Here is a 115,343-nt window from a genome sequence, read left to right as displayed (position 1 = left end):
CTTCAGGTATAACATCCGCTAAACCAGATAGAGATTCACGTAATAAAGCATTATCATCGAATAATTCATATAACCCTGAAACTACTGCTAATGTTGGTTGAGGTGTTAATTCAGCTAATTGTTGCCGATTAAATGCATCTCCTTTTTCAAAACGAACAAAGTTTGTTAAACCAAGTTCATCAATTAATTTTTGCCCATCACGAATATTAATATCACTGTAATCCCGCAATAGTACCGAATCAGGTTTATGAGCTATTTGATTAACGGTTTCAAGAATATAACGACCATGTCCCGCCGCAATATCAACGATGTTAACAGCTTTATTTTGTTGTTGTAGTTGGTTAACCGCTTGTTTTAAGATCGCTTCAAGATGGATTTTGCGTTGACGAATGCCTCGCCAACCAATGGATTGTAAATAAATATAATCCAAAAACTGCCCGAGCTTAGAATTTCCTGTCGGTTCATTACGATAGATATAATCTAAGGTACTCCCTGAATCAAAACCAGTATCGAAACCGAGTTTAATACCATTTGAAACTCTACTTGCATATTTTAAAATGGCTTTAACAAACCGCCAATATAAAGGTTTAATCAAGCCTGTTGGCGGCATTGCTAAAGAGTCTTTCTCTTGCCTTGTATAACCAACAAGATCAGCATTAACGAGTGATGGCACACTAGGTGTGTTTTCAAAACAGCCAATAATAAATCGTCTTGCCCTGTCGATAGCGATTTGGCGATCTTTTTCACCAAAAGTATCATGATAAAATTTTGGTAAAATATGAAATTCTTTTTGCTGGGTACCCAAATTTTCATAGAATCTTTTTTGTGGCTTACGTTTTACCACATAATCTGATCCCGAAACAAGTAATTGGGTCGGAACGGTAATGGCATTAGCATCCTTAACAATTCGGTCAGATACGGTATAAAGATCTAAAAGTAATCTAACCGATATTGGTCTAGTAATTAACGGATCTTGGGTAAATGACTTCGCTCGCTCAGCATCATGAGTTAATAAATTAGATTTAACGTAACTATTAACAAAAAAATTACCTTTTAAGTTGTATAGTAATTTCAATCCAGGTACAGCGAATGGTACATAAAGCTTGACATTAAATGCAGGAGACCCCAACACCAACGCACGAATATTAGGCACATAGTCGTGTACCCAAGCAGAAGCAATCACTGCCCCAACACTTTGGGCAATAACGGCAATATCTTGATGTTTTAAATGATATTCTTGCAAAATATGTTCAATAAAGCAGTTAGCATCTTTAATTAACGTTGCAAAATTAGGCGCATCACCTCGTTCACCTTCTGATTGACCATTACCTCTCGCATCCCAAGCAAAGATCTGATAATCTGGTAGATTCAATTCATCAGCAAGATGAGCAACACGACCTGAATGTTCATGACCGCGATGAAAAAGCACAATCGCTTTTGAAGAAAGTCCATCACTGCTATCAACTGCTGGCCAATAACGATAAAATAATTGACAGCCATCGTGACTTATAAAAGTTTTTTGTTGTTGATCACGCATATTATTTCCTTTTTTCATTTTTGTGTTTCTTGCAGACCTTTTCGAATCCGATTAATCACAGTGTATATTAGTAAAAAATTAACAATCCATAACAATGGATCAATCCAATCTAACGGTAATTGATAAATTCCAATGCCTAAACTAATTATTCCAAAGACAAAAGCACGATCACTTTTGCCCATAGGGCCATCATAGCGCCTTGACGCGCCAATCATCACACCTAAAACACCCGTATATTCCGTTAAAAAAGAGAACAAAATAACTAATATAACCAGATAGTTACTTACATTATCGAGTTGTGTAAAAACCAATAATAACGCACTATCGGAAATAACATCTCCAATTTCATTTAAATAAGCTCCTAAATGCGTTTTTTGATTAAATTCACGTGCCAACATACCATCAATGGCATTAAGAGCCATACGAATCAACATCCAAATGGGAATGACGCAAAAAATCCATTGATAAGATGAAAGCAAACCGACAATAAAAGATACAAAAATTGATCCCAAGCAAGCTGAAACTGTCACTTGATTAGCCGTTATATTGGCATTGTAGAGCCTATTCACATACGGGCGCAGTAGTGATTGAAATTTGGGTTTTAATTGGTAAATTGATATCACAATCGATCCTAAAAAATTAACCTACAGTTTAGTTAATTTAATAAAGTAAAATAAACTAACCCTTTAGTTTTTATTACACAATTCGTTGTAGCTGTGAATACTTTAATGAACTTACCATAAAGTGCAAACGGTTAAGCACATTTACTTCACCTGCGCCATCGTCAAAATCTAAATACAATAAATTGAGTTTAGGATTAAGATCGCGCATACGCTTTTCAACACCTTTTGATACCACATGATTGGCAATACAACCAAATGGTTGCAAGCTAATAACATTGTTAATTCCATATTCAGCAAAAGTCATAATGCCAGCTGGTATCAACCATCCCTCACCAAATTGATTGGATAAATTAAGGATCTGCTTAGCTTTTTTAGAAATATCGCGAATATTATGGAATGGTTGATAATATTTGAAAGTCGACAAAATTTTATTAGTTTTATCGATATAACGTTGTGCTATTTTTTCAAAAAAATGCATTAAATAAGAATGATAGGTTTTTGATACTAAATGATTATCCACATTACTGTCATGGTTGACAAAACATTGTGCAAAAAATTCAATCATAGGTGGAATAACTGGCTCGATACCCTGATCTATTAACCATTCAACACTATGCTGATTACCAAAGTTGTTATACTTGACGTAAATTTCTCCAACAATACCGATTTGAGGACAATCTTTATTATTTACAACTTCAATTTGATTAAAATGTTTAACTGCATCGGCTAATAGCGCAAATATTGAGCGTGACCCTTTCTTTTGATTAATCAGTTGTTGTAATTTTCGAGTATAGAGTTCTTTAAGTTGATTCGCTTGTTGTTTTACTTTTGCCCTTGGCGCTATGGCATAGTACATTTTGGATAGTGAATCAGCAAACAATATAGAAAAAAAGCTAATAGGTAATGTTTTGAGCCAATTAATTTTAAATCCAGGTTGTTCATCTTGACTCATATTACCCGTACTAAGTGAAATAATTGGAATATCATCAAAACCATTACTGATCATCGCTTTTTTAATTAATGATAAATAGCTACTTGCTCTGCACTGCCCACCTGTTTGCGTAATGCCTACCGCGACCTCTTCACGATTGTATTTTCCAGAACGTAACGCCTTAACAATATCACCCACAATAATAGTCGCAGGATAACAAATTTCGTTATTACAATATTTTAGTCCCCATTCAACTGAACTTTTATCTGGTTTAGGCAAAGTTTCGAGTTTATAACCCGATAAAGCAAAAATAGGCGGTAATAAAGGTGAATAAAAATCAGAAATAAACGGCGCTAAAATTGTTCGGCGTTGTTTATCTTGTTTACTAAAAATAGCCGTTTTTTTACGCTCCACTTTTATTAATGGTTGCTGTTGATTCATGCGCATTGATTCAATAATAGAGCGTAATCGTAATCTGACCGATCCTGTCGCAGTGATTTCATCAACACGAATCACCGTGCAAGTTTTGCCTTTAGATTCTAATATTGCTTTACATTCGTCAGTAACAATTGCATCAGGACCACACCCGAACGAGTTAAGTTGAACAAATTGCACATTATTAGGTTGCTCAGCAACAAAAGAGGCTGCAGCATATAAACGATTTGGATAACTCCATTGCGAACAAATTTGCAATTCTGGAGATAATTGATTAATGGCACCTAATACCGAATCTTCAGTAATTACATCACAACCTAGTGCGTTTAAAATTTCAGGAGTTTTATGGTTAATTAAACTGTCACTATGATAAGGTCGTCCCCCTAAAATAAACACATAACGACCTGTTTGCTTAGCATTGTTGACTATTTCAACCGCTTTATTATAGAGCGATTTTTTATATTCTGACTGAGCGATCAACGCATGGGAAAAGGCATTTTCCGCCACTTTTTTCGTGATTCCTAGGAATGTTAAATAATTAATACAACCTTTTTTCAGTAATTGGATATCAGTAAAGTTGATAACAGGATAATCAAGGGGCACATTATATTTGTTTTCGGGATTAATCGCACTGTGCACAACTTCAGCATAACTACTTACAATTGGGCAATTGTAATTATTAACCGAATTATCAAATTGCGCAGACTCAAACACAACCATTGGCATAAAGATACGATCTACTTTCTGCTCAATAAGTTCCATAATATGCCCATGCACTAATTTGGCAGGGAAGCAGATACTATCAGACATTACCGTACCCGCACCCTTTTCGTAAATAGCCTGAGTGGAATAAGGCGAAAGTATGACATTAATGCCACTTTGCATTAATAATGTGTGCCAAAAAGGAAAATTCTCATACTGACCTAATACTCGTGGAATACCAATATTGATTTTAGCATTAGGATTAGAGGTGTTAGCGCGTTCAAATAACAGTTCGTTTTTGTAATCGAGCATATTAAATGAACTGTTGTCTTTGTATTGATTATTACTTAAGAATCTTTCACATTTATTTCCTGAATAATAACGTTGCCCATTTGCAAAACGATAAATCATAATATCGCATTTATTTTCACACCCTTTACAACGTGAAGGTTTGGCTTTGTTATCTTCAGCTTTATGAAGCTGGTCTAACCCTATGAACTGGGATAAAACGGGGTTTTGTTGGTAATGATTTTTTGCAACTAATGCACTTCCATAGGCACCCATTAATTCAGGAATATTAGAGCTGGTAATTTGTGCTCCTGTTAATTGTTCTAATGCTCTAAATACCGCTGGGTTTTTAAAAGTCCCACCTTGTACCACGATATTATTACCTAACTTACGCATATCATGGAGTTTAAGCACTTTATGAATGGCATTTTTAATGACCGAAAAGGCCAGTCCTGCTGAAATGTCCCCCATGGTCGCATTTTCACGCAAAGCTTGTTTTACTTTAGAGTTCATAAAAACGGTGCAACGTGTCCCTAAATCACAGGGATTGGACGAATTGCAAGCCGCGTCAGCAAAATCGATCGTATTGGAATTAAGTGATTTAGCAAAAGTTTCAATAAAAGATCCACAACCTGATGAACATGCTTCATTAAGCTCAATATGATTGACAACTCCATTAGCGATAAAGATCGCTTTCATATCCTGTCCGCCAATATCCATAACAAAACTTACGTTTGGATCAATATTTTTAGCGGCAGCGAAATGCGCCATGGTTTCAACCAATCCATCATCAAATGCAAAAGCCGCTTTTAAAAGCTCTTCGCCATATCCTGTTACGCCAGTGCGAGCAATGACAATTTGTTTACCTGATGCAGCAATTTCATCTTTTAATAGGGTTAACCCTTTAATTAAAGCACTGATAGAGTGGCCATTATTAGGAGCATAATGAGTAAAAAGAAGCTCGTTATCTTCACTGATGAGTGTAATTTTAGTCGTTGTTGAACCACTATCAATGCCTAAAAAAGCGTATTCTTTTTGGTAATCGGTTAAATTTAAACGTGGAATTTGAATATATTTACGCTGTTTTTTCCAATCATTAAAAGATAATGATTCATTAAATAATGGTTTTAATCGAAAAGATTGATTAGCTATGATTTTAGTTGAGGCATTTAATCGATTAATAAAATCATCAAGTGAAAGCTCGGTTCGCTCAATAAGATGAATTGCAGCTCCCCATGCGGATAATAATGTCGGATGGTCAGTTTTAACGATTTGATCTTCTGCTAATTTTAATGTCTCTAAAGTCGCCTTGCCTAAGGTTGGAATAAAGGAAAACGGCCCACCAATTAACATAACTTTCGGCACAATATCATAGCCGCGCGCTAAAGTATTAACGAGCTGAATACAAACAGCATGTAAAACAGAATAGGCAATATTTTCTTTGGAAACATTGCGGCTGATTAGATTTTGAACATCGGTTTTGGCAAATACGCCACAGCGGGAAGCAATAGGAAAAATTTGGGTATGATTTTGAGCAAGTTGATCAAATTGTTGAATTGGAATATTAAGCAAAGTTGCCATCTGATCAATAAATGCCCCTGTTCCCCCTGCACAACTGCCATTCATGCGAATATCAGGTGAACGATCAGGAAAGAAGAAAATCATTTTGCTATCTTCACCGCCAATATCGATTAAAGTTCGTACTTCCGGATATTTGCGCTGCACCACTTCAGAAGCGGCTACAACCTCTTGTATAAAAGCAATATCGGCTTTCTCTGAAATACCCATTCCAGCAGAACCCGTTACTTTTACCGATAAATGAATATCATTACCCAGCTTTTGTTTGATTTCATTCAGTAATTCAAGCACTGTTGCTACAATATGGGTATTATGACGTACATAATTGGTGTAAACAAAATTATCATGCTCATCAAGCACAACACATTTTGCAGTTGTAGAACCAACATCCAATCCTAATCTATACTTTTTTGTCATAATAAACTCACACATTGTAAAATCAAACAGCCGCGCTTCACTATAAATTTTATTTATAGTAACAACATTATAGCTAAATACGTTAACTATTTACTATGCTTGTTTAGTATTTTTATTCTGTAAAAATGTCAGTTTTGTCAAAAAGTTTCAGGTTAAGGCTACGTTTCAGTATAGTTATACCAGTTAATGAAAAATTAAGCTTGTTTTTCTAATCCTTGTTTAGCAATAGCTATCACATTTTTTAAATCGACACCTTGGGCTTTAGCTGCAAAAATACAACCACAATAACACTGCCTGTATACATCATATTCTTTGCAAAGTTCTATTGAGCGCTTATAACCATTATTTTTTTTAAAATCGGAAGGTAGATAATTAACTGAAAAAATTTCTTGAATTTCAAAACCAAGTTGATTAATTTTTTGACTGTTCTTTTTAGGACTGAGTGTTAACGCACTGGCAAAATAATCAAATCCCAATTCTTGAGCTTTGATTGCAGCTAAATCCAAACGCATTTTATAACAGAGATGGCAACGTTCACCGCCTTCCGGAGCATCACGCAAATGTTCAACTTGTTTAATAAATTCAGCGGGTTGATAAGGTGCTTCTAAAAACTGAACATTGTTGCCTGTCTTTTCATTAAAATCAGCAATAAATTTTTGCTGTACTACACTCCGGTATTCATACTCAACACGAGGATGAATATTTGAATTAGCAAAATAGATAGTAATATCTGCATACTGTGCCAAATACTCCAAAACATATGTGCTACAAGGGGCACAGCAGCTATGAATTAATAATTTAGGACGAATGGATCCAGATTGCCAATCGGCAATGACTTCTTTAAGTACCGAGTCATAATTGATTTTATTATGTGGGTTTAGTTTTTCGAGAATATCTTTAGCATTAATTAACATAAGGACTCATTTATTATTTTGGTGATCAAAGTCTTTAAAGCTCGCTATAATATAGTTATATAAATCACCATTCAAGAAAAGTATGTGAATTTTTATACTGAAACATATGCGTCTCCTCAAACTTTTTGACAAATTTTTTTATATGGTTTAATTAATACTAAAATTTAACCACGATAAAATAATACTGACTATTGTTTCAGAGCTGAATCAATTTATTTTATCAATAGCCTTTTTATTGTCCATTTTTTAATGATACATCAAATTTCGCGATGAGTTTAGATGATCAATTTCTTAGTTAACATTATTATATTAATAAAGTTTATTTTTAAAACATAAGTTCATTTTTATTAAATAAAAGAGTTATAATATCTGCAAAATTTTATGGACAAATTTAGGCTTTAAATTGAATGTTCAATTAGTTGATCGCTTAAAAAAATCACAATTATACCAAAAAAGACATTCAAACAATGTTTTGCTTTGGCGTGAGATTTTCCCCTTAGCCATGCCAATTTTTATTGAAAACCTATCGGTCATATTGATGGGAATTTTCAGTACTTTTCTTGTAAGTTGGATTGGTAATGCTGAAATGGCTGCCGTCGGTCTGGCGGAAAGCTTTAATATGATTATTATGTCCTTTTTTATGGCTGTCGCACTAGGAACGTCCGTTGTAGTTGCTTTCAGTTTAGGGCGTCACAATCGAAAAAAAGCAGTTTCAGCGGCACGACAATCCATCACTTTACTAATAATAGTCTCACTTTTACTTTTTGTTTTTGTAGAATTTTCAGGCTATTGGATTGTTGAAATCATTGCTGGAAAAGCTGAACCAAATGTCAAAGAACTTACTTTAACCTTTCTTAAATTAACTGTATTGGGTTATCCTGCATTAGCATTTATCTTAGTGGGTTGCGGTGCGTTAAGAGGTGCAGGTAATACTAAACTACCGATGTATTTAAACATCATTATGAATATATTGAATTTATCAATAAGTTACGTACTGATTTATGGTGTATTTAATTGGGAGGGTTTAGGTTTTATTGGTGCGGGCATTGGTTTAACGGCATCACGTTACTGCGGTATGATATTTATATTAATCGTATTAACGATCAAACCGAGTCGAGCACTATTTATACCATTTAGAAGCTATTTTCATTCGTTCAATGCGAAAATTCTTATTGATATTCTGAGCATTGGTATCCCTGCGAGTGTTGAATCTGTGATGTTTAATATTGGTAAATTATTGACTCAAACTTTTGTAGCCGGTATGGGAACCTCAACCATTGCAGCTAATTTCATTGCCTTTTCGATTGCTGGATTACTGAATTTACCAGGAGGGACATTAGGATCGACATCGACCATTATTGTCGGTAAACGACTTGGAATGGGACAAATCTATCAACCGACCAGACAACTGAAATTTATCTTCCATTTGACCAATATATTATTGTGCTTTTTGGCGTTTCTATCCATCCCATTTGCGGGTCTATTAAGCTCTATGTATACCGATAATCAAGAGGTTATTCAAATATCTAAACATTTACTTTGGTTAAATGCTTTATTCACCCCATTTTGGGCATCTTCTTTTGTTTTGCCTTATGGTTTTAAAGGCGCAAAAGATGCCAGCTACACCATGTGGGTAGCTATTGGCAGTATGTGGATGTGCCGAATTGTAGTGGGCTATATTTTTGGTGTATACCTCGGCTTTGGTGTTATTGGTGTTTGGTTTGGTATGTTTTTAGATTGGATTATTAGAAGTATATTCTTCTATCAACGATTAATCAGTGGCAAATGGCTATGGCGTCATAAGCAAAGAATTTAGTTGAATAATTTAAACTAAGTAAAAGCAAATCATTGTAGAAATATGAACTAAATGCAACACAATGCAATTCTTTATCAATACATAACATATTGATAAAGAATAGTTTATTTAATGATTCGAATGTTTCGAATGTTTCAAAAACGATATTCTCTATTTTGTCGGCATAACATATTTATTGAATCCAATAGTTATAATCTTACTATAATTATTTAAAATTATTCTTTTAACCATAACATAAATATTCGATTAACAAAGAACCATTAGTATCAAATAATAGTAATCTAATTAGCTAATAGATCAACTTTATCCACCTCTCTTGTTCCACAAATCAATTATTCCTATTTATCATTATTTTTAAGATAGTCACTTGTCATAAAACAAGGTTATAAAAATCAGAACTGTGATATCTATCACATTAACCATATATTGTAATTAACTTACGTAAAATCATAATATTGTTTTGAAAATGAATTTTATAAACTCATCTAATCGTTAACTAACAAAATAACTTCTAAATAGTTATCAATTTAATGAAAAATTTTGATAAGCAATGAGTTTATATAATTCTAAGGAGAAATTGATGGATAATAATCAAAAATTATCAGTCATGGAAAAAATTGGTTTTGGAATGGGTGATGCCGCATGCGGAATCGTTTATTCTTCCGTAACTATGTTTTTAACCTACTTTTATACTGATATTTATGGTCTATCAGCCGCAGCAGTCGGGATTATGTTTTTAGCAACACGAATTTTTGATGCAATCATCGACCCAATAACAGGAATGCTTGCTGATCGAACTAAAACCAAATGGGGAAGATTTCGTCCTTGGTTAATTTGGTTTGCTATCCCATACGCTGTTTTGGCAGTAATGACCTACACGACTCCAGATTTTGGTTATTCAGGAAAATTACTCTATGCCTATATCTCCTATGCATTATTAATGCTCTGCTATACATTTATTAATATTCCTTATTGTGCACTCGGAGGGGTTATCACTCGAAATGAAAAAGAGAGACTTTCAGCTCAATCGTTTCGTTTTACTATCTCATCAGCATCAGGTCTAATGGTCTCAATGAGCACATTATTTTTAGTCGATTGGCTAGGTAAAGAAGATAAACAACTTGGCTTTCAACTCACTATGGCATTTATGGGCTTGATTGCAATTGGAATGCTAATATTCTGTTTTTTAACAACCAAAGAAAGAGTCACCCCGATTGAAGATAATAACGTTAGCGTAAAAAAAGATTTGAAATGCTTATTAGCTAATGATCAATGGTGTATTGTGGCGATTATTACCTTTTTTTCAAGTATGGCTGGAGTAATGAGAAGTTCTGCAACCCTTTATTATGCCACCTATTTAATGATAGGAGGAATTAGCTCTACATCGGGAACAGCAATGAAATCAGCTTTTGTATCAACTTCAGTTATTGGCACAATACTCGGGGCAATGGCTGCGGGATATTTTGCAAAACGATTTACCGCAATCCAACTTTTTAAAAATATAAATTTAATTCTATTTGCCATTGGTGTAATCATGTTTTTTGTGCCGCCCGTTTGGCTCTCTGTAGTATTTCCACTCTATTTTTTAATTGGTTTTTTCCATCAAATGTATCAACCGTTTAAATGGAATATGATGGCTAATGCAGCAGATTATGGTGAATGGAAATTTGGTAGAAGAGCAACAGGCCTTTCTTTTTCTGGTAATTTATTTGCCTTAAAATTGGGTATGGCTGTCGCCGGCGCTTTGGTTGGTGTTTGTCTAGGTTTACTCGGTTATCAAGCAGGTGTAGATGTCCAAACACCACTTGCCACTAAAGGGATTATCGGATTATTAACCATTGGCCCTGCATTTTCTTACTTATTACTATGGTGGTTAATGCGTTTTTATAAATTAGATAACAAAATGATGGAAAAAATCCAAGAAGATTTACTTACCAGACAAAAAAGCGTTGAAAATCACAATTAGGATTGAAACTTACATCAATAAAGTAGTTTAATAAAAGGGAACAGTATGAGTTTTGACTATTATAAAAATCCAATCATCTGCGCTGACTATTCAGATCCAGATATTATTCGAGTTAATGATGATTTTTTTATGGTTTCATCTAGCTTTAATCACATGCCAGCTATTCCGATTTTACATTCCAAAAATTTGGTAAATTGGCAGATTATTAACCATGTTTTTTCTTCACTAAATTTATCTGGTTATGACGAAGTTCAACCTGGTAAAGGGGTTTGGGCACCGTCTATTCGTTATCATGACCAAAGATTTTGGGTGTTTTTTAGCACGCCTGATGAAGGTATATTTATGTGCAATACCGACAATCCATGGGGAAAATGGAGTAACCCGCACTGCGTTCAATTAGCCAAGGGATGGATAGATCCCTGCCCTTTTTGGGATGATGATGGTAATGCATGGTTGATTCATGCTTTTGCACAAAGCCGATGTGGACTTAAACATAAATTACAACTGTTTCAAATGGAAAGTGATGGTTCAGCCTTAATTGGTGAAGGACTAATTATTTATGATGGAACGGCTGATTTACCGACACTTGAAGGACCCAAAGTATATAAAAGAAACGATTGGTATTATATTTTTGCACCAGCGGGAGGCGTTGAAACAGGTTGGCAAACGATATTACGCAGTAAACATATTAAAGGTCCTTGGGTCGCCCGTAACGTTCTTTTTCAAGGTAATACGCCAATCAATGGCCCTCATCAGGGGGGATGGGTAGAATTGCAAAATAATGAATGTTGGTTTGTACACTTTCAAGATGCTCATTTATACGGTCGCATAGTTCATTTACAACCCATGTATTGGGGTGAAGATGACTGGCCAAGAATTGGTGAAATAATTGATGATAACATTGCAGGTCAACCTGTTTTATCCGCAAAAAAACCAACCGTTAATCACTCCGCCGTCGATTATAAAATTCAAACCAGTGATAATTTTCAAGAGGGTAAGTTTGGTTTACAATGGCAATGGCTAGCTAATCCACAAAAACAGTGGTTAGCTGAAAATAGGAGAACATTGACTCTAAATTGTGTGCCGCTTCCAATCCGTAATCAACAACAAACACTCTATTTTGCGCCGAATCTTTTATTACAAAAATTTTCATCATTTCAATTCAGTGCTCAAACCAAAGTGACATTCATTCCTGAACAATCTGGTGATTTTGCTGGCTTAATTATCTATGGTGAACGTTATGCAGCACTGACCATTAACTTTAACCATGACAAATATATTTTGTGCTATCGTTACGGGTGGATGAAAGATTCAGGTATCGTTGATGAATATCAGGAAGAAATTACGCAACTCAGTACATCTGTTTGCCAATTTAAGGTTGATGTTGGACTCAATGGGATTTGCCAATTTTATTATGCAAAACAAGATAATCAATGGATAAAAATAACACGTAATTTTGCCGCAGGTAAAGGGAAATGGATGGGTGCCAAAGTTGGTATTTTTGCCTCAACTCAAGCAAAACAAGCAACCAACGGCAAGTGTGAATTCGAATATTTCGATATAATAGATAACTAATTGGCTAGAAAAATTGCTCAATAACATATTGATGAATTGAGCAATTTCTTGATATTGATTAAGTTTAAATCAATAATCACATCTATTCTTAATTTTAACTTATATCTGTTTCTGTAAAATAAACAATTATCAACAAACTAATAAATTTACTGTTACATCATTTTTTAAATCTTTTCAAGCAATTGAGCTTTTTTCGCATTAAACTCCTCTTGCGTTAAAATCCCAGCATCCGCTAGCTCTTTCAATTGTTTTAATTGCTTGATGATTTCTTCATTACTATTTGCTGTATTATTCGCTGTCGAAGTCGTATTTGTATTGTTTAGATCAAACGATTTAGCTAACTCCACACCTGCACCGATTTGTAAACCAGCTCCAGCAAGTCCACCTTCATTTTGTGCTGCATCACGTAGAGCTTTAAGTTTTTCATGTTCAACATAATTCAAGCCAACTTCTTTGGCCGCTAGTGCATCAGTTCTTGAATCGGCAATTCTATTGATTCGATCCAATGTTTCTTGATTAAACGATGTTGCTTCAACTTGAAAATCATCCAAAACAAGACCTAATTTAGTAAAAGGAACTTGAAGATTATCTTTAATTTGTTGAGATAACATAATTAACTGAGAATCTATATTCTGATATGAATAACTTTCAGTCGCTAACTGTGATGAGATGGTAGGTATAATACGTGACATCATCAACTTATTAAGATCTTTTGCTGTATAAATTGAATTGGTCCCAACAATTTCTTTGAAAAACAGCCCAGCATGCTCAATTTTAATCGAATAGGTACCATAAGCACCAAGCTCAATTGGAAATTGATATACACTATCAACATACTTAATTGGTGTTGCTGTTCCCCATTTCTGATCAACTAAGCTAGCTAATCGGAAAAAGTAAACATGCAGTTTATTTTCACTTTCAAAACTCTGTAATATTTTCACCAAGTTCGTAATAAATGGATGGTTTGATGTTGAAAGTTCGTAAATCCCCGATTTGATAATTACATCAATTACTTCACCTTTGTAAACTAAAATACAACCCTGACCAGGATTAATAATGAGTTTACTGGCATTTTTTATTTCGCTTGTTGGGGTTGGAAACTCATAGAATAAGACATCCGGCTCTTGGTTTGTCCATTCTATGACTGTTTTTAATTGTTTTTTAAAAAAATTGCCTAAAGCCATTTAGATTACCTTATATTTTATTTTTCTTGAGTTAATGTTATTTCTTTTGAAATCGTTCCATCGGAACTAATAATTGCATATTTATCACAGTTTTGTTTAGCAATAAAATTATCATTTAAATGAGTGACCTCTTTAATCCTAATCTTATCTTCCGATAGTGTCCACAATACTTTGCCTGTGTTTGTATCAAGTCTTTGGTAATTGTAATGTGAATCAGGGCTAGCACTCGCTTTAGTTTTTATAATTAATGAAGTATCGTCAAAATAAACAATTTCAGGGCTAAAATATAATCTGTTCGGCGTTAAATTTTGATGAGAAACTAATCGATATTTAGAATTTCGATAAAAAGTATTATCAATGTTATAAGCACTTGCCTCATCAGTGAATTTACCAGAACCATCTGTTCTTTCATCGCCTACATCAGCGGAAGTAAAGGTATAATAACTTTTGCCATCAGGGCTGACATAGATGAATTTAATTAATTTAAAATCTTTATCATATCGTTGAGCAAAGCTAAAAGCCGTATGTTCACTGCTATCATTTACTTGATCAAAGTTCTTAAGTGCCATGTAAAAATCGTTATTATCGACATAAGCTTTGTCCTGAATTGGAAAATAATAAATTTTTTGTCCATCATCAGTAAGTATATGGAAAACACGAGCACCTCTTGTACTTTGAGCAGTGGTAATATTAATCGATGCTATACCCGTATTGTATTGAGGGTAATTTTCTAATAATGATGAGGTTACATCCGTCAAAGTAAGTTTCTTTTTATCAAGTAGGAAAGCGGCTCGTTTTCCTGCAGTTAGATAAGTTTTATCTTGAGTAAAATCATAGGAATCCCATTTTACGTTCCCAAAATTATCCAATTTTAAATCTGCAATTTCACTTTCTTGAACAATTTTATAAGCAAGCAAATCATGAACAATAAAAAAGTATTTACTTTGGCTTGATTGGCTGTATTTGCGTTGAGCAATGCTAATAATGAAAGGTTTGTTCTCAACTAACGTTAATGAACAATAATGATAATTAACGTCTTTGACACTATTTTTTGTCTCAGCAGGTAAGGTTGTATCACTCTTTGTTGATTTTGTTGTATGAGTTACAGGAGGATTTGAATATGAATTATTCGAATAGGATTTTGATTTAAAGAATATTGAAATCAAACTACCGAAAACAATAGCAACAACGATACATGCAACAATAATAATAATTGATTTAATGTTAGCTTCATCAAGATAATTTGTTTGTGTACTATTCTGATTATGATTATGATATTTAACATTTACATTTATATCATCACTATCTAAAAAATATTCGGTATTACAATTTTCACAACGATAATGTTCAGGTTTTATTTCCGTTTTTTCTATACTGCCGCAATTTGGACATTTTATTACTTTAATTTGCTTTGCCATTCCGATTTACTCTAATTGTTATTTTATAAATGTATAATTTTTGCTATTTTATCTACTTTATAATTAAGTGTCACTTTAATAATTAATTACTGCCAAAATTGATCGAGTTGCAATGGAATGACTTGTACATTTTCAACGATTGGATATAAAGAAGCCAAAGACAACTTATATTCATTGGCAAAGCTTTGACTATAAACAAACCAACGTGTGTGGTTAATTTCTACAATCTCATCATTATAAAAGGGGAACGGTAACTCAAACGAAGATGGTGAGAGATAGAATCCCTGCCCTTGAGCTTTCATAATTGCTTCTTTTAATGTCCATAATTGAAAGAAGTCAAAATTTGGATTATTAAGTGCTCTTTGGTACTCATTTCCAGTCATAACATCTTGATAGTCAATAATATTAACTGGCTTAATGTGTTCAATATCTATACCAACTTCACCATTACTACTATATACACAAGCAACCCAATCATGAGAATGTGAAATATTGAAATGTCCTTTCATTGAATGAATAAATGGCTTTCGGTAAAGACCATAATCAATGATGGGTAAGTGGGATTGTTGTAATTGTTCATGACATTGTAAAGAATAAAGCAACAGCATTTTGCCAACTAAACTACGGCATTTATCTTGCTCAAATTTATATTTCTCGATATCTAACTGCGCGGAGTGGCTAAGTATTTTTTTTTGATCCTGTAAAACAGACCACGATAGATTATTGATATTCGCTAAATAAATAAAGTTCATTATCTTTACCTAAAAAGCATCCCCTTAAAATAAGGTTTATTTTAAGGGGATAGTTAATATTAAGGTTATAAAATTTGAGCTAAGATCTCTTGTTCATGAGATAAAATTGTGTAGTGATCACAATCTAACTTAACCAATTTTAATTGAGAATTATCCTGCAAATAAGTATCAATATTATTTAATACATATTTTTCAGCTAAATCTCTACCTTGTTCAATCTGTTCAGCTTTAAACAACACAACTTGAGTGTGTTTCAATTGAGCAGATATTGGCTGTATAACGAGCTTGTTATCAATTTTTGCATAAACCTCAATCTGATCGCGTACATGCGCAGGTAGATTTAATCGATCCATAGCATGAGTAATGTTTACTGGATGATTATATTGTTCTAAATCCTGCTCTTTTAATAGCCAAGTATCCAATAGATAAACTTCAATCTTTTCGATTCCTTGCTGCTCAAGTAGTACTGCGATTTGTAACGCAATGTTGCCACCTAAAGACCAACCAAGTAATTTGATTGGCTGTTCTTTCGTTGCAACTTTATTGATATGATCCAAATAATATTGCGCTAATACATTGAGATCCTCAATAGGTTTGTCATGATATAAATTGTAAGAATCTACACCAAAACAACTGTATTTTGAAGATAACTTATTCGCTAATGATTGATAAACATCACATCCGCCTAATCCAGGGTGAATCATAAAAATTTGTGGTTTTTCATGATCAACTCTTAATTCCACAATAGGATTAAACTGCTGTTTAGCCGTTGAGATTTTTTTCGCTAATTCCCGAATTGTGTTGACACTTAAAATATCAACTAAACGCATTTTAACTTTAAACGCATCATTAATTCGGTTATTAAGCATCATAGCCAAGATACTATTACCACCTAATCGGAAGAAACTATCATGCATACTAATTTCTTCAGCAGGAATTTTAAGGATATTAGCAAAGATGTCACATAATCTTCTTTCAGCATCATTTTCTGGCGCGACATACTCAACCTTATCGGTAAGCTCTGGTTTTGGTAGAGCTCGACGATTTAACTTACCATTTGAAGTAATTGGTAATTCAGTTAAATATATAAATGCTGACGGAATCATATATCCCGGTAAAGTTTCATTTAAATGAGCTTGTAATAATTGGCTATCAATCTCCTCATTAGCAAGATAATAAGCAACCAAATACTTACTGCCCGAAGCCTGTTCATAAGCGATAACAATGCTATGTTTAATTCCATTATATTGGGTTAATCGAGCTTCAATTTCACCTAGTTCAATTCTGAATCCGCGAATTTTAACTTGGAAGTCATTACGACCTAAATACTCAATATTACCATCAGCTAAAGAACGAACAAGATCGCCGGTTTTATAAATTCGACCGTTGTAATCTTGTGCTTTTTCTGCTTCCGTTTGGAACGGATTAGCAATAAAACGTTCATTTGATAATGGAATGTTATTTAGATAACCTCTAGCGACATTATCACCACCGACATACAACTCACCTATTCCGCCAATAGGTACTGGCTGTAATAATTCATTAAGAACATAAGCCGAAGTATTAGCAATAGGTTTACCGATTAATACTTGTGAAATATTCGGATTGTTACAATCATAATAAAGGACATCAATGGTTGCTTCTGTTGGTCCATAAAGATTATGTACCTCACAGTTTGGCATCAACACTTGACATTTTTTCACTTCATAAAGATTAAGTGCTTCACCACTACAGAACAGATATTTTAATCCCTGAACTTTAGGAACCAAATTAGGTTGCGCTTCTAATGTTTCCACAAATGCAACTAACATAGATGGCACAAAATGTAATACGGTGATTTGTTCAGCTTCAATCAACTCTGCAAGATAAACATTATCTTTATAAAGTTCTGAATGAGCAAAAACAATACAAGCACCATACCAATTCGCCCAAAATAGCTCCCACACCGAAACATCAAAGGTATAATTTGTTTTTTGTAAAATATGATCCTTTTCAGTAATCGGATACTCGTTATTCATCCAAATAATACGGTTAACCGCACCTTGGTGCTCTAACATTACACCTTTTGGCTTACCAGTCGTACCGCTGGTATAAATTACGTAAGCTAAGTTTTTAGGTTGTGCCAATGGCGTTGGATTAGTTGTTGGATATTTACTCAAGCAATCAATAGTTTGTGAGGATTGCAAGTTCAATGCAACTTGATCCTTAGAAACTAAAGAATTGATCTTTTCGTAACTTAAGTTAGTCGTTAATACAACCTTAGCTTTGGTATCTTCTATCATATAACTGAGACGATCTTCTGGCATATTAGGATCCATTGGTACATAAGCCCCTCCTGCCTTCAAGATAGCTAAGATACTTACCAACATATATTTACAACGTTCAAGACAGATCGCCACCAAATCATCAGGCTGAATATTAAAGTTTTCTCGCAAATAATGTGCTAGCTGATTAGCTTGTTCATTAAGCTCTTGATAGGTCAAGCGATCATTTTCATAAACTAAAGCTAGATTATTTGGTGTTCTTAATACTTGTCTTTCAAACAATTGATGCATTGTCACATCGGTTGGATAATCGCAACGCGTCTTATTCCAATCAAAGATCACTTTTTGATAAGTTAAGTTATCAATCAGACGTAAGTCTGTCAGAGCTTGTTGCTGTTGATACATCTTTGTAAATTGTTGCAAGATTGATTCATAAATAGTGATATAGTGTTCAATAGTCTGCGGCTTATAGAGTTTAGTAGCATAATTGAACAAGCCAGTTATCGCTGGTTTAGAATCATCAAGCATTACGGTCATATCAAACTTAGCAGCTTGATAACTTGCATTGTCATTATAATAACGTTGCAATAAATTATCCTCTTTCCCGTCTTCACCAAATGACTGTACGCCAAACATTACTTGGAAAATAGGATGCCTTGAGGTATCTTTTTCAATCGATAAAGCATCAACTAAGCGCTCAAATGGTAGATCTTGATATTGTTGAGCTTGTGTAATTAATTCACTGGTCTGCAAAATGAACATTTTTAGGCTGTCGCTTGGTTCAATACATTTTCTTAATGCTAATGTATTAACAAAGAAGCCTATGGTATTTTCTGTACCCTGATAATGTCTTCCAGCAATTGGTGAACCAATGATAATATCTTTTTGATTGCTAAATGAACTAAGTAGTAAATAGAAACCACTAAGTAGCACTGAATAAACACTAACATTAAGTTCTTTTGCTAATGAACGTATTTGTTGGCTGATATCATAATCAAGCTCAAACATGAGATTTTGACCAGTATAATCAATTTGCTGCGGACGAACATAGTCAGTTGGCAAATTAAGCGGTTCAAAATCAGCTAGTTGATCTTGCCAGAACCGCAATTGCTGATTCAAAATATCACCTTGTAAATACTGCCGTTGCCATAAAGCAAAGTCTTTATATTGCACTTCGACAGGTGGTAAGTTAAATGCAACCGCTTGATTACTATCACCTAAAGATAAAGCCTCATAGTATTGATATAACTGTCTGAACTCATTAATGAACAGATCAATTGACCAACCATCAAATGCAATATGATGGATCACAATACTCATATAATTCTCTTGAGCTAATTGATAGCGACAAATCGAAATCGGTAACTCCTGAGATAACATGAATACTTTGTATACATGATTATGAATCGCTTTATCTAATTCAGCTTGACTATCACAATAATGATTTTCGATTGCTAACGGTTGCTGTTGCAAACTTATCACTTGTTGGTAGGCAACACCATCTGTGGTATTTTTAATTAATGAACGCAATACTTCATGGCGCTCAACAATTTCTTGTAACGCTTGCTCAACAAACGAGATATTAGTCTCTGGCAGAAGTTTAAATACCAATGGTATATTGTAGGCGTTGCTACCCCCTTCATAACAATCAATAAACCATAAACGTTCCTGCGCAAAGGATAATCTCTGTTCTTGTTCATTAGCCACCTGTTGTATGGTAATTGATTGACGTTTTTGGTGATTACTATCAATAAATTTCGCAATTTCCTGAATAGTACGATAGGTAAAAATATCACCCACACGCACATCACGTTCAAAAGTTTTAGCTATTTTACTTGACAATTTAATAGCTAAAATACTATTACCACCTAATCTAAAGAAGTCATCGACCACACTAATTGAGTCGATATCCATCCCTAATAGTTCAGCAATATCTGCAACTAACTGTTGTTCAGTCACTGTACTAGGAGCAACATAACTTTCTTGCATAACAAAATTAGGCATTGGCAATGCTTTACGATCAATTTTGCCATTCACATTAACAGGCATAACCGTTAGATGTACAAAGGCTGCCGGAACCATATATTCAGGTAATGTTTGTTCTAAATAGCTGGTTAATTCAGTCTGATCTAGGGCTGAATCAGATACATAATAAGCAGCAAGATATTTATTACCTTGATTATTAGTCAGCGCCACAACAAGTACCTGCTTAATTTGAGGATGGCTGATTAATCTTGTTTCAATCTCACCTAATTCAATTCTGAAACCGCGGATTTTAACCTGAAAATCATTACGACCAATATATTCAATATGACCGTTTGGTAAATAACGAACCAGATCGCCCGTTTTATAAATTCGAGCATTATAATTTTGCGCTTTTTCCTCACTGGTTTGGAATGGATTTGCGATAAATGACTGATTTGTCAATTCAGGGTTATTTAGATAACCACGACCAACACCCGCACCACCGATATATAATTCACCAATAACACCAGGAGGTACAGGACGCAAATATTCATCAAGAACATACAAAGTAACGTTTTTAATGGCTTGTCCCAAATCTGTATTTAGGTCATCTTTACTATAACGATGAGCCATAGCCCAGACAGTCGTTTCACTTGGTCCATAAACATTAATTAACTTGATACCCTGCTGACAATAACGATTCACTAATTTAGCATTAACAGCTTCACCACCCACTGTCAAAACAGGTACTGAAAGCAGCTCATCTTGATCTAGTAAAGCTGGTGGGATAAAGGCAAAATCAATATGTTGATCTTGGGTATATTTTGATAATGCTATAAAGTCTAAACGTTTATCTTCTGAAAGAATGTGCAACTGATGACCATTAAGTAAGGCGTTATATATTTCGAAAGCATGTGCATCAAAAATATAATTTGAATACCACAGAACGTTTTTCTGATCTTGTTCATGATGACATAATTGTAGTTCTAAAATGTCTTGCTGAACTGTTGCTAAATTAGCTATTCCATGGTGTTCAATCATCACACCTTTTGGTAGTCCAGTGGTACCACTCGTATAGATAACATACGCCAAATGATGGGCTTGTGTTGAAGTGACCACATTGTGTTTATCAAACTGTGAAAGTTTGTTACCCATAGATGGATCATCAACAGCAATAACTTCTGGTTGCCATTCAGTTTTTAATTGGGTTAATTCTTTAGCATAATGAGCATGAGTTAACACACCTTTCGCTTTAGTATCATTAAGAATTAACTCTACTCGTTCTGCTGGCGTGCTTGGACTAATTGGTACATAAGCAGCCCCAGCTTTGAGCACAGCTAAAATACTGACTATCATATATTGCGATTTATCTAAATATAACGCAATTAAATCATCAGGTTGGATTGATAATTGAGATCGTAAATAATTTGCAAGTTGATTCGCTTGTTCATTCAAACTTTGATAAGTTAATGTTATTCCTTCATAAACAACTGCAATAGAGTCAGGTGTTTTCTGAACTTGCTCTTCAAACAATTGGCTCGCGAGTTTATGATGTTCAAATGGAACAATATTTTTTTGTTGGTTAACGAATAATTGGTCATACTCTTGCTCAGTTAATAAGTTAAGCTTAGATGCCTCTATAGCTGGATTTTTAACTAAATGTGTTAAGGTTAATTCTATTCCTTTCAATACACGTTTAATAGCTAAGTCATTAAAGAGTTCTCCAGCATATTTGATTTTAATCGATAGCTTACCAGCAGCCTCGAAGACCACAATTCCGAGAGGATAATCAAGTTTTTCATTACCGCCTTGGAACACAATTTTTAATTCATCTTCTTCGCTTTCTGATAATGGGTAATTTTCAAATACAAATAATGAATTAAATAGACGTGTACCCGATTTTTGTAATTCAATCAGATTAATATTACTGTTATTATTCACATTATTAATGTGTGATTGTAACATTTTGATGGTTTCAATGACGCTACCATCACTATGCTCTAAAATTACAGGTAATGTATTAATATAAAGCCCGATAGAATTTTCTATACCGTCAATCGGTAAATTACGACCCGATACCGTCATACCAACAACGGTAGTTTTGCTATTACCAAAAATGCTTAATTGTTGATGCCAACAATATTGAACCAAAGCATTTAATGTAAACTCATTGTTTTTACATAATGATTTTAATTGCTCACATTGTTGAGAACCAATCTCTATCGAAATTTCTTGTGGATTTTCAACATATTTATGGTCAGCTAAGTTAATATGCCTTAAATCTGCTTTAAGTAAGCTCTCTAGATTTTCAGGTTCAAGTTCAACATTAAGGTATTGTTTCCAGAATGATGCTGTCTCATTGGTTTTACTTTGTAAGTAAGATTGTGCAGCTAAATAACTGCTATCTTCTTGGATAGTAATCTCTTTTTGATGTAATAAAGCTAAATAATTTTGATGAACATCATTTAGTAAGACAGGTAAACTCCAACCATCTAAAATAGCATGATGATTATTAAATAAACATCGATAATTCTCATCAGAACATTTAATTAAGGTCACTCTAAATAGTTGGCCTTTCATTAAATCATAACCGATTTGTTCATCTTGTTTAATCAATTTATTCATGCTGACTTGTTGTTGCTCTTGAGTTTGATTGCTAAGATCAACAAATTGCCACGCAAAATCAGATTGTTTATCAATAATCTGTACCAGTTCTTCTACCCATGAAAAACGTAATCGTAATGAAGGAAATTTTTGCTGCGTAAGATGCCATGCTTGTTCAAGCAAATTAATATTCAGTGAATTATGATAATCCCAAATCATCTGAATTCGATAAGCATTATCTGAATCTCCCTGCGAAACAGCATGATATATAAACCCTTGCTGTAAACTATTTGCAGGATAAATTGCTTCTATTTCTTTATCGCTCTGTAATGAATTAAGCAGTGTTGGAGAGATCACGTTATTAATGTCAGATTGTGTCAAATAGCTACGTTCAATCAGTACTAATTGATCAATGAGCTCATTAAGCTGTTGAGTAAAGGCCGTAACTAAAGCTTCGCCGTGTACATTATTGACGTATCCTGTAATAGCAAATTGTAATTGATCATCCAAAATACCGCCGTTAACAGATAAAAAGTCAGTCATCCGATTATTAGAAGACATCGCTAAACCACTATCTTCATCGCTAAATCGCCATTTATTAGCTTTTTCAGTACTATCAAATTGACCTAAATAGTTAAAACTAATCGCTGGTAAAGCTTGTTTAATATAACCTACCAAATAACCATAACCTACACCATGGTTTGGTATTTGTCTTAAGGTATCTTTAATCATGGCAACATTATTAATAACATTATGGTTATTCACCATTAGTTTAACTGGATACATACTGGTAAACCAACCAACTGTGTTATTAATATCAATTTCATTGTAGAGATCTTCTCGTCCGTGGCCTTCTAATAAAATATAGTGATCATTACCACTGAATACCAATTTTAACGCTTGTGCAAGTGCTGTTAATAAAATATCGTTGATTTCAGTTCCATATACCTTATTAACCTGACTAAGTAAACGAGATGTTTGCGTCTTAGACAGCTGCATTTTGGCTTGATATAATGTATCAACACGATGTTGATCAAGGTGATTATGATACTGATTAATATCAGCCAATATATTTTGCCAATAAGCAGGTTCTTTTGCATTGGCAATGAGCGTTGAATATTGTTGTTGTTTATTGACCCATTGACGATAACTACTACCTTTTTCACCTAAAATATCTTTAATATTGATATTGGCATCAACGGATGATTGTTGGCTTAAATACTGATAAATCGCTTCTAGATCATCTTTAATGATACGCCAACTTACTGCATCAATATTTAAATGATGCGCAGCAACATGTATACGAGCAGAGTTATCATCAAAACCAATTAAATAACCAAAATGACATAATGCCCCTTGATTAAAGGTAAAATGACTTTGCCAATCGGTCAATAATTGGTGAATCTTATCTTGCGACCAACCAGTAATATTTTGAGTAGAAAATGGCAATTTATCAGGCAGTGATTGATAAGTTGCAACTGAATCATGATAATTAACTCGTAACATATCATGATATTCAAGCAATTTTTGAACACTTAATTTGAGTAAATCAACGTCAAGCATTGGAACTTTAAGCAAAAATGCTTGATTCCAATGGTGATAGTCTGGAAATCGGCTAACTTCGACTTCTTTAAAGAACCACTGTTGAATAGGTGAAAGTTCAAGAGTTCCCGTTAAAATTCCTTGTTCGGTTTCCACACTGACTTTTGATTCATGACGATTATTAATCACATGATTACTTAAAGCTTCTACCGTTCTTAAATTGAAAATATCTTTAATTGATAGATAATAATTAAGAGCCTGTTTAATTCGGTTGGTAAGTTGGATACTGCTAATACTATCCCCACCGAGTTTGAAGAAATCATCATGAATACTGATTTCATTGGCTTGTAAACCAAGTATATTTGCAAAGGTTTGACAGAAAATAGCCTCAGTTTCATTTGTTGGACCGACGTAGTTTTTCTCATCAAGAAGCTGTGGTGTTGGCAACGCTTTACGATCCAATTTACCATTCATGTTCATTGGCATAGCGTCAAGATGAACAAACGCAGCCGGAATCATATATTCAGGAAGAGATTGTTGTAAATAACCAACGAGTTGTTCTTGGCTCAATGATTGTTTAGCCACATAATAAGCAGCTATATATTTAGCACCAGCACTATTTTTCAAAGCTAGTACTGCAGCTTGCTGAATATCAGGATGGTTGACTAAACAAGTTTCAATTTCTGCAAGTTCAATTCTAAATCCTCGAATTTTAACTTGGAAATCATTACGACCAATATAATCAATATTGCCATCCGCTAAATAACGCACTAAATCGCCAGTTTTATAGATTCGCGCATTATAATTTTGCGCCTTTTCGACAACAGTTTGGAATGGATTTTGGATAAATACTTTATCTGTCAATTCAGGTTTATGTAAATAACCACGACCAACACCATCACCACCTACATAAAGTTCACCAATTGCCCCCTCAGGTACAGGACGACGTTGTTCATCTAGAATATACAGCGATACATTCGTCAATGCCTTACCGATTGGTACACTGTAAGTAAATGGTTCTTGTGCTAAGTTAGTTAAATAAGAAACAGTAAATACAGTGGTTTCAGTTGGTCCATAAGCATTAACCACATTGACATGCGGATAAAGTTGATGGCACTTATTAACATGATATGCGGATAAAGCTTCACCACCAACGAATATGTAATTTAATAATTTTAAATTAGCAACTTCATTATCGACTAATGCATTGAAGAAGGTGGTTGTACAACAGAAATTAGTGATTTTTTTATCACCAATTAACTTGTTAAACTGCTCTAAATCTAAGAATGTCTCTTTTTCAACAATAACCAGTGTCACGCCATTAAGTAAAGGGGTATAGAGATCGTAAACAGAACCGTCAAATTGATAACCAGAGATGCTTAGTAAACGATCGTTAGAGTTGATTTTGACATAATTAGCATTAACAATAAAGTTATTAAGATTTTGATGCTCAATCAGCGTTCCTTTTGGATTGCCCGTTGTTCCACTCGTATAGATAACATAAACTAAATCATGCGGTTTCACTTTAATTAAAAGATTATCTTTCGCATAATGTTTTAGATTATCGACAAAATCAGCTTGATCAACAGCGAGTATGGATACATTAGGAGCTAAATTAGTTACCTTCTCACAATGATTTTCGGTTGTAAGAACGGCTTTAACTTGAGCATCTTGTATTATAAATTCGTTACGTGTATCTGGTGCATTAGGATCCATTGGAACATAAGCTCCACCAGCTTTCAAAATAGCTAAGAAGCAGATCAAGATATATTGTGAACGATCAAGATAAAGACCAATCAAATCGTTAGGTTTTATATCAAAGTGTTCTTTCAAGTAACGCGCTAACTGATTGGCTTGCTCATTAATTTCTTGATAAGATAGCTCAGTATTTTGGAAAATGACTGCAATATGATCAGGTACTTGCTGGGCTTTTTCTTCAAACAATTCTGCAATAGACTTGTCTCTTGCATAAGATTGAAACGGTTTATTTTTATCAAAGATCAATTTATTGAAAGTAGCCGCATCAACTAAACGCATTTCAGTTAACGATTGTTCTGACTCACACATTTGAGCAAACTGTTCTAAAATAGTTTGATAAATAGTGATGTAGTGCTCAATTGTCTCTTTCCGATACAGTTTGCAAGCATAATTGAATAAACCAGTAATAGCTGATTTAGAGTCATCAAGCATTACCGTCATATCAAACTTAGCAGATTGATAATTGACAATTTCACTTTGATATAAAGTTAATAGCTCTTCAGTTTTACCATTATGTATCGCTGACCCAAATGATTGTACACCAAACATTACTTGGAATATTGGATTCCGTGAAGAATCTTTCTCAATCGCTAATGCATCAACCAATCGTTCAAATGGCAAATCTTGATATTGTTGAGCTTGAGTAACTAATTCACTGGTTTGTAAAATAAATGATTTTAAACTATCTTTCGGATCAATACATTTACGTAATGCGATAGTATTAACAAAAAATCCTATAGTATTTTCAATACCTGAATAATTTCTACCCGCAATTGGAGAACCAACAACTACATCTTTTTGATTGCTAAAAGTACCTAATAATAAATAGAAACCACTCAATAATACTGAATAGACACTCACATTGAGTTCATTAGCTAATGAACGGATTTGTTGACTTATTTGTTCATTAAGTTCAAAAGGAATATCATGACCAGTGTAATCAATTTCCCTTGGACGCGGATAATCTGTAGGCAAATTAAGCTGTTCAAAATCTTCTAACTGTCCTTTCCAGAAATTTAATTGATTATTTAAAAAATCACCTTTTAAAAGATTACGTTGCCATAAAGCGAAATCTTTATATTGAACTTCGACTGCTGGTAAACGTAATGTTTCAGCATATTGGTTATCTCCTTGAGATAGAGCTGTAACATAATGATAAAGATTGACTAACTCATCCAAAAAGATATCTGTTGACCAACCATCAAATGCAATATGATGAATGACAATGCTTAAGTAGCTGTCACCAGCAAATTGATAACAGCAAACATAAATCGGTAATTCTTCGGATAAAATAAATGTTCTATGCAGATCCTCATAAATTGCAGCTTCAAGTTCTGCTTTGCTTGAACATTTTTGTTTATTAATCTTCCATGGGAATTGTTGTAAATCAATAACTTGTTGATAACCAATTCCTTGTGCATTCGTTTTAATTAATGAACGTAAAACTTCATGTCGTTCAATAATTGCGTATATTGCTTTTTCAAGTAGATTAATATCTGTAGTGCTTGTTAGTTTAAATACCAATGGAACATTATAGGCATTACTACCACCTTCATAAGAATCGATAAACCATAGACGCTCTTGTGCAAAGGACAATAATTGTTGTTCAATATGATCAACAGGCATCACACTAATTGACTGTCTTTTTTCTTGATTCTTATCAATAAATTGAGCTATTTTTTGCGCAGTACGGAAAGTAAAAATATCAGCCACTCGAATAGAACGGTCAAATTCTCGAGTCAACTTACTTGATAATTTGATAGCTAAAATACTATTACCACCTAAACGGAAGAAATCATCTGTAACACTGATAGCAGTCGCTTCAAATCCTAATAAACTGGCTATTGCATCTACGATTTTATGCTCAGAGGTTGAGCTAGGTGCAACATAGCTAGTTTGGGTCAGTAAGACTGGTTTTGGTAATGCTCTTTGATCAATTTTACCATTAATCGTCACAGGCATAACTAATAAATGAACAAATGTTGAAGGAACCATATATTCCGGTAACAGATTGATTAAATACGCTGCCAATTCTGCTGAATCAAGTTCATTATCTGAGACATAATATGCAGCTAAATATTTATAACCACTTTGATTATTTAGTGCTAATACTGTGGCTTGTTTAATCTGTGGATGCATCATTAATTGCGCTTCGATCTCACCAAGCTCTATACGGAAACCACGGATTTTTACTTGGAAGTCATTACGACCGATATATTCAATATTACCATCAGGCAACAAACGGACTAAATCACCTGTTTTATAGATACGATCATTGTAATTTTGCTTTCGTTCATCTTCTGTTTGAAATGGATTTTCAATGAACACTTTATTGGTCATCTCAACATTATTCAGATAACCACGACCTACCCCTGCGCCACCAATATAAAGCTCACCAATACAGCCAATAGGTAATGGGCGTCGTTGTGGATTCAATACATATACCGATGTATTAGGCAATGGTACACCAATAGGAACATTGTTACCGAATGATGTTTGACTTTGATTCGTTAAATAAGTCGTAGCAAGCGTTGTTGTTTCTGTCGGACCATAAGCATTTACGAGGTTAACATTCGGGTATAATTTAAGGAATTTATTTACGTGAACGGCTGATAAGGCTTCTCCTCCAGCTAAAATATAGCGCAATTTCGCTAGATTAGGCAACTGAGCATCAACTAACGTATTGAAAAATGTTGATATAGCAAGGAAATTGGTAATATGATATTGCTCAATCAACTGATTAAATTTATCTAAATCTAAAAGATTTTCTTTAGCAGTAATAACGACTCCAGCACCATTGAGTAACGCACTGAATATTTCATAAATCGATGCATCGAAATGATATCCTGCAATACATACTATGCGATCTGACTCATCAACCTCTACATAATTAGCATCAACAATTAAGCGATTAACACTGTGTTGTTCAATTAACGTTCCTTTCGGATTGCCTGTTGTTCCACTAGTATAAATAACATAAGCTAAATCATTAGGTTTAGTTTCGATAATCGTATTGTCGGTGGAATAGTTTTGTAAGGTGGCAATAAAAGATGGATCATCAACCGGAACACTTTCAACGGCTGGCATTAGCACATTCAATTTATCGATATAATGAGAATGTGTAATAACTGCACGAATATTGGCATCCTCTAAAATATATTTATTACGCTCATCAGGTGCCGTTGGATCGATTGGAACATAAGCGGCTCCAGATTTAAGCACAGCTAAAATAGCAACAATAATTTGCTCGGTACGATCTAAATAAAGACCAACTAAATCATTTGGTTTGATAGAAAAATGATCTTGAAGATAATGAGCAAATTGATTAGCTTTGTTGTTCAATTCAGAGTAAGACATCTCAATTTGTTCAAAAAACACAGCAGTATTGTTTGGTGTCTTTTGGCATTGTTCTTCAAATAACTGAGCAATTATTTTATCACTCTTATAAGGTTGTTGGGTTTGATTTATATCATGAATTAAAACTTTTAAATCATCTTCATTCAGTAACTCAATATCATTTACTAAAATATCGGCTTGATCATTGCTTAAATAGTTAAGTAATTTTATAAACAGTCTCTGATAGAACATCACAAGTTGTTCAACCAATTGTTTATCTAATTGCTGTTCACTAAATTTAACACGATAGTTAATTCGGTTGTTATGTTCTTCTTGTTCAAACACCAATTTATTAGATAAATCTATTTGAAATTCATGATTAACCGCTCCATCAATCATCCCATTCAGATTCATTTTATGATCTCGAACAAAGGTTTGCACAAACGCTACATCCAGAATATTAGGATTTTCAGCAAATTGCATGATATCGTAAATTGGTAAGTATTTAGCACCAGTTTGTTTAACCTTTTTATAATGAACCAGAATATTTTGTATAACAGATTCTAAGGTTGAATTTTCTTCAAAATGGTAAACAACAGGTAATGTATTAATATGAGCGCCGTAGATTAATTCTTTACCTTCATTGAAAGCAATTGGATAAACAAGAGGAATTGCGGTTTGAGAGGTCATTTTGTTTAATAGCAAAGCCATTACCAATTGACCGAATAAATAAGGTGTTATCTTATGTTTACGTCGTATTGCTTTAACTTGATTATAAATATTTTCATCATAGCTAAAAGTAAATTCACTAATATAAGGCTTAAATTGATTTGATTGCTTTGGTTTTTCGGTTGATAACTTTAAGAAAGTAAAATCGATATTTTTAACATCTTGTAACTCTTCTTTCCAGAAATCTTCCATCTGTTGTTTTTGAGTTGTTAAAATTTCATGATACGAATCATTAAGTTTTTGATGCATTTGAGCTTGTACTTCATATGACGGTAGCTCATAAGGTATATCATTATAATATTGACCTAATTTATCCCAAAACTCTTGAGTACTTACTCCATCAACTAAAATATGATGAAATACTAAAATAGTTCGATATTGTTGATGACCGATTTGAATAATATGGAATCGTGCAGGAATATCTTTCTCTAAATCAAAGGGCTCCGAAACTATTTTACTGATATCTTCGTTACTTAAGGGTTGATCGTGATAAACTAAGAGTGTTTTTAAATCCTCTTCGGTAATTGATTCTCTTTTTTTCCAAAAAATACCATCGTCCTGATTTACAATGAAACTGCGAAAAACAAAATGCTCACTAATAATATTCATGAAACTTTCAAAAAGTTTTTCTCTATTAAGCTCTCCAGAGATTATATTATCAGAGACAATGTTGTAATCACTTCTTGACGGATTTGCTAGCCATTCATAATAAAATATTGATTGATAGGGAGTAAGTTTTATTTCTTTCATTTTTTTGCCTGTAAAATGTATTAATTTTATTAATTTATAATCATTATGTACTGCTCTTTTTTCGTCCTACGAAACAAGCTTTCAAATCATTTATAAAAGCTTAGTAAATAATGCTGTTAATTTATGCATTCTTTACAAATTACAATATTATATAGATTATCTGTTCATGTAAACTGTTTAAGTAAAATTTAAATTAACTTTATGATATTAATCACATTTTATTAATTTGGTTATATGTGGAGGGATTTTTTTAGTAGGTTACGAAAATGGAGTTTTTTTGACAAATTCAAATAATTATAATAAAATTCAATACGTTACTCAATATTAGTGAGATTTACAAAACTTTAAATTTTTTTACAAAAAATTTTTTGTTAAATAAATTTTAGCGACTTTGGCGGATTTTTAATCAATTTGAAAGAATGCCAAGTATAATGATACTCATATTAACCATTTTTATTATCAATATTTTTTTACTATTTTTTAAGAAATCACAAAATTCATATTAATTATAACTATTTGTATTATTTATCTTTAATTTTTTTTAAACTAACAAAGTGACGTAAACTAATATTTCTTAGCTTTATTAAGTTGCTTTAATAACACCCAAAGATTTAATTCAATAATCATTAAGTAAAAAATCTCTGGGTATTTATAAACTGGCAAAACTAAATTTAATTTATGAACTATTCCTCTTTTGCAATTTTATCAAGCGCTAATGGTAAAAATTTATCTAATTGATTTTCAACTTTGATATAAGCAGATATTGGCATTTTATAAGGATCAGAAAGATCTTCATTTTTTCCTGTTGCAAATTCAGCCAATGTATATACTTTCCCTTCAGCTTCTGGGTATTTGCTTAAAATACGATCTTTATGGTTTTGTGTCATTGTTAATAAATAATCTGATGAATCAATATCTTCTTTGACTAATTGAGTTGCTTTATGCGAAGAAATGTCAATGTTTCTATCTTTTAATACTTTAACGGTACCTTCTTCTGGATTGATTTCATTAGGATCAACATTCACACCACGTGATTGAACTGAAATATTTAAATTATGTTTTTTCACATAATCTTTAGCTAAAGCTTCTGCCATGGGGCTACGTCCAGTATTACCTGTACAAACAAACATGACAACACGATCAAGCGAAAAACAAGAAGCACTAAACAGCACTAATAAACCAAGTAAATATTTTTTAAGATTAAACATTATATTGCCTTCATAATTAACTAGTTATTAAATTTAATGATATCAAAGATAGATCTAAAAGCTAATTAATTTTACTTTTAAGTCGTCAAATGTATGAACCTATTACATCCAAAAACCTTATTGAATAAGACTTTTCAAAAAATACTACTTATCTTTTAAAATTAATATTGAGAATGATCATTGATACATATAATCTTATTTGAAAGTAAAAAATTAGTTAGATTTTTTGTAAATGTAATATTTTCTTTTGTTATAAGTATCAATAATGTAATTACCTACTTTATTTTAGCATTTTGCTATTAACAACCTATTCAGGCGGTGAAAATGAATCTTAATTTTCTTCTAATAAGGTTAATAAACGATTACGACTTTGCTGTAAAAGTTGAATTTGTTCATCTAGTTTTAACAAAGTTTCATTCAACCCCATTTTAAATTCTTCACATGGAGAAAATTTTTTTCTCTGATTTTGCCAACAAGGGAGGATCTTACGAATCACTTTTAATGTTAATCCTGCATTATTTAACTTATGAATTAGTTTAACTCTTTCAATGTCCTCTATTTCAAACTGACGATAACCTGAAACTGTGCGTTTTGGTGAAAGAAGTCCTTCTTCTTCATAATATCTAAGCATTCTAACACTGATCTGACTTAATTTTGATAATTCACCAATTTTCATATCACCTCCTATTGACTCTTACAGCAATGTCATACTTTATCATATGATTAGATTATTTTTAAACGGAGGTATTAAATGATTAAATTAATAACGCTAGTTAAACGCAAAAAGACATTAAGTTATCAAGAATTTGATAATTATTGGCGTAACCATCATGCAACTTTAGTTAATTCACAAAAAGAAGCACTGGGAATTCTTCATTATGTCCAAAGCGTACCATTACAAGATAAAAAACCGGGAAATGCTATGCGCAATAGTAGAGGTGCGCCCATTTTTGATTTTGATGGAATGGCAGAAATTTGGTGGCAAAGTAAAGAAAAGATGCTAAATATCAGAACTTCGCCTGAAGCAAAAAAAGCTATACAACTATTATTGGATGATGAAAACCAGTTTGTCGATCATTCACAATCGTTAATCTGGTATGCTACGGAACGAACGATTTTTTAAATTCACATGCTTTACTATAATTCGTTGTTATCATTTTAAATGATGATAATTTTATTCTAATTAAAAAAGCCATTCTGAAATGAATGGCTTTTATCCTCATTAAGTCTTAAGAGTTTTAAATTAAATGTATAATTGTATATATGATTAATAGTATAGTATTTTATAGTGTATATAAAAATGAGCTATGCCATAATATTAGGAATTCTTTGTTATATTATAGAGATATTTTGAATGTCATCACTTAAAATACATGAAAAAAACATACTAGAAAAACTTTTTAATCGCGGAGGTTATGTTTTAAATTTCAGTAATCGAACTTTTTCTAATTTTTTCCAAGAAAATGGTATAGATATTTATACTGAAAAATATAACTTCAATGGTAATTCTAAAATAAATCGATTACGCTCATTTTGGGAGTTAGAAGATGATCAAACTACAGGTAAATTACTTGAGGCTCTTTTAGAATACGCTTGTACTACAGAAATAGTATCTGATGAAAATAAAAAAGCAGTACAAGCTATTATTAATAGATTACTTAACAAACCTAGTAATGAAAAAACAGAAAAAGAATTTTTAAATATAGATTATTCTTCAATTAACATTAGCAAACTAAATTTAGACACTAGTTTTGAAACAGTCATAAAACAACGACTCCATGAAATTAAATACACTATTAATAATGCACCTTTAGCTGCAATTTTTTTATGTGGTAGTACCTTAGAGGGTATATTACTTGACGTAGCAGGCAAAAACCCTAAATTATTTAATCAAGCAAATTGCGCGGCTAAAGATAAAAATACAGGTATAGTTCTTCAATTTCACGATTGGTCATTAGCGCAGCTTATAGATGTTGCTTATGAAATAGGGCTTATTTCTCTAGATATAAAGAAATATGGACACACACTGAGAGACTTTAGAAACTATATTCATCCAAGACAACAATTAGCTCAAAAATTTAATCCTGATAATTATACAGCTAAAATCAGCTGGCAAGTTTTACAAGCTGCTATTGCTAATTTGACAGGACAACGATGAATTATTTTGTATTTTAATCTATATAATTATCATAAAAGTTATGCTTTTGCTTGCCGCTGAATTGCCGTAATGACAGATCTATTATCATCAATTATTTCATTAATTATCGTTCTCAATGCTCCAGTCGTTTTGCTATAACTTCCAATATACCCTGATTGAATTAACCCTAAAAAAGGGCCTTGCCTTAAATATTGCCCTTTTAGTTGATTGTAACTAATTCTTACTCCTTTTCTGGGACCTCTTGCTCTTGAACTATCTACAATTTTTTCATAATGGTCTAGTGGAAGAATAATAGATCCATTTTTTAATGCGGCATCACGTTTTACAAATTTAAGGTAAAATGCACTTTTATTAAGACGATATTCATTAGTATCAGGTCCTAAACATTGATTAAAAAGTCGCATTCGAGTAAGTTCATCCCTCATTTTTTCATTAGGATAATAAATCCAATCTCTTTGTGTTGAATTCTCATTTTGTTCTAACATTTTATATTGCACCATGACCGTGTTTTTTTGAGTTAAATTAATATAAATTAAATCAACACCTAATGCTTGTTCCAAAGTTGTTCTATTTGCGGTGTAAATTTCTAGATACTCACCATTTTTTTCAAATAATGCTTTACCTGTTAGTGAATTTATTTCTAAAGAATACTTCGATAATAAGGAGTAAACATCTTTAGTAATGGCATTATCTTCAATAAATCTAGTAGGTTTCAAAAGTTTTAATTCAGGATCTCCGAAGTTTTCTGATATTAAATCGCTTTTATCCTTTAATCTAAGCAATCCTGTAGATTTATCTTCCATCAAAGTGATATCTAAAGCAAATTCATTGTTATTAATACCAAATGCTCTTAATGCTGTTTGAATTGCATCCTCTTGCAAGGCTGAATTATTACTGTATTTTGTTGGAGTATTGAGAGATTCAGATATATATTGTAAAGAATTATGATTACTAGTAAAACTACTCAACAACTCTATTAATTTCACGCTAAGATTTGGTTTTACATAAGTGACTTGTTTCTTTATTGATAATATTTCACTCAAAGCCAAATCGTAATTCTCATATAACAGATCTTTTAAGCTACTAAATAATTTTTTGCCATTTTTATACTTAATTCTACTTTCAAACGTTGAAATTGCAGCATTTGAACTCAGTACACCTATATTTAATTGGGTTTTGCATGATTCAAGTGGTTGGTATAAAATAAAACAAACTAATGGCGGTGATATTTTTTGAGTTAAATCATGAGGGTAAGTTTTGGTAAACTCATTAAGGCCATGTTTAGATAATGATGCCCTTTCAACCATCTCGGAATCAAACTGAAGAATTATACAACCTTTCCTTTCAACAAAAGAAATTAATCTAAAAAACCATGTATCATCCATTGTGCTTCACCATGTTTATAATTTCTTCTATAATATAAAAAACTAATTCCTAATTAATTCTAAAAAAGGATCTAACTTCTGCTAGAATTTAATAAAATAATAATATAAATTTGTAAAAAAATAAGCAATACTAAATTAGATAATTAAAAAAGCCAGTGATATAACTAATATCACTGGCTTTTACATACACTAATTATAATTAACAACTAAAAAAATCTTTACTCCCACTCTATAGTCGCAGGTGGTTTTCCGCTTATGTCGTATACAACTCGTGATATGCCATTTACTTCATTGATAATGCGGTTCGATACCCTTCCTAAAAAGTCGTATGGAAGATGAGCCCAGTGGGCGGTCATGAAGTCGATTGTTTCAACAGCACGCAGTGAGACAACCCAATCATATCTGCGTCCATCGCCCATGACACCAACCGAGCGTACTGGTAAAAATACGGTAAATGCTTGGCTAACTTTGTGATATAAATCGGCTTTGTAAAGTTCTTCGATAAAAATCGCATCGGCTTGTCTTAATAAATCACAATACTCTTTTTTTACCTCACCCAATACCCGAACACCTAAACCCGGTCCCGGGAATGGATGGCGATAAAGCATATCGTAAGGTAAACCGAGCTCCAGACCGACTTTACGTACCTCGTCTTTGAATAATTCACGTAATGGTTCAACTAAGCCCATTTTCATATCTTCAGGTAAACCACCCACATTATGGTGAGATTTGATGACATGAGCTTTACCTGTGTCAGCAGCAGCGGATTCAATAACATCAGGATAGATGGTTCCTTGAGCAAGCCATTTGACATCTTTTAATTTTGCTGCTTCTTCATCAAAAACGGCAATAAATTCACGACCAATAATTTTACGTTTAGCTTCTGGATCGGTTTCGCCTTTTAATGCAGCCATAAAACGGTTTTCTGCATTAACAGCAATAATATTTAAACCAAATTTATCACCAAACATCTCCATTACTTGCTTTGCTTCATTTAAACGCAGTAAACCATGATCAACAAAGACACAAGTTAACTGATCCCCAATAGCTTGATGTAATAATAATGCGGTAACAGATGAATCAACGCCACCAGAAAGACCTAATAATACTTTATCTTTGCCAACTTTTTCTTTAATACGAGCAACTGCATCCGTGATAATAGAGGAAGGTGTCCATAATTTTTCACATTGGCAAATATCAATTACAAAACGTTGCAATAACTCTAATCCCTTAACAGTATGCGTTACCTCTGGATGAAACTGCACGCCATAAAACTGTTTTTCATCGTTAGCCATAATGGCAAATGGACATGTTTCTGTTTGCCCAATTAAAGTAAACGTATCGGGTAATGAAGTAACTTTATCGCCATGACTCATCCAAACATCAAGTTGCTCAAACCCCGCATCACTTGTGCTATCTAAAATACCTTCGGTTAATTTGGATTTTGCAACAATATCAACTTTAGCATAACCAAACTCACGTTGATTAGATGCAGTAACTTGTCCGCCCTGACCTACTTGGATTGCCATAGTTTGCATACCGTAGCAGATACCTAACACAGGCACGCCAGCGTTAAATACATATTCAGGCGCTCTTGGGCTATTTTGTTCGGTGGTACTTTCAGGGCCACCTGATAAAATGATGCCTTTAGGATTAAATTGTTTAATTTTTTCTTCCGAAACATCCCATGGCCAAAGTTCACAATACACACCGATTTCACGAACTCTTCGAGCAATTAATTGCGTTACTTGTGAACCAAAATCCAAAATCAATATACGCTGTTGGTGGATGTCTTTATTCATCAATTTCAATTCCTAAAATATAAGCCAATATAAAAATTGCTTGGTATTGTATCATCTAATCATTATGCTTAAATAGCGTATCAGTATTTTTTATGTAATAAATATTCATAAAAAATATATTTAGCAAATTAGGGAAATAAAACTTGCAATTAAGGTGAAACATGGCTGAGGGATTTGCAGGCTTACTCACTGATCAATATTTAAAATAAAATATCTGAATAATTGAAATATATATACAGTAAATATAATTTCATTAGATATATATTAATTAGGATGTTAGTTTATTGTTTGCTTTTTATTTGAAACAACAATTACCATTTTGTTAAATCCTAATATTATTTCGATACCTTCTGGTATAGTATTGACAAGATCATGTTCAAAACATGCATCATTCTATAAATAAGTATCTTTAATTATGAGTGTTTCAGTTCCTACCAATTCCCCCAGTATTATTATATTTTTCAAATTGGTATTTACTTATATCTACGTGACTAGATTTTATAAAATTAATCCAAACATTGGCGACGCTATAAATCATAGCCAGCTGTCAAAATTTATCCTAATTATGATAAGTTACTCATGCAATTTGCTTTGAGTTAAGATATAAAAACTTGCATGAGACTTTGAGTTACTGTAGCAAGCAGTATTGTTATTACCATTATATTTTGTCACACTCAACAGAATCCATAAGCACTTTTGTGCAATATAAGTAAAAGGTTAAATCAACAAAATTAAAACTGTTATTATTTCTTGAGTAATACGTCTTACCAATTCAGAACAAACAATGCCCGCACCAATAATAATATTAATTTTTTTGGATATGTGATTCGAAATTCTTTGCTTATATACCCTAACATTGAACTGTTTTAATAACAGGTTTTGCTTTTGACTTGTGATAACCAAAAAAACAAAGATTATTTTTCAATACTTTTTTACATATTGATTTCATGAGTAAAACTTCATTTAATCCAAATGGGCAAAAAAAAGATAAAAGCCATAGCCTTTTCGTTTCATCCTTTTCGTTGCATTGGACAAAATTGAGATAACTTTTCATTTTATTTAAATATTGCCATTCTTCTTCCTTATTCAAATAAGCCCAATTGAGGTACCCTAATGGTCTATTATTTTTAATCAATAAAATAAAGTTTTTAGACTTGATGATAGGAAGTAATGCTTCTAATGCTGAACTTATCGCCGCATTTCGATAATTAGGATTTCTATTCCATAACCACATGGTATAGCCTAATACTTCGGATTCATTCCACGCAGTATCTTGATAAATATTTGGTGCAATGATTTGGATTAAGTTTTGATTAGAACTGTTCATTTCGTTTTACCTCTAATAACATTAATTTAAAACCAATTTATTAAAAGATAAGAGTTATTTTTATGTAGTAAATTAGAATTACTGACATAAACATTACTTGTTTAGTCATTTAAAAATGAATGAAATGAGCAAATACAAAAAATAACTATTTAATTAGATCACTGAAAATAGAATTAGCTTAAAACTAAAAATAAATTAAACTAAATAAATTATTCTTAAATGTAATGAATTTAAACGCAATAACAGCTATAAACAATATATAACAAACATTATTTTTAACTATTTTTGTTTTTATAAAGGACAAAACGTTATAGATTGGTTGAAATGAGAGGTTATTGAATAACCTCTCACAAATTGAAACATCAATATAAACTATTTACCAGCATTTTGCTCTTGCGCTGATTGAATAGCTGTTAATGCAATAGTATAAACGATATCGTCAACTAATGCACCACGAGACAAGTCATTAACAGGTTTACGCATACCTTGTAACATTGGACCAATTGATACAAGATCAGCAGAACGTTGTACTGCTTTATATGTGGTATTACCAGTATTTAAATCAGGGAAGATAAACACGGTTGCTCTACCCGCTACTTGTGAATTTGGTGCTTTAGATTTAGCCACATCAGGCATAACCGCTGCATCATATTGTAATGGACCATCAATCATTAGATCTGGGCGTTTTTCTTGAGCAATACGAGTCGCTTCTTTCACTTTTTCAACATCAGCACCTTGACCAGAACTACCTGTTGAATATGAGATCATCGCAACACGTGGTTCAATACCAAAGGCAATTGCTGTATCGGCTGATTGAATAGCAATTTCTGCAAGTTCTTGTGCGTTCGGATCTGGATTGATTGCACAGTCACCATAGATATAAACTTGGTCTGGCATTAACATAAAGAAGACAGACGAAACAAGTGAACTACCTGGAGCAGTTTTAATTAATTGTAGCGGTGGGCGAATGGTATTCGCAGTGGTATGGACTGCACCTGATACTAAACCATCAACCTCATTAGCTTCAAGCATCATTGTACCAAGTACAACATTGTCAGCTAATTGCTCACGTGCAATAACTTCAGTCATACCTTTATTTTTACGTAATTCAACTAAGCGCGGTACATATTTTTCCCGGATATTTTCTGGATCAACAATTTCAACGCCAGCACCTAATGTAACGCCTTGAGACGCTGCTACTTTGCGAACTTCATCAGGATTACCAATAAGTACACATTTTGCAATATTACGCTCTGCACAAATTGCTGCAGCTTTAATTGTTCTTGGTTCATCACCTTCCGGTAAAACTACCACTTTTTTCGCATTACGTGCAAGCTCCGTTAGCTGATAACGGAAAGCAGGAGGTGATAAACGACGAGTTGAATTCACCACTTCATTTAATGATTTGATCCAATTTGCATCAATATGGTCAGCAACAAAGTTTTGTGTATTATCCATACGTTCTTTGTCATCAACCGGAATTTCTAAATTGAATTGTTGTAAATTAATTGAAGTTTGGAATGTATTTGTTTTAACAGTAAATACAGGTAAGCCTGTATCAAAGGCTGGTTGGCATAATTTATAGATTTTTTCATCAATTTCATAACCGCCAGTTAACAATACACCACCAATTGCTACACCATTCATAGCAGCTAAACTGATTGTTACTAATACATCAGAACGGTCAGCCGAAGTCACAAGTAATGCATTTGGTTGCAAATGACTAATGATATTTTGCACGCTGCGCGAGCAGAATGAGATATGTTTAATACGACGGCTTTGAATTGAACCTTCATTAATGATTTTGGCATCAAAATGTTTAGCGATATCAATTGCACGGCAAGCACTTAAATCAATATTCCAAGGAATACAACCAAGAACAGGAATTGGGCTATGACGATTTAAATCTTCAATTGTGATTTTTTCACCATCAAATTTATGAGTATGGTAAATTTCTGCAACATCTGGACGAGCAAGAGATTGCTCTTCTACAGGTGCATTTACTTTATTAACAATGACACCCACGATTTTTTCATTTTTAACGCCACCAAAATTAGAACGGGCAATTTCAATGCGATCTTTTAATTGTTCTGGTGTGTCTTTACCCATATTAACAACAAAGACTATTTCAGCGCCAAGCGTTTTAGCGATGTTATTATTTAATTCATTGGCAAACGGATAATCAGCAGTTGGAACAATACCTTCAACTAATACAACATCAGCACCTTTAGTATTTTCAGCATAAAGGGCAACAATTTCTTCCATTAATACATCTTGTTGATTTAAACCTAATAGGTTCTCAACATGGCTCATTTTAAGTGGTTTTAAAACGGGAATTGTTGTGTTATTACTAACTAAAGTCGTGGTATTGTCAGGAGCATCCCCCCCCTCTCTTGGCTGCGCAACTGGTTTAAAAACGTTTAAGTTAATACCTTGACGCTCCATAGCTCGAATAACACCAAGACTCACACCTGTTAACCCTACATTGGTTCCGGTTGGAATTAGCATAATAGTACGAGACATAATTATTTTCCTCTTAATTCTTTTATGTAAAAACAAACCGCCATTTCGGCGGTTTTAATCGTTTATTAAGCAGTTAGACGCGCAGCATCCTGAGCAATAACAAGTTCTTCATTGGTTGGAATCACCATTGCAACGGCAGAACCGTCTTTAGTAATTGTACCACCTTTGCCAAAACGTGCAGCAAGGTTACGTTCTTGATCAAGTTCAAAACCTAGAATACTTAATTTTTGTAATGCCATACGACGAACTTCTTCAGAATTTTCACCAATACCACCAGTAAATACGATTGCATCTAAACGACCGTCTAAAAGCATTGCATAACCACCAATGTATTTAACTAAACGGTGAACAAAGACATCTAAAGCATTTGTTGCATTTTCATCTTTGCCATAGTTGTCAGTTACATAACGGCAATCGCTACTTACACCTGTTAAACCTAATAAACCAGATTTTTTATTTAAAAGATTATTAATATCAGCAACTGACATATTTAAGTTATCGTGTAAGAAGAACATGATAGCAGGATCGATATCACCACTACGTGTACCCATTACTAAACCTTCAAGTGGAGTTAAGCCCATTGAAGTCTCAACGCATTTACCGTTTTTAACAGCAGTAATTGATGCACCATTACCTAAATGACAAGTGATTACATTTGTTTCTTCTACTGGTTTATTCAATAATCTTGCAGCTTCACGGCTAACATAATAGTGACTAGTACCGTGTGCACCATAACGACGAATACCGTGTTTTGTATAAAGTTCGTTAGGAATAGCATACAAATAAGCTTCTTTCGGCATAGTTGTATGGAATGCAGTATCAAATACGGCAACATTTTTAGTTTTTAGATGAGGGAACTCTGCAAAAGCTTCACGAATACCGATTAAATGCGCAGGATTATGTAAAGGTGCAAATGCTGCAGCTTCTTCAATACCTTTTAATACTGAATCATCGATTACGACAGATTGAGTATATTTTTCACCACCGTGAACGATACGGTGTCCAATAGATTTAATACTATCTAATAATTCTGGTTTTTGAGGGAAGATGCTATTAACAATAAATCTGATTGCTTCACTATGAGCAGCGCCAGCACCTAAAGAAGCTTCGTTCTTAACACCATCAAGTTTCCACTTAATACGTGCATCAGGAAGATTAAAACATTCAGCTAACCCAGATAAAAACTCATCACCATTTTCAGGGTTAATAATGGCAAATTTTAATGAAGAACTTCCGCAATTAAGAACAAGAGCGTTATTACTTGATGACATAGTAATTCCTATAAATTGAATAAAAAGATATATACCAATCAAAATTGGTAACTCAACACATGATTTTAAAATCGATGTGACTACGTTAAGGTGACTTCTGATATCTTGCTTTTTGAGATAAAATAGAGAGAGTCTCCAATTTGAATGACATTATTTTAAGACAATAAGAAGTGAATGTCGAGGAATCCCAACAAGATGAATTTAGTTAATACATTTAAGGCTGGACAAAGGTATATGAAGCTTTGTCCGACTGATCAGCAATTGATGCATTCATTTCCTGAATTAAAAATCATTAACCACATAAAAACCATAACAAAATATTTGCCACCAATCATTGTCGGCCTGATTGTATGGCAATATTATATGCCTGCGCAGCTTGCAGTAACAATCTTAACTATTTTGTTTGCCTTGAGCTTACCATTACAAGGTATAGTTTGGTTGGGTAGACGTTCGCAATCACCTTTACCCCTTAATTTAGTGGATTGCTATAACCGAATCAAATTACAACTCATCGAGAAGAAGGTATTAGATATTAACGCAAACCCAAATGAAAAATTAACTTTTGAATCATTTATGCAACTTATAAACTTATCTAAAATTCATTTAGGCAATTATTTTGGACAAGATGATGATACATCTAACCAATAATGAAGATTTATTCATGCAAAATTTTTTGGAAAAATTAAAAAATCAAATAAATGCACTTGAACAAGAGATCAATTTAACAGAACAACAATCTTTTCAAGAACATTATTTTGATGAACATTTGTTTAACACAAGCAAAATCGAGTCTAATAACCAGTTCTATCTTGATAAAATAAAACAGACTTATCAAGCATTTTGTGATGCGGTACTCTCTCAAAAATTGACACAAATTGAATTTTTTTCGGAAAAGCTTATTGATCAAATCACCGCCCTTACCCGTGAGCTTGCTACTGGATATTTACGTAAACAGCCAACAGACTATGTTATTCTGGAAACACTTGCAGAAAAACACTCGAGACATTTGGATTATCTAAGGCGATTACAAGATATGAAATATGAATTTGAATTTTCATCAGAGTCAATTGATCATATTAAAGTTGCTACATTAGATAATCGAATCTATCGCTGTGAACAAGCGATAAAAAAAATTGAATTAGAAATGGAAAATGATAGCTTGGATTAAATTATTTACTTACATCTGCTCTTTTTTAATACAACTTATGACATCTGTCTCGATGGAAATCTGGGTACTTAAAAGATTTGTTTCATTACAATAAAATTATAATATTCAATAAAATAGAGCTTGAAATTACATTAAAAATCAATATTTCTTATAAATTTTGAGCTTATTATATCTGTATTATTATCTACCTCGTCTTGCTTTCCACATTTTTTTCTTCTCTTTTTTTATATACTGTCCGATGACAATCACGATTACCAACATAAATCTCATTTAGCGTTAAATCTTATGGAATATCTTAAAAAATAGTCATCTAGTTCATCCCATGGAGAAGGAAGTGTAATAGCCATACCATAGTCGTCATCAAGAATAAGTTCACCCCAAAAAATAAGCTGTTTTTTTGTTAAATTAAGCAGTTCTCCCATTGTAATGCCAGCATATAATTCATTTTTATATTTATTTCTATATTTTCCTTTATAATTTTGATTACACCATAGCTCTTCAATTCGACCATTACTATTTGTAGAAATAGTTATCGTTCCATTATTCAAGGAGTACAAATATTTTAGTTCGTATCCAACTTCATTTGAATTATATGGTTTTTCCCATATTCTTTCTTCAACATCAAAATTTTCATATAATTCGTCTGCATAAAATTCCACATCACGACCAATCTCAATATTACCCAAAGATTTGTAGCTTATTATATCTGCATTAAAATCTATCATTTGGATGAGCCTTTTTAATGAAATTATCCCTTTTTTATCTTATAAGCCCTTCTCTTTTAAATTTCGCTATCAACTCACGTCCTTTTTCAGAAAGTTCTAATTTTTTTAAACTCACCTGAATTATTTTTTTCGAAGACATAAAAAAGTATTTAGAATCGTTCATCAAAAAATCTATATAATCATCAGAATAAGGAACATTAGGATCAAAACCTTCGATTTCGGTTTTAATAATTTTTGTTAAAAACTCATCAAAGGAATTAGCGACAAGCTTTAAATCTAGATTCTGCTCTAAATAACCATTTCTGACTGTCATATCAAAATAAAGATCATTAACTTCATGATCCCAATGATAAACTTTGCCATTTGGATACAAACAAAGTAAATCTCCGAAATTTAAAGATGCTATAGCAATGGACCGTTTAGGGATTCTATTTAAATACATCCAGTTATTAGCAATTACATCTTCCCGATCTCGTTTCTTAGAGAATCCGAACATTACTTCAAGCGGAAGTGATTCACCTTGACAGTCAATGGAATAATCAAACACATCCTCATCAAAAGCAATGACATTATATTTCTTTAAAAATTTAATATAAGAATTATGAGAATCTGTCGTAATTTTTAATTTAGAAATAAGCTTATCAATATTTCTTGGCACAGCATATTTTGATTCAAACATTCGATTTCCTTAAATACCATCCATAAATAAAAACTAATTTACTGCCAACCTAACACTATTTGTTTTATAGTTTTGCTTCATTAAAAGTCAATAATTTATCAAATAATTCTGAATTTTTGTACTGGAATGATATCAAATTATATTAACTTCAATTGTGTACTATTTTATTGGCACATTTTTAGTTATCAATAAAATTACATCTTTCTTATATCAAAAACGAATATTGTTATAATTATTATTTAGTATCATCTTTTTAAGTTACCTTTATAATATTGTTATCGTCAGCGATTATTAAAACGCTATTCCCTTTAAAGTTATTTATAAGGATTATTTAATGAGTAAAATATTTGATGATAATTCACAAACCATCGGTCACACGCCTCTAGTTCGTTTAAAACATTTTGGTAACGGTAATATTTTAGCCAAAGTGGAATCTCGCAATCCTAGTTTTAGTGTTAAATGTCGTATTGCATCAAATATGATTTGGGATGCAGAAAAACGCGGGTTATTAACATCAGATGTTGAATTAATCGAACCTACTAGTGGTAATACAGGTATTGCTCTTGCAGCAGTCGCTGCAGCACGAGGTTATAAACTAACCTTAACCATGCCAGAAAGTATGAGTATAGAACGTCGAAAATTACTTAAAGCTTTAGGTGCTAATCTAATTTTGACTGAAGCTGCAAAAGGCATGAAAGGTGCAATTGAAAAAGCCGAAGAGATTGTTGCAAGTAATCCTCAAAAAAACATCATGCTGCAACAATTTAGTAACCCAGCCAACCCAGAAATTCACGAAAAAACCACTGGACCAGAAATTTGGAACGATACGGATGGCCAAGTAGATATTTTTATCGCTGGTGTAGGTACTGGAGGTACTTTTACAGGTACAGTTCGTTATATTAAAAAGACTCAAAGCAAAAACATAACAGCAGTGGCTGTTGAACCGGCTACATCTCCAGTTATTAGCCAAGCCCTAGCAGGTGAGCCAATTAAACCAGGACCACACAAAATTCAAGGTATTGGCGCTGGGTTTATTCCAGGAAATTTAGACTTAAGCTTGATTGATATAGTTGAAAAAGTGACAAATGAACAATCCATTGAAACTGCGCGAGAATTAATGGAAAAAGAGGGTATATTAGCAGGTATATCATCTGGTGCAGCCGTTTATGCAGCTGATCGTTTAGCAAAATTACCCGAAAATGCGAATAAAACCATTGTGGTAATCTTACCTTCATCAGGTGAACGTTACCTTAGTACGGATTTGTTTAGTGGTATTTTTACTGAAAAAGAACTTGGTTAAACCAAACCTCGAAACAAAAAGCGCGACTGAGTTTGAGTCGCGCTTTTTTTACCTTTTTACTTCTGAAAAACGTAATTATTCATCTTGAATAATACCAAAATGCCGATAAGCATGTGGTGTCGCAATTCGACCTCTAGGCGTTCTTTGAATATAACCTTGTTGAATCAAAAACGGTTCGAGTACATCTTCGATTGTTTCACGTTCCTCACCTATGGCAGCTGCAATGTTATCAAGTCCTACAGGCCCACCCATAAACTTTTCAATAATGGTGAGTAATAGTTTACGGTCCATATAATCAAAACCTTCGTTATCCACATCTAACATATCGAGTGCTTGGGCAGCAATTTTTTGATCAATCACACCTTTTGATTTTACATCAGCATAATCACGCACGCGACGCAATAAACGATTAGCAATTCGAGGCGTTCCACGTGAACGTTTGGCAATCAAATATGCACCTTCATCAGATAAGTCCATACCTAAAAATTTAGCACTACGACTAACGATATATTCCAAATCCTCAACCCGATAAAACTCAAGGCGTTGCACAATACCAAAACGATCGCGTAATGGCGATGTTAACGAACCTGCTCGTGTTGTTGCGCCAATAAGTGTAAATGGAGGTAAATCGATTTTAATTGAACGTGCTGCAGGACCCTCTCCTATCATAATATCAAGCTGATAGTCTTCCATGGCTGGATATAAAATCTCTTCTACTACAGGTGAAAGACGATGGATTTCATCAATAAATAGTACATCGTTAGGCTCTAAATTGGTTAGCATTGCAGCTAAATCACCAGCCTTTTCTAATACAGGGCCAGAGGTGGTACGTAAATTAACGTTCATTTCGTTAGCAACAATATTAGCTAAGGTTGTTTTACCTAGTCCGGGTGGACCAAAAATCAACACATGATCAAGTGCGTCACTACGTTGCTTGGCAGCTTGAATAAAAATTTTCATCTGTTCACGTACTTGTTCTTGCCCAATATATTCGTCCAAACTTTTAGGACGAATAGCACGATCCAGTGATTCTTCTTCCTTTTTGGCTTGAGGAGCAATCAAGCGATCCGCTTCAATCATAGTAAATCCCTATTTATAATGCTGATTTTAATGCTTCGCGAATAAGCGTTTCACAATCCATATCTGGTAACATAACTTTATTGATAATTCGACTGGCTTCTTGTGGTTTATAACCTAATGCAATGAGTGCCGATACAGCTTCGCTTTCAATTTGGTTGGATGATTTTTTAACGCTGCTGGTTTCGATAACTGTACTCATCGGTGAGAGCTGCTCAGCAAAACGTTTAAGGCGATCTTTCATTTCCACAATCAAACGTTCTGCTGTTTTATTGCCGACACCTGGCAATTTGACTAACGTTTTGATTTCACCCTGCTCAACTGCACTAATAAATTGTTGTGCAGACATTCCAGACAAAATTGCCAACGCTAATTTAGGGCCTACGCCATTGACCTTAATCAGTTCACGAAACAATTCTCGCTCTTGTTCTTGATTAAAGCCATATAATATTTGTGCATCTTCCCGCACCGCAAAATGAGTTAATACAATAACTTCTTGCCCATTGTCAGGAAGTTCATAAAAACAGGTCATCGGCATAAAAACCTCATAGCCGACGCCACCCACTTCAATCAAAACTTTAGGTGGTTGCTTTTCAATAATGGTTCCACGTAGACGACCTATCACAATTTATCCTTAATAATTTACTGTTGGTTGAAATAATTGACGGCTCTTGTAAATAACATATTCATTATTTAATCATTAATTTTTATTTGACGATCAAGAGTAACAATTAATTTGAAAGTAAGTGGTCGTTAGTTTACCTGATAGAAAAAAATTAATAAAGAAAAACTGTATAAATAGACAGGCAATAGCTGAAAGAAATTTGCCGATTACTAATTAATAATCGGCAAAAAATTAGATTAAATTAATATAATAATATCAATTAAAACGGCATTTTAAAGCCTGGTGGTAACTGCATACCGCCAGTTACTTGTGCCATTCGCTCTTTTTGTGCGTCATCTAAACGACGAGTCGCATCATTGTATGCAGCAGCAATCAGATCTTCCAACATCTCTTTATCATCTTCAGTAACTAAAGAGGGATCAATTTCAACACGTTTACAGTTATGTGAACCATTTATTGTTACTTTAACTAAACCAGCGCCTGATTCACCTGTCACCTCTAATTTGGCAATCTCTTCTTGTGCTTGTTGCATTTTTGCTTGCATTTGTTGAGCTTGCTTCATTAAATTGCCCAAACCACCTTTTCCACCTGAAAACATATTTATTCCTCATTAAAAAATTTAGCCCATAATTATACAGGACGAATGCTCGCCTCATCAATCTTCGCTTCAAAATATTGACAAATCATCGATACTTTTGGATCTTCATTTATGGTCAGCTTAGCTTGTGCAAGCTTTTGTTGATAAAGATCTTCACGCATCTCTAAAGGCGTTTTACTATCCTTATTATCATCAAGAATGATCTTAACATTTAATGCTCGTTGACGATGATTAGCTATCGCTTTTTGAACTTTAGCCACATTACTTGATGAGTTGATCAGATGTTTTACCGCAGATCGCATATGTAAAATGATATTATTTTCATCTGTTTGTTCAATGAACGAATTACTGACAATTTGTTTGATAAGTGGCGATAAATCCAATTGTTCTATTTCAGAACACCACGCATCTTTCTGTGCCATTTCCTCAACTAATTTTTTTGTCATTTCAGGTGTTTTATCACCGTTGAGCGATTCCCGAAAAGTTTTAGTGTCAATAATTAAATCATCTTTAGTCTCAACATAACCACAAGCTTGCCACTGATAATTTTCAGCCGTAATGACTTCTTCTGTCTCGTTGTCACTCTCATCTTCGTCATTATTTTTAAAATCGATTTGATTATTATCAGCAAGTTGAGTGATATTTTTAGCATAAGGTAATTGTGAATGAATTACCTCTGATTTTGGCTCTAAAGGCTCAACTTTTGGTTTAGACTTTTTTGCTTTTTGTTCTCCTTTGATTAACTGCATCCGCATTTCTAATATATTTTTTGTAACAGAGGATACATCATCAGGAATAGATGAATCTTGAACACTTGATTGAGCAATTGGTACAGATTGAGAGTCAACGGGTATGTTGCTATTTTGATTTGAAATTAAGTTAGATTCGGGATTGCTCTTTTTTTTTGATAAAAACTGAGTTGATTGTGTGTGTGACTTAGTTTCAGCAACAGTTGATGACTCAACCTGTGAGTTAATACTTGGTTTAGATGATACAGTTTTATCATTATTTTTAGGCATGAAAGCTAAAGCACGTAAAAAACTCATTTCAGTACCAATTTTTTTATCTGGAGCATACGCCAAATCTTTTCTACCCATCAATAGGATTTGATAATATAGCTGCACATCATTTGGCGCCATATATTTTGCTAGAAAACGAATTCGTTCTTCTTGATCGGTATAATCGCCTAATGCGGTTGGTACAACTTGCAACAGAGCAATTTGATGTAAAAGTGCAATACTTTCTGCTAATAAATTATCCCAATCTGCACCTTGTGCTGCTGCCATATCAATTTGCTGCATTAAGGCATTACCCTCATTATAGTACAGTGCTTCGATCAGTGAAAAAGGGATAGATTTATCAAGAGTACCTAACATCAACGTCACTGATGCTGTATCAACTTCGCCATTACCAAGTGCGATGGCTTGGTCAGTTAAACTTAATGCATCACGCATACTTCCATTAGCCGCTTTAGCCAATAACGATATCGCTTTGGGATCGTTTTTAATCTGCTCCAATTTTAAAATATGAGTAAGTTGCTCACCAATGAGCGACGTATCAAGTACATTTAAATGTAAATGCAAGCAGCGCGACAATATAGTAATAGGTAATTTTTGAGGATCAGTCGTAGCTAACAAAAATTTGACGTGTTCTGGTGGCTCTTCTAATGTTTTGAGTAGGGCGTTAAAGCTACTGCGTGATAACATATGCACTTCGTCAATTAGATAGACTTTAAAACGACCTTTGGTAGGAAGATATTGAATATTATCCAAGATCTCCCTAGTATCTTCTACTTTAGTACGAGAAGCTGCATCAATTTCAAGCAGATCTACAAAGCGTCCTAACTCAATATCACGGCAATTATCACATTCACCGCAAGGTGTGGCGGTTATACCTGTTTCGCAGTTTAAACCTTTTGCTAATAGACGAGCAATAGATGTCTTCCCAACTCCTCGAGTACCCGAAAACAGATAAGCATGATGAACTCGTCCTAAAGATAGCGCGTTAGATAAAATTTTTAAAACATGCTGTTGACCTACCACTTCAGAAAATGATTTAGGCCGCCATTTACGTGCTAGAACTTGATAACTCATAATCACCATTGCTTATTACTAATGAAATTGGTTTTTATCATAGCATAAAGTCCTAAGTTAGTCTGCAACAAGACAATAACCGACCTAATATTAGACAGCCTCTTTTTACATAAACGTATGCTTAACCTGAAACTTTTTTACAAAATTTAATTTTGATTTAAATAAGCCCAAGCATATTGCGCATAGAATTCAGCGCCTAATGCCATACCATCTTCATCCACATTAAAACAACCATGATGATGTGGCCATTGAGTATCTTTATCAGGATTACCCGAACCAACTAAAGCAAAAGCACCGGGGATATTTTCTGTATAATAGCTAAAATCCTCACCACCTGTTGTTGGTGCTTCAAAGTATAGTGCCTCTTCACCAAATGATTCGACAATTACTTTTTGTGCTAGTAATGCGCTTTCTTTATCATTAATTACAGGCAAAGTGCCATAAATATATTCTACTTCGGCTGTTGCCCTGTACATTGCAGCAACTTGATTAGCATAACGTCGGATTGCCGATTCAATTTTGTCACGCACGGCAACGTTAAAACAACGTACTGTTCCATCTAATACTGCATTTTCGGCAATAACATTAAAGCGAGTACCAACATCCATACGACCAATTGTCACAACAGCAGGATCAAGTGGTGACACTTCGCGCGACACAATGGATTGGACATTCATAACAAATGCGGAAGCAACCATTACCGCATCAACGGTATCATGTGGCATAGAACCATGACCACCTCTTCCTTTGAAACGCACAGTCAACAAATCAGCAGAAGCAAAACTCGAACCAACCACACAAGATATTTTACCAACTGGCATTTGTGACCAAATATGCATACCAAATGCACTATCTACACCATCAAGCACACCTTGTTTAATCATGCCTTTGGCACCTTGAGCAACCTCTTCAGCGGGTTGAAAAACAAGCCTTACATTACCTTTTAGTTGATCGCGAATCTCATAAAGCGCTTTTGCCGCTGTCAGTAACATAGAAGCATGGGTATCGTGACCACAAGCGTGCATTTTACCGTCAATCGTTGATTTATAATCAATGTGTTCACTCAGTTCTTGTACTGGTAACGCATCAATATCTGCTCTTAATAAAATTCTTTTACCTGGCTTGCCTCCTTGAATTTCAGCAATAATCCCTGTAGGTTCCGTACGACGATAGGCAATTCCTATTTTATCAAGCTCCTGAGCAATTCTATCTGTGGTTCTAAACTCCTCCCACGGTAATTCAGGATGACGATGAAGATCGCGACGAAAAGCGACCATCTCATCAATATTTTGTTGTATCAATTTTTTTATATTTGGATTCGTCATTTCACTACCTTTAATATTTCAATTTGTTCTACTTTTATAATAATAGCTATTGTTGAGCTATCATAAAATAAATACTGTTAATTTCCATTAATTGCTATTGATAATGCTAATAAATGTGATTATCAAATTTTTTTGGATTTTATAATTAATTATTGCACTGCTGATGCAGGGCCTACTATCATATTCACCATTATTCCTGCTAATACAACTGAAACGATAGTCACCGATATAAATCCTCCAATCAACATTGGCGGTAACATATGACTGGTTAGTACTTCTTTCTCTTTTGGATCTTTAGTTAAATTATTAATGACTTCATTAGTGATTATGTAATCGGCAGGAAAACCATACAACGCTGTAAGCGCAATTGAAAAAGCCAATTCTTTACTCACTTTTAATATTTTGCCTACAATAACTGAAAAAATAAACATACCGACAACTGCAGATAAAATAAAGATGACTAGAGGCGTTAGCAAACGCATAAGCATTTCAGGTGTTGCTCGACTCAATGTATCAAAAATAAATAACATTAACCCCATCACAGTTATCCCAAATCCACCTGCTTTTTTTAATGGATGGCGTTCTAAAAAACCAAATGACGCAGCAATCACACCAAATAACAAACATAATACAAATGGACTTACACTAACTATCGGTTTTAAAACTTCTGAAACAAAGTAAGCTAAGAAACCGATGACCGCAATACGTAAAAAAATGAAATACGATGAATTATAGTTAGAGGGAATTTTTGCAAACAAACTTGGCATTGGATTTTCATCAAACGATATTGTTTGTTGTTTATCAATGGTGGATTTGGGGTCATCACTTACATGCCAAGTACCTGCATGATATTGCTTTAAAACTTTTCGCCCTTCGCGCTTTAGCATAATAGAAGTAAGTGGATAACCAATAAATCCTTGCATCACATAAATAATAATGGCAAAAACAGCCAAATCAGGCAATCCTGCGTCTTTTGCCCCATTAGCCATAATAATTGCCGAAACAATACCACCTACTAAAGGAGGAATAGCAACCACTACCGTATTAAAATCGAAGAACAGATACCCAACTATGATAGCAATAATAATAATACCAACAATTCCAGCAAGAGAAATTAAGATAGTTTTCCATTGCAATAATAATTCTTTAACTGATAAAAGAGTACCCATATTAACAATGAGTAAATACATAAACATAACAGCAACGACTGTTGGTACTCCAGCACGTGCCACAATATCGGCAGGAAAGAATGTCCAATATCCTAATAAAAAAAGAACAGCGCAGATAAATACAGACGGAACCCATGCTTTGGTGCGGATCGAAACGATATCGCCAAGATAAAGAATAACCAGTAACAGCACTAATGCCAACATTTGTGGCATGTCATTCATTGGTGACATAAAAACTCCATTTTTACTATTTTTATTTACTATTTTGAAATACTATATTTTTTCGATAACCGTTATTATAGCCATATAATTCATAAGGTTATATATTTTTCATTATAAAATCTTTAATTTCCTCTAAAAATAGATTGCCATATTTTTCCAATTTGATTTTTCCAACCCCAGTAACATTTATCAGCTCTTTTTTACTTGCTGGTGTTGTTTGTACCATTTCTAATAATGTTGCATCGCTAAAAATAATATAAGGTGGTACATCTTCACTATCAGCAATATCTTTGCGTAATCGTTTAAGATTATTGAATAACATACGTTCTTCAAAAGATAACATTGCTGTCATATTTATTGATCGAGCATAACGATTTAGACGGCTTTTCTTAACAATTTCAAGACGAGGTTTGGCTAACGATAAAGGAATTTCACCTCTAAGTATTTTTCTAGCTTCTTGAGTTAATTGTAAGGTTGGCAAGCTTGAAGACGTTGAAATATTTTGAATTAAATAACCTAAGTGAACTAGCTGTCGAATCACACTTAACCAATAATTACTAGATTGACTTTTACCAATACCATAAACGGACAGTTTATCATGACCATTTTCTTTAATTTGAGAACGAGCAGAACCTCGTAAAACATTGACAATGTATTGTGCACCATAACGTTGTTCTACTCGATAAATGCAAGATAAAACTTTTTGTGCATCAACTAAGCCATCGTATTGTTCAGGTGGATAAAGACAGATATCACAATTATTACAAGGCTCCGTTCGTTTTTCGCCAAAATAGTTAAGCAATACAATTCGTCGACAAGTTAAACTTTGAGCAAATGATTCCATAGCCTCAATTTTATGTTGTTCAATCTCTTTATGTACCCCATCTGCTTTTTCGGCGATTTGTTGATAATACCAATTTAAATCATTTTTATTAAACAATAAGATTGCTTCTGCTGGGACGCCATCTCGCCCCGCTCTGCCCGTTTCTTGATAATAGGCTTCGATAGTTCTAGGACAATCAGCGTGCACGACAAATCTTACATTAGGTTTATTAATCCCCATTCCAAATGCAACGGTAGCGACAATGATTTGCACATTATCTTTTAAAAACGCTTCCTGCGCTATTTGACGCTCACTGTAAGTAAGCCCTGCATGATAAGCCATAACAGAAAATCCCCGACTGGCAAGTCGAGTTGTCATATCTTCAACTTTGGAACGGCTAGAACAATAAATTATTCCACTATTTCCTTTTTGCGTTTCAATAAAAGAGACTACTTGTTCTGTTAAGTTAAATTTTTCAACAACGGTATATCGAATATTGGGGCGATCAAAACTACGAACAACAACCAAAGGATCGACCAATTGAAGTTGATGAATGATATCCGTTTGTGTCATCTTATCGGCGGTGGCGGTTAATGCAACAATCGGAACGTTCGGAAATCGAGAGGACAACTGCCCTAATTGTCGATAATCAGGTCTGAAATCATGCCCCCATTGTGATATACAGTGAGCTTCATCAATCGCAATAAGTGAAGGGGGATGGCTTTGAATCATTGATATAAATGAACCTACGGCAAGCCTTTCAGGAGAGATATATAATAATTTTATCGAGTGATTTAAATATTTTTCAACTACCTCTTGCTGTTCTGCCAAGGACTGGGTAGCATTGAGAAGCGCAGCCGGAATACCGTTAGCAAGCAATTGATCAACCTGATCTTTCATTAATGAAATTAATGGGGAAATGATTAACGCAGTGCTTGGCAATAGTACCGCAGGAATTTGATAGCATAACGATTTTCCTCCACCAGTTGGAATAATTGTTAATGTATCTCGTCCATCGATAATTGATTCAATAATTTCTTTTTGTTGATTTCTAAATGATTTATAACCAAATACATTGTGTAAAACATCTTCAATCTGATCTTTTATCGACATATTAACCAAAACAAATAACCCCTTTTATCAATTCAGGGAGTATAGCTAAAATAATTTCAACAAACCACTACCGACTTACATTTATTTGCTGTTTATATAAAGCATAAAATTTTTCGGTTAACAGAAACAATGAGAAAACATTCATCTATCAATCATCTTTAACTTAACAATTAAATACCATTTATTGATTATTTTATCAACGTTATGTTCCGACAGATTAAAAAAACGGCTATTTTTAAATTTTTTACTTGATACAAATCGAATTGCCCGTTAATATTTGCGTGTTTCCGATATACGCCCGTAGCTCAGTTGGTTAGAGCATCACCTTGACATGGTGGGGGTCAGTGGTTCGAGTCCACCCGGGCGTACCATTCTTCTTAAGAATTTATAGCTATTTTGATCTTAAGTCTATTTCCGATAAAATTTTCACTGATTGAATACGGCTATAATAGCAAGCAGTAATATAATAAAATCAATTAAAATTAAAATAACTGTAAACTTTCCTAACTTATAGTAAGCTCTATTATTCGGCTTTTCTCGTTGATTTCTATTAAACTACACCAACAATATTCCTGCTATAAAGACTGGTAACACTATGTATCAAAAAGCGAAAGGAAAGCATCGTCATAATTAAAAAATTAATATAATCATGTGTAAATTATTTTAATAAAAACAAGAAAAATCAAACCAAAACTAATTGTTAAATATGGACAATATCAACATTTGTTATCAATAATCATAGTAAATCACCACTACCTTATCGCATTAAAATCCGGCAAAGATATCAAAATAGCTCTAAGACGAATATTACCAATCTTTTTTTAACCATTTAGCACTGACTATAATTGAATCCGAGTTATTATCTTTGTCAAGATAAACTCCATTTGCCTTAATTTTATTAAGTAAATCTCTTATTTTCTCTGCTAAAAGTAATGTATAATTAAGCGAATCTCTTTTTGTCTCTGCGCGGACTAATGTATTATCAATAATCGTGGATGAATATGTCCATGGTGTAAGTGTAAGTTTAAATTGAATCTGATTAACTGAGTCAATTGTTTTTTTTACTTCATTGGCTAAAGCGATTAGAGAATCTCTACCTCCATTTCGACGTTTTAGCTCTAGCAAATATTTTAGTTCAACTTCGAATTTTCCTATCATTATAATTGTTTTTTCTAGGTTAATTGCGACATCATGAAAAACACATACTCGAATACCATTTTTATAAAAAACAAATTCTTTGATCCACAAAAAGTTGTCATGACGACTGTAAAATGTGGGAAAAGTCTGAAGATTAGAAAAGTCAACTTTATTATTTGGTCTTCTATTATAATAGAATCCATTTTTTAGTGGAGTTTTTATTAATTTTTTTGGGAAGTTATCCTTATTAGATGCACACATGAAAATTCATCCTTAAATTAGCAATATAGTTCTTATTAATAATAACGAGTTTTATCTATAGAATATATTGGTTTATCCCTGTGTGTACAGGGAACACATGATGAATTTGAATGCCCCTCATGTGGAATACGGTTTATCCCTGTGTATACAGGGAACACAGAGGTAGCCATTGAATCAGCGTATTTTATAGCGGTTTATCCCTGTGTGTACAGGGAACACGCTCTCGCGCTTTATTTGCAGCAACAAGAGTACGGTTTATCCCTGTGTGTACAGGGAACACTCTAATTATAACATACTGTTTTATAATTAAAATATTGACTTTTAAATTTCTACCGATTTTTTAAGCTATTTTTTATTAAAATCAATATCTATAACCATATGTTTTTATTAGATTAATTAAAATTAATGTAAATTAAAATTAGATTGCACGAGATTCTACCGATAAATTTATATTTTTCATGTAATTAATAAATGGTAAATAATGAAATATATAATTGCGATTTTTGAATAGCAAAAAATACTATGTAATATTGATGCTTGCCGATTTATCCTTGTGTGCACAGGGGATATAGGATCTAAACCACTATGTATTACGTCAAATATGGTTTATCCCTGCGCGTACAGGGAACATTGATTAGTTGGTAGAACAATTTTTTTGCAATTTTTTATAGGCTTTTGCAAAGCCAGCTAGAGAGAACTCAAAATCTTTAGTTTTTGAAAATTCAGCTCTAACCACTAACTTTTTCCCTTTTTTTATCAAATTATTAATTTCATTAATATCCGAAAATTCATATCCTATCTCTTCTTTAGTCCAATCCATTTCAATGGGAGTTTTTTTGTCCACTCTTAATACGACTTTTGTTGAATTTCCTCTTTCATTTATTTTTGGTAAATCATTTATATCAAATGATAAGAGGCTAACTGAATTACAATTAAATAAAAACGCAGCAGTTTCATTATTCAATTTTGTTTTATCAAGCGTGAAGATTCTAACTGTTTTCTCATCAGTAATAGGGTCTTCATTGATATCAACTATCCAGTTACCGGTTTTTACTGAGTCGCAAAAAACAAAAAAGGGGACAAACAACAAGCAAAACATAATTTTCTTCATACCATTTCCTAAATCTTTACATTTATTTACAATATTATTTTATTTAATAGTTTTTGGCAATAAAAAACCCTCGTTAGAGGGTTGAATTGATTTGATACTTTATGCTAAAAAACAATATTTTTAATAGCTACAACTAATATTATGCCATCGGGTTATTACTATTGAATCTTGCGCATCATTTACTCTTAATAATTTATTGTCTTTTAAGAAAGCCCAATATAATTTTTTTCCTGTGTAACTGCCAAATGAATTTTTAGCATTGACATATAGGCAGACCGAATATCCGGTGATAACCTTTCCATATTCAATTATGAAATCTTTCTGAGGTTTAGAAATGTTAGAATATTTTGCAGAATCAGGATCTTTCAATACGTCCCGAAAATACGATTTTATCTTAGGAAAAAAATTTACTGGTTTGTTACCAAATTTTTCATTCTCGAAGTCAATAGATAAATCAAGAGTACAATTACCCCATTTAAAAACAAGATTACTTATTTTAGTCGTAATCACATACTTTGTTCTATCATTTGCCAGAACATATACTTTCTCTGAGTCCTCTGCAATAGATAAATTATCAGCAAATTCTGTAAACTCTGTAAATTTAGGCGATTTATGCTCCTTGTGTGTTAAATCTTGAGCAACAAATCTATCATTGGTTACCCGAACAGTTGCATTCGCCAAATAGTTTAGATTTTCTTCTGTTTCAATACCCATTGCATATTTACAATTATAGAAATCATCAGCAAATACAAAAAATGGGAATAACAACAAACAATAAATAATCTTTTCCATATCATTTCCTTATTCTTTATGTTTTTTTGCAATGGTATGTTATTTAATAAAGTTTGGCAATGAAAAACCGCCATGCGAGCGGTTTGTAGTAGTTTTGTATTTTATCCCTGTACATACAGGGAACATGTGGATAATGAAAAACAGGTTGGGTGATATTTCGGTTTATCCCTGTGTATACAGGGAACATGTTTGTGCCTCAACCTCTGCCCGAGTAGTCCCCGGTTTATCCCTCTGCATACAGGGAACATAAAAAGATGGGTGTTTGAACAGCCACCTTTTTTCACAGAAAAATATTTATTAGTTCAATTTATTTAGAAGTTAATCTCAGTACCCACAAAGTAACGTCGACCTTCTAAAGTTTTACCAAAGTCAGCGTTTGAAACATCTTTATCAAATAAGTTATAAACTCCACCATAAATCTTAGCATTTTTATTTATATGGAAAGATGCACCTACATCCCAGAAAGTATAGCCTGGATATTCAATTTTCTTACCGCTACGATCTGTTGTACTTTCGACGCCATAATAAGCAACTTTAGTCCATAAATCCCATTCTTGAGTTACATACCAATCAAGTTGAGTATTGAATTTTTGCTTTGGTGTACGGTTTAAAGGTTTACCTTTATTTTTTCCGGTTTTTTGTTCTGATTTATTCCAAGAATAGTTAGAACTTAATAAGAAATCAGTAAATAGAGGTGTTTTGAATGATAGCTCTAAACCTTTAAGATCTGCTTTATCCACATTCTCACGCCCCTGAACAAAATCAAATTTTTCACGATAACCATTGATCTGGCAATTTCTAGATCCAGCTTCACCTCGGCAAATATAATAAGATTGGATTTTATCTTTATATTTGGTATAAAAAGCTGTTACAGATGCATCAACACCATATTCATTGGTATAACCAACACCCATTTCAAATGAATTCGTTTTTTCAGGTTTTAAATTTGGATTTCCCATTATCATCCCTTTATTACCTGTTCCTGATCCACCTGTAACTTGTCCCCAGTCTGAAACAACTTGGCGTAGTTGTGGTGTTGCAAATCCAGTTGAGTAACCACCTTTTAAAGTAAAGTTATCATCAATATTCCAGACACTATAAATCTTTGGATTCCAGTTATGACCGTAGTTTTCATCTTTATTATAGCGTACGCCGGCAGTAATACTCCAATTATCGATAATTCTGATCTCATCATCAGCAAAGAATGCATAACTCCAACGATCGATTTTTGTTAATTTTTTATTTAACTGATTACCATTATCGTGAAGTTCTTGATAAGTATATTCTCCACCAGCGGTTAACATATTAATCGAGAAAGGAATGGTCACACGAGAGTCAACATTGGTATTACGAATTTTCATTTTTCTTTCTGGATTATTATTACTTTCATGAGCAATAAAAGATGTCGTTGAGACATCACCAAATAAACCATTATGAGTCAAAGCAAAAGAGTTGCGACGGTTATCTCGATTAAAATCGCCACGATTAACTGGTCTTGTTTTACCACCTGTAGCATTACTATTTTGTAAAGATCGCCCAAAGTCGAGATCAAATGTTTGTGTTTCAGTTGCATTAAGCGATATTTTACCATTTAGGCTACGTAATTTTTGTGCCGAATGACCATTTAGGAATTTATCTTCATGACGCTTGGTATATTGACCATATAACTGAATACCCAAAATATCATCAATTATAGGTCCCATGGTGGAGAAACTACCAATATAGGTATTTTTTTCATCTGCACGATAAGGAATAACTGACTCAATGCGTAAACCACCGTGCCATTTGTTAGACACTTTTTTAGTGATAATATTAACTACCCCACCCATGGCATCTGAACCATATAAAGAAGACATAGGTCCACGGACAACTTCAATACGTTCAATAACAGTTAAAGGTGGTAACCAGCCTTGCTCAAAACCTGAGTTATCACTATTAGGTCTTGTTTCACGTGTGCTGACTTTTTTACCATCAATTAATAATAAAGTGTATTTTGCATCCATACCACGAATACTAATATCTGTCGAATCACCGCCACCAGTTATAGTAACACCCGGAATATCTTTAAGTGCATCAGTCACATCACGATAAGGTTTTTTGCTAATTTCTTCTGGTGTGATCACTGAAATTGTCGCCGGTGCTTCTTTAATTTGCTGTGAAAATCCTGATGCTGTCACTACCATGGTATCTGTGTCTTTATCGCTTGCAGCCACAGCAATGCCAGACAATGATAATAAAAGACTAGTGTTAATGACATGTGCTGCCAATTTAAACTTAGTATTCATTTGTATAACCCTATTATTTATATTGATATTTTCAACTGAAGTGCGAAAGTACAATATACTATATGAGAATAGTTATCAATATCTTTTCAAAAAATTATTTATTGCTAGACAATTTATACACTTTAAACAATAATAGTTATCATTTGCAGAGTAAACAAAGGAACCGAGATGAATACCAAGAAAAAATTACTATTAAGCTCATTAGCTGCACTTGTCTTAGGGTTAACGGGTTGTCAATCTTCAATGACGGTAACAACCGATAATAATCAATCAGTTGTAGTACCTAAATCACCAAGTAAAGTTGTTGTGATGAACTATGGTGCACTAGACACGTTAGATGCTTTAGGTAAAGGTTCAATTGTTGCAGGAGCACCTCTTTCTGTTCTGCCTTCTTATCTTGAGCAGTATAAAAATGCAAACATTGCTGACACAGGTAATATGAAAGAACCGAGTATAGATGCAATCAAACAAGCTAAACCGCAATTGATTATTATTGATGGTCGTCAAGCTAGCCGAACTCAAGAGCTATCTAAGATTGCACCTGTAATTAATTTAAGCGTTGATGCAAAAAACTACCTTGAATCAACCAAAAAACATATTAATTTATTAGCAGATATCACTGGCACTGAAAAAAACGCAAGTAATTTAATTCAAGCCCTTGATGTAAAAATAACAAATGCTCAATCTGTTGCTCAATCAAGTCATAAAAAAGCAATTGTTGCAATCCATAATGATGATAAATTGATTCTAATTAACGCAAGTTCAAGTGCTGCGTTAATTCATGATGTTTTAAAAGTAAAACGGGCTGTTCCATTTTTTATTCAACCAGTAAATAATGGTGAAAGGCCAAAACCGACTTTTATTGATAATAATTACGTTAGTGATGTTAAACCTGACATTATTTATGTCGTTGATCGTAGTAAAGCAATTGGCCAGACGGCTATGAAAGAAGACTTTTTTGATGCAAAAGTATTAGCTGAGAGCAAAACTGAAGTTGTTTATCTAACGCCCGATCTTTGGTACTTATCTGGTGGCGGTGCAGAAAGTTTAGATCGTCAAATTGATGAAGTAATTAATGGTCTAAAATAAGATTGTTATTATTATTGTTAATTGTTTAACTTCCTATTTGCCCTTATGCAGTTAGTAAGGGTTTTTTTACTATATAGCTATATAGATTGTTTTCGTTACTGTTCTTAGTATTCTAATGTTTTGTAATACTATCAATGCTGCTCAACATTTGGTTTACTAAAAACAGTACTAAAAATTGCTATACAATTGTAGATTATTTGATACTTAAATGATGTCATGCCAAAAGTTTAAATTTTATTATTGAACCGATAATTAATATTTGAAAATAATCTACTCTTTAACATGAATAAATTTACTATTTAGGAATAATCCTTTTGCTCTTATCAACACTTCAAATTTCAATCAGTCTTTTTTTAAAATCTTAAAAATAGGATTTCAATATGATACTTTTAAATTCTTAAGATGATACATTTAATAAATGTGGTTCCAAATGAACAAGTTTATAGTGCTCTTCAATTACAATATTATAAACCGTTATAAAATAGTCTATCGACTTTACTTGCCATAGATTATATACCTAAACAACAATTAACGAGACAGAGCCATCAGTTGCTATTGAAGATAAATTATAATTTACTTTATATGGTTGACGGTCATGTTAGATACACGCCTTTAATAATTTTATTTTATATAAATCATAACAACCTAAAAATTTTTATTAGCATCAATTTAAATATGTTAAAATGCTCGCCTATTGTCTAAATCTAAATTGACAGACTTTTAGATTCTCGAGAAATACCTCTATAAATTTTAAAATTATTACAATACTATGAATATATCATCCCCAACAATTGGATTTGTGAGCCTCGGTTGTCCTAAAAATTTAGTTGACTCAGAGCGAATATTAACTGAACTGCGTACCCAAGGTTATCAAGTGGTACCTACTTATGAAAATGCTGATCTGGTGATTGTTAACACTTGTGGATTTATTGACAGCGCTGTACAAGAATCGCTTGAAGCTATTGGTGAAGCTCTTGATGAAAATGGTAAAGTGATTGTTACCGGTTGTCTTGGCGCTAAAGAAGATCAGATCCGAAGTGTACACCCAAAAGTGCTTGAAATTTCTGGTCCCCATAGTTACGAAGCTGTGCTAAGTCATGTAAATAAATATGCGCCAAAACCTGCATATAATCCATTTACCAGTTTAGTACCAGAGCAAGGAGTAAAGTTAACGCCTAAACATTATGCATACTTAAAAATTTCAGAAGGTTGTAATCATAGCTGTACATTTTGCATCATCCCTTCTTTACGTGGTGAGATGGTAAGTCGTCCTATTGGTAATGTACTTGATGAAGCGAAACGATTAGTTGATAGCGGAGTAAAAGAACTTTTAGTCATTGCTCAAGATACCTCAGCTTATGGTATTGATATCAAAAACCGCACCAACTTTTGGAATGGTATGCCTTTAAAAACTAATATCCAAACACTCTGTGAACAATTATCTAGTCTTGGTATTTGGGTAAGATTACACTATATGTACCCATATCCGAGTGTTGATGACTTAATTCCATTAATGGCGGAAGGAAAAATCTTACCTTATTTAGATGTTCCTTTACAACATGCCAGCCCAACGGTTTTAAAATCAATGAAACGCCCTGGAACAATTGAAAGAACACTTGAACGAATTCATCACTGGCGTGAAATTTGCCCTGAAATCACTCTGCGTTCAACTTTTATTGTTGGTTATCCAGGCGAAACTGAACAAGATTTTGAATTATTGCTCGACTTTTTAGAAAAAGCGCAATTAGATCGCGTTGGTTGTTTTCCTTATAGCCCCGTTGAAGGTGCAGCAGCGAATGAATTAGCTAATCAAGTTCCAGACGAAATCAAACAACAGCGATTTGATAGGTTTATGCAGTTGCAGCAAAAGATATCAATGCAAAAATTACAAGCTAAAATAGGTAAAACTTTAGCGGTGATTATTGATGAAGTCGATGAAGAAGGTGCAATAGGACGTAGTATGTCTGATGCGCCTGAAATTGACGGTGTTGTATATTTAAATGAAGAAAAAGATGTCAACGTCGGGGACATTGTTCAAGTCACCATTGAGCATTCTGATGAGTATGACTTATGGGGAACGGTTAAACGGTAATAAATCATGAAACAACATTATAAACATGAAATAAAAAATCTTGGGAAATTGGCAGTACCAGTACTTATTGCGCAAGTATCACAAACAGCCATCACTTTTGTTGACACCATTATGGCGGGACATTACAGTAAAACGGCATTATCTGGTGTTGCTATTGCAGTATCAATTTGGTTACCAACAGTTTTGTTTGGGCAAGGACTGTTAACAGTTTTAACCCCCATCATTGCCAACTTAAATGGTGCAGCAAAACGAGATCAAGTTGCGAATCACACACGTCAAGGTGTAGTGATCGCCCTATTTTTATCTGTGTTGATAATGTTGATTTTATATCATTCAGACCAAATAATCGGTCTAAGAAGTTCCGTTGATCATCCTATTGATCCCGAAATGATGGATGTGGCCGTAAAATTTTTACGAGCAATCATGTGGGGAGTACCTGCATTCTTACTGTTTTTAGTTTATCGCAATCAATGTGAGGGATTATCCAATACTAAACCAGCTATGGTAATCATATTCATTGCGTTACTTGCTAATATTCCAATTAACTATGTTTTAATTTATGGCAAGTTAGGATTACCTGCATTTGGTGGTGTTGGTTGTGGTATTACTGCTGCCATCATTTTTTGGCTAATGTTTGGCTTAATCCGCTTATATACCTTAACTACCGCAAGTCAACGTGATATTCGTGAAACACAATTGACCAAATGGGTTGATTTTAGTGTAATCAAAAATATCGTTGTGCTCGGTATGCCTCTGGCACTAGCCTACTTTTTCGAAATGAGCTTATTTGCTGTGATAGCTTTACTGATTGCTCCACTTGGTCAAGTCACTGTTGCTGCACATCAAATTATCTTTACTATCAGCAGCTTAACTTTTGCAATACCATTATCGCTCGGTGTAGCATCAAGTATCCGTGTAGGTTTTTTACTCGGTAATAAAAAACCATCATTAGCGAAACAAACTGCTTATATTAGTCTGGCGATATCGTTAATGATTGCCGTAATAGTGGCATTAGTTCTGGTTATTTTTAGAAAGCCAATTATTAATATATTCACAGAAGAAGTAGATGTTATTATTATTTGCTTACAACTGATCATTTTGCTCGCTATTTATCAAGCTTCTGATTATCTTCAAGTTGTAGCAAGTAATGTATTACGTGGTTACAAAGATACGAAAAGTATTTTTTACATCACGCTTATCTCTTATTGGGGCGTTGGCCTTCCAGTTGGATACATTTTAGGATTAACCGATCTAATTATGCAACCAATAGGTGCTGCAGGTTTTTGGATAGGGATTATATTAGGACTGGCGGTTGCTGCATTTTTACTTATTGCTAGAATGATCTACATTCAAAAACAACCACAAGAAGTAATTTTAAATAAATCTTCAAGATAATATATATATAACATGAAAAGGATTAATATAATTTTGTTTGAACTATACAAAAATATATTAATCCTTTGAACGTTATGGACACCCTAGTGTTCAATCAAAAGTGGGAATATTAGCTATATTAGCCTATATAATAAACCTCATAAAACTAAATTTTATTGCTTTTCTTTCATCTATAGCTGTTGTTCTTTTAATTAGCATATAAGTTCGTCCGAAAGTTGCTCTATATGGAGCATTCTTTGCACATGTTTAAGAACTCATATCTAAAAATGTTTTAATCATTTTAATTGGTACTATAAATTATAAACGCACATCAGTCTTATATATATCTTATTATTTTTTTAATATTTATACGGTTTTGTTGGCAGTTTAACCAACATCCATGAATTAATGCTTTTCAGCGCTTGGACCAATAATTCTAATGTATAGAATAAAAAATAATCCAAAAATTAATTTTTTTATGAATAATCATTGCCCAAATATATTATGATTATTTATGTTCATTTAATATAAATATATGTTGATTAAAATTAAATTATTAATATAATTTTGCAGCTTATCAACTGATTGTTTTAAAATGGATTTATTTTGTGATATTTATAAAAAGCAAATTATTTGCATATGTTATTTGCATTTGTCTCTCAATAGTATTGGTTTACTTATTAGGTTATACACAAAGATTTGATAGGATACTACTCACTTATTTATCTCTAATTTTTTTAGCTAGATTCACGTTATTTCGTTTCTTTTTTGGGTCGATATTTGTCATTGCATCACTTTATTTCCCAGTAGGATTTTATTATGGAAGTCCAAATGTTGCAGTTATCAGTGCGGTATCAGAAACCGATTTTGATGAAGTATTAGAATTCTTTAATCAATTACCTATTTATCTTTATTTTATTCCAATTGCACTCGTAATTTTATTCATTTATATATTTTATAAAGTTAAATTTCCAACGATTAATAACAAATATTTTATTATTTTGTTTTTATTGCTATGCTGTTATAAACCTGTCAAAATATTTTTTAAAAGTCATACTACCTCGATTACAACAATTTTAATTCATAATTTTAAATATCCACCTTTTGAATTTTGTATCGATTTATACTCAAGCTATAAGTTATACACAACAGAAAAGCAAGAGCAACTTAGACAAATTGAAAAAACTAATACAATACCCATTGTTTCTGTAAATCCTAAATATAAAACTTATGTTATTATCATTGGTGAAAGTGTTCGTAAAGATTACATGAGCGCTTATGGATTCAAATATAATAATACTCCTTTTACAAATGACCATGCCTCATTAATTTGGGATGGATTAATTGCTCCTGCATCAAATACTCAATCATCAATTCCTCATTTAATTAGTCAATCTAGTTATTCAGATAATAAAGAAGTTAATGCACAAATAAACAATAATATTATTACTATTGCTAATGATGCTGGATTTGATACCTACTGGCTTTCAAACCAAGGCCGATTAGGTAGAATGGAAATAACTGTGCCAAGAATTACCGCTTATAGCAAAAATATTTTCTACACCAAAAAAGGGGAATATAACGGTAAATCATCTCGAGGTAAATATGATACCTTACTTTTACCTGAACTAGATAACTTATTAACAGAAAAGCACGATAAACCAAAGCTTATTGTTATGCATTTAATTGGTTCACATCCTCATTTTTGTAAAAGACTACAGTTTGATGTGCAATTTGATCTCAACAATAAAAATATATCATGTTATGTCAGTAGTATTAAAGAAACAGATGATTTTATAAAATCAACAATAGAGATATTAAAACGACATAATGAAGATTATTCTGTGGTTTACTTTGCAGATCATGGGCTTTCTCATACTGAACAATACCAAGATTTAAGACATAATTGGGAAAACCAAAATAGTTACCAAGTGCCATTAATATTTTTTGATTCATCAGAAAATAATCATATTAAAATCAATAAACAAATTTCAGGATATCAATTCGTTTATTTATTAAGTCATTGGATGGGGATTAAATTGAACATCCAACATGATTACATGCAATATCATTTGATGGATATACCTGAACAAAAAAATATTCAAATTAAAGATTGGAAGAATAAGCTATTTCCATTTAATGATTTGAAAAAAGATCCTAATCCATATTAAAAGATTTAATTTTTTGACTAAAAACATCATACCATCACTAAATTACTAGTGATGGTTTTTAAATTTAATTGAAAATAACAAAATCACAAAAAAACAATAAATAACCAATCAACCTAAATCAAAACAAATATTATCTCCAATATTCAATTTTGGAAAAACATCTGGTTCAACTGCAATTGCTCCTGGCAGAATGTCACTATCATTTTGTTTAAAATAAATAGAAATATGCCCCAATTCTTCAAAGTTTTTATTTGCCTCGCTACCAACTTGTTTAATAATATACTTATGTTCACCTAACATAAATTCTTTACCTTCAATCAATGTTTGATTAGGCTTTTTATGAAACTCATGTATTACACAAATTTCCCTTAAATCAGGTGTTGCCATTGGACCAAATAAAATGATAACTTTTTCTTCTTCAAATTCCGGAACAATAGCACCAATATCAGTAATAACACTTCTTGACATACTTACCTCTTTTATAACTTAGTACATTCCAATACTCATAATCCAAGCAACAATAACAGCCAATATTCCAGTGATCATTCGACTATACAATACAGCGGGTACCCCAATTTGAACAGTTTGAGGTTTTGCTTCCCCTAAAGATAGTCCAACTGGAATAAAGTCACATCCAGCTTGAGCATTAATAGCAAACAACGCAGGTAAGGCATAAGCAACAGGAATTGCACCAATTGCAATCTGTGAACCTATCAAGACACCAATAACTTGAGCAATAACAGCGCCCGGACCAAGAATTGGTGATAAAAATGGTAAGCTACAAATAAATGCAATTACCATCATACCCCATATTGAGCCAGCTAAAGGTGATAATGTTGTAGCGATTATATGGCCAATACCTGTGTAATTGATAATACCTATTAACATACTAATAAATGCCATAAAAGGTATAATGTTTTTAATTAACATATCAGTCGAATCACGACCTGCTTGATAAAAAATTCCCATGGCTTTACCAATACTTCGGGATAATTTAATCAATAAGCTTTCTTTTTGATTTTGTCGATGTTCTTCTTTTATTTGTGCATATTTTTCTTTAAATTTTTCGCGATCCAAAACTGGATCTTCAGCCGTTTGTGTTTGCTGTTGTTGATTCTGCGCAGATGCTGTTGGTTGTTCATTATGACCTTCTAATAGTTTTATGTTTTGAGGCTTAACCCCTGAAACAAAGACATCTTCAGTAATATGTTTTGCTAAAGGACCAGTTGGTGCTGATGGAATAACATCAATTGTAGGAATTTTTTTCATTGGATAAACACCAATTCGAGCGGTTCCACCACAATCAATAATTGCGCACAAAATTTCATTTTCTGGAATTGCATTTTTGAAACCGTCTACCGCTTCCCCACCCGAAAGTTCAGCAATTCTTTGGGCAACTGGATGAATACCACCGCCTGTTACAGAAAGTATTATATGTTTTTCAGTCGTTGGCGTTAAAGAAAAACCTGTTCCCCAGCCACCTTGTCCTTTATCTATCATAATTGTTTTATACATAGCATCACTCTCCTACAGATTTTTTTTACGCATCAAAAATTTAGTAATAATTTCGGTAATAACACCACGCATTAAAATAATGATAATACCCGCTAAAAAGTACCGAACAGAAAGACTCGAAATGCTATAACCTGCATTCATAACACCATTTGCAATCCCCAGATATACAAATAACTCACCAGCATTGGCATAAGGAAACATACCGGTTACAGGGTGCAAGAAAGAAACAACCGAATCATAAAAAGCTGGTTTTTGTTCTTCTTTAACAAAGCGACCAAAAGTATAAGCCATTGGATTAGTCAACATTAAAACAGACAGAATTGGCATTAAACTGTAGCGTAATAACATATTTTTTGCCGAAAATTGAATTGCCTTAGTGACTCGTTGTTCACCAATAAAAGCAATTAAAGAATAGGTGAATGTTAATAACACAATCAAAAGCGGGATAATATCTGTCATAAAACCAACAAAAACTTTCCCACCAGCTTGAAATAACCCAATAAAATGGGTTCCAAACCATTCAATATATTCCATTATTATCTCCTTTGTTGTTGTCTTCTAAGATTTTAATAAGTTAAATTAAACAGGAAGTTGGTTTGTTCCCATTTTTATAATTGCTTTTTCTTCAACAGAAAGTTTTCTGGTTTCACTTTCTGCTCTTAAATTGGTTAAAATTTGTGACAATTGGCATCCATAGAATCTTGGTAACGGTTTAAATTTGGCAAAGATTGATGTTCCTTTCAAAAGTTGGCATTCTTTAACCATTTTGTTTTCATCTATCACCATAACCACAATCGCACTTGAACCTAACCTTTTACGTTCAATAGATGAATAAAGATGATAATTTTTAGAATTTGAATATTGTTGAGTGATGTTGTACATATATCTTTGATAATACCTAATTTGCATTAAACTCAATATTGACTGTAAAACAAAAACAACACTGGCGATGATTACAATATTCATGTTTACAAACCCCATAAAAACAACTTAACTTATAACGCAAGAAACTGCTGAATCTTATTAGTCAGCAGTTCTTATATTTTTAACTAAAGACTTCATCTTGAAGTTTACGTAATTTCCAAACTGTTGTTGTTTCATCTAAAACAACATCTTCTTCAGTTAAAAACTTACCATTTGGTATATCTCGTTTGGCAACAACATTACCGCTGATAAGGCCAATTGGAATATTTTTGTTTTTCTTCATATCCGCATGAGTCTCAATTACACCACGAACACAAAAACCACCGATTCCATCAAGTCGTTCTCCAATTTTGATATCCTTTTTTGCGACAGCAACTGTTTCAGATACTGGAGCACCACAAGGGACAATAGCGGTATCGTGATTTAAAATAGCTTTCGCAATAGTCATTGGTGTTTCAAGGCTAGCTAAATGGAAAGGACGATATAAAATGTGATGATCTCTTTCACCTTTTTTCATTAAATAATTTAATTCATTACTAACATTAGGATTTTGACCTTTAACGATAGCAAAAATACCAGGGGCTAAACCATCAACATATTCAACGACACCAAATTTATTAAGAACGCCTCCATTTTCTTTAAGGTTTAAATCTTTGAGGACTGAATCTAAATCACCTTTGACGCCATGCATGCCAACTACATCAGGAATAAAACCCATTGCATTAGAAAGTAAATTCATTTCTGCCATAGTCTTCGTTCCATCTTGGAATGCTGCTAACATGTGTGATGACATATGTTTTGAATCAGCCTCAGCTTGTGCTGTATCAGGGTTTGCTTCTATTTTTAATTTGTTATTTTTACCTTTACCTACAACAAGAACTTCCATTCCCATTGATTTTGCAAATTCATACATCTCAAGTGTTGCTGCTGGTTCATCTCCATCAGAACCGGTATAAATAAGATCAGCGGCACTAAACAGTTTATGCATCAAAGGGCCTATTGTGATATCTATCTCCACATTAAGAAGAACTAAATGCTTTTTGGCTAATAATGTTTCTAAAGCAATTTTCGCACCTACTTCAGGTACTCCTGTAGCATCAACAATTATTTCAACCTCTTTTGATTGAATTACTTCTTTAAAATTTTTAGAAACAAGAATATTATTTTCCTTACTGGCGCTTGCTTTATAATCTTTTGCTGCTTGTTTCGCAGCTTCTAAATTAATATCACTAATTCCAGTTACACACATTCCCGGAATGGTTGCTATCTGCGCTATCATTCCTGTTCCCATTTGCCCCGCACCAATAACCCCAACTCGAATTGGATTGTCATTTTCTTCTCTTTGTAACAATTGTCTATAGATGGTCATTTTTGTATTCTCCTTGTTAAATTTAATATTAAATAGGTTTATTAACTATTTATCATAAAGATAACATAATAAATCATAACCACAATTGACAGATCAATATTATGTGACTTTTGTCACAGTAATTGTCATTTGTCACTAATTTAAATTTTGGACAAAAAAAAGCCTCTTTATACAAATAAAGAGGCTTTTTAACTATAAAAATTAAAGAATCATTAGTGACTAGTATTTAAGACATACTCAGCCATTTTGTCTGTCATTACGATAATATCAATAATCTTAGAATTTAAAGCTGCAATAACCGCTTTTTCCTTATTTTCACCTGATACAATGGCAACTACTGTTGGAATTTCACGTAAATCATCTAAACTTAAACCTATAATCTTTTGATTTATTGGACTATTTGCTTCTTTTCCGTCAGAAGTATAAAAACGTGAATTACAATCGCCAACTACATCATAATAACGAAACTCTTCAAGATCTTTTTTATTAATATAACCAATTTCTTCCATAGTACTATTTTGATAAGGATTAGAGATACCTACGATCGCCATATCAACCGTTTTACCTTCATTGAGTACTTCATTTATATATTTATTTTTACATAGATCATTTTTCATTGTTTGATCTTCCACTAATGCTGGTGCATATAGGTATTTACATGTACATTGCATCTTTTTTTTAAGATCATAACAAATTTGATTCGAATGTAGGTCAACTTCCTCAGCACCCATACCACCTATCAAAGGTACAATAACTAATTCTTTATTAGTAATATACGGAAATTCATTAACAAATTTCCTAATTGTTTTTCCCCACGAAATACCTAATTTATTAACTTTTAAAATTCGTTTATTCAATGCATAAGCAGCTTTTTTAGCTAACCAATTTGTGGATTCTTCATAAGATAGATTATGTGTAGCAACAACAATCGCTTCTTCTAGTTTGAATTTAGTTTCAAGTTTCTGCTCTAATTCAACTGTATATGCAGTTTCATCTTTGATAAAAATTTCAACAATACCTAACTCTTTAGCATCTTGTAATTTTTTAGAAATTATTGATCGTGAAATACCTATCTTCTGAGCTATTTGAGCCTGAGTCCAACCATATTGGTAATACCAAGTTGCAATTTTAACTAAATCTCGCTTTTCTTCCCATCTCATAACTCACTCCTATTGAGTTTTTATAATTAACAATAGTCAATCAATAAAACAAATGTTTAACTAATAGTAGCATAAATTGAAAAATCAAACATCAAATCAAATTTTAACCACCATTAGCATTTAAAAACGTCAATAAACAATATTAACTATAATGAATTAAAGTAATAGTTAATAATAATTATCATACGTTACGATTAGTTAAATGATATTGAGATAATACACAACACAAAATTCCCTAGGATATTTTTATTGAACTACATAAATGACAAGATTTAAGCTTGGTAAATTATTTTTATATAAAACATTTATCAAATACCTTATTCTTTTTTCTGTAAAAATGCTAAAACACCTTGAAACAATGAGATAATTATTGGGGTTATACTGTATGGTATTTGGGGTATGCAGCTGTCTGAAAAATTCCAATGAATTAGAAAATAGAAATTTATATAATCAGTTTCAAGGATGAGATTAAGATATATTGATCACTCAATAATCTATTAGAGAATATTTATAAATAGGATAAGTTTTCTAAAAAACATAAAATAAGCAAAAAAAAACTTCGCTAAAGTTATTAGCGAAGTTTTATTCTGTTAAGCAGACTATAATTTATTTCAATAAACTTTTCGCCTGATTTAAGACATTATCAATAGTAAAACCAAATTCTTTAAATAGTTGATCGGCTGGGCCTGATTCACCGAATGTTGTCATACCAACAACTTTACCGTTAAGACCAACATATTTATACCAATAATCACTGATACCTGCTTCGATCGCTAAGCGAGCCGTCACTGAAGATGGTAATACAGATTCTTTATAAGTTTCATCTTGTTTATCAAATGCATCTGTCGATGGCATTGAGACAACTCTTACTTTTTTACCAGCTTCGGTAAGTTTATGATATGCCTCAACAGCAAGTTCAACTTCTGAACCAGTAGCAATGATAATTAATTCTGGTGTACCAGTACAATCATTAAGAATATAACCACCACGATAAACATTAGCTAATTGCTCAGCACTACGATCTTGTTGTTTAAGATTTTGTCTTGAGAAGATTAGCGCTGTTGGACCATTTTTGCGTTCTATCGCATATTGCCAAGCGATAGCTGATTCAACTTGGTCACATGGTCGCCAAGTACTGACATTTGGTGTAACACGTAAACTTGCCATTTGCTCAACAGGTTGATGTGTTGGTCCATCTTCACCTAAACCAATAGAATCATGAGTATAAACGAATAATGAACGAATCTTCATTAACGCAGCCATACGGATAGCATTACGTGCGTATTCCATGAACATTAGGAAAGTTGCGCCATAAGGAATAAAGCCACCATGTAATGCGATACCATTCATGATCGCTGACATACCAAACTCACGTACACCATAGTGGATATAATTTCCATTTGGGTTGGCTAAAATCTCTTTTGAACCTGACCACATGGTTAAATTACTTGGTGCTAAGTCGGCAGAACCACCCAAAAATTCAGTTAAAGTAGGAGCAAACGCTTCAATCGCATTTTGTGATGCTTTACGTGTTGCAATTGTTGCTGGATTTGCTTGCAGTTTATTCACAAAATCTTTTGCTACTTGTTGCCAATTAGCAGGTAGATCGCCACTAACTCGACGTTTAAACTCTTGAGCTAAATCAGGATAAGCTTTAGCATATGCATCAAAACGTGCATTCCACTCATCTTCAACTTGTTTACCTTTGGCTTTTGCATCCCAAGCATCGTAATACTCTTTTGGAATTTCAAAGGCAGGATAATTCCAACCCAGTTCTTTACGTGTTGCTTCGATTTCAGCATCACCTAAAGGTGCGCCATGACTTTCGTGGCTACCCGCTTTATTTGGTGAACCAAAACCAATAATTGTTTTACACATTAACAATGACGGTTTATCGGTTACTGCTTGTGCTTGTTCAATGGCTTCTTTTAGAGCTTTAGCATCATGACCATCAATGCCACGAATTACATGCCAACCATAAGCTTCAAAGCGTTTTGCCGTATCATCAGTAAACCAACCTTCAATTTCACCATCAATTGAAATACCATTTTCATCATAAAATGCAATGAGTTTGCCTAATTTAAGCGTACCTGCTAATGAACATACTTCGTGTGAAATTCCTTCCATCATACAACCATCACCCATAAAGACATAAGTATGATGGTCAACAATGGTATGGCCTGATTTATTAAATTGCGCAGCTAATGTTCTTTCAGCAATAGCCATACCTACCGCATTAGCAATACCTTGTCCTAACGGGCCTGTTGTTGTTTCAACACCCGGAACATAACCATATTCAGGATGACCTGCGGTTTTTGAATGCAGTTGACGAAAGTTTTTAAGATCATCAATCGTGACATTGTATCCAGTTAAATGCAGCAAGCTATAAATCAACATAGATGCATGACCATTTGATAATACAAAACGATCGCGATCCGCCCAATTAGGGTTAGTAGGATTATGTTTTAAAAATCCACGCCAAAGTACTTCCGCCATATCGGCCATACCCATAGGTGCACCTGGATGACCAGATTTAGCTTTTTGCACACCATCCATACTTAATGCTCTTATCGCATTCGCTAGTTCGCGGTGAGATAAAGTCGTTGCATTCATGTTGTAATCTCCAAAATATTTTTAATTAAAAATTCCTAATCTAGCAAGTTACTATTCTCAGCAACAAATGCTGTCACCTGCCAAATTTGTTAATCAAATCGAATTAAATAATGTAAAAATGGGGAGCTAGCTCCCCTTTGTATTCTATATGCTTAAAGTAATGCACTAATCATATCTTCTAATTTGCCTTGGTCAACAGCAAAAGCACGGATACCTTCAGCAAGTTTTTCAACTGCCATGGCATCACTATTGTGTTGCCATCTAAATTCAGCCTCAGTCATCGGCGCTGGGCGATCGACTACCTGTTGATTTGGATTAAGTTTTTGTGTTACAGGGGCTGTTGATTGCTGCATTTCAGCAAGCAAACTCGGTGCAATGGTTAGACGGTCACAACCCGCTAGTGCTAAAATTTGGTCAACTTTACGGAAACTTGCGCCCATCACAATCGTTTTATAACCATGTTGTTTGTAATAATTGAAGATATTACGAACCGAAACTACACCAGGATCTTCGTCTGCAACATAAGGATCGATTGGTTTTTTAGCTTGATACCAATCATAGATACGGCCAACAAACGGAGAAATTAAAAAGGCATTTACTTCAGCACATGCTCTTGCTTGTGCAAATGAGAAAAGTAATGTCAAATTACAGTTAATTCCCTCTTTTTCAAGAATTTCTGCTGCTTTAATCCCTTCCCAAGTAGAAGCGATTTTAATTAAGATACGTGATTTATCGATACCTTTTGCTTGGTAAAGTTCAATGATACGACGTGCTTTGTCTATACAACCTTGTGTGTCAAATGATAAACGGGCATCCACTTCTGTCGAGATACGACCAGGAACAAATTTTAAAATTTCAGCACCAATATTAACAGCGACTTGATCACACGCATTAACTAATTGTTGTTCTTTACTCCCGCCCAGTTTTTTAGCGGTTTCTACAGCAGAATCGATTAGATAGCGATACTGAGGAAGTTGAGCTGCTTTCAGTACAAGGGATGGGTTGGTAGTGGCATCTTCAGGGGAAAATTGTTTAATTGAATCGATATCTCCAGTATCGGCAACAACTACAGTAAATTTTTTAAATTCATCTAATTGACTCATACTTCTTTTATCCTCTACAGCTTTTAGTTTAATAAAAATATAATAGCATTTATTCAAAAATAAAACGACAGTGCCCTATTGCTATTTCGCACACATAATAGATTAAAAAACAGACAAATATAAGGTAAAATTAAATATCGAAATGTTCTCATTGTTTGCAAATTTAATCTGCTTTTAACCAAAAAAATTCTAACTAATAGTGATTATTTACTATAAAGTTGATCATAATGGTTGATGCGCTCAACTTTAGCTGTCGAACCACCACCTTCAAATTCAGAATTTAACCATGCTTGTACAAGTTTTTTAGCTAGCTCAACACCAATTACTCTAGCACCCATTGTCATAATTTGAGCATTATTGCTCTTTCTAGCACGCTCAGCCGAAAATACATCATGACATTGAGCTGCGCGAATACCGGGTATCTTATTGGCAGCAATGGCAACACCGATACCTGTACCACAAATTAAGATACCTCGTTCATGTTTACCTTCTTTGATAGAACAGGCTACGGCATTTGCGACATCAGGATACAAAGCATTTTTTACTTGTTTGTCACTGCTATAATCCACAATTTCAATACCTTGTTTAGTCAAATAATCAACTATGCTATTTCTAAATTCAAAAGCGGCATCATCAGCGCCAATGGCTATTGGTTTCATATTATTTTACCTCAATTTAATTCAAAAAATGAACATAAGTTCATATTAATATCATTTGATATTTTGAGATATAAATTAATTCAATTATGTGATGAAAGTCTCGAAAATAAAATATTTTTTAAGAAAATATAGCAATAATTTATGCTATTAATTACAAAGAGTACTACCTAAATAGAGTATCTATAGTAAAATTTTTTACATGATTCAATCAAAGGTTAAATATAAACACATTTGAACATAATGATTTTGAAAGTGATATGACTCATTTATTTAACCAAACATAAACTATTTGCTGAGTGATATTACAACCTGAACACGTTTTGCATTGATTAGGTGTGCATGCGCTTTGATTATCCCCTATGGTAATTTGCTCAATACTTCCTTTTTTAATCCAAAAATCCAGCATTTGTGCTGTGGCACTGTTAGGTATACGAAAATGTCGGGCAATGTCTTGCAACTCGGCACGACCTTTTAATTGCACATAATCTCGAATTGAAGTTACTAGCATAATAATAAAAGATGCAGGGTTATGTCCTGCATCTTCTCCTTAATTTATGATTGAATGGTTAATTAAATAAGATGTTTTAAGGATCTGCTATTTAATAACAGCAGGATGAATTTTTAGAGTTAGATGAACTGACGGTTGTTTGATTAAAAATGGAATATCGCCCTAATATCCGCATGGTGATAATCATAATTAGCATAAATGCCCCACATCCTAAAAGCCACCAAACCGCCGATTGTGAATGTCCAATCAAAGTTGTTTGATAGTAAATTGTTGCAGATAACCAACCAATGATAAAAGTCCAAATGCCAACAAATATCATCCATCTTATACCTGCTTCACGATATACCGCCCCTAAAGCCGCAGCACAGGGAGTATAAAGTAATATAAAAATTAAATAAGCTATGGCGACCGATGGCGTAATAAAGGAATTTTTAATTTGTGATACTGCTGTCGAATCCACAGCTAAGTCGGATTGTAATGAGTCAATATCATCATTAACAGTAGATAACCCCAAAGGATCTAAAACAGCATCAGACAAATCAACTAGATTTTTAGGAATCGTTTTAAGTGCATCTAAAATCCCTTGCGATAAATTAAATGATTCAGCCTGTTGTGTTGTATCCGTATCATCCATAGAATAAAGCGAGTTTAAGGTGGCAATAACCGATTCTTTGGCAAAAATACCCGTAAAAATACCAACGGTAGCAGGCCAATTCTGTTGATTAATACCCATTGGGGCAAATACTGGTGTAATCTTTTGACTAACTACAGATAGCATAGAATCTTGTGAATCTTCATGTCCAAACGTTCCATCTCGTCCCCATGAGTTAAGCAAACTCAAAACAGTCACCATGATTATAATGGCTTTTCCTGCTTTGAAAATGAAATTTTTCAGACGTTGCCAAGATAAACTGAGCAAACTGCTTAAAGTAGGAATTCGATATACGGGCATCTCCATAATAAACGGCGTAATCGAACCTTTTAATAAAGTAAATTTAAGCACAAATCCTGTGATAATTGCCACTGCGACACCTAACATATACAAACTGAAAACGATAAATGAAGCATGTCTAGGTGCGAAGATAACCGCAAACAACGCATATACAGGCAATCTTGCTCCGCACGACATAAATGGAATCATACAGATTGACATAATGCGATCGCGCGTGCTTTCTAATGTACGTGTTCCCATAATTGCTGGCACACCACAACCAAAACCGACTAACATGGGTACAAATGCCTTACCCGGCAAACCGATACAGCGCATACCACGATCGACAACCACTGCTGCCCTTGCCAAATAACCCGAATCTTCTAAAAATGACATACAGAAAAACATTGCCCCAATTACAGGTATGAAGGTTGAAACAGTTTGAATACCGCGCCCGATACCATTGGCCAAAATGGCGATAAGCCAGCTAGGAGCCTGTATGGTTTGCAGTACATGTGCTGTACCATCCACAAACAACGTGCCACATAATCCATCAAAAAAATCAACAAATACTGACCCAAAATTAATCGACAACATGAACATGATATACATTGTTAACAAAAACAGTGGAATACCTGTAATGCGTCCTAAAGTAATTTTGTCAAGCATATCAGAAAAGCGAACATTTAATTCACGAGGCTTGTCAATGACCGTTTTACAAATCGCATCAATCGTATCATAACGTGCAGATGCTAGCGCTACATCAATTTCGTTATCGCACCATGCTGAAAGTGACAGACGACAAGCTGTTAGCTTTTCACTCTCAAGTTGGGTCAAATTGTAGTGTGAATCATCTAATAACACATCTTGCAACTGCCATGGGTTAAATCGACGTAGTTCACAGTCTTCTGGTAATTCATTAATATATCCATCAATAATAGCTTGCTGTTCATCCCCCAACAAATTGATTGAAGGATTAGCTACTTGGGAAGATACTGTCATCGCTTCAATTTGCTGATACAGTGTTTGCAATCCTATTTTTTTACTTGATGATATCGCCACCACTGGACAACCCAGCAATTTAGATAATTTTGCAACATTAATCTGTTCACCCATTGCTTTAACAGCATCCATCATATTAAGCACAACGATCATAGGCAATTGCAAATCAACTAATTGACAGGTCAAATATAAACTGCGTTGCAAATTAGTCGCATCAATAATATTGACTATCATGCAATCATCTTCACTCAAAACAAACTGCCTTGCAATTAACTCATCTTGCGACACGCATAATGGATCGGATTCAATTGAATAGGTTCCCGGTAAATCGACAATATCGTATTGTTTCTGATTATAGGCAAACAGACCTGTTTTACGCTCGACAGTAACGCCAGGCCAATTTCCCACTCTTTGTTTGGCACCGGTCAACAAATTGAATAATGTTGTTTTGCCACAATTTGGATTACCAATTAGCGCGATCTTCATGCTCCGACCTCTAACACTTCGATAAAAGAAGCTTCTTGGCGGCGTAAGCATAATAAAAATCCACGCATATTAATCTCAATTGGGTCACCAAGTGGCGCAGTCCGTACTACCTCGACTTTACAACCCGGTGTAATGCCCATAGCCAGTAATTTACGACGATAAGGTAACGATTTAGGTAAAAATCTAGAAATAACCGCCTCACGCCCTATCGGCAAGTGGTTAAGAGTTAAAGATGACATCATACTTCCTACGTTTATTTAGCTTATTTATTTTTTTCGCACAAATTAAAATGCGAACGATTCGCAATATTAATACACATTAATGTAGAAAAAAACAAATTTTCATGTAAAAAATGGAAAGAATGGTCAAATAATGGGGGTAATTAGAAAATTTTCAATTATTTTTGAATAAAAATGCAGACTATCTTCAGAAAAAACGATTTTAACCTCTTTTTTAAGGTTGGTGAAATTATCACCCGTTAATCCTATTAAGTATAATAAAACTAAATCAGAACGGATATTCCCATTAATCATCCTAATTGCTGATAATTACTTATAGCTGATATAATCTTTTAATATATTAAAGAAATGGATCACCTCAATTATGTATATCATCTATGGTATTAAAAACTGCAACACAATGAAAAAAGCGTTTACTTGGCTTGATGATCATCAAGTTCAATATCAGTTTCATAATTATAAAACCGATGGATTATCGGCTGACCTGCTCGACACTTTTTTACAATTAGTTGATTGGCAAAGTTTACTTAATACGCGCGGTACAACATGGTGCAAATTAGATGAACAAGTTCGTGCCCAAATTAATAATGCACAAGCCGCAAAAAAAATTATGTTAGACAATCCATCCATTTTAAAACGTCCTTTACTGATCGATGGTAAGCGTGCTTTGTTAGGATTTTCTGACGAGAGTTATTCACAATTTATTTCGCAATCAAAATAAGAACAAAACTATGATGAATGAACCTGTTATTGCGCTGACTACTGCGCTTATTGCTGAAAAATCGATAAGTCCTGACGATAAAAACTGTCAAAAAATAATTATCGAACGTTTAAAAAAACTTGGATTTACCATTGAAGAAATCAATATTGGGCAAACCAAAAATTTGTGGGCTTTTCATGGTGTTCGTAAAAGTAAAACACTGATGTTTGCAGGTCATACTGACGTAGTGCCCGCAGGTGATGAAACTAAATGGCTTTATCCGCCTTTTACGCCAACCATTGATGAAAATGGTGTACTGTACGGTCGTGGTGCAGCAGACATGAAAAGTGGCGTCGCGGCTATGGTGTGTGCAGCAGAAGATTTTATTAAAAACAATCCTGATCATCACGGCTGTGTGGCTTTTTTGTTAACGTCTGATGAAGAAGCTGACGCAACCGATGGTACCGTTAAAGTAGTCGATTTATTAATCAATCGCCATGAACGCATTGATTATTGTATTGTTGGCGAACCTTCAAGCGATACCTTACTTGGCGATCAAATTAAAAATGGGCGCCGTGGCTCATTAACTGCAAATTTAGTCGTGCATGGTGTGCAAGGTCATGTTGCCTATCCTCATCTAGCAGATAACCCAGTGCATCGTTTTGCTCCTGCTTTAAATGAATTGGTCAGCACAATTTGGGACAATGGCAATGACTATTTTCCACAAACCACCATGCAAGTTGCAAATATCAATGGCGGAACAGGAGCAGAAAATGTAATACCTGGCGATCTGAGTGTTCAATTCAATTTTCGCTATAGCAGTGAACTTACCGACACACAAATTAAAGAACGTGTTGAACAGATTCTTCAAAAGTATAATTTAAAATATACTTTAAATTGGCGTCTTTCAGGTCATCCTTTTTTAACCCCACAAGGCGAGCTAACCAATGCCGCTGCCAATGCCATTAAGGACATTACGGGAACAGATACCCGCCTCTCGACCAGTGGTGGGACATCAGATGGGCGTTTTATTGCTAAAATGGGGTGCCAAGTCATTGAGCTTGGTGTGGTTAACAAAACTATCCATAAAGTCAACGAAAATGCCCGCTGCCAAGATATTATTAATTTAACCGCAATTTATAGACGTATTTTAGAGACTTTATTACTGGTGTAATTAAGCCCGTTTCACTTATCTAAAAGGAGATAATATGGCATGGCTTAAAGATTATTGGTGGATTATTTTAATTATCTTAATTGGAATTTTTATCAACGGCATTAAAGCACTGAATCGACTGAGTTATAAAAATTATCTGGAAAAAAAGAACGGGATAAAACCCATACCTTACAGCGATGATGACGACGATTGGCCGTCATCAAATAAATCAAACAAATAAACTAAGCGTTACCGTAAATCTTGGTTGGCACTTTCAAATACAGCTTGATGACGGTAACGATCTACCCACATTGCTGTTGCACCACAGACAGCAATGGGCATCACAATCAAATTCAGCAGCGGTACCATAGTAAAAAAGCTAACTAAACCACCAAACATCAGATTGTCGACTTTGTTTTGCTTTAAAAGTTCACGCATACGGTGGAACTTAATTTTGTGGTTATCAAATGGATAGTCCGCATATTGAATGCTGATTTGCCAAGCAGTAAATAAAAACCATACCACTGGCGTAACTGTTTGTCCAATGACAGGGATAAAATAGGTAAGTAAAATAGGAATAGCCCATAATAGATAATGACCTAATTTTTGCAGCTCACGATTTAATATTCGCGGTAAATCTTTAATTAAGCTCATCCATGTTGTATCGGGTGCAGACATACCTGTTAATTGTGCTTCAACTTGTTCAGCTAATATTCCATTAAAAGGAGCAGCAATAAAGTTAGTCACCGTACTGAAAAAATAACAAAATAAAATCACAAGCGTTAGGATTACAATAAATACAATGATGTATCCTAACCACTGTAACCAGCTTGGTACATAAGACAACCCCCAATCGACCATGCCACTGAGAACGGTAAAAAACCAATAAAACAGCGCCGACATTAATACAATATTGGCAAGTAGAGGTAAAAAAACAAATTTCTTAATACCTGGACTAAAAGCTAACGACCAACCTTTAAAAAAATATTCAAACCCATTTCTAGCTTGATGATTTTTCGGGCGTGATTCCGTGTGGGAATGTCGATGCTGGGTATTATTATCTATTTGATTAGACGTCACATTTGGTTCCTTTTTATTTACAAGTCAGTCAATACCTCAAGTAGGCATAAACTGGTAATACATTAATACATAGTTTTAAATAAACAGTGCGATATTTTAAACATACCGCCTACTAAGCTCAATAATGTTTAATCATCTTTACTGGCTATTTTATTTACTATTGCATTATTTTAGTGTTAAAGTCCGTTGATTATTTGCCAACCAAGTTTTAACTTCATGTTTGATGGCTTGCATTAAGGCATTTTTTCCCGCTAATTGATAACGATTAATAACATCCATCTGATTATTTTTGCTATCAATTAAGGCTGATAACATCGGCAATGTTAAGTATTGCTGATGTCGATGTGCATAAAGATTTAATCGACAAAGTGCAGGATAAGTCGCTTCAAATGGACGATAGTAATCACAAAAACCAGCTAATTCACAACAGTCTTGTGCAGTTAAGGATTGATTATTATCAAAAGTAATCATATCGTTAAATGGTAATTCGATAATATCTTTAAGCCAGCGAGCATTGCGCACAAGTTTCTGTTGCAATTGATCAGATAATTCCTGTCCTAACTGGGTTAAAGGTTTAATCGCCATAACTGAATAACTTCCGCTACGGGTCTCTTTATGGCTACTAATGTGCACCAAATTAAACCCACATGCCATCCAAAATTGATAATTAGGCTGACTGTACGCAAAGCTTACCGATAAATAATCGATATTTTGGTGATACGCTTCATCGCATATCGCTTGTACGAGTTTTTTAGCAATATGTTGTCGACGATAAGAATCAATCACCGCAATGCGATTGATGCGTACAGAGCGTAATTTGGCTGCCAGTTTTTCACCTGCATGAGCGACTAATGATTGCGCAACTAAATTACCCTTAGGACGACGCGTACCAAGCCATACTTGCTCAATGAGTGAATCGGATAAATTGCCTTCATTTAACGTAATTGCCGCAGCGATCTGTTGAGTTGTTATTGGATGATTTTGGGACAAGTCATTATTGACCGTTGCTTGCCAAACCGATAAATTTTGCGCATCAAAAAGGCGTCGTAAATCGACTAATGTGGTTTGATAATGAGCACCTTTTAAAAGGTAAAAGATCGTTGTTAATGCGTTTATATTATGTCGATCGAGTTTACTGTAATTTATGGATGAATCAATTGCTATTTGGTTTTCATTCTTTTCCAATATTCCATTTAACAATAACCGATCGCAAAATAACTCTAATTTGTCACCCGTTTGCCAACGGATAGGGTTATCAAGATAAAAAAACTGATATGATCTATTTTCGAGCAATTTTAATAAAAAACCCTGCCCTGTACCTTCGTATCCTTCAACAGTGGTAGTGAGTAATACTCGACTGTTTTTAGCCTTAGCTAAATGCAGTAATTGTTCAAGCATGGGAAGCGGTATCATAGCAGCTTCATCAATAATTAAATGATCAGCAAAATCGTTTTGTTGCCAAGCGATTAACTCATCAGGTGCATAAAACGGAGTGTTTGGGTTAGCAAAGACAAAAAAGCTATTGAGTGCTGCTTTATTCGGTGCAGTTACAATACAGTTCTTGTTATGACTAAATAACCCTGCCAAAGCCGATTTACCACGACCGCGTTTAGCAATAACGACATTAATCTTTTGTTTACTGTTCAATAATTTTTGTAACGTTACTTGCTGCTGAGTTAAATCGTAAGCTTGAGTGTCGATGTCTGACCATTTTAATAATGGCAGATTACTGTGTGATGATAAGACAGTGTGCTCAATTGCTATATCAAATTCTGCAAGTGTTTTTAACAAATGATTTACAAAATTCGGCACAGTAATGGGGGTATTGGCTTCATTCCAGCGTAAACTATCTTGGTCTTGCCAAGTTTCAAGTTGCTTCGGTAATAATAAAATCAGCAGACTGCCTTTAACCAATGTACCCGTTAACATTGCAAACGCATCAAGATTAAATCCTATTGTCGCATCAAATATTGCATGCAGATACTCTTGCCCTAATAGCTGTTTGGTTTTAGTAGGTAAAAAAGTATTTGGCAAAAAGTCAGGCACATTTGGCTGACTGGTAACGGTTATCCAATCGCCAAAATTTGTCGTTATGGTGTGATTAAGTTGCTCAAATAATTGTGTTGCTTCACCCTGTAACACCCATAATGTTCGTGTGCTTTTAAGGCATGACATGAGTTAATTTTTACCAATCAACAATGACAATATGCCAGCGGCAATGAGAGGTCCCACAGGAACGCCTTTAAAAAAGGCCACACCTATAAGTGTGCCAATGATTAAACCATTAACAATGGTAGGATGAGCACCAATTAACGATATGCCACGAGTACCTAACCATGACACTAAAATTCCCACAGCGATAGCAACGAGAGATTGCCATGTCGTGAATGATTTTAAAATATCAGCGACTTTTAATGAACCATCGGCTAACGGAACCATCATAGCAGCAGTTAGGATTACAATCCCAATAGTTAAACCATATCTATTCAAAAATGGAAAGTAAGCCGCTAACGGTGTAAGTTTAAACATTAGCAGTAAAAGTACTGCAAAAGTCACTGTGTTATTATGAGTTAAATAACACAGTGCTGCGAGACCTAAAAGTAGAAAAAAAGAAATGTCAAACTGCGCAAACATTACAAAGGAACACCAATTCGTGTTGCCACTTCTTCATAAGCTTCAATAACTCCACCCAAACCTTGTCGGAAACGGTCTTTGTCCATTTTTTTTAATGTCTCTTTTTCCCATAGACGGCAACCGTCAGGTGAAAACTCATCACCTAAAGTGATTTCCCCTTTGAATAACCCAAATTCAAGTTTGTAATCAACTAAAATTAAACCTGCTTTATCAAATATATCTGTCAAAATAGTGTTAATTTTGAAACTGAGTTCTTTCATAGTGGCTAATTGCTCGTCTGTCGCCCAACCAAAAGCCTTACAATGAGATTCATTGACCATAGGGTCATGCAGTGCATCATTTTTTAGGAATAATTCAAACGTTGGAGGATTCAGTACTTTACCTTCTTCAACACCTAAGCGTTTAACTAAAGAACCTGCAGCACGATTACGAACGACGCATTCAACAGGTACCATATCGAGTTTTTTTACTAAAACTTCGTTGTCCGACAACAAGGCTTCAACTTGAGTTGGTATACCTGCGTCACATAGTTTAGTCATAATAAAATAGTTAAATTTATTATTGACCATTCCTTTACGATCTAACTGCTCAATACGTAAACCATCAAAAGCAGAAGTATCATTACGAAATTCCAATATTAATAACTCAGGGTTGTCTGTTGCGTAAACAGTTTTTGCTTTACCACGATAAAGCTCATCCAACTTTTTCATGTTTATAACCTTATATCAATTTGCCAACAAATAATTAAGGAGCTAAGCGCTCCCTAAATTCAAACTCATTGCTACTATTTTTGCTATTACTTTTTTAAGCATAAAAAGCAACTGTGTATCAGTTTATAGCTAAGATCGAGTCATAAAAGCTACAAATTTGAAACCACACTATGAATTAAAGTTATTGTGAATTAGAAAGTTATTAATTTTCAAATCCACAAAATAAAACTGTTTTATCATTTTCCGCGGATCTGATCTTTAAGATCTTCTTTAATCCTTTTCATGGACTCAGTATCTTTATCAGCTTCTTTTTTCGCTTCATTCTCGTTCGAGTCTTTCACTTGTGGTTCTCGAAAAGATTGTGGAGCAATATCATCCATTAACGAATTAAATAAACCGACAACATAACGCTGAACTTCAAGTGGTTGTGAAGAGATATCTTCAGCACCACGAGCTAACGAATCCAAGCTAAGAGTAATAGTTTGGGTATCACCAACAATTTTTCGTTTAAAAACAAACGACGCTTCCGCTGTTTGGGTTTCATCTGCTTGAACAATAAAAGCTTTGCTTGTTTTTATAGTGAAATTATCACTGCTACTAATAGGAATATTTTTATTATTTAAAGTATTTGGAATTTTATTCCATACATCAGCGCTGAGCGGTGAATTAAAAGTAACGACACCATTATTATAAATAACAAAGGAATCAGAAATGGTTGGAATAGGTACAACAGGTGCTCGAATATCAACTTGTTTACCCAAATCACCTTTGGAGTCAATTTTATTAATATAAAAATCAGCAGTTTCTGCTGGTATTGTCATACCCTTTGGAACAATTAAAGGCTTTAAAGCAGGTGAGTTTAAATAATCTTCATTACCATCAATTTCGCGCTTATAATTTTGATCACTACCACACCCTACAAGAAATAGAGAAATGATAGTAGTCAAAATAGCGGTTTTTCTTAAGACATAATTATGCAATATAGTTTTATCAAACATAGATATCTGCTTTTAAATTAATAGTTGTATGAAAATAAATTACAGTAAATTAGCATTTTTTAATGCTTGCTCTACCGCTGGAATTGAAGATTCAGACAGCGATATCATTGGTAAACGGATTGTACCATTGTCTATTAAACCTAATCGAGTACACGCCCATTTCACTGGTGTTGGATTTGGCTCAATGAACAAATTGTTGTGGAGTGCTAATAGACTGTCATTTACCGCTCGTGCTTCTTGAATTTGATTATTTGCAGCTAATTTACAAACTGTTGCAACCTGTTTTGCTGCAACATTAGCAGTAACCGAAATGACGCCATCTCCCCCTAAAATCATAAAATCTAAGAAAGTTGCGTCATCACCACTTAAAAGTTTGAACTGATCACCGACTAATCTTCGAGTTTTATAAACACGAGAGAGATCACCAGTAGCATCTTTTAAAGCAACAATATTTTTAATTTTTGACAAACGTCCGACTGTCTCTGGTTTAATATCACTACTAGTACGACCAGGTACATTGTATAGAATTTGAGGTAATTCGGTACTTTCAGCAATGGCTTTAAAGTGCTGATACATACCTTCTTGAGTTGGTTTATTGTAATAAGGAGCCACAGTTAAACAACCAATTACACCAATATTTTCAACTTTATTAGTCAATTCAATTGCTTCTTTGGTTGCATTTGCGCCTGTTCCTGCAATGATATTAATACGACCATCAGCATAATCGATAGTGCGCTTAATAACATCAATATGCTCATTATGATCGAGCGTTGCTGATTCACCAGTTGTTCCAACAGAAACAATACCTGATGTACCATTAGCGATATGATATTCGACCAATTTTTTTAAGCTTACGTGGTCTACATTTCCTTTTGAATCCATTGGTGTAATAAGGGCGACCAGACTTCCTGTAAACATAAAATGACCTCTCATATTATCTGTTTTCAAAACAGCTTTGAAGATTATAAAAACTACGAATAAGTATGCGTTATTTCTAAGTTAAATTCAACTTTTGTTACGCTGGATTATCGATATCGACAAAAATACATTGCAACCCATAGTGACTTGCCAACCACTCCCCTAATTTTTTTATGCCATAACGTTCTGTAGCATGATGACCCGCTGCATAAAAATTAATACCATATTCACGGGCAATGTGAATAGTGCGTTCGGATACTTCACCCGTAAAAAAAGCATCACAACCAAGTTGAGCTGCTTGCTCTATAAAATCTTGTCCACCACCACTGCACCAACCAATACGCTTAATGATTTGCGGTGCATTATCACCACAAAACAACACTTGGGGCATACCATCATGTAATGCTTGCTCTAACTGTTGTTTAAACTGTATAGCTGTAATGGGATTGTTTAAGGAGCCTGTGAACATCAAATCAGTTATATCATCATGTTTATCAACCTTGATATCCAACAAATTTGCCAGTTCAACGTTATTACCCAATTCAAGATGACCATCTAAAGGCAAATGATAACTGAACAAATTAATATCATGTGACAAAAGCGTTTTTATTCGTCGATATTTTATACCCGTAATGGTTTGCGGTTCATTTTTCCAAAAAAAACCATGGTGTACCAGCACGGCATCAGCTTGCAATTCCACAGCTTTATCTAACAATAATTGACAAGCTGTAACGCCTGTAACAATTTTCTTAACCTCATTTCGACCTTCTACCTGCAATCCATTGGGTGCATAGTCTCGGTATCGACTTATTTGCAATTCATTATTAATTATTTGTTCAAGTTCATTGCGAAGCATTTTATCTATCTTATTAAAAGGAATTATAGTTAATAATTATAATCACTTTTACCAATTATCTCACCAACATATTTTACTCGCTGTCCTTAAAGTATTTAATACCCCTGGCATTTACAAAAATACTAAACATTTGTTTATTGATAATATTGCTAAATTATAAAAGTTTATTTAGACTTAACACTGTGTCAAATTATGCTGTTTTATGTACATTCACTAAAAGGATATTATTGTGCCATTTTTAGGAATTGGATTAAGTAGCGCTATTGCATTATTTTTTATATTCCATGCAATTCGTACTCAACAGGATAGGTATTGGATTTGTATAATATTTATGGTGCCATTTTTGGGCAGTTTGATCTATTTTGCCGCCATTTGTTTACCTAAGTTACGCTCTACGCCGGTTGGTTACCAAATTGAAACAAAACTACGTAAAACACAGGATCCTGAGCGTGAATTATATGAAGCCCAAAAAAAATATGAAGCATCACAAAACTCCACCACACGAATCAATTTAGGCAAAGCGTTGGTTGACAATAATCGAGCTGATGAAGCTTTGACATACTACCAACAGGCATTAACTGGTAATAATGCAACCTCACCTGATATTTTGCTGCAATATGCTTATGCGTTATTTATGGATCATCAGTATACTAAAGCAAAAGAGACATTAAATTTTTTACGTGAAAAAAATCCTAATTATAGTTCTGATGAAAGTCATTTACTCTATGCTAGAGTTTTGGTTTCACTTAACGAAAGAGAGCAAGCTAAAAAAGAATTAGAAACTTTAATTAGCTATTTTCCGAGTTTAGAAGCAATTTCATTTTACTTACAGACCTTAATTGGCTGGAACCAAATTGATAAGGCAAATCATGTGTTACTAATCATAGAGCATCGTTTAAGTTACCTACCCAAACATACCAAACGTTTAAATGCTCAATGGATTAAAAATATTGAACAATCTAAACAAAAATTGAATCAATTAAGCAAAGGAGTGAATTGATTTAGCAAATGTGTGTCTATATGTTTGTCTTAAGAAAGCGCTACAGTAAAGGTAAAACTAGGCGAATACATTAAAAACTGGCATAATAATTTTCATTTTTTAACAAATAAGATAACTATTGTGCCAAACGCAAAATTATGTGAACGTTTTCGGGGTTTTTATCCTGTAGTGATTGATATCGAAACATCTGGTTTCGATCCAAAGCAAAATGCAATTTTAGAAATCGCAGCCATTACGTTAAAAATGAATAAAGATGGCTGGCTTGAGCCTGATCAAACCTTGCAATTTAATGTCAATCCATTTGCAGATGCAATTTTAGAGCCTACAGCCTTGGCATTTAATGGGATTGATCCAAATAATCCTTTACGTGGCGCAGTGGATGAGAAAATTGCAATTGAAGCAATTTTCAAAATGGTTAGAGCGGGTATTAAAGCAAACGATTGTAACCGTGCGGTAATTATTGCTCACAATGCTCACTTTGATCATAGTTTTTTAATGACAGCTGCAGAGCGTGCAGGAATAAAACGTAATCCATTTCATCCATTTGCAACTTTTGATACCGCATCCCTATGTGGGTTAATATTTGGACAAACAGTTTTGGCTAAAGCTTGTGAAGCGGCAAAAATCCCATTCGACCATAAGCAAGCCCATTCAGCACTCTATGATACCCAAAAAACAGCTATTTTATTTTGTGAAATTGTCAATCGATATAAACGGTTAGGAGGATGGCCGCTTGCTGATTTACCAGCACAAGCACAGTTAGATAATGAGTTGAATGGCGAACAATTAAGCCCAGAATCTGACCAACAAACCGAATAATAAAAAGAGCGCATACGCGCTCTTAAATAACCTTTGAATCTAACTAAGTTAAGTTGAGAAACTATCCTAAATTGGATGCTTTTCCGCGGTTTCTTTAATTAACGTTTGCAGTTCACCAGTTTGGAACATTTCGATCATAATATCACATCCTCCTACTAATTCACCTTCAACCCATAATTGTGGGAAAGTAGGCCAATTAGCAAATTTTGGTAGTTCTGCACGAATGTCAGGATTCTGTAAAATGTCTACATAAGCAAACGGCACGCCACATTGAGATAAAACCTGCACTGCTTGAGCCGAAAAGCCACAACTTGGCAATTTTGGCGAACCTTTCATATATAAAAGAATAGGATTTTCAGCAATCTGCTTTTTGATTTTATCAAGTGTTGTCATTTCTTCAGTCGTCATAAACGTTTTTCCTTGGTAATTAATTGCTAGCCTATTATCTTAACGTAGATTATCCGCGCTTAATACCGATAATAAGCAATTTTTTTGACCTATAACAAGATATTAAATAAATATATATAATTATCAATCACTATTCAACACGAGAGTGGATGTTTTTCAACCAAAAGTGTAAAAAGTTTTTTTAAAATCCCATAAATAATAGATATAAATATAATTTTTTATAAAAATAATTCAGTAGTTTATACCTTTTCAGATTCTTTTTTACCCAATTAAATACTTAATTAACTTTCACGTAACTAAACAACACAAAGAAATGCCCTATATTGAAATTGATGAATATATAATTATCAGTTAGTGCGCAACGCAGACATGAATATTGTATGTAACCAAAAGCATTAAAAGTTTTCTATTAAAAATGAATAATAGATGAAAATAGATTTTTTGTAAAAATAATTCAGGAGTCTATACCGTTTCGGATTTTTTATCAAATTTAATATGTAATTATTTATCAAGTTGTTAAAAATATCTAAGAAAAATTGACTCATATTTGAACACTCAAACTCATTAATCTAAGAAAAAACATTCAATTCAGATAACGTTAAAATAATTAATAAGATGTGTATTAGTTATTGTAATTTTCAACCAAAAAATTTCACCCTCTTTAATAACTGTCAACAATATAGTATTCTACCCTCCATCTTATTAACTCTACGAAAAACAACATTTGTGCATCCTTTTATTTTGACTTTGCGTAAAGTCTTTTACAGCAGTAACCTTCTGTTTAGCATCCGCATGCTTATTAGCTTAACTGGCTCTACTCTAGTGCCTTGGTATTTTGGTCAGACAACACTGGTTATTCCGCTCACGCTTGGTGTGGTGGCAGCTGGATTAACCGAGATTGATACTCGATTACTCAGCCGTTGTATTAATCTAGTGTTGACGTTGTTCTGTTTTGCACTGGGTACGTTTTCGGTCGAGTTATTATTTGATTACCCTGCTCTGTTTATGATTGGGCTGGTGTCTTCTACCTTTATTTTTATTATGCTGGGTTCACTCGGGCAGCGTTATGGAGTAATTGCCTTTGGATCGTTATTGATTGCTGCTTATACAATGCTTGGCCATAATTTATTTAATGATAAATTCACTCTACCCTGCTTTTTATTACTCGGAGCACTGTGGTACAACGTGGTATCGCTAATTGAATCAATCATTCAACCTATTCGCACAACTCAACAGTCACTCTCTATCTGTTTTATGAAATTAGCGCAATATTTGGATGCCAAAGCAGCAATGTTCGATCCTGATGAAACTGACGGATTTAAAAAGCAAACTTTGCAATTAACTGAAAGTAATAATCAGTTAATCGGTGCGTTTAATGACACAAAACGCTCTCTATTTAACCGTTTAAAAAGTTATCGCGGACAGTCTTACATTCGTAAATTGCTAAGTTACTATTTTGTAGCGCAAGATATTCATGAACGTGCAAGTTCAGCACATGGACAGTATCAAGCATTAAGTGAACATTTTAAACATAGCGATATTCTATTTCGCTTTGCGCGAATTTTAAATTTGCAAGCGAAAGCCTGCACGCAGTTAGCAATAGCTATCAAGTTAAACCAAACCTATCAACATGATTCACTGTTTGCGCGCTATTTTACTTATCTTGAGGAAGCCATCGCTCAATATCAATTCAGCAATAGAGCTGACATGCTTTTGATTAAATCCTTAAAAAATTTGCATCAAAATCTACTCTCTATCGATCTGCTGCTAACAAACATTGATACTGAACAGCACCTCTCTAAAGAGCAAGAAGATAATCAATTGATTGACGAAGAGCTAACTAGCTTTCACGATCTATTTGCTAAAATTAAGCGTAATTTGACCGTTAAGTCTCCACTATTTCGTCATGCAGTGCGAATGAGTTTAGTCTTTTTTGTAGGATATATGGCAATTCTCTGTTCAGGTTTATCGCATGGATATTGGATCATCTTAACCAGTTTGTTTGTGTGTCAACCTAACTATTCAACCACAAAACATCGATTAAAATTGCGCGTTATTGGGACTATTTTAGGGATTGTAGTTGGCATTCCGTTGACCTTTTTGTTCCCGAGTGTACCTGAACAGTTAGTGCTCATTATTATAACTGGCTGGCTGTTTTTCTTATTTAAAAATTCCCAATATGCTTATGCCACCGCATTTATTACGTTATTGGTATTCTTTAGTTTCAGTTTGATTGGTGAAAGTAGCATATCAGTTGCTATTTCACGAATTATAGCAACATTAATTGGATGTTTTATTGCTTGGCTTGCGGTGAGTTATATCTGGCCTGACTGGAAATTCAGAAACCTACCTAAATTAGTGGATCGTGTTTGTCATGACGACAGTCACTATTTGGCATTAATTGGACAGCAATATCTATCGGGTAAAACCAATGATCCTCAATATCGCGTCGCACGCCGTGCCGCACACGATAGCAGTGCCGATTTGTCATCACTAATTAGTTTAATGACTAAAGAACCTCATATGAATCAGGTAATCATCGATAAAGGCTTTCGCCTGCTCACCCTGAATCATATACTTATCAGCTATTTATCAACGTTAGGAGCACATCGAGATAAAAATATCTCCCCCAAAACCCTTGACTTATTTGACGATTTAACGGTTTATATTATTAATCTTCTCAGTGATAAAAAACTAGACAGTGAATATCAAGCTATTAAACAATTAGTTGCCGATTATGTTGAAACGATCTCAATCAATGACGATCAGACCAATAGCGATCTACTGGTAATGCAACAATTAGCTTTAATACTCGATATTCTGCCGGAAATCGTCACACTTGTTAGCGAGTTGGATAAATCAATCTGAATGTTAATGAAAATAGTTTATTAAAATCTCAATAAGCAATATTTTACCTAAACTATTTTCAGTTGTTTGTATCAAGTTATCCGTTGGTATTGTTTGATTTTAGGTTATGTTTCATCTTCCCTTATTACTATTGGTAATTGATTGTGTGTATTGTTCATTAGCTGGCACAGATAGGCTGTTTGTAGAATATGTTTGATTTCTATCGGTTGGTTTTGTGCTAATTTGTTTAGGGTGTGGCTTAACGTAGTTAAGCCAAGTGTATCGCATTGGTATTGTAATTGGTTTATTTTTTTGTTTATATGCGTTAGATAAGATCAATCGCCCAAAACTGGTGATTGCTTCAAGTAATGCCAGTGTGAGTTTGATGATATATGTCGCGATAGGATCTTGTTGGTAATTGATAAGCTAGTCGAATATTGGCTTTGCCCACTGTTTTAAATAACTGGCTACTCTCAATTGCTAATAACTCGGCTAAAGGATCCCAATGTGATTTAGAGGATTCAAGTGATTGGTTAAGTGTGTCACAATTTGGGGGTAACTTTGGCTTCATCGATAAATGGATTTTCGTGTAACCATAACACAGAAGCCATTATGTGTTTACAATGATCACTGGCTAGACAGCTACACTTTGCCACTTTAATACCTTGTGGTGTCAGTATGACTTGTTGGTTATAAACCTCAAATATCAAATGTGATTGATTGTGTTCGATTAATTTAACTTTATTAGTGCCTTTAATTACAATCCACTCATACATTAATGTCGACAATCACATCTAGGTATAAAATATTCATGTAATGGATGGATAGAGATAAAAGATGATAAGACAAAAAACATAAATAGAAAATATACTAATTCGTTTAAGATTTTATTTCTTTATTCATTTTATTAAACAATATGGTTGCAACCAAATAACTAAATAATCCATTTCTATTAGATTTTTTAATATTATTGATTTTATTTTTAAATTAAAAAGATAGTTTTTGCCAACGACATTTCCCATAAAAATAATAAAAAGTAATATTTATTAAGAGTAACGTGTAATAGAAGGTTAATTTATCGGCTAGATATTCAATTATATTAAGTGTGATATATGTAATGTTAGGGAGGAACGGTTCTGGTTTTGTGGCGTTTGTGAGCATAAACACCACAATTTAATAAGAACAATAAACAAATCATCGTTATTTTTTTGATTAATTTGTTATTGTTTTTTCATTCTCACTACTTTGCTTGCCCTTTTAACCAAGCAATCTCCTGAGCCCAAATATCAGGGTCAATGGTTTCAAGAATGAGTGGTATTTCGTCAATTCGCGGATCTTGCATGATAAATTCAAATGCCGTTTGACCGATGTTACCTTTACCTAAACTGTCATGGCGGTCAACATGGCTAGCGAGTTCGCTTTTGGCATCGTTTAAATGCATGCCCCGTAAATATTTAAAGCCAACAATCTTTTCAAATTCATCAAACGTTTCTTTACAGGCTTTTTCAGTACGTAAATCATAACCAGCAGCAAAGGCATGACAGGTATCAATGCAAACACCTACACGACTTTTATCTTCAACTTTGTCAATGATTTGTGCCAGATGTTCAAACTTATAACCTAAGTTAGATCCTTGCCCTGCCGTATTTTCAATCACAGCAACAACGTTTTTGGTTTTATCTAAAGTGATATTTATCGATTCAGCAATACGCGCTAAACAGTCATCAACCGATATTTTCTGTAAGTGACTCCCCGGATGAAAGTTTAATAAGGTGAGTCCCAACTGTTCACAGCGTTGCATCTCATCTAAAAAAGCCGTTCGTGATTTATCGAGTTGCTCACTATCAGGACTACCTAGATTTATCAGGTAACTATCATGCGGTAAGATCTGTTTACTGGTAAAGCCATATCGTTCACAGCGTTTTTTGAAACTATCGATTATGGCTGATTCAAGTGGCTTAGCATGCCATTGTCTTTGATTTTTTGTAAATAAGGCAAAAGCTGTTGCGCCAATTTGATAGGCGTTGATTGGAGCATTATCGACTCCCCCTGCTGCGCTAACATGTGCACCAATGTATTTCATATTTTTATGTTCCTGATAATTGGATGTGATGATTAGTTTGAACCGCTATTACGTTGTAATTGATCGCGTAAATTTGGTGGAACACCTTTAATCACTAGTGTATCAGTCTGCGGATCCCATTTAATTCGTTCACCTAATAAGTCAGAATCAAAACTTAAGGTTAATCCACCGCCACTACCTGAGAATTTTTTGAGTTGACGCAGTGCACTACGATCAACTGGAAAGGTCTCTTCTAAATCGTAATCGCTATTTTTCACAAATTCAGCGAAATTATTTTCACCATTAGCCGGCAATTCATTAGCTAGATTTTTGAGTTCGATCTCTTCGCCTGCTTGTAATTGAGCTTGACAATAATTATAGACATTTTCACGGGCGTTGGTTTTGTCTTGTTTATCAAATTGCATTTCTTGGCAATAGTCATCAACCGCTTTCACTAAAGTTTTATTTTGCGCTTTCGCATCTAATCCTTCACTGGCACCTAAATAGTCCATAAAAAAGTCAGACACTTTGCGCCCAACTCGTCCTTTTAAAAAGGTTAAATAGCGTTTTGAATCTGGTGTGGTTTCCCATTCAGTGATATCAATTCGAGCAATAATATCGGCATGATCAATATCCAAATATTGGGTTTCGGTTATATCAAGCTGTTCATTAACTAACATACTTGAACAGCTATTTAATACTGCAATAATTAAGTATTCAACAGCTAGATAACGGTAATGACAAAAGACCACCGTGCCACCTTCTGCAAACGGGTATTTAGCGAGTTCATTGCGTAGTTGCTTGGTCGATTCTTGACTAAAATGCAAAAAATCTTGGTTGCCTAAACGTAATTCTTTAAGCGACTGTTCAAACAGACTTTCACTATTGAATAGCCCATAAGCTTTGCTTTTATTATTATAAATACGGTTAATATCCTCAATTAAATTGACAACCGCTTGTTGATTGCTTAGCATTGAATCACGAAGTTGCAGTTCAATTTCAGTGTCATTTTTTCTGATTAATTTATGTAAAATAACTTTTTCTATTTGTACACTCATTTAGAATTCCTGTTTGGGTGGCAAAAGTAAGACTACCACTATTTTATCAAAGCACTAAAAAAGTGCTATCCACAATTTATTAGTCTGATTAGATAACAAATGATAATTAGTTAGTTTTTATACTAAAACGTATAGTTAACCTGAAACTTCTTTACAAAATCTAATGGTATTTAAGAAATATTAATAACGATAACTTGAGTCTTAGCGGCTAAAAAAACTCGCCAACTCATTTTTGATAAGACAACTTCATAATTGCCATTAGCATAGTGATAAATAATGTAATTAACAATAACATTTTTACTGAAACGTAACGTTAATCTGAAACTTTTTTACAACCTGTTATATTTGGAATAAATAATATGGCAAATCCTCAAGATATTTATAATGATTTTAAGAATAAAAAAATCAGTTTATTATTTTGGCAATATGCACTTCCCTCCATTATTGGGACAACCGTCAATACTCTTTATAACATTATTGATGGAGTTTTTATTGGGCATTGGATTGGGCGCGAAGCATTAAGTGGTGCAGGCATTATTTTACCCGTTATGAATCTTGCTGCGGGTATTGGTATGTTAGTAGGTATTGGTTCGGCGAGCCGTATTTCTATATTTTTAGGTCGAGGCGAAATCGATAAAGCCGAAAAAGTTGCGGGCACTTCGTTTATGTTAACAGCAGTACTGAGTGGTATTACTTTAGCATTATTACTTTATTTTATTGACCCTGTTTTACATTTTATTGGTTCAAGCCCAACCAACCATATTTACGCTCGTGAGTTTTTAGAGGTATTTTTGCCGGGTAGTATTTTTATTACATTGACTTTCAACTACAACAATATGATGCGAGCAAGTGGTTATCCTTTTAAAGCTATGGTAACTATGTTTATTAGCGTGATTGCCAATATTATTCTTGCCCCAATTTTTATTATTGCTTTAGGTTGGGGCATGCGAGGCGCAGCTTTTGCAACCACCCTATCGATGTTCATTAGCTTTTTGTTTGTAATGCAGCACTTTATTAGCAAAAACAGTAATATCAAGCTATATCGTCGTAATTTTAGACTTGATATTACTTATATTAAATCGATTCTATCGATTGGCATGTCGCCATTTGCCATGCAAGTTGCTGCGTCTGTGGTAGTGGTCTTTATAAACTGGCAATTAACTCACTATGCGCCGATTTCTCATGTTTCAAGTGACGATGCTATTGCCGGTTATTCAAATGCAAATCGATTAATAACGCTGATTATTATGATTGTAATTGGCGTTAACCAAGGAATGCAGCCAATCATTGGCTATAACTATGGTTCAAAGAATTATAAACGCGTGAAAGAGACCTTTTTCTACGCAGTGAAAATCGCTACTGTGATCACGAGTGCTGGGTTTATATTAGGTTGCTTTATGCCTGATGTACTGGTTAAAGCATTCAGTTCTGAAGTGGACTTAGTTGCTATATCAGCTATTGCACTAAGGTATACAACGCTTTCATTTGCGTTTGTTGGGTTCCAAATGGTAACAACAAGCTTTTTCCAATGTATTGGTATGGCTAGAGTTTCTATTTTACTCAGTCTTTCAAGGCAAATTTTAATTTTATTGCCAACGCTTTATATTTTACCGCTATTTTTCGATTTAGATGGAGTTTGGGCATCATCACCTACCGCTGATCTTTTATCAACCGGTATCGCTTATGCAGCACTCTACTGGTATTTTAAATCGATTAAAAGTCGGCATTATCCTAAACAAGTTAATCCGTAATATATTAAAATTAAAAAACAAAAAGGGGGTACTTTGCCCCTTTTAAATTTTATAAAGCCGTTTTACTTATTACTATTAACTTTACTGATTATCATTTGTAATTAGATAAATAAACTCATTGACAAATTGGGTGTTCTACACCGCCTTCACATCCTTTTTCAATCAATTCCATTGCTTTGTTATGATCTCTTGTTAGACCTGCAGCTCCATTTTCATACATGACCCCTAAATTAAACTGAGATTCTGGTTGTCCTTGTTCGGCTGCTTTTTCAAACCAATATCGAGCTTTATTGAGATCTTTATTTATGCCGTCACCCGTTAAATACATATCCCCTAAATGATACTGTGCATTTACAAGACCTAGCTCGGCTGATTTTTCAAATAATTCTTTTGCTTTTAATGGATCTTTAGCTACACCTCGGCCTTCTTTGTATAAACTAGCTAGATTAAATAGAGCATATTCATCATTTTTTGCAGCACCTTTTTCATAAAACTCTTTGGCTTTAGCATAGTCTTGGTCAACTGTTATGCCATTCTCATACATATATCCTAAATTAGATTCAGCTCCAGAATGGCCTTGTGCAGCTGCCTTTTCATACCATTGTCTAGCTTTCAACGGATCTTTTTCAACACCCTCCCCTTGAAAGTATCGAACACCTAAATCATATTGCGCTTTTGGGTCATTATTTTCCGTTGCCATTTTTAGTACTTCATCATAAGGAACATCTTTTAATGACTCTTTAACTGCTTGTGCACAAGCAGGTCCTACTAAAAATAGAAATAACAAACCAGAAGTAAGTAATTTTTTCATATTTATCATCCCCTTTTACTATTTATGATTATCTATGATTTACTATATTTTGATTAAAATACAGCCTGTTTATTTTAACAACATCTCGTTAATTATCCAGTATCGTAAAATTTTATTTTTTAAATTCTTATTACATATATTAGGTGTTGAATGACCTATTTAATTTGTATAAATTCTATTATTGAGATAGGAAGAGTTAGAGATTTTTTTCTTGATTTTAATCTGCCAGAAATAATTAATATTTTTGCTTTTTTTCAAAATAAGAGATCTGTTATTTATTCTAGAAAAGTATTCTTGGCTTACTTGTTAAAGAAAAAATTGTTAAAGACAAAAAACAGTATTGATGAGTAGCTGATTGAGCTAATTAATTTTTTTAGAAAATGGCTAAAGAAAAAATATCAAATATTCAGTTTTTAACCAAACTTGATAAGGTTACCATAATTAGACAAATAAAGATCAGCAGCATGCCAATCCAACCAATTAACGATAAGCATTCACCCACAATTAACATAGCAAGAATCGCAGCAATAACGGGTTCAAGTAAGGTAATGGTTGTTGCCATACTGGCCGAGATTTTTGATAATCCAAAACCGTAGCAAAGATAACCTAAAAACATCGGTATCAATGCCATATAAAATCCAACCGCCATGTTATTCCATGAAGTAAAAAAAGCAGAGCCAGTTATTAACATAACAGGAATTAATAATAATCCCCCACAACCAAAAGTAGCGCCCATTGCCGCTTTAGTATTAACGCCTTTTAACATTAATTGCCTTGCTGACCATGAATAGAGAGCGTAAGTCAAGCCCGCAACTAATCCTAATAAAATACCTAAATTAACATGAGTATATTGGATTATTGTACTTGCATTGTCAGAAAAAGCTAACATCACCATTCCAATAATCCCCAATAAAGCACCCGTAGCCCACTGTTTATTGAGTTGAAAATCACGACTGAAATATTCAATTATCGCCGACAAAATGGGGGCTGAACCAATAGACACAACGGTACCAATGGTTACACCAGATAAACGCATAGAAGAATAAAATGCTAAAGGATAGATAGCTACAGCAAGTGCCCCCACGATCAAGAATCTGCAATGCACTGCCAATAAAGCACGATCATGAACAATCTTAACGGTAGCCAATCCACATTGCAAAATCCCACCAATACCCATAGCAAATGAGCCGATAAATAAAGGGGATAAAGCTGGGGCAAACGTGGCGGCCGTACCTGTTGTGCCCCATAATAGTGATGCCAAAATAACGGCTAAAATACCTAAATACTTATTCATTAAATGACAGTTTATTCAATATTTTGTACTTGTTCTCGGATTTGTTCAATTAAGACTTTAAGTTCAATCGCGCTAGCGGTTACATCAGCATTAATTGATTTTGAGGCTATGGTATTTGATTCACGGTTAAATTCTTGCATCATAAAATCAAGTCTGCGCCCTACTGCTTCGTTTTTCTTTAAAATTGCGTAGGTTTCTTTAACATGAGTCATTAAACGATCAAGCTCTTCAGCTACGTCAATACGTTGAGCCATCAATACGATTTCTTGTTCTAATCTTGACTTGTCGAATTCAATATTTGCTTCCGCCAATTTGTTTTGCAAGCGCTCTTTTTGCCATTCGAGTATTTGTGGCATCCATTGACGAATTTTTTCAACTTCTGTCGTAATACTGTCTAAACGTTGGATAATAAGATCACGTAATACTTGTCCTTCGCGTTCACGTACAGCAATTAATTCATTAATGGCTCCATCCAATAATGCTAAGATTTCTTGTGATATGCTATCAAGATTTTGTTCTTTAGCTGATAGCACGCCCGGCCAACGTAAAACATCAATAGGATTAACGTCACCAGATTTATATTCAGTTTTAATCCAATTAACCGCACTAAGAACCTGTCTTGCAAGATCCTCATTTAAAGATAATTCTTGATGCTGCGAAGCAGGATCGAGTTCGAAGCGTAAATTGCATTCAATTTTACCGCGTGTTAATCGACCTCGAAGTCGTTCTCGAATAATCGGTTCAAGTGATCGAAACTGTTCTGGCATACGAATATAGGTTTCTAAGTAGCGTTGATTAACAGAACGCAACTCCCAAGAGGCCGTCCCCCATGATTGGTTAATTTCTTTTCGGGCATAGGCAGTCATACTTGAAATCATAATTGGATCCTAAATTTATAAAAAACTTGCTGGGCATTGTATCATAAATTCTGTATAATGCGCTCTTAGCTTAGGCTAAACATCAATCCTTTCTTTAATTGATGTCCTCCTAAATGATAAATTCAAACATTTTTTTATATAACAGCTGGAGAATTGCATGCGCCCGTCTGGTCGAGCTGCGGAACAAGTCCGCCCAATCAAAATAACCCGTCATTATACTAAGCATGCAGAAGGTTCTGTATTAGTTGAATTTGGTGAAACCAAAGTACTGTGTAACGCAACGGTTGAGGAAAGTGTACCACGTTTTTTAAAAGGTCAAAATCAAGGTTGGGTTACAGCAGAATATGGCATGTTGCCACGCGCAACCAATTCAAGAACTCAGCGTGAGGCGGCAAAAGGGAAACAAACAGGTCGTACAATGGAAATCCAACGACTTATTGCCCGTTCATTAAGAGCCATGATTGATCTTAAATTACTTGGCGAATATACCATTACCCTAGACTGTGATGTCATTCAAGCCGATGGCGGAACACGAACAGCATCCATCACTGGTGCATGTGTTGCTCTTAACGATGCAATTAATAAAATGATTGCTGATGGTAAATTAAAACAGAACCCAATTAAATCATTAGTTGCAGCTGTGTCTGTCGGAATTGTCGAGGGTCAAGCAGTATGTGATTTGGAATATATTGAAGATTCCAATGCAGATACAGATATGAATGTCATTATGACTGATGACGGACGTATTATCGAAGTACAAGGTACTGCCGAAGGTGAACCATTCAGTCATGAAGAATTATTAGAACTGCTAGAATTAGCAAAAAATGGTATTGCAACAATTATTGATGCACAAAGACAAGCCTTAAAAGATTAATTGGAGAGGATCGATGAAATCATATAAAAGTGAGTTTATTGAATTTGCTTTAGATAGGCAAGCACTAAAATTTGGTGAATTCACCTTAAAGTCAGGACGAAAAAGCCCTTACTTTTTTAACGCAGGATTGTTTAATACAGGTAAAGATCTGGCTTTATTAGGTCGCTTTTATGCTGCCGCATTGATGGATGCAAATTTAAACTATGATGTCATCTTCGGTCCTGCCTATAAAGGGATTCCGATTGTTTCATCAACAGTAGTGGCCTTATCTGAGCACTATAATGTTGATGTTCCTTATTGCTTTAACCGTAAAGAAGCTAAAGACCATGGTGAAGGTGGTAATCTAGTTGGTAGTACTATTTATCAACAACGTGTTATGTTAGTTGATGATGTAATTACTGCGGGTACCGCAATTCGTGAATCAATGCGAATTTTAGAAGATAATCAATCAAAACTGGCTGGTGTATTGATTTGCCTTGACCGTCAAGAAAAAGGTCGCGGTGAGTTATCTGCCATTCAAGAAATAAAGCAAACCTATCATTGCGAGGTTATTTCAATTATTACATTAGATGATTTGATTCATTATCTTTATCAAGATCCCTCTCGACAAAACCAAGTTAAACTGGTTGAAGATTATCGAACTCAGTATGGAATTTAAAAGGCGTCTTTTGACGCTTTTTTTATACCTTTTTACAACTGGATGTATTTTTTTTACTTATCTTAAATTAAACTGTCTATAATATTTTCATCTGTAAAGAATTCTTTTACCTAACTTAAAAGTAACCAATAAAAAATTAACTAATAAAATAATGGGATATAGAATGAAAAAAATACTAATACTTATTACATTACTCAATATTGGTACAGCCTTTACCTGCCATGCAGCAAATCTTAAGAATATCAATAATAACGAACCTAAAGTTGAACAATTAATATATGGCAAAAATTTAATTCCCATTGGAGAAATTGAAGCAAGTATTACAGATTCGATTAAACTAAAACCCGATACGGTTGAGTTTACAATTACATTGGATACTGACGCTTCAACACCTAGTGAGGCATCAAATATCAATGCTAACACGATGAAACAATTTAAGGATTATTTAGCGACACTCACCATTAAAGATAACAATTTAATCACAACCGATTATGGCAACTATATACAGGATTCTTATGAAGAAGTCAGTGAAGATGATGCTCAATATAAAGCCACTCTCACTCTTGCTATCAACATCAATGATAACGAAAAATTTCTAGAATTAAATAAATTACTTGATAAATACAACATTAATAATGTCCAACAATTAAATAATAGTGATACAAATAATGCGTTCTCATTTAGTATTTTTGAAAATGCAGTTACTGCAAACAAAGCAAAAGACATGGTTTATCAAAAATATACAACCATAACTAACGAATTAAAAAACCTACAACTTGATAATTTTTCGATTATTCAATCAAATACCGAACGCACTTCACCAAAAAAAATCGATAAAAAACAGTATCATGTATATAATACCGTACAAATAAAAATTAACAAACTTGATGTGGTTAGTAAAATTATTACTAAAGCACAAGAATTAAAAATAAAAGTTAATGATGATATTTTTTATAGTGTTTCACCAGATGCGATTGAGCGAGCAATTAATGATCGTGAAAGACTTTTATTAAATAAGTTAATTAATAAAGTTGAACGGTTATTGACTAAACAATATTTAGTTGGTGATCCAAAATATCTCGATATGAGAAAAGCTGACTACGAACAACAGTCACCAAAAAGACGAGAAAGATTCTATGGAGCAATGAATATGGCGATGGCCCCCGGATCAGATGATGAAGCAACAAATAAAATTAATATCTATGCTCCTTCCGATTTTGAAATACAACTCACTTTATTAGGAAGATTTGAGATAATAAAAAAAGTTACACAATAATTAACATTAAAAATCATCGATTAATAAAAAAGTTCATCCTTAATTAAGTAATACTTGAATGTATTTTTAATTAAGGAGAACTAAGCTAGGCAAACTTACTAATAAAATACATTATTAACTTATTTAGTAACCAATGAGTTACTCCACATCAAGTTAATAAACTAAAAAGAAATCATTTAGAATTACTTTGTACGTAAAATTTAGCATTGTCGTAATGATATATGATGGTTGAAAAATCGAATGGTTCACCAGTATTGGTGTAAAAAATTTCTTCCACACACAGAGCAGGATCGCCCGCACTTAATCCTAAATAGTCCGCAGTCTGTTCATCTAATTTAATCGCTTTAAAATATTTGTCAGAAAAACCGATATTGATTTTAAATATATCTTTTATATAACTGAATATGGAGTGTTCAGCAATTTCCTTATTTAAATAACCCACCATTTTTTTTCGATAGTAAGATCTTTCAAGCGCATAAACTTTGCCTTCGAACTTACGTAACCGTTTAATAAAATAGACCTCTTCTCCATCTTCACATTGTAGGTTTTGTTTGACTTGTGAAGTTGGTTGAACGATATCTACATTAAACACTTGTGCGGAATTTGGTGCATCGTTCAAATCAACACTAAAACCATGACTTTCCAAAAAATTCAGATATCCATGTTTTTGGGGTTGCCGAACAAAAATGCCACTCCCTTGAACTTGATATATGACGCCATGCCTTTCTAAACAGTTAAGTGCTTTAATAATGGTCGTACGACTAACTTGATATTGATTAATTAAACCTTCGATATTAGGCAATTGTGTATCTTTAGGTAAATTTTGCTGATAAATTACTTGCTGAATTTTTTTTGCCACATCTCGGTATTTTAGCATTCGTACTCTTTATTTTGATTGTGATAAATAGGCTTTATTCTATACCTACTAATAAATTAATAAATTGAAATCATTTTAAAACGCGATCTAGATCACAAACAATTAAATTGGTCATTAACAATTTTTTATTTAGGGATAAGATAAGCTCTCTCATCTGATGAAAGGAGCTTAGTGAATGTCATCCAAAATTAGAGATTATAATAAATTAGCCGTTGATATATTAAATGAATTGGGCGGTGAAAATAATATCGTAACTGTCGCTCGATGCACTACCCGTTTGCGTATTGTTACTCAAAAAACACCTGACCAAGCTAAAGAAGCTATTGCAAAAATGCCAGGTGTAATTACTGTCGTTGAAAAAGGGGGACAAATACAGATTGTTATCGGTACGAATGTTGAAAAAGTCTATAATGCTTTTATACAACTCATCAATACCGATAATAAAATTGCCAAAAATGCACAAAGCGGCATTTTAAATCGTGTCATTGCAACTATGTCAGCCGTTTTTGCGCCATTTGTATATGTATTAGCAGCTTCGGGTATTTTACAAGGGATATTAATTTTAATTAAGTTATTCTTTCCAGCATTTGAAGCAACCGGTACTTGCCAAGTTTTTAACTTTATTTCTTGGGCACCGTTTGCTTTTTTACCTATTTTTATTGCCATTACCGCATCTCAACATTTTCGATGCAACATTTACATTGCGGTAGCTTGTTGTGCAGCCTTGCTTTCACCAACTTGGGCAGAGCTTGCTGCAATGATAAAGGCTGGACAAGAGATTAATCTATTTGGTTTAGCATTGTCAGAAACGACCTACACATCAACGGTTTTACCGCCTCTGTTTTTAGTTTGGTTACTTTCTTATTTAGAGCGTTTTTTAGAGCCTCGTTTACATAGCATTATTAAACCATTAGTGATGCCTTTAATCTGCTTAGTGATTATGGTTCCCCTCACTTTAGTGGCTATTGGACCAATTACTGCGGGCGCTGCACATTATATTGCTAGTGGATATAATTGGATTGTTAACCTTGCACCATCGGTAGCAGGTGGATTGATCGGTGCAGTTTGGCAGGTGTTTGTTATTTTTGGTGTGCATTGGGGTATTACACCAGTCATTATTGAGAACATAAATCAATATGGACGAGACTCTTTCCAAGCTTATCAAACCATCGCAGTTATTGGTCAAGTAGGTGCTGCATTAGGTTTTTATATAAAAACTCGAAGCAAAGATATGAAAGGGGTATCGCTATCAGCTTTTGTTACAGGTCTATTTGGTATTACAGAGCCCGCTATATATGGTGTTAACTTACGCTTTAAAAGACCATTTATTTATGGTTGTATTAGTGGTGCGCTTGGTGGCATTGTAGCAGGATTCTTTACACCTTATTACTATACTTATGCTGCATTACCTGGACCTTTGACAATTGTTAATGCTATTAATATAGACCATCCTGCATCATTCATTGGTGTTGTTATTGGTTCAGCAATTGCATTATTTGGACCAGTGATTCTTATCCAAATTTTTGGCACAAATGAAACTCAACAAAGTAATGCAAACATTGAAAATGAGACATCTGACATAGAGAACGATACACCTAAAATTGTAATTGGTGAAATAGTTGTGACTAGCCCAATGATCGGTAAAGCATTACCACTTAGTGAAGTACCAGACCCTGCTTTTTCGCAAAAACTTATGGGTGAAGGTATTGCTATTGAACCAACAGACAATCATGTTTATGCACCTTATGATGGCGAGGTAACCGCTGTGTTTGAAGCATCAAAACACGCTATTGGTTTGGTTTTAGATAATGGAGTTGAATTATTAATTCATGTGGGTATTGATACAGTTAATTTAACTAACAATGAATTTCAATACCATGTGAAATTGAATCAAAAAGTGAAAAAAGGTGATCGGTTGATCAGCTTTGATCCACAAGCAATTAAACAAGCAGGTTACCCATTAATTACTCCAGTTATTATTGTTAATACTGATCAATACCAAGTAATCACGTTAACAGAAAAAACGGAAGTAAATCTTGATGATAACCTTTTTGAAATAAAGCAATAACAAGGAACCAAAAAATGACTAAAAAACCATTTTTATGGGGCGGTGCATTAGCCGCTCATCAATTCGAAGGCGGTTGGAACGAAGGTGGCAAAGGACCAAGCGTTGTTGATGTTATGACTGCGGGCGCACATGGCGTTGCAAGACAAATTACCCAAGAAATTGAAGCAGGTAAATTTTATCCAAACCATACTGCTATCGATTTTTATCATCATTATAAAGACGATATTAAGTTGTTTGCCGAGCTAGGTTTGAAATGCTTACGTACATCCATTGCTTGGACTCGTATTTTTCCAAAAGGTGATGAACTGGAGCCAAATGAAGAAGGTTTACGTTTTTATGATAATGTATTTGATGAGTTAATTGCTAATGGTATCGAACCCGTTATTACTTTATCCCATTTTGAAATGCCATTACACATTGCTCGTCATTACGGTGGTTTTAGAAACCGTAAAACAGTTGAATTTTTTGAACGTTTTGCAACAGCGTGTTTTGAACGTTATAAAAATAAAGTGAAGTATTGGATGACGTTTAACGAAATTAATAACCAAATGGATACCAGTAATCCGATCTTTTTCTGGACTAATTCAGGTGTGCAGGTTCAACCGGGCGAAAATCCACAAGAAGTACTTTATCAAGTGGCACATTACGAACTATTAGCCAGTGCCAAAGCGGTAATTGCCGGTAAAAAAATCAATCCTAACTTTGAAATTGGTTGCATGATTTCTCACGTGCCAATTTATCCATATTCTTGTAATCCAGAAGATATGATGGCATCTGAAATTGCTATGCATCAACGCTTCTTCTTTCCAGATGTGCATGTTCGTGGTTACTACCCATCTTATGCTTTAAAAGAGTTTGAACGAGAAGGCTATAAGCTTGATATCACCGATGAAGATTTAGCGATTTTAAAACAAGGTACCGTTGATTACATCGGCTTTAGTTATTACATGTCAACCGTTGTTAAAGCTGATGTTAAAAATGATCATCGTGACAATATTGTCAACGGTGCTTTACCTAATGCTGTTGAGAATCCATACATTAAAAGCAGCGATTGGGGTTGGCCTATTGACCCAGAAGGCTTACGTTATACTCTTAATCGTTTATATGATCGTTATCAGTTACCACTGTTTATTGTGGAAAATGGTTTTGGCGCGATAGATGAATTAGAAAACGGTAATAAAGTTCATGATAAACCACGCATCGAATACCTTGGCGCACACATCAAAGCAATGTTAAAAGCTATCGATTATGATGGAGTTGATGTTATGGGATATACCGCGTGGGGGATTATTGATGTCGTCTCATTTACAACTGGCGAAATGAAAAAACGTTATGGTGTGATTTACGTTGATCGTGATAATGAAGGTAACGGCACTATGAAACGATATAAAAAAGATTCTTTTGATTGGTATAAACAAGTCATTAGCAGTAATGGTACTAATTTAAAATAGCTCTAATATGATGTAGTAAGTTTTTTGGGGGTGATGTGGTAATGCACACATCCTCTTTTTTTTCAATCTAGATAATTAAAAATTGAAGAGCAACTGTTTATCAAGTTGTGGATCGATTAAAGTGACATGAAAACCAATCAAACGCACTCCGCGATCATTTCGACGCTCTTGCCAAACTTTATAGGCTTGTTCAATTAAATCCTGTTTATCAAGTTTAGACCAAACATGTTCTTGTGTAGTAAGTTGGAAATCATCAAATTTAAACTTAACACCTTGTCGAGCAATCGACAAATCAGAACGAACTTTACTCAACCGAGTTTTGAGCTCTTCAAATAACGGTTCAAACTGTAATAAACACTCATCCCAAGTATGAATATCGTTAACTAATGTACGCTCTACCCCTACAGATTTGCGTTGCCTATCATTACAAACTTCACGATCATCAATGCCTTGACATCGTTCATATAAAACTCGCCCAAATTTACCAAATTGATTAAGTAATTTACTCACATCATAATTGACTACATCTTGACAGGTGATTAGCCCTAATTCAGCTAATTTTTTCTCGGTCACTTTACCCACACCCGGAATTTTTTTAAGTGGTAATTGTGCGATAAATCCTGTAACAGCATCGGGTGTAATCACATATTGCCCATTAGGCTTATTCATATCTGAGGCAATTTTAGCTAAAAATTTAAGTGGAGCTACGCCTGCTGAAGCGGTCAATTCTAGTTCTTTATAGATCGCTTGGCGGATATCTTGAGCAATTAAAGTGGCTGAACCATGACAAAGCTTACAATCGGTCACATCTAAATAAGCTTCATCCAGTGACAAGGTTTCAATTGCTTTAGTATAACGCTGAAATATTTGATGAATTTGATTAGAAACTTCTTTATAAACAGCATGCCGACTTGGAATGATTTTAAGATTTGGGCACAATTTTAGGGCTTGTGACATCGACATCGCACTATGCACACCATATTGACGAGCTAAATAATTTGCAGTAGCAACAACACCGCGTTTGCGAGGATCGCCGCCTACTGCTATCGGCAAATTGCGATAACGGGGATTATCTCTCATTTCAACTGCGGCATAAAAACAATCCATATCAACATGAATAATTTTTCGCATAAATAACTGTTTCACTGCATTTAAAATATGACTGTATAAATATACAATAACATACCTTAAATGCTGGTGTAAACAGTCTAAAGAATTACCTCGTTAATTTATCAAAATCAATTAAGCCATTTTTATCATAAGGATCACCGATCCAGCGTTTTCCCTCATAATAATTGGGGTTGACCAAACTTTTTTCTGGCACATATAAGTTATAACTCAGTCCAGCTAAATCAGACCAAGTATGGATCAAATCCTGAGTACTAAATTTTCGATTAACATAATCTTGATAGTGATTAGGGTGAGATGCGATCCAACTCGGTGATTGCCATAACATAAAGGGTATAGTATACATGGTGCGGGTTGGTGCCTTTTCATTACGCCCTAAAATATCATGAGGCGGGGTTTGGTAGACATCTTCACCATGATCTGAAAAATACAACATAAAACCATTTTCATGACTATTTTTAAATAGAGTAAATAATGTGGTTGTCACAAAATCATTATAACTTATTGCATTATCATAAGAGTTATATTCATCCACGTTCTCATCATCAATTTTAAATGGAATACTCGCTTTGTCTTTAAATCGATCATGTTCTCCATTTTTCGGATAACGGAACTCATATTTCATATGTGTACCGAGCAAATGAATAATGATAAATTTTTTTTCTTCATGTTTAGCAAGTACTTTCATAAACGGTTCAAAGACCGATTCATCATATTGCCTTGAACTTTGATTACGATCGTTATTCATATAAAACTGTTCATCTGCTTGTTTAGAAAACATCGTCAACATAGTATTTCGTTTGGTCATTGTTTGTTGATTTGTTATCCAATAGGTTTTATACCCTGCCTGTTTCATTAAATGTATTAACGAAGGTTGAGTAAGGTAAAGGTCAGGATGTTGTTCATCTGCAAAAGTTAAGGCTTGTTGTAAAACCTCTATGGTATAAGGCCTTGATGACACAACATCATTAAACACTAAAAATTCAGGATTATCCTTTTTAAATTGCTCGATTTGTGGCGTTGTATTACGTGGATATCCATAAATACTCATTCGATTACGTGTAGTTGATTCACCAATAATTAACACCAGTGTTCTGGGAGTATTACCATTGGCATCTTTTAAATTTTCAACGGGAGGTAAAGTATTCAAATGATGCATTATATCTTCCATATTCGAAAGTTGAGACCGATAAGCTATATAACTATTAATCAGTTGCCAAGGTACAGTTGTTTCCATTCGACTTAATAGATGTGTTGTTGCTTTTTGCAAGGATGATTTTTTGATTGTAACACTAATAACCAGTGGCATAATGGCATAAATGGCAATTAATAATGATATAATCCATTTGGTTGTGTTTTTAACATAGACAGGTCTTACCTTTCGCCAAAGATAAATACCAATCAAACAATAAATAATCACTATAGCCATTAATTTTAAACTGAAATACTGTTGAATAAACTCATTTGATTCAGTCAAATTCGATTCAGCCATGACAAAAAATACACTTTGAGAAAACTCTTGGCGATAAATTATAAAATAACTTATTGAAATCAGTGATAAGCTTCCTACAATCAAACCATAGAACGTGGCAATTTTTCGAGTCTGATTTGGATATATTAAAACTGGGATCAACCAGATCAAACTATAGATGATTGAATCACGTAGACCTATCACATTGGCGTGTCCAGAAATGAAGATATAAAGTTGTAAACCACTTGAAAAAAAAGTAAAAAATAAAATAGTAAAGATAAGCGCTAACCAGCTAAACTTTTTGTTTTCTTTTATATTCGTCATGAAAATTTATTCGATATTATAGGTTATAAAAATGTATAAATTACCCCTACAACATTAATAAAACCTTAAGTGATAACAATTTTATATTTAGAAATAAATTAGCAGACAATCGTTTTATTTAAGCATTGAAATAAAATCGTTTTAGCTTTTATTTATTGGCAAACCTAATAATTGAGCAATAACCATATTTTCGGGTTCATTAAGTTGATAAGGAGGATTATTAAATATGATCTTTCCATTATCAACAACTAAACAACGTGAAAAGTTTTCTAAAGACTCATCTAGATAATGTGAAACCATGAGTAACGTTAAAGCGAATTCATCACAGATATGATTAACCAGTGCTAGCATTTCAAACCGTAAAGCTTGGTCTAGTGCAGAAAATGGTTCATCCAATAATAAAATAGGACGATGTTGAATTAAACAGCGTGCCAAAGCAACTCGTTGACGCTGTCCACCGGAAAGTTGATTGGGATAGCGATCATTAAAGCCCGATAAACCAACTTTAGCCAACATATCGGCAATATTTTGCTTCTCAAAAGTCGTTAGTTTTAATGACGGTTTAATGCCTAAAGCAATATTTTGCTCAACGGTTAAATGATCGAATAAGTTATTATTTTGAAACAGCATCGAAACTGGGCGCTTACCCGGTAAAGTTTGCGTCATATTTTGATTATTAAGGATGATTTGCCCGGAACTTGGAAAAATAAATCCTGCGATCAAGCTTAATAAGGTACTTTTACCCGCACCACTCGGTCCAACAATGACTACTTTTTCTTGGGTAGCAATGTGCATATTAAAATGCATCTTAAAATCATCATATTGATAATTAATTTGATTAAGTTCGATCATAATCCATCACAATTAATAAACTAAAAGATAAGATTAACAAAAATGCAGCCGTCACGGCGCTCTCTTGATAATGATAATGCGCTATTTGTTGATACAAATAATAAGGTAATGTGGTAACGGCTTGCCCACCAAACAACGCAATAATACCAAAATCACCCATTGACAATAATGCCGAAAAGGCCAAGCTCAACGTAAGAAGTTTTTTTAATGATTTATATTCAATTAGATAAAAATGCCTAATACCTGCAATGTTTAAAGATTGACATAATTGCCAATACCGTGATGTAACATCAAACATTGGCATTTCAAGATTTTTTAAGATAAAAGGTAAGGCCATTAGACCATTGCAAAGCATCATTAAACCACAGACAAACACGGTATTATCAGCATACTGAAATAACAAAATAAACAATCCTGATGCAAGTACCATGCTTGGAATGGTTAATATCAATGACCCCACTAACATTAAACGATTGCTCCACTGTTGCTGATTGCCAATCAATAGACGGCTATTGGTCCAAAGTATTAATAAAGCAAGTAACATAGCCACCAAAGCTGAACTAAGGGCAATTATTAACGAATAGATAACAGCTTGCTGAAAAGCCCAATTTAACTGCGACCATTGAAAATAACCAATACCTTCAATCAATAATGTAATCATTGGCAAAAATATATACATTGCTCCCAAAATCACAATAACAGCACTAACTAAACCTATAGTCACAGTGTTGGGTAAACGATATTGGTAGCGAATATACTGTGCACTAAGATCGCGATAATGATTTGTTTTTCGCAGTATCCAAACAAAACTCATACAACAAATAAGTTGTATGATTGCTAACATAACAGCTTGCATCAAATCAAAATCGCGAATCGATTGGTAAATAGCAACTTCAATAGTGGTATACTTCGGCCCACCTCCTAATGCCAACACTATAGCAAAGCTGGTAAAGCAAAGCATAAAAATCAGTCCTGACATGGGTAAAAGCTGCCGACGCAATAATGGCCATTCTACTAATTTAAAATAAGTAAAATGAGAAAAATTAAGCTGAGCAGCCATTTGCTTTTGCTCAACAGGAACACTCGTTAATGTTTGATAAAATAGACCACTCGCATAAGGAAAATTCAAAAAAACATGAGCCAATAAAATCCCAACCAGTCCATAAATTGAATTTGGAAAAGATAAACCTAAATAAGTAAAACACGTAGCAAATAAACCTTGTTGACCATAAACAGATAATAGCCCGGTTACAACAACTAATGTTGGTAATATAAAGGTAACGGGCATAATCCGTATCAGAAAGCTTTTTCCCAAAAAATCGATAATGGATAACGCTTTAGCCATAGCAACGGCCAAAAATACCGACAAAAACGTCGATAATATCGCTTGCATGAAAGTGATCCAAATAATGTGCAATAAATAATTATCAATATAAACCGTTAAATTATCGGACTTTATGGCTGTATGGCAAAGTGCAAACAATGCAGTGCCTAAAACTGCTATTATCAAACTAGCAGCGCTGATACCTGGCAGTAACGTTTTAAAATTTAACATTGCTTTTTATAATAAAATTAACAATCTATTTTATTACTGACTAATGGCTGATTGCCATTCTCGTATCCAAGCTTTTTGATTATCAACCACTTTCTCTGCATCAAATTCGAGCGCTTTACTAACTTTATTAATCTGATCAAACGCAGGGGGTAATGGCGTATTTATAATAGGATACATAACATTTTTTTCAGCAAATTGCCGTTGTACCTCGGGTGTTAATAGATATTGTAAAAAGCGACGTGCTAATTGTGGTTGTTGACTATATTTGGTGATACCTGCTATTTCAACTTGACGATAATGCCCCTCATCAAAAATAGCGGCATTATAACGATAATC

Annotated in this window: 84 protein-coding genes and 1 tRNA gene (2 of these 85 running past the window's edge); 25 read left to right on the top strand and 60 right to left on the bottom strand. The window is 33.9% G+C overall.

The window, feature by feature from the left end; translation table 11 throughout:
• From A9G17_RS12630 to A9G17_RS12615, 4 genes are all read right to left on the bottom strand, one after another.
• A protein-coding gene (locus A9G17_RS12630; RefSeq protein WP_065739025.1) for a bifunctional alpha/beta hydrolase/class I SAM-dependent methyltransferase crosses the window boundary here: on the bottom strand, positions 1–1,537 show its 5' portion. Its footprint begins 218 nt before the window's first position; the window shows 1,537 of its 1,755 coding nt (coding positions 1–1,537); the start codon lies at positions 1,535–1,537; its stop codon lies off the left edge, out of view.
• Positions 1,538–1,551: 14 nt separating this feature from the next.
• A complete protein-coding gene (locus A9G17_RS12625) occupies positions 1,552–2,160 on the bottom strand; it encodes a CDP-alcohol phosphatidyltransferase family protein (RefSeq protein ID WP_065739024.1) in 609 nt (202 codons plus the stop codon).
• Between the two features lie 73 nt (positions 2,161–2,233).
• Positions 2,234–6,511 (bottom strand): acyl-CoA dehydratase activase-related protein, encoded by a 4,278-nt coding sequence (locus A9G17_RS12620; protein WP_065739023.1) that lies wholly within the window; start codon positions 6,509–6,511, stop codon positions 2,234–2,236.
• Positions 6,512–6,705: 194 nt separating this feature from the next.
• Entirely contained in the window at positions 6,706–7,425 is a 720-nt protein-coding gene (locus tag A9G17_RS12615) for an epoxyqueuosine reductase QueH (RefSeq protein WP_065739022.1), read from the bottom strand.
• A gap of 403 nt (positions 7,426–7,828) precedes the next feature.
• Between A9G17_RS12615 and A9G17_RS12610 the strand changes: the two genes are divergently transcribed.
• The 3 genes from A9G17_RS12610 (at position 7,829) to A9G17_RS12600 (ending at position 12,782) form a co-directional block, all read left to right on the top strand.
• Positions 7,829–9,241 (top strand): EmmdR/YeeO family multidrug/toxin efflux MATE transporter, encoded by a 1,413-nt coding sequence (locus A9G17_RS12610; protein ID WP_065739021.1) that lies wholly within the window; start codon positions 7,829–7,831, stop codon positions 9,239–9,241.
• 580 nt (positions 9,242–9,821) lie between these two features.
• On the top strand, positions 9,822–11,207 hold the full coding sequence (locus tag A9G17_RS12605) for a glycoside-pentoside-hexuronide (GPH):cation symporter (RefSeq protein WP_065739020.1): 1,386 nt from the start codon (positions 9,822–9,824) through the stop codon (positions 11,205–11,207).
• A 45-nt stretch (positions 11,208–11,252) separates the two neighbouring features.
• On the top strand, positions 11,253–12,782 hold the full coding sequence (locus A9G17_RS12600) for a glycoside hydrolase family 43 protein (RefSeq protein ID WP_065739019.1): 1,530 nt from the start codon (positions 11,253–11,255) through the stop codon (positions 12,780–12,782).
• A 164-nt stretch (positions 12,783–12,946) separates the two neighbouring features.
• Here the strand turns inward: A9G17_RS12600 and A9G17_RS12595 are convergent, their stop codons facing one another.
• From A9G17_RS12595 to A9G17_RS12570, 6 genes are all read right to left on the bottom strand, one after another.
• Positions 12,947–13,966 (bottom strand): SPFH domain-containing protein, encoded by a 1,020-nt coding sequence (locus A9G17_RS12595; RefSeq protein ID WP_065739018.1) that lies wholly within the window; start codon positions 13,964–13,966, stop codon positions 12,947–12,949.
• Positions 13,967–13,983: 17 nt separating this feature from the next.
• Positions 13,984–15,384 (bottom strand): hypothetical protein, encoded by a 1,401-nt coding sequence (locus A9G17_RS12590; protein WP_065739017.1) that lies wholly within the window; start codon positions 15,382–15,384, stop codon positions 13,984–13,986.
• Between the two features lie 86 nt (positions 15,385–15,470).
• Complete coding sequence (locus A9G17_RS12585) at positions 15,471–16,136, bottom strand: 4'-phosphopantetheinyl transferase family protein (RefSeq protein ID WP_065739016.1); 666 nt, start codon at positions 16,134–16,136, stop codon at positions 15,471–15,473.
• 65 nt (positions 16,137–16,201) lie between these two features.
• Positions 16,202–31,084 (bottom strand): non-ribosomal peptide synthetase, encoded by a 14,883-nt coding sequence (locus A9G17_RS12580; RefSeq protein ID WP_065739015.1) that lies wholly within the window; start codon positions 31,082–31,084, stop codon positions 16,202–16,204.
• Between the two features lie 683 nt (positions 31,085–31,767).
• Positions 31,768–32,292, bottom strand: a complete 525-nt coding sequence (locus tag A9G17_RS12575; RefSeq protein ID WP_081301771.1) for a low molecular weight protein arginine phosphatase — start codon at positions 32,290–32,292, stop codon at positions 31,768–31,770.
• A gap of 331 nt (positions 32,293–32,623) precedes the next feature.
• Positions 32,624–32,968 (bottom strand): MerR family transcriptional regulator, encoded by a 345-nt coding sequence (locus tag A9G17_RS12570; RefSeq protein ID WP_065739014.1) that lies wholly within the window; start codon positions 32,966–32,968, stop codon positions 32,624–32,626.
• A gap of 75 nt (positions 32,969–33,043) precedes the next feature.
• Between A9G17_RS12570 and A9G17_RS12565 the strand changes: the two genes are divergently transcribed.
• Both A9G17_RS12565 and A9G17_RS12560 read left to right on the top strand, forming a co-directional pair.
• A complete protein-coding gene (locus tag A9G17_RS12565; RefSeq protein ID WP_065739013.1) occupies positions 33,044–33,415 on the top strand; it encodes an EthD domain-containing protein in 372 nt (123 codons plus the stop codon).
• Positions 33,416–33,646: 231 nt separating this feature from the next.
• Positions 33,647–34,450 carry a hypothetical protein gene (locus A9G17_RS12560; RefSeq protein ID WP_065739012.1) on the top strand — a complete coding sequence of 268 codons (804 nt, stop codon included), beginning with the start codon at positions 33,647–33,649 and terminating at the stop codon, positions 34,448–34,450.
• Positions 34,451–34,488: 38 nt separating this feature from the next.
• Here A9G17_RS12560 and A9G17_RS12555 read toward each other — a convergent pair whose 3' ends face one another.
• From A9G17_RS12555 to A9G17_RS12535, 5 genes are all read right to left on the bottom strand, one after another.
• Positions 34,489–35,835, bottom strand: coding sequence for a hypothetical protein (locus tag A9G17_RS12555; RefSeq protein WP_065739011.1), 1,347 nt, complete (start codon positions 35,833–35,835; stop codon positions 34,489–34,491).
• A 218-nt stretch (positions 35,836–36,053) separates the two neighbouring features.
• Positions 36,054–37,637 (bottom strand): glutamine-hydrolyzing GMP synthase, encoded by a 1,584-nt coding sequence (gene guaA / locus A9G17_RS12550; protein ID WP_065739010.1) that lies wholly within the window; start codon positions 37,635–37,637, stop codon positions 36,054–36,056.
• 850 nt (positions 37,638–38,487) lie between these two features.
• The gene (locus A9G17_RS12545; protein ID WP_065739009.1) at positions 38,488–38,964 is read right to left on the bottom strand and encodes a toxin-activating lysine-acyltransferase; all 477 of its coding nucleotides are present in this window, start codon (positions 38,962–38,964) and stop codon (positions 38,488–38,490) included.
• Positions 38,965–39,336: 372 nt separating this feature from the next.
• A complete protein-coding gene (gene pta / locus A9G17_RS12540) occupies positions 39,337–41,487 on the bottom strand; it encodes a phosphate acetyltransferase (protein ID WP_065739008.1) in 2,151 nt (716 codons plus the stop codon).
• A 65-nt stretch (positions 41,488–41,552) separates the two neighbouring features.
• The gene (locus A9G17_RS12535; protein WP_065739007.1) at positions 41,553–42,758 is read right to left on the bottom strand and encodes an acetate kinase; all 1,206 of its coding nucleotides are present in this window, start codon (positions 42,756–42,758) and stop codon (positions 41,553–41,555) included.
• A 195-nt stretch (positions 42,759–42,953) separates the two neighbouring features.
• Here A9G17_RS12535 and yfbV point away from each other — a divergent pair, with 195 nt between their 5' ends.
• Positions 42,954–43,406, top strand: coding sequence for a terminus macrodomain insulation protein YfbV (gene yfbV, locus A9G17_RS12530; RefSeq protein ID WP_065739006.1), 453 nt, complete (start codon positions 42,954–42,956; stop codon positions 43,404–43,406).
• A 13-nt stretch (positions 43,407–43,419) separates the two neighbouring features.
• Positions 43,420–43,926, top strand: a complete 507-nt coding sequence (gene priC / locus A9G17_RS12525; protein WP_176714275.1) for a primosomal replication protein PriC — start codon at positions 43,420–43,422, stop codon at positions 43,924–43,926.
• 266 nt (positions 43,927–44,192) lie between these two features.
• Here the strand turns inward: priC and A9G17_RS12520 are convergent, their stop codons facing one another.
• Together A9G17_RS12520 and A9G17_RS12515 are read right to left on the bottom strand one after the other, a co-directional pair.
• Entirely contained in the window at positions 44,193–44,651 is a 459-nt protein-coding gene (locus A9G17_RS12520; RefSeq protein WP_065739004.1) for a hypothetical protein, read from the bottom strand.
• Between the two features lie 34 nt (positions 44,652–44,685).
• Entirely contained in the window at positions 44,686–45,330 is a 645-nt protein-coding gene (locus tag A9G17_RS12515; RefSeq protein ID WP_065739003.1) for an SMI1/KNR4 family protein, read from the bottom strand.
• Between the two features lie 334 nt (positions 45,331–45,664).
• Between A9G17_RS12515 and cysK the strand changes: the two genes are divergently transcribed.
• Positions 45,665–46,630: a cysteine synthase A gene (gene cysK, locus A9G17_RS12510; RefSeq protein WP_065739002.1), complete on the top strand. Its 966-nt coding sequence runs from the start codon at positions 45,665–45,667 to the stop codon at positions 46,628–46,630.
• A gap of 75 nt (positions 46,631–46,705) precedes the next feature.
• Here the strand turns inward: cysK and ruvB are convergent, their stop codons facing one another.
• The 7 genes from ruvB to recQ form a co-directional block, all read right to left on the bottom strand.
• Positions 46,706–47,710 (bottom strand): Holliday junction branch migration DNA helicase RuvB, encoded by a 1,005-nt coding sequence (gene ruvB, locus A9G17_RS12505; protein ID WP_065739001.1) that lies wholly within the window; start codon positions 47,708–47,710, stop codon positions 46,706–46,708.
• A gap of 13 nt (positions 47,711–47,723) precedes the next feature.
• Entirely contained in the window at positions 47,724–48,332 is a 609-nt protein-coding gene (ruvA, locus tag A9G17_RS12500) for a Holliday junction branch migration protein RuvA (protein ID WP_065739000.1), read from the bottom strand.
• Positions 48,333–48,591: 259 nt separating this feature from the next.
• Positions 48,592–48,930 (bottom strand): YbaB/EbfC family nucleoid-associated protein, encoded by a 339-nt coding sequence (locus tag A9G17_RS12495; protein ID WP_025315741.1) that lies wholly within the window; start codon positions 48,928–48,930, stop codon positions 48,592–48,594.
• A gap of 32 nt (positions 48,931–48,962) precedes the next feature.
• Complete coding sequence (gene dnaX / locus A9G17_RS12490; protein WP_065738999.1) at positions 48,963–51,023, bottom strand: DNA polymerase III subunit gamma/tau; 2,061 nt, start codon at positions 51,021–51,023, stop codon at positions 48,963–48,965.
• A 146-nt stretch (positions 51,024–51,169) separates the two neighbouring features.
• Positions 51,170–52,348 (bottom strand): M20 family metallopeptidase, encoded by a 1,179-nt coding sequence (locus A9G17_RS12485; protein ID WP_065738998.1) that lies wholly within the window; start codon positions 52,346–52,348, stop codon positions 51,170–51,172.
• 149 nt (positions 52,349–52,497) lie between these two features.
• A complete protein-coding gene (locus A9G17_RS12480; protein WP_065739175.1) occupies positions 52,498–53,730 on the bottom strand; it encodes a hypothetical protein in 1,233 nt (410 codons plus the stop codon).
• Between the two features lie 106 nt (positions 53,731–53,836).
• Positions 53,837–55,675 carry a DNA helicase RecQ gene (gene recQ / locus A9G17_RS12475; protein WP_065738997.1) on the bottom strand — a complete coding sequence of 613 codons (1,839 nt, stop codon included), beginning with the start codon at positions 55,673–55,675 and terminating at the stop codon, positions 53,837–53,839.
• A 294-nt stretch (positions 55,676–55,969) separates the two neighbouring features.
• Here recQ and A9G17_RS12470 point away from each other — a divergent pair.
• Positions 55,970–56,046 (top strand) — tRNA-Val (locus tag A9G17_RS12470).
• 436 nt (positions 56,047–56,482) lie between these two features.
• On the opposite strand, the gene A9G17_RS12465 is transcribed toward A9G17_RS12470, so the two are convergent.
• The 4 genes from A9G17_RS12465 to A9G17_RS12450 form a co-directional block, all read right to left on the bottom strand.
• The gene (locus A9G17_RS12465; protein ID WP_065738996.1) at positions 56,483–57,073 is read right to left on the bottom strand and encodes a hypothetical protein; all 591 of its coding nucleotides are present in this window, start codon (positions 57,071–57,073) and stop codon (positions 56,483–56,485) included.
• A 634-nt stretch (positions 57,074–57,707) separates the two neighbouring features.
• Complete coding sequence (locus A9G17_RS12460; RefSeq protein ID WP_065738995.1) at positions 57,708–58,184, bottom strand: invasion associated locus B family protein; 477 nt, start codon at positions 58,182–58,184, stop codon at positions 57,708–57,710.
• A 120-nt stretch (positions 58,185–58,304) separates the two neighbouring features.
• The gene (locus A9G17_RS12455) at positions 58,305–58,976 is read right to left on the bottom strand and encodes a hypothetical protein (protein WP_065738994.1); all 672 of its coding nucleotides are present in this window, start codon (positions 58,974–58,976) and stop codon (positions 58,305–58,307) included.
• A gap of 311 nt (positions 58,977–59,287) precedes the next feature.
• The gene (locus A9G17_RS12450) at positions 59,288–61,261 is read right to left on the bottom strand and encodes a TonB-dependent receptor domain-containing protein (protein WP_065738993.1); all 1,974 of its coding nucleotides are present in this window, start codon (positions 61,259–61,261) and stop codon (positions 59,288–59,290) included.
• A gap of 168 nt (positions 61,262–61,429) precedes the next feature.
• Between A9G17_RS12450 and A9G17_RS12445 the strand changes: the two genes are divergently transcribed.
• From A9G17_RS12445 to A9G17_RS12430, 4 genes are all read left to right on the top strand, one after another.
• Positions 61,430–62,350, top strand: coding sequence for an ABC transporter substrate-binding protein (locus A9G17_RS12445; protein WP_065738992.1), 921 nt, complete (start codon positions 61,430–61,432; stop codon positions 62,348–62,350).
• Between the two features lie 769 nt (positions 62,351–63,119).
• Positions 63,120–64,442 carry a 30S ribosomal protein S12 methylthiotransferase RimO gene (gene rimO, locus A9G17_RS12440; protein ID WP_065738991.1) on the top strand — a complete coding sequence of 441 codons (1,323 nt, stop codon included), beginning with the start codon at positions 63,120–63,122 and terminating at the stop codon, positions 64,440–64,442.
• Between the two features lie 6 nt (positions 64,443–64,448).
• Complete coding sequence (locus tag A9G17_RS12435) at positions 64,449–65,837, top strand: MATE family efflux transporter (protein WP_065738990.1); 1,389 nt, start codon at positions 64,449–64,451, stop codon at positions 65,835–65,837.
• A 587-nt stretch (positions 65,838–66,424) separates the two neighbouring features.
• Complete coding sequence (locus A9G17_RS12430) at positions 66,425–67,987, top strand: phosphoethanolamine transferase family protein (protein ID WP_065738989.1); 1,563 nt, start codon at positions 66,425–66,427, stop codon at positions 67,985–67,987.
• Positions 67,988–68,095: 108 nt separating this feature from the next.
• On the opposite strand, the gene A9G17_RS12425 is transcribed toward A9G17_RS12430, so the two are convergent.
• The 12 genes from A9G17_RS12425 to A9G17_RS12370 form a co-directional block, all read right to left on the bottom strand.
• Positions 68,096–68,455, bottom strand: coding sequence for a PTS glucitol/sorbitol transporter subunit IIA (locus A9G17_RS12425; RefSeq protein WP_065738988.1), 360 nt, complete (start codon positions 68,453–68,455; stop codon positions 68,096–68,098).
• 18 nt (positions 68,456–68,473) lie between these two features.
• Complete coding sequence (gene srlE / locus A9G17_RS12420) at positions 68,474–69,502, bottom strand: PTS glucitol/sorbitol transporter subunit IIB (protein WP_065738987.1); 1,029 nt, start codon at positions 69,500–69,502, stop codon at positions 68,474–68,476.
• Positions 69,503–69,514: 12 nt separating this feature from the next.
• On the bottom strand, positions 69,515–70,036 hold the full coding sequence (gene srlA, locus A9G17_RS12415) for a PTS glucitol/sorbitol transporter subunit IIC (protein ID WP_065738986.1): 522 nt from the start codon (positions 70,034–70,036) through the stop codon (positions 69,515–69,517).
• A gap of 45 nt (positions 70,037–70,081) precedes the next feature.
• Positions 70,082–70,468, bottom strand: coding sequence for a transcriptional regulator GutM (locus A9G17_RS12410; protein ID WP_065738985.1), 387 nt, complete (start codon positions 70,466–70,468; stop codon positions 70,082–70,084).
• A gap of 79 nt (positions 70,469–70,547) precedes the next feature.
• A complete protein-coding gene (locus A9G17_RS12405) occupies positions 70,548–71,795 on the bottom strand; it encodes an NAD(P)H-dependent oxidoreductase (protein WP_065738984.1) in 1,248 nt (415 codons plus the stop codon).
• Positions 71,796–72,007: 212 nt separating this feature from the next.
• Positions 72,008–72,955: a sugar-binding transcriptional regulator gene (locus tag A9G17_RS12400; protein ID WP_065738983.1), complete on the bottom strand. Its 948-nt coding sequence runs from the start codon at positions 72,953–72,955 to the stop codon at positions 72,008–72,010.
• A 606-nt stretch (positions 72,956–73,561) separates the two neighbouring features.
• The gene (gene tkt / locus A9G17_RS12395) at positions 73,562–75,568 is read right to left on the bottom strand and encodes a transketolase (RefSeq protein WP_065738982.1); all 2,007 of its coding nucleotides are present in this window, start codon (positions 75,566–75,568) and stop codon (positions 73,562–73,564) included.
• Between the two features lie 152 nt (positions 75,569–75,720).
• Complete coding sequence (gene tal, locus A9G17_RS12390; protein WP_065738981.1) at positions 75,721–76,671, bottom strand: transaldolase; 951 nt, start codon at positions 76,669–76,671, stop codon at positions 75,721–75,723.
• 203 nt (positions 76,672–76,874) lie between these two features.
• Positions 76,875–77,330, bottom strand: a complete 456-nt coding sequence (gene rpiB / locus A9G17_RS12385; protein ID WP_065738980.1) for a ribose 5-phosphate isomerase B — start codon at positions 77,328–77,330, stop codon at positions 76,875–76,877.
• A gap of 262 nt (positions 77,331–77,592) precedes the next feature.
• The gene (locus tag A9G17_RS12380) at positions 77,593–77,838 is read right to left on the bottom strand and encodes a FeoC-like transcriptional regulator (protein ID WP_065738979.1); all 246 of its coding nucleotides are present in this window, start codon (positions 77,836–77,838) and stop codon (positions 77,593–77,595) included.
• A 91-nt stretch (positions 77,839–77,929) separates the two neighbouring features.
• The gene (gene feoB, locus A9G17_RS12375; protein WP_065738978.1) at positions 77,930–80,257 is read right to left on the bottom strand and encodes a Fe(2+) transporter permease subunit FeoB; all 2,328 of its coding nucleotides are present in this window, start codon (positions 80,255–80,257) and stop codon (positions 77,930–77,932) included.
• Entirely contained in the window at positions 80,254–80,496 is a 243-nt protein-coding gene (locus tag A9G17_RS12370) for a FeoA family protein (protein ID WP_065738977.1), read from the bottom strand. Before A9G17_RS12370 ends, feoB begins: the two co-directional genes overlap by 4 nt.
• Before the next feature lie 364 nt (positions 80,497–80,860).
• On the opposite strand from A9G17_RS12370, the gene A9G17_RS12365 reads away from it, so the two are divergent.
• Genes A9G17_RS12365 through A9G17_RS12355 form a run of 3 tightly spaced genes read left to right on the top strand, consistent with a single transcriptional unit; the run spans position 80,861 to position 82,590 of the window.
• Complete coding sequence (locus A9G17_RS12365) at positions 80,861–81,217, top strand: ArsC family reductase (RefSeq protein WP_065738976.1); 357 nt, start codon at positions 80,861–80,863, stop codon at positions 81,215–81,217.
• 13 nt (positions 81,218–81,230) lie between these two features.
• Positions 81,231–82,370 carry a succinyl-diaminopimelate desuccinylase gene (dapE, locus tag A9G17_RS12360; protein ID WP_065739174.1) on the top strand — a complete coding sequence of 380 codons (1,140 nt, stop codon included), beginning with the start codon at positions 81,231–81,233 and terminating at the stop codon, positions 82,368–82,370.
• A gap of 34 nt (positions 82,371–82,404) precedes the next feature.
• Positions 82,405–82,590 (top strand): YpfN family protein, encoded by a 186-nt coding sequence (locus tag A9G17_RS12355; RefSeq protein WP_065738975.1) that lies wholly within the window; start codon positions 82,405–82,407, stop codon positions 82,588–82,590.
• An 8-nt stretch (positions 82,591–82,598) separates the two neighbouring features.
• Here A9G17_RS12355 and cysZ read toward each other — a convergent pair whose 3' ends face one another.
• The 7 genes from cysZ to A9G17_RS12320 all read right to left on the bottom strand — a co-directional run bounded on the left by cysZ (position 82,599) and on the right by A9G17_RS12320 (position 89,545).
• The gene (gene cysZ / locus A9G17_RS12350; protein WP_218059731.1) at positions 82,599–83,429 is read right to left on the bottom strand and encodes a sulfate transporter CysZ; all 831 of its coding nucleotides are present in this window, start codon (positions 83,427–83,429) and stop codon (positions 82,599–82,601) included.
• A gap of 165 nt (positions 83,430–83,594) precedes the next feature.
• Positions 83,595–85,604, bottom strand: a complete 2,010-nt coding sequence (locus A9G17_RS12345) for a GNAT family N-acetyltransferase (RefSeq protein ID WP_065738974.1) — start codon at positions 85,602–85,604, stop codon at positions 83,595–83,597.
• A gap of 3 nt (positions 85,605–85,607) precedes the next feature.
• Positions 85,608–86,063, bottom strand: coding sequence for a DUF441 domain-containing protein (locus A9G17_RS12340; RefSeq protein WP_065738973.1), 456 nt, complete (start codon positions 86,061–86,063; stop codon positions 85,608–85,610).
• Positions 86,063–86,773 (bottom strand): phosphoribosylaminoimidazolesuccinocarboxamide synthase, encoded by a 711-nt coding sequence (gene purC, locus A9G17_RS12335; RefSeq protein ID WP_065738972.1) that lies wholly within the window; start codon positions 86,771–86,773, stop codon positions 86,063–86,065. The genes A9G17_RS12340 and purC overlap by 1 nt, the downstream gene beginning before the upstream one ends.
• A gap of 236 nt (positions 86,774–87,009) precedes the next feature.
• Complete coding sequence (gene bamC / locus A9G17_RS12330) at positions 87,010–87,771, bottom strand: outer membrane protein assembly factor BamC (RefSeq protein WP_065738971.1); 762 nt, start codon at positions 87,769–87,771, stop codon at positions 87,010–87,012.
• Positions 87,772–87,810: 39 nt separating this feature from the next.
• A complete protein-coding gene (gene dapA, locus A9G17_RS12325) occupies positions 87,811–88,689 on the bottom strand; it encodes a 4-hydroxy-tetrahydrodipicolinate synthase (protein ID WP_065738970.1) in 879 nt (292 codons plus the stop codon).
• 97 nt (positions 88,690–88,786) lie between these two features.
• On the bottom strand, positions 88,787–89,545 hold the full coding sequence (locus A9G17_RS12320; protein ID WP_065738969.1) for a Nif3-like dinuclear metal center hexameric protein: 759 nt from the start codon (positions 89,543–89,545) through the stop codon (positions 88,787–88,789).
• Positions 89,546–89,774: 229 nt separating this feature from the next.
• Between A9G17_RS12320 and A9G17_RS12315 the strand changes: the two genes are divergently transcribed.
• Positions 89,775–90,545, top strand: coding sequence for a tetratricopeptide repeat protein (locus A9G17_RS12315; RefSeq protein WP_065738968.1), 771 nt, complete (start codon positions 89,775–89,777; stop codon positions 90,543–90,545).
• A 120-nt stretch (positions 90,546–90,665) separates the two neighbouring features.
• Positions 90,666–91,364 carry a ribonuclease T gene (rnt, locus tag A9G17_RS12310; RefSeq protein ID WP_216354785.1) on the top strand — a complete coding sequence of 233 codons (699 nt, stop codon included), beginning with the start codon at positions 90,666–90,668 and terminating at the stop codon, positions 91,362–91,364.
• Between the two features lie 66 nt (positions 91,365–91,430).
• Here the strand turns inward: rnt and A9G17_RS12305 are convergent, their stop codons facing one another.
• Positions 91,431–91,757 carry a Grx4 family monothiol glutaredoxin gene (locus A9G17_RS12305; RefSeq protein ID WP_038518280.1) on the bottom strand — a complete coding sequence of 109 codons (327 nt, stop codon included), beginning with the start codon at positions 91,755–91,757 and terminating at the stop codon, positions 91,431–91,433.
• Positions 91,758–92,564: 807 nt separating this feature from the next.
• Here A9G17_RS12305 and yccS point away from each other — a divergent pair.
• Complete coding sequence (gene yccS, locus A9G17_RS12300; protein ID WP_218059730.1) at positions 92,565–94,640, top strand: YccS family putative transporter; 2,076 nt, start codon at positions 92,565–92,567, stop codon at positions 94,638–94,640.
• A gap of 521 nt (positions 94,641–95,161) precedes the next feature.
• Here the strand turns inward: yccS and A9G17_RS12295 are convergent.
• The 3 genes from A9G17_RS12295 to yejK form a co-directional block, all read right to left on the bottom strand.
• Positions 95,162–95,395: a hypothetical protein gene (locus A9G17_RS12295; protein WP_065738965.1), complete on the bottom strand. Its 234-nt coding sequence runs from the start codon at positions 95,393–95,395 to the stop codon at positions 95,162–95,164.
• Positions 95,396–95,859: 464 nt separating this feature from the next.
• The gene (nfo, locus tag A9G17_RS12290) at positions 95,860–96,702 is read right to left on the bottom strand and encodes a deoxyribonuclease IV (protein ID WP_065738964.1); all 843 of its coding nucleotides are present in this window, start codon (positions 96,700–96,702) and stop codon (positions 95,860–95,862) included.
• Between the two features lie 32 nt (positions 96,703–96,734).
• Positions 96,735–97,739 (bottom strand): nucleoid-associated protein YejK, encoded by a 1,005-nt coding sequence (gene yejK / locus A9G17_RS12285; protein ID WP_065738963.1) that lies wholly within the window; start codon positions 97,737–97,739, stop codon positions 96,735–96,737.
• A gap of 359 nt (positions 97,740–98,098) precedes the next feature.
• Between yejK and A9G17_RS12280 the strand changes: the two genes are divergently transcribed.
• Positions 98,099–99,490, top strand: coding sequence for an MATE family efflux transporter (locus tag A9G17_RS12280; RefSeq protein WP_065738962.1), 1,392 nt, complete (start codon positions 98,099–98,101; stop codon positions 99,488–99,490).
• 115 nt (positions 99,491–99,605) lie between these two features.
• On the opposite strand, the gene A9G17_RS12275 is transcribed toward A9G17_RS12280, so the two are convergent.
• From A9G17_RS12275 to A9G17_RS12260, 3 genes are all read right to left on the bottom strand, one after another.
• On the bottom strand, positions 99,606–100,301 hold the full coding sequence (locus A9G17_RS12275; RefSeq protein ID WP_176714274.1) for a tetratricopeptide repeat protein: 696 nt from the start codon (positions 100,299–100,301) through the stop codon (positions 99,606–99,608).
• A gap of 406 nt (positions 100,302–100,707) precedes the next feature.
• On the bottom strand, positions 100,708–101,595 hold the full coding sequence (locus tag A9G17_RS12265) for a DMT family transporter (protein WP_065738959.1): 888 nt from the start codon (positions 101,593–101,595) through the stop codon (positions 100,708–100,710).
• Positions 101,596–101,606: 11 nt separating this feature from the next.
• Complete coding sequence (locus A9G17_RS12260; RefSeq protein ID WP_065738958.1) at positions 101,607–102,473, bottom strand: YicC/YloC family endoribonuclease; 867 nt, start codon at positions 102,471–102,473, stop codon at positions 101,607–101,609.
• Positions 102,474–102,630: 157 nt separating this feature from the next.
• Here A9G17_RS12260 and rph point away from each other — a divergent pair, with 157 nt between their 5' ends.
• From rph to A9G17_RS12245, 3 genes are all read left to right on the top strand, one after another.
• Complete coding sequence (gene rph / locus A9G17_RS12255; protein ID WP_065738957.1) at positions 102,631–103,347, top strand: ribonuclease PH; 717 nt, start codon at positions 102,631–102,633, stop codon at positions 103,345–103,347.
• Positions 103,348–103,360: 13 nt separating this feature from the next.
• Positions 103,361–104,005 carry an orotate phosphoribosyltransferase gene (gene pyrE, locus A9G17_RS12250; RefSeq protein WP_039127092.1) on the top strand — a complete coding sequence of 215 codons (645 nt, stop codon included), beginning with the start codon at positions 103,361–103,363 and terminating at the stop codon, positions 104,003–104,005.
• A 163-nt stretch (positions 104,006–104,168) separates the two neighbouring features.
• Positions 104,169–105,281: an SIMPL domain-containing protein gene (locus A9G17_RS12245; RefSeq protein ID WP_065738956.1), complete on the top strand. Its 1,113-nt coding sequence runs from the start codon at positions 104,169–104,171 to the stop codon at positions 105,279–105,281.
• Between the two features lie 172 nt (positions 105,282–105,453).
• Here A9G17_RS12245 and A9G17_RS12240 read toward each other — a convergent pair whose 3' ends face one another.
• Positions 105,454–106,158 carry a GntR family transcriptional regulator gene (locus A9G17_RS12240; protein WP_065738955.1) on the bottom strand — a complete coding sequence of 235 codons (705 nt, stop codon included), beginning with the start codon at positions 106,156–106,158 and terminating at the stop codon, positions 105,454–105,456.
• Between the two features lie 175 nt (positions 106,159–106,333).
• On the opposite strand from A9G17_RS12240, the gene A9G17_RS12235 reads away from it, so the two are divergent.
• Together A9G17_RS12235 and A9G17_RS12230 are read left to right on the top strand one after the other, a co-directional pair.
• Positions 106,334–108,226 carry a glucose PTS transporter subunit IIA gene (locus A9G17_RS12235; protein WP_065738954.1) on the top strand — a complete coding sequence of 631 codons (1,893 nt, stop codon included), beginning with the start codon at positions 106,334–106,336 and terminating at the stop codon, positions 108,224–108,226.
• 14 nt (positions 108,227–108,240) lie between these two features.
• The gene (locus A9G17_RS12230) at positions 108,241–109,677 is read left to right on the top strand and encodes a 6-phospho-beta-glucosidase (protein WP_065738953.1); all 1,437 of its coding nucleotides are present in this window, start codon (positions 108,241–108,243) and stop codon (positions 109,675–109,677) included.
• 75 nt (positions 109,678–109,752) lie between these two features.
• Here A9G17_RS12230 and dinB read toward each other — a convergent pair whose 3' ends face one another.
• The 5 genes from dinB to thiB form a co-directional block, all read right to left on the bottom strand.
• Positions 109,753–110,808 (bottom strand): DNA polymerase IV, encoded by a 1,056-nt coding sequence (gene dinB, locus A9G17_RS12225; protein ID WP_065738952.1) that lies wholly within the window; start codon positions 110,806–110,808, stop codon positions 109,753–109,755.
• Positions 110,809–110,893: 85 nt separating this feature from the next.
• Positions 110,894–112,606, bottom strand: coding sequence for a phosphoethanolamine transferase CptA (cptA, locus tag A9G17_RS12220; RefSeq protein WP_373271499.1), 1,713 nt, complete (start codon positions 112,604–112,606; stop codon positions 110,894–110,896).
• 135 nt (positions 112,607–112,741) lie between these two features.
• Positions 112,742–113,452 carry a thiamine ABC transporter ATP-binding protein ThiQ gene (thiQ, locus tag A9G17_RS12215; protein ID WP_065738950.1) on the bottom strand — a complete coding sequence of 237 codons (711 nt, stop codon included), beginning with the start codon at positions 113,450–113,452 and terminating at the stop codon, positions 112,742–112,744.
• A complete protein-coding gene (gene thiP, locus A9G17_RS12210) occupies positions 113,439–115,007 on the bottom strand; it encodes a thiamine/thiamine pyrophosphate ABC transporter permease (RefSeq protein WP_065738949.1) in 1,569 nt (522 codons plus the stop codon). The genes thiQ and thiP overlap by 14 nt, the downstream gene beginning before the upstream one ends.
• 33 nt (positions 115,008–115,040) lie before the next feature.
• Positions 115,041–115,343 carry the end of a thiamine ABC transporter substrate binding subunit gene (gene thiB, locus A9G17_RS12205; RefSeq protein WP_065738948.1) on the bottom strand. The gene runs 705 nt beyond the window's last position, so 303 of the gene's 1,008 nt are visible here — the last part of the coding sequence; its start codon lies beyond the right edge, outside the window — the gene reads right to left on this strand; it ends in the stop codon at positions 115,041–115,043.

Origin of the sequence: Gilliamella sp. wkB7, from assembly GCF_001693435.1 — a bacterium.
In the GTDB taxonomy this organism is placed as follows: Bacteria; Pseudomonadota; Gammaproteobacteria; order Enterobacterales; family Orbaceae; genus Gilliamella; species Gilliamella apicola_N.
The sequence above is the reverse complement of the archived record's forward strand: the minus strand, read 5'-3'. Positions and strand labels throughout refer to the sequence as shown.

What these genes read in the sequence shown, in the direction of transcription:
- A9G17_RS12620 (WP_065739023.1), bottom strand. Translation starts at nt 6,511, where the DNA reads ATGACAAAAAAGTATAGATTAGGATTGGATGTTGGTTCTACAACTGCA.
- A9G17_RS12615 (WP_065739022.1), bottom strand. Translation starts at nt 7,425, where the DNA reads ATGTTAATTAATGCTAAAGATATTCTCGAAAAACTAAACCCACATAAT.
- A9G17_RS12605 (WP_065739020.1), top strand. Translation starts at nt 9,822, where the DNA reads ATGGATAATAATCAAAAATTATCAGTCATGGAAAAAATTGGTTTTGGA.
- A9G17_RS12600 (WP_065739019.1), top strand. Translation starts at nt 11,253, where the DNA reads ATGAGTTTTGACTATTATAAAAATCCAATCATCTGCGCTGACTATTCA.
- A9G17_RS12595 (WP_065739018.1), bottom strand. Translation starts at nt 13,966, where the DNA reads ATGGCTTTAGGCAATTTTTTTAAAAAACAATTAAAAACAGTCATAGAA.
- A9G17_RS12590 (WP_065739017.1), bottom strand. Translation starts at nt 15,384, where the DNA reads ATGGCAAAGCAAATTAAAGTAATAAAATGTCCAAATTGCGGCAGTATA.
- A9G17_RS12585 (WP_065739016.1), bottom strand. Translation starts at nt 16,136, where the DNA reads ATGAACTTTATTTATTTAGCGAATATCAATAATCTATCGTGGTCTGTT.
- A9G17_RS12580 (WP_065739015.1), bottom strand. Translation starts at nt 31,084, where the DNA reads ATGAAAGAAATAAAACTTACTCCCTATCAATCAATATTTTATTATGAA.
- A9G17_RS12575 (WP_081301771.1), bottom strand. Translation starts at nt 32,292, where the DNA reads ATGTTTAATCTTAAAAAATATTTACTTGGTTTATTAGTGCTGTTTAGT.
- A9G17_RS12570 (WP_065739014.1), bottom strand. Translation starts at nt 32,968, where the DNA reads ATGAAAATTGGTGAATTATCAAAATTAAGTCAGATCAGTGTTAGAATG.
- A9G17_RS12565 (WP_065739013.1), top strand. Translation starts at nt 33,044, where the DNA reads ATGATTAAATTAATAACGCTAGTTAAACGCAAAAAGACATTAAGTTAT.
- A9G17_RS12560 (WP_065739012.1), top strand. Translation starts at nt 33,647, where the DNA reads ATGTCATCACTTAAAATACATGAAAAAAACATACTAGAAAAACTTTTT.
- A9G17_RS12555 (WP_065739011.1), bottom strand. Translation starts at nt 35,835, where the DNA reads ATGGATGATACATGGTTTTTTAGATTAATTTCTTTTGTTGAAAGGAAA.
- guaA (WP_065739010.1), bottom strand. Translation starts at nt 37,637, where the DNA reads ATGAATAAAGACATCCACCAACAGCGTATATTGATTTTGGATTTTGGT.
- A9G17_RS12545 (WP_065739009.1), bottom strand. Translation starts at nt 38,964, where the DNA reads ATGAACAGTTCTAATCAAAACTTAATCCAAATCATTGCACCAAATATT.
- pta (WP_065739008.1), bottom strand. Translation starts at nt 41,487, where the DNA reads ATGTCTCGTACTATTATGCTAATTCCAACCGGAACCAATGTAGGGTTA.
- A9G17_RS12535 (WP_065739007.1), bottom strand. Translation starts at nt 42,758, where the DNA reads ATGTCATCAAGTAATAACGCTCTTGTTCTTAATTGCGGAAGTTCTTCA.
- yfbV (WP_065739006.1), top strand. Translation starts at nt 42,954, where the DNA reads ATGAATTTAGTTAATACATTTAAGGCTGGACAAAGGTATATGAAGCTT.
- priC (WP_176714275.1), top strand. Translation starts at nt 43,420, where the DNA reads ATGCAAAATTTTTTGGAAAAATTAAAAAATCAAATAAATGCACTTGAA.
- A9G17_RS12520 (WP_065739004.1), bottom strand. Translation starts at nt 44,651, where the DNA reads ATGATAGATTTTAATGCAGATATAATAAGCTACAAATCTTTGGGTAAT.
- A9G17_RS12515 (WP_065739003.1), bottom strand. Translation starts at nt 45,330, where the DNA reads ATGTTTGAATCAAAATATGCTGTGCCAAGAAATATTGATAAGCTTATT.
- cysK (WP_065739002.1), top strand. Translation starts at nt 45,665, where the DNA reads ATGAGTAAAATATTTGATGATAATTCACAAACCATCGGTCACACGCCT.
- ruvB (WP_065739001.1), bottom strand. Translation starts at nt 47,710, where the DNA reads ATGATTGAAGCGGATCGCTTGATTGCTCCTCAAGCCAAAAAGGAAGAA.
- A9G17_RS12495 (WP_025315741.1), bottom strand. Translation starts at nt 48,930, where the DNA reads ATGTTTTCAGGTGGAAAAGGTGGTTTGGGCAATTTAATGAAGCAAGCT.
- dnaX (WP_065738999.1), bottom strand. Translation starts at nt 51,023, where the DNA reads ATGAGTTATCAAGTTCTAGCACGTAAATGGCGGCCTAAATCATTTTCT.
- A9G17_RS12485 (WP_065738998.1), bottom strand. Translation starts at nt 52,348, where the DNA reads ATGACGAATCCAAATATAAAAAAATTGATACAACAAAATATTGATGAG.
- A9G17_RS12480 (WP_065739175.1), bottom strand. Translation starts at nt 53,730, where the DNA reads ATGCCACAAATGTTGGCATTAGTGCTGTTACTGGTTATTCTTTATCTT.
- recQ (WP_065738997.1), bottom strand. Translation starts at nt 55,675, where the DNA reads ATGTCGATAAAAGATCAGATTGAAGATGTTTTACACAATGTATTTGGT.
- A9G17_RS12465 (WP_065738996.1), bottom strand. Translation starts at nt 57,073, where the DNA reads ATGTGTGCATCTAATAAGGATAACTTCCCAAAAAAATTAATAAAAACT.
- A9G17_RS12460 (WP_065738995.1), bottom strand. Translation starts at nt 58,184, where the DNA reads ATGAAGAAAATTATGTTTTGCTTGTTGTTTGTCCCCTTTTTTGTTTTT.
- A9G17_RS12455 (WP_065738994.1), bottom strand. Translation starts at nt 58,976, where the DNA reads ATGGAAAAGATTATTTATTGTTTGTTGTTATTCCCATTTTTTGTATTT.
- A9G17_RS12450 (WP_065738993.1), bottom strand. Translation starts at nt 61,261, where the DNA reads ATGAATACTAAGTTTAAATTGGCAGCACATGTCATTAACACTAGTCTT.
- A9G17_RS12445 (WP_065738992.1), top strand. Translation starts at nt 61,430, where the DNA reads ATGAATACCAAGAAAAAATTACTATTAAGCTCATTAGCTGCACTTGTC.
- rimO (WP_065738991.1), top strand. Translation starts at nt 63,120, where the DNA reads ATGAATATATCATCCCCAACAATTGGATTTGTGAGCCTCGGTTGTCCT.
- A9G17_RS12435 (WP_065738990.1), top strand. Translation starts at nt 64,449, where the DNA reads ATGAAACAACATTATAAACATGAAATAAAAAATCTTGGGAAATTGGCA.
- A9G17_RS12425 (WP_065738988.1), bottom strand. Translation starts at nt 68,455, where the DNA reads ATGTCAAGAAGTGTTATTACTGATATTGGTGCTATTGTTCCGGAATTT.
- srlE (WP_065738987.1), bottom strand. Translation starts at nt 69,502, where the DNA reads ATGTATAAAACAATTATGATAGATAAAGGACAAGGTGGCTGGGGAACA.
- srlA (WP_065738986.1), bottom strand. Translation starts at nt 70,036, where the DNA reads ATGGAATATATTGAATGGTTTGGAACCCATTTTATTGGGTTATTTCAA.
- A9G17_RS12410 (WP_065738985.1), bottom strand. Translation starts at nt 70,468, where the DNA reads ATGAATATTGTAATCATCGCCAGTGTTGTTTTTGTTTTACAGTCAATA.
- A9G17_RS12405 (WP_065738984.1), bottom strand. Translation starts at nt 71,795, where the DNA reads ATGACCATCTATAGACAATTGTTACAAAGAGAAGAAAATGACAATCCA.
- A9G17_RS12400 (WP_065738983.1), bottom strand. Translation starts at nt 72,955, where the DNA reads ATGAGATGGGAAGAAAAGCGAGATTTAGTTAAAATTGCAACTTGGTAT.
- tkt (WP_065738982.1), bottom strand. Translation starts at nt 75,568, where the DNA reads ATGAATGCAACGACTTTATCTCACCGCGAACTAGCGAATGCGATAAGA.
- tal (WP_065738981.1), bottom strand. Translation starts at nt 76,671, where the DNA reads ATGAGTCAATTAGATGAATTTAAAAAATTTACTGTAGTTGTTGCCGAT.
- rpiB (WP_065738980.1), bottom strand. Translation starts at nt 77,330, where the DNA reads ATGAAACCAATAGCCATTGGCGCTGATGATGCCGCTTTTGAATTTAGA.
- A9G17_RS12380 (WP_065738979.1), bottom strand. Translation starts at nt 77,838, where the DNA reads ATGCTAGTAACTTCAATTCGAGATTATGTGCAATTAAAAGGTCGTGCC.
- feoB (WP_065738978.1), bottom strand. Translation starts at nt 80,257, where the DNA reads ATGAAGATCGCGCTAATTGGTAATCCAAATTGTGGCAAAACAACATTA.
- A9G17_RS12370 (WP_065738977.1), bottom strand. Translation starts at nt 80,496, where the DNA reads ATGTCATCTTTAACTCTTAACCACTTGCCGATAGGGCGTGAGGCGGTT.
- A9G17_RS12365 (WP_065738976.1), top strand. Translation starts at nt 80,861, where the DNA reads ATGTATATCATCTATGGTATTAAAAACTGCAACACAATGAAAAAAGCG.
- dapE (WP_065739174.1), top strand. Translation starts at nt 81,231, where the DNA reads ATGAATGAACCTGTTATTGCGCTGACTACTGCGCTTATTGCTGAAAAA.
- A9G17_RS12355 (WP_065738975.1), top strand. Translation starts at nt 82,405, where the DNA reads ATGGCATGGCTTAAAGATTATTGGTGGATTATTTTAATTATCTTAATT.
- A9G17_RS12345 (WP_065738974.1), bottom strand. Translation starts at nt 85,604, where the DNA reads ATGTCATGCCTTAAAAGCACACGAACATTATGGGTGTTACAGGGTGAA.
- A9G17_RS12340 (WP_065738973.1), bottom strand. Translation starts at nt 86,063, where the DNA reads ATGTTTGCGCAGTTTGACATTTCTTTTTTTCTACTTTTAGGTCTCGCA.
- purC (WP_065738972.1), bottom strand. Translation starts at nt 86,773, where the DNA reads ATGAAAAAGTTGGATGAGCTTTATCGTGGTAAAGCAAAAACTGTTTAC.
- bamC (WP_065738971.1), bottom strand. Translation starts at nt 87,771, where the DNA reads ATGTTTGATAAAACTATATTGCATAATTATGTCTTAAGAAAAACCGCT.
- dapA (WP_065738970.1), bottom strand. Translation starts at nt 88,689, where the DNA reads ATGTTTACAGGAAGTCTGGTCGCCCTTATTACACCAATGGATTCAAAA.
- A9G17_RS12320 (WP_065738969.1), bottom strand. Translation starts at nt 89,545, where the DNA reads ATGCTTCGCAATGAACTTGAACAAATAATTAATAATGAATTGCAAATA.
- A9G17_RS12305 (WP_038518280.1), bottom strand. Translation starts at nt 91,757, where the DNA reads ATGACAACACTTGATAAAATCAAAAAGCAGATTGCTGAAAATCCTATT.
- yccS (WP_218059730.1), top strand. Translation starts at nt 92,565, where the DNA reads ATGCTTATTAGCTTAACTGGCTCTACTCTAGTGCCTTGGTATTTTGGT.
- A9G17_RS12295 (WP_065738965.1), bottom strand. Translation starts at nt 95,395, where the DNA reads ATGTATGAGTGGATTGTAATTAAAGGCACTAATAAAGTTAAATTAATC.
- nfo (WP_065738964.1), bottom strand. Translation starts at nt 96,702, where the DNA reads ATGAAATACATTGGTGCACATGTTAGCGCAGCAGGGGGAGTCGATAAT.
- yejK (WP_065738963.1), bottom strand. Translation starts at nt 97,739, where the DNA reads ATGAGTGTACAAATAGAAAAAGTTATTTTACATAAATTAATCAGAAAA.
- A9G17_RS12280 (WP_065738962.1), top strand. Translation starts at nt 98,099, where the DNA reads ATGGCAAATCCTCAAGATATTTATAATGATTTTAAGAATAAAAAAATC.
- A9G17_RS12275 (WP_176714274.1), bottom strand. Translation starts at nt 100,301, where the DNA reads ATGAAAAAATTACTTACTTCTGGTTTGTTATTTCTATTTTTAGTAGGA.
- A9G17_RS12265 (WP_065738959.1), bottom strand. Translation starts at nt 101,595, where the DNA reads ATGAATAAGTATTTAGGTATTTTAGCCGTTATTTTGGCATCACTATTA.
- A9G17_RS12260 (WP_065738958.1), bottom strand. Translation starts at nt 102,473, where the DNA reads ATGATTTCAAGTATGACTGCCTATGCCCGAAAAGAAATTAACCAATCA.
- rph (WP_065738957.1), top strand. Translation starts at nt 102,631, where the DNA reads ATGCGCCCGTCTGGTCGAGCTGCGGAACAAGTCCGCCCAATCAAAATA.
- pyrE (WP_039127092.1), top strand. Translation starts at nt 103,361, where the DNA reads ATGAAATCATATAAAAGTGAGTTTATTGAATTTGCTTTAGATAGGCAA.
- A9G17_RS12245 (WP_065738956.1), top strand. Translation starts at nt 104,169, where the DNA reads ATGAAAAAAATACTAATACTTATTACATTACTCAATATTGGTACAGCC.
- A9G17_RS12240 (WP_065738955.1), bottom strand. Translation starts at nt 106,158, where the DNA reads ATGCTAAAATACCGAGATGTGGCAAAAAAAATTCAGCAAGTAATTTAT.
- A9G17_RS12235 (WP_065738954.1), top strand. Translation starts at nt 106,334, where the DNA reads ATGTCATCCAAAATTAGAGATTATAATAAATTAGCCGTTGATATATTA.
- A9G17_RS12230 (WP_065738953.1), top strand. Translation starts at nt 108,241, where the DNA reads ATGACTAAAAAACCATTTTTATGGGGCGGTGCATTAGCCGCTCATCAA.
- dinB (WP_065738952.1), bottom strand. Translation starts at nt 110,808, where the DNA reads ATGCGAAAAATTATTCATGTTGATATGGATTGTTTTTATGCCGCAGTT.
- thiQ (WP_065738950.1), bottom strand. Translation starts at nt 113,452, where the DNA reads ATGATCGAACTTAATCAAATTAATTATCAATATGATGATTTTAAGATG.
- thiP (WP_065738949.1), bottom strand. Translation starts at nt 115,007, where the DNA reads ATGTTAAATTTTAAAACGTTACTGCCAGGTATCAGCGCTGCTAGTTTG.